At 70.1% G+C, this 115343-nt stretch carries 97 protein-coding genes and 2 pseudogenes (1 of these 99 running past the window's edge); 52 read left to right on the top strand and 47 right to left on the bottom strand.

All coding sequences use genetic code 11. The annotated features are described in order from the left end of the window. On the top strand, positions 1-15380 hold the 3' portion of the coding sequence (locus tag ON41_RS19615) for a non-ribosomal peptide synthase/polyketide synthase (protein ID WP_040749123.1). It extends 11344 nt beyond the left edge of the window; 15380 of the gene's 26724 nt are visible here — the last part of the coding sequence; its start codon lies off the left edge, out of view; the stop codon is at positions 15378-15380. A gap of 52 nt (positions 15381-15432) precedes the next feature. Beyond that, positions 15433-16065, top strand: a complete 633-nt coding sequence (locus ON41_RS19610; protein ID WP_157185546.1) for a TetR/AcrR family transcriptional regulator — start codon at positions 15433-15435, stop codon at positions 16063-16065. Between the two features lie 19 nt (positions 16066-16084). On the opposite strand, the gene ON41_RS19605 is transcribed toward ON41_RS19610, so the two are convergent. Further along, positions 16085-16870: an ATP-binding protein gene (locus ON41_RS19605; RefSeq protein WP_051161934.1), complete on the bottom strand. Its 786-nt coding sequence runs from the start codon at positions 16868-16870 to the stop codon at positions 16085-16087. A 345-nt stretch (positions 16871-17215) separates the two neighbouring features. Here ON41_RS19605 and ON41_RS19600 point away from each other — a divergent pair, with 345 nt between their 5' ends. Next, on the top strand, positions 17216-18319 hold the full coding sequence (locus ON41_RS19600; protein WP_040749177.1) for a hypothetical protein: 1104 nt from the start codon (positions 17216-17218) through the stop codon (positions 18317-18319). Between the two features lie 216 nt (positions 18320-18535). Here the strand turns inward: ON41_RS19600 and ON41_RS19595 are convergent, their stop codons facing one another. From ON41_RS19595 to ON41_RS19575, 5 genes are all read right to left on the bottom strand, one after another. Next, positions 18536-19507 (bottom strand): DUF389 domain-containing protein, encoded by a 972-nt coding sequence (locus tag ON41_RS19595; protein ID WP_040749122.1) that lies wholly within the window; start codon positions 19505-19507, stop codon positions 18536-18538. 143 nt (positions 19508-19650) lie between these two features. Beyond that, positions 19651-20163: a GNAT family N-acetyltransferase gene (locus ON41_RS19590; RefSeq protein WP_040749121.1), complete on the bottom strand. Its 513-nt coding sequence runs from the start codon at positions 20161-20163 to the stop codon at positions 19651-19653. A gap of 70 nt (positions 20164-20233) precedes the next feature. Next, on the bottom strand, positions 20234-20905 hold the full coding sequence (locus tag ON41_RS19585; protein ID WP_040749120.1) for a TetR/AcrR family transcriptional regulator: 672 nt from the start codon (positions 20903-20905) through the stop codon (positions 20234-20236). A 5-nt stretch (positions 20906-20910) separates the two neighbouring features. Then, the gene (locus ON41_RS19580) at positions 20911-21306 is read right to left on the bottom strand and encodes a hypothetical protein (protein ID WP_040749119.1); all 396 of its coding nucleotides are present in this window, start codon (positions 21304-21306) and stop codon (positions 20911-20913) included. A gap of 83 nt (positions 21307-21389) precedes the next feature. Next, on the bottom strand, positions 21390-22061 hold the full coding sequence (locus ON41_RS19575; RefSeq protein WP_040749118.1) for a TetR/AcrR family transcriptional regulator: 672 nt from the start codon (positions 22059-22061) through the stop codon (positions 21390-21392). A gap of 124 nt (positions 22062-22185) precedes the next feature. On the opposite strand from ON41_RS19575, the gene ON41_RS19570 reads away from it, so the two are divergent. From ON41_RS19570 to ON41_RS19530, 9 genes and pseudogenes are all read left to right on the top strand, one after another. Further along, positions 22186-23424 (top strand): cytochrome P450, encoded by a 1239-nt coding sequence (locus ON41_RS19570; protein ID WP_040749117.1) that lies wholly within the window; start codon positions 22186-22188, stop codon positions 23422-23424. A gap of 160 nt (positions 23425-23584) precedes the next feature. Continuing rightward, entirely contained in the window at positions 23585-25540 is a 1956-nt protein-coding gene (locus ON41_RS19565; RefSeq protein ID WP_040749116.1) for a GMC family oxidoreductase, read from the top strand. Positions 25541-25558: 18 nt separating this feature from the next. After that, positions 25559-27940: a sensor histidine kinase gene (locus tag ON41_RS19560; RefSeq protein WP_246829560.1), complete on the top strand. Its 2382-nt coding sequence runs from the start codon at positions 25559-25561 to the stop codon at positions 27938-27940. Beyond that, a complete protein-coding gene (locus tag ON41_RS19555; RefSeq protein WP_040749115.1) occupies positions 27918-28346 on the top strand; it encodes a roadblock/LC7 domain-containing protein in 429 nt (142 codons plus the stop codon). The genes ON41_RS19560 and ON41_RS19555 overlap by 23 nt, the downstream gene beginning before the upstream one ends. After that, positions 28330-28701 (top strand): DUF742 domain-containing protein, encoded by a 372-nt coding sequence (locus ON41_RS19550; protein ID WP_040749114.1) that lies wholly within the window; start codon positions 28330-28332, stop codon positions 28699-28701. Before ON41_RS19555 ends, ON41_RS19550 begins: the two co-directional genes overlap by 17 nt. Continuing rightward, positions 28682-29263: a GTP-binding protein gene (locus ON41_RS19545; protein WP_040749113.1), complete on the top strand. Its 582-nt coding sequence runs from the start codon at positions 28682-28684 to the stop codon at positions 29261-29263. The genes ON41_RS19550 and ON41_RS19545 overlap by 20 nt, the downstream gene beginning before the upstream one ends. Positions 29264-29343: 80 nt before the next feature. Further along, positions 29344-31277: pseudogene (locus ON41_RS19540) on the top strand (glycosyltransferase family 39 protein). 374 nt (positions 31278-31651) lie between these two features. After that, positions 31652-32890 (top strand): cytochrome P450 family protein, encoded by a 1239-nt coding sequence (locus ON41_RS19535; protein WP_040749112.1) that lies wholly within the window; start codon positions 31652-31654, stop codon positions 32888-32890. 85 nt (positions 32891-32975) lie between these two features. Beyond that, the gene (locus ON41_RS19530) at positions 32976-33968 is read left to right on the top strand and encodes an isopenicillin N synthase family dioxygenase (protein ID WP_040749111.1); all 993 of its coding nucleotides are present in this window, start codon (positions 32976-32978) and stop codon (positions 33966-33968) included. On the opposite strand, the gene ON41_RS19525 is transcribed toward ON41_RS19530, so the two are convergent. Continuing rightward, the gene (locus ON41_RS19525; protein ID WP_174411336.1) at positions 33962-34408 is read right to left on the bottom strand and encodes a VOC family protein; all 447 of its coding nucleotides are present in this window, start codon (positions 34406-34408) and stop codon (positions 33962-33964) included. The genes ON41_RS19530 and ON41_RS19525 overlap by 7 nt on opposite strands. A 78-nt stretch (positions 34409-34486) precedes the next feature. Beyond that, on the bottom strand, positions 34487-35677 hold the full coding sequence (locus ON41_RS19520; RefSeq protein WP_040749110.1) for an epoxide hydrolase family protein: 1191 nt from the start codon (positions 35675-35677) through the stop codon (positions 34487-34489). Positions 35678-35933: 256 nt separating this feature from the next. On the opposite strand from ON41_RS19520, the gene ON41_RS19515 reads away from it, so the two are divergent. Both ON41_RS19515 and ON41_RS19510 read left to right on the top strand, forming a co-directional pair. Then, the gene (locus tag ON41_RS19515; protein ID WP_444543678.1) at positions 35934-36380 is read left to right on the top strand and encodes a Zn-ribbon domain-containing OB-fold protein; all 447 of its coding nucleotides are present in this window, start codon (positions 35934-35936) and stop codon (positions 36378-36380) included. After that, positions 36373-37572 (top strand): lipid-transfer protein, encoded by a 1200-nt coding sequence (locus ON41_RS19510; protein ID WP_040749108.1) that lies wholly within the window; start codon positions 36373-36375, stop codon positions 37570-37572. Before ON41_RS19515 ends, ON41_RS19510 begins: the two co-directional genes overlap by 8 nt. A gap of 15 nt (positions 37573-37587) precedes the next feature. On the opposite strand, the gene ON41_RS19505 is transcribed toward ON41_RS19510, so the two are convergent. From ON41_RS19505 to efeU, 6 genes are all read right to left on the bottom strand, one after another. After that, positions 37588-37842: a protealysin inhibitor emfourin gene (locus ON41_RS19505; protein ID WP_218003512.1), complete on the bottom strand. Its 255-nt coding sequence runs from the start codon at positions 37840-37842 to the stop codon at positions 37588-37590. Between the two features lie 33 nt (positions 37843-37875). Then, positions 37876-38943 carry a M4 family metallopeptidase gene (locus tag ON41_RS19500; RefSeq protein ID WP_040749174.1) on the bottom strand — a complete coding sequence of 356 codons (1068 nt, stop codon included), beginning with the start codon at positions 38941-38943 and terminating at the stop codon, positions 37876-37878. Between the two features lie 99 nt (positions 38944-39042). Further along, a complete protein-coding gene (locus ON41_RS19495) occupies positions 39043-39663 on the bottom strand; it encodes a DUF305 domain-containing protein (protein WP_040749106.1) in 621 nt (206 codons plus the stop codon). After that, a complete protein-coding gene (locus tag ON41_RS19490) occupies positions 39660-41177 on the bottom strand; it encodes an LVIVD repeat-containing protein (RefSeq protein ID WP_085995723.1) in 1518 nt (505 codons plus the stop codon). The genes ON41_RS19495 and ON41_RS19490 overlap by 4 nt, the downstream gene beginning before the upstream one ends. A 472-nt stretch (positions 41178-41649) precedes the next feature. Next, positions 41650-42882: a Dyp-type peroxidase gene (locus ON41_RS19485; protein ID WP_040749104.1), complete on the bottom strand. Its 1233-nt coding sequence runs from the start codon at positions 42880-42882 to the stop codon at positions 41650-41652. Between the two features lie 28 nt (positions 42883-42910). Beyond that, positions 42911-44971 (bottom strand): iron uptake transporter permease EfeU, encoded by a 2061-nt coding sequence (gene efeU, locus ON41_RS19480; RefSeq protein ID WP_040749103.1) that lies wholly within the window; start codon positions 44969-44971, stop codon positions 42911-42913. 159 nt (positions 44972-45130) lie between these two features. Here efeU and ON41_RS19475 point away from each other — a divergent pair, with 159 nt between their 5' ends. The 3 genes from ON41_RS19475 to ON41_RS19465 all read left to right on the top strand — a co-directional run bounded on the left by ON41_RS19475 (position 45131) and on the right by ON41_RS19465 (position 48453). Beyond that, positions 45131-46129 carry an alpha/beta hydrolase gene (locus ON41_RS19475; RefSeq protein WP_246461724.1) on the top strand — a complete coding sequence of 333 codons (999 nt, stop codon included), beginning with the start codon at positions 45131-45133 and terminating at the stop codon, positions 46127-46129. A 73-nt stretch (positions 46130-46202) separates the two neighbouring features. After that, a complete protein-coding gene (locus ON41_RS19470; RefSeq protein ID WP_040749102.1) occupies positions 46203-47363 on the top strand; it encodes a PucR family transcriptional regulator in 1161 nt (386 codons plus the stop codon). Between the two features lie 109 nt (positions 47364-47472). Continuing rightward, complete coding sequence (locus ON41_RS19465) at positions 47473-48453, top strand: Acg family FMN-binding oxidoreductase (RefSeq protein ID WP_040749101.1); 981 nt, start codon at positions 47473-47475, stop codon at positions 48451-48453. Positions 48454-48463: 10 nt separating this feature from the next. Here the strand turns inward: ON41_RS19465 and ON41_RS19460 are convergent, their stop codons facing one another. The 3 genes from ON41_RS19460 to ON41_RS41675 form a co-directional block, all read right to left on the bottom strand. Next, complete coding sequence (locus ON41_RS19460; RefSeq protein ID WP_040749100.1) at positions 48464-49765, bottom strand: cytochrome P450; 1302 nt, start codon at positions 49763-49765, stop codon at positions 48464-48466. Further along, positions 49755-51041 (bottom strand): hypothetical protein, encoded by a 1287-nt coding sequence (locus ON41_RS19455; RefSeq protein ID WP_040749099.1) that lies wholly within the window; start codon positions 51039-51041, stop codon positions 49755-49757. The genes ON41_RS19460 and ON41_RS19455 overlap by 11 nt, the downstream gene beginning before the upstream one ends. A 132-nt stretch (positions 51042-51173) precedes the next feature. Beyond that, on the bottom strand, positions 51174-51797 hold the full coding sequence (locus tag ON41_RS41675; RefSeq protein WP_157185545.1) for a DUF4328 domain-containing protein: 624 nt from the start codon (positions 51795-51797) through the stop codon (positions 51174-51176). A gap of 706 nt (positions 51798-52503) precedes the next feature. Between ON41_RS41675 and ON41_RS19445 the strand changes: the two genes are divergently transcribed. Together ON41_RS19445 and ON41_RS19440 are read left to right on the top strand one after the other, a co-directional pair. Then, positions 52504-53397, top strand: coding sequence for a prephenate dehydrogenase (locus tag ON41_RS19445; RefSeq protein WP_051161928.1), 894 nt, complete (start codon positions 52504-52506; stop codon positions 53395-53397). Continuing rightward, positions 53394-54296 (top strand): EamA family transporter, encoded by a 903-nt coding sequence (locus ON41_RS19440; RefSeq protein ID WP_051161926.1) that lies wholly within the window; start codon positions 53394-53396, stop codon positions 54294-54296. Before ON41_RS19445 ends, ON41_RS19440 begins: the two co-directional genes overlap by 4 nt. 57 nt (positions 54297-54353) lie before the next feature. On the opposite strand, the gene ON41_RS19435 is transcribed toward ON41_RS19440, so the two are convergent. The 3 genes from ON41_RS19435 to ON41_RS41670 all read right to left on the bottom strand — a co-directional run bounded on the left by ON41_RS19435 (position 54354) and on the right by ON41_RS41670 (position 58162). Continuing rightward, positions 54354-55259 carry an SGNH/GDSL hydrolase family protein gene (locus tag ON41_RS19435; RefSeq protein WP_083905464.1) on the bottom strand — a complete coding sequence of 302 codons (906 nt, stop codon included), beginning with the start codon at positions 55257-55259 and terminating at the stop codon, positions 54354-54356. 49 nt (positions 55260-55308) lie between these two features. After that, the gene (locus ON41_RS19430) at positions 55309-56193 is read right to left on the bottom strand and encodes a patatin-like phospholipase family protein (RefSeq protein WP_157185544.1); all 885 of its coding nucleotides are present in this window, start codon (positions 56191-56193) and stop codon (positions 55309-55311) included. A gap of 73 nt (positions 56194-56266) precedes the next feature. After that, positions 56267-58162 (bottom strand): fatty acid desaturase, encoded by a 1896-nt coding sequence (locus ON41_RS41670; protein WP_157185543.1) that lies wholly within the window; start codon positions 58160-58162, stop codon positions 56267-56269. A gap of 277 nt (positions 58163-58439) precedes the next feature. Between ON41_RS41670 and ON41_RS40380 the strand changes: the two genes are divergently transcribed. The 8 genes from ON41_RS40380 (at position 58440) to ON41_RS19385 (ending at position 66909) form a co-directional block, all read left to right on the top strand. Continuing rightward, on the top strand, positions 58440-60635 hold the full coding sequence (locus tag ON41_RS40380) for a sensor histidine kinase (RefSeq protein ID WP_157185542.1): 2196 nt from the start codon (positions 58440-58442) through the stop codon (positions 60633-60635). Further along, positions 60635-61639, top strand: coding sequence for a response regulator transcription factor (locus ON41_RS39165; protein ID WP_083905462.1), 1005 nt, complete (start codon positions 60635-60637; stop codon positions 61637-61639). Before ON41_RS40380 ends, ON41_RS39165 begins: the two co-directional genes overlap by 1 nt. A 217-nt stretch (positions 61640-61856) precedes the next feature. Beyond that, positions 61857-62234: a hypothetical protein gene (locus ON41_RS41665; protein ID WP_157185541.1), complete on the top strand. Its 378-nt coding sequence runs from the start codon at positions 61857-61859 to the stop codon at positions 62232-62234. 191 nt (positions 62235-62425) lie between these two features. Then, on the top strand, positions 62426-64825 hold the full coding sequence (locus tag ON41_RS19405; protein ID WP_051161918.1) for a molybdopterin oxidoreductase family protein: 2400 nt from the start codon (positions 62426-62428) through the stop codon (positions 64823-64825). 113 nt (positions 64826-64938) lie between these two features. Then, positions 64939-65778, top strand: a complete 840-nt coding sequence (locus ON41_RS19400) for an SDR family oxidoreductase (protein ID WP_040749096.1) — start codon at positions 64939-64941, stop codon at positions 65776-65778. An 80-nt stretch (positions 65779-65858) separates the two neighbouring features. Continuing rightward, positions 65859-66272 carry a phage holin family protein gene (locus ON41_RS19395; RefSeq protein WP_040749095.1) on the top strand — a complete coding sequence of 138 codons (414 nt, stop codon included), beginning with the start codon at positions 65859-65861 and terminating at the stop codon, positions 66270-66272. Beyond that, entirely contained in the window at positions 66269-66643 is a 375-nt protein-coding gene (locus ON41_RS42735) for a DUF3618 domain-containing protein (RefSeq protein WP_051161916.1), read from the top strand. Before ON41_RS19395 ends, ON41_RS42735 begins: the two co-directional genes overlap by 4 nt. Further along, entirely contained in the window at positions 66640-66909 is a 270-nt protein-coding gene (locus tag ON41_RS19385) for a DUF4235 domain-containing protein (protein ID WP_040749094.1), read from the top strand. Before ON41_RS42735 ends, ON41_RS19385 begins: the two co-directional genes overlap by 4 nt. Positions 66910-66960: 51 nt before the next feature. On the opposite strand, the gene ON41_RS19380 is transcribed toward ON41_RS19385, so the two are convergent. Further along, a complete protein-coding gene (locus ON41_RS19380; protein WP_063709912.1) occupies positions 66961-67899 on the bottom strand; it encodes a SigB/SigF/SigG family RNA polymerase sigma factor in 939 nt (312 codons plus the stop codon). 252 nt (positions 67900-68151) lie between these two features. Between ON41_RS19380 and ON41_RS19375 the strand changes: the two genes are divergently transcribed. Both ON41_RS19375 and ON41_RS19370 read left to right on the top strand, forming a co-directional pair. Then, complete coding sequence (locus ON41_RS19375; RefSeq protein WP_040749093.1) at positions 68152-68655, top strand: hypothetical protein; 504 nt, start codon at positions 68152-68154, stop codon at positions 68653-68655. A 26-nt stretch (positions 68656-68681) separates the two neighbouring features. After that, a complete protein-coding gene (locus tag ON41_RS19370) occupies positions 68682-69488 on the top strand; it encodes a MerR family transcriptional regulator (RefSeq protein WP_040749162.1) in 807 nt (268 codons plus the stop codon). 3 nt (positions 69489-69491) lie between these two features. Here the strand turns inward: ON41_RS19370 and ON41_RS19365 are convergent, their stop codons facing one another. The 6 genes from ON41_RS19365 to ON41_RS19340 form a co-directional block, all read right to left on the bottom strand. Beyond that, positions 69492-70865, bottom strand: coding sequence for an FAD-dependent oxidoreductase (locus ON41_RS19365; protein WP_040749092.1), 1374 nt, complete (start codon positions 70863-70865; stop codon positions 69492-69494). Positions 70866-70918: 53 nt separating this feature from the next. Beyond that, positions 70919-72634 (bottom strand): GAF domain-containing sensor histidine kinase, encoded by a 1716-nt coding sequence (locus ON41_RS19360; protein WP_040749091.1) that lies wholly within the window; start codon positions 72632-72634, stop codon positions 70919-70921. Positions 72635-72718: 84 nt separating this feature from the next. After that, entirely contained in the window at positions 72719-73717 is a 999-nt protein-coding gene (locus tag ON41_RS19355; RefSeq protein ID WP_040749090.1) for an Acg family FMN-binding oxidoreductase, read from the bottom strand. A 61-nt stretch (positions 73718-73778) separates the two neighbouring features. Continuing rightward, positions 73779-74942: an alkaline phosphatase family protein gene (locus ON41_RS19350; protein ID WP_051161912.1), complete on the bottom strand. Its 1164-nt coding sequence runs from the start codon at positions 74940-74942 to the stop codon at positions 73779-73781. A gap of 29 nt (positions 74943-74971) precedes the next feature. Next, the gene (locus ON41_RS19345) at positions 74972-75421 is read right to left on the bottom strand and encodes a nitroreductase/quinone reductase family protein (RefSeq protein WP_040749160.1); all 450 of its coding nucleotides are present in this window, start codon (positions 75419-75421) and stop codon (positions 74972-74974) included. Positions 75422-75546: 125 nt separating this feature from the next. Then, the gene (locus ON41_RS19340; protein ID WP_040749089.1) at positions 75547-76125 is read right to left on the bottom strand and encodes a TetR/AcrR family transcriptional regulator; all 579 of its coding nucleotides are present in this window, start codon (positions 76123-76125) and stop codon (positions 75547-75549) included. Positions 76126-76258: 133 nt separating this feature from the next. Here ON41_RS19340 and ON41_RS19335 point away from each other — a divergent pair, with 133 nt between their 5' ends. Continuing rightward, positions 76259-77014 (top strand): alpha/beta fold hydrolase, encoded by a 756-nt coding sequence (locus tag ON41_RS19335; RefSeq protein ID WP_051161910.1) that lies wholly within the window; start codon positions 76259-76261, stop codon positions 77012-77014. Here ON41_RS19335 and ON41_RS19330 read toward each other — a convergent pair. After that, complete coding sequence (locus tag ON41_RS19330) at positions 76953-81491, bottom strand: cation-translocating P-type ATPase (protein ID WP_157185540.1); 4539 nt, start codon at positions 81489-81491, stop codon at positions 76953-76955. The two genes, ON41_RS19335 and ON41_RS19330, sit on opposite strands and share 62 nt — an antisense overlap. A 175-nt stretch (positions 81492-81666) precedes the next feature. Here ON41_RS19330 and ON41_RS42730 point away from each other — a divergent pair, with 175 nt between their 5' ends. The 7 genes from ON41_RS42730 (at position 81667) to ON41_RS19295 (ending at position 86410) form a co-directional block, all read left to right on the top strand. Continuing rightward, positions 81667-81969 (top strand): hypothetical protein, encoded by a 303-nt coding sequence (locus tag ON41_RS42730; RefSeq protein ID WP_040749088.1) that lies wholly within the window; start codon positions 81667-81669, stop codon positions 81967-81969. Beyond that, the gene (locus ON41_RS42290) at positions 81966-82529 is read left to right on the top strand and encodes a nucleotidyltransferase (protein WP_051161906.1); all 564 of its coding nucleotides are present in this window, start codon (positions 81966-81968) and stop codon (positions 82527-82529) included. Before ON41_RS42730 ends, ON41_RS42290 begins: the two co-directional genes overlap by 4 nt. Beyond that, positions 82529-82780: a BON domain-containing protein gene (locus ON41_RS42285; RefSeq protein WP_040749087.1), complete on the top strand. Its 252-nt coding sequence runs from the start codon at positions 82529-82531 to the stop codon at positions 82778-82780. The genes ON41_RS42290 and ON41_RS42285 overlap by 1 nt, the downstream gene beginning before the upstream one ends. 24 nt (positions 82781-82804) lie before the next feature. Further along, complete coding sequence (locus tag ON41_RS19310; RefSeq protein ID WP_040749156.1) at positions 82805-83548, top strand: metallophosphoesterase family protein; 744 nt, start codon at positions 82805-82807, stop codon at positions 83546-83548. Between the two features lie 27 nt (positions 83549-83575). Continuing rightward, positions 83576-83992: a hypothetical protein gene (locus ON41_RS19305; protein WP_040749086.1), complete on the top strand. Its 417-nt coding sequence runs from the start codon at positions 83576-83578 to the stop codon at positions 83990-83992. Between the two features lie 25 nt (positions 83993-84017). After that, positions 84018-84554, top strand: a complete 537-nt coding sequence (locus tag ON41_RS19300; protein ID WP_051161904.1) for a DUF6328 family protein — start codon at positions 84018-84020, stop codon at positions 84552-84554. A 62-nt stretch (positions 84555-84616) separates the two neighbouring features. Next, positions 84617-86410, top strand: a complete 1794-nt coding sequence (locus ON41_RS19295; protein WP_040749085.1) for a thiamine pyrophosphate-requiring protein — start codon at positions 84617-84619, stop codon at positions 86408-86410. Here ON41_RS19295 and ON41_RS19290 read toward each other — a convergent pair. Beyond that, entirely contained in the window at positions 86407-86898 is a 492-nt protein-coding gene (locus tag ON41_RS19290; RefSeq protein WP_040749084.1) for a MarR family winged helix-turn-helix transcriptional regulator, read from the bottom strand. The two genes, ON41_RS19295 and ON41_RS19290, sit on opposite strands and share 4 nt — an antisense overlap. Before the next feature lie 91 nt (positions 86899-86989). On the opposite strand from ON41_RS19290, the gene ON41_RS19285 reads away from it, so the two are divergent. Genes ON41_RS19285 through ON41_RS19270 form a run of 4 tightly spaced genes read left to right on the top strand, consistent with a single transcriptional unit; the run spans position 86990 to position 89538 of the window. Then, positions 86990-87412: a Rid family hydrolase gene (locus ON41_RS19285; protein WP_040749083.1), complete on the top strand. Its 423-nt coding sequence runs from the start codon at positions 86990-86992 to the stop codon at positions 87410-87412. A gap of 50 nt (positions 87413-87462) precedes the next feature. Beyond that, positions 87463-87936, top strand: coding sequence for a MarR family winged helix-turn-helix transcriptional regulator (locus tag ON41_RS19280; RefSeq protein ID WP_040749082.1), 474 nt, complete (start codon positions 87463-87465; stop codon positions 87934-87936). Then, positions 87933-88736 (top strand): ABC transporter ATP-binding protein, encoded by an 804-nt coding sequence (locus tag ON41_RS19275; protein ID WP_040749081.1) that lies wholly within the window; start codon positions 87933-87935, stop codon positions 88734-88736. Before ON41_RS19280 ends, ON41_RS19275 begins: the two co-directional genes overlap by 4 nt. Next, entirely contained in the window at positions 88696-89538 is an 843-nt protein-coding gene (locus tag ON41_RS19270) for an ABC transporter permease (protein ID WP_040749080.1), read from the top strand. Before ON41_RS19275 ends, ON41_RS19270 begins: the two co-directional genes overlap by 41 nt. Here ON41_RS19270 and ON41_RS42725 read toward each other — a convergent pair. Both ON41_RS42725 and ON41_RS19260 read right to left on the bottom strand, forming a co-directional pair. After that, on the bottom strand, positions 89528-89944 hold the full coding sequence (locus tag ON41_RS42725; protein WP_218003510.1) for a hypothetical protein: 417 nt from the start codon (positions 89942-89944) through the stop codon (positions 89528-89530). The two genes, ON41_RS19270 and ON41_RS42725, sit on opposite strands and share 11 nt — an antisense overlap. 129 nt (positions 89945-90073) lie before the next feature. Further along, positions 90074-90763, bottom strand: coding sequence for a class I SAM-dependent methyltransferase (locus tag ON41_RS19260; RefSeq protein ID WP_174411335.1), 690 nt, complete (start codon positions 90761-90763; stop codon positions 90074-90076). Positions 90764-90810: 47 nt separating this feature from the next. Between ON41_RS19260 and ON41_RS19255 the strand changes: the two genes are divergently transcribed. Further along, complete coding sequence (locus tag ON41_RS19255) at positions 90811-91227, top strand: MarR family winged helix-turn-helix transcriptional regulator (RefSeq protein WP_040749078.1); 417 nt, start codon at positions 90811-90813, stop codon at positions 91225-91227. Between the two features lie 139 nt (positions 91228-91366). Here ON41_RS19255 and ON41_RS19250 read toward each other — a convergent pair whose 3' ends face one another. From ON41_RS19250 to ON41_RS19230, 5 genes are all read right to left on the bottom strand, one after another. Further along, on the bottom strand, positions 91367-92086 hold the full coding sequence (locus tag ON41_RS19250) for an aspartate racemase/maleate isomerase family protein (protein ID WP_157185539.1): 720 nt from the start codon (positions 92084-92086) through the stop codon (positions 91367-91369). Positions 92087-92096: 10 nt separating this feature from the next. Beyond that, the gene (locus ON41_RS19245; protein WP_157185538.1) at positions 92097-92732 is read right to left on the bottom strand and encodes a hypothetical protein; all 636 of its coding nucleotides are present in this window, start codon (positions 92730-92732) and stop codon (positions 92097-92099) included. A 201-nt stretch (positions 92733-92933) separates the two neighbouring features. Next, complete coding sequence (locus tag ON41_RS19240; protein WP_157185537.1) at positions 92934-93185, bottom strand: hypothetical protein; 252 nt, start codon at positions 93183-93185, stop codon at positions 92934-92936. A gap of 171 nt (positions 93186-93356) precedes the next feature. Beyond that, complete coding sequence (locus ON41_RS19235) at positions 93357-94166, bottom strand: SAM-dependent methyltransferase (RefSeq protein ID WP_040749075.1); 810 nt, start codon at positions 94164-94166, stop codon at positions 93357-93359. Between the two features lie 97 nt (positions 94167-94263). After that, positions 94264-95790, bottom strand: a complete 1527-nt coding sequence (locus ON41_RS19230; RefSeq protein ID WP_040749074.1) for an MFS transporter — start codon at positions 95788-95790, stop codon at positions 94264-94266. Positions 95791-95894: 104 nt separating this feature from the next. Between ON41_RS19230 and ON41_RS19225 the strand changes: the two genes are divergently transcribed. Both ON41_RS19225 and ON41_RS19220 read left to right on the top strand, forming a co-directional pair. After that, a complete protein-coding gene (locus tag ON41_RS19225) occupies positions 95895-96527 on the top strand; it encodes a TetR/AcrR family transcriptional regulator (protein WP_040749073.1) in 633 nt (210 codons plus the stop codon). 90 nt (positions 96528-96617) lie between these two features. Further along, complete coding sequence (locus ON41_RS19220) at positions 96618-98018, top strand: class I adenylate-forming enzyme family protein (RefSeq protein WP_040749072.1); 1401 nt, start codon at positions 96618-96620, stop codon at positions 98016-98018. A 33-nt stretch (positions 98019-98051) separates the two neighbouring features. On the opposite strand, the gene ON41_RS19215 is transcribed toward ON41_RS19220, so the two are convergent. The 11 genes and pseudogenes from ON41_RS19215 to ON41_RS19165 all read right to left on the bottom strand — a co-directional run bounded on the left by ON41_RS19215 (position 98052) and on the right by ON41_RS19165 (position 107313). Continuing rightward, positions 98052-98705: a TetR/AcrR family transcriptional regulator gene (locus ON41_RS19215; protein ID WP_040749071.1), complete on the bottom strand. Its 654-nt coding sequence runs from the start codon at positions 98703-98705 to the stop codon at positions 98052-98054. Between the two features lie 160 nt (positions 98706-98865). After that, complete coding sequence (locus ON41_RS19210; protein ID WP_040749070.1) at positions 98866-100008, bottom strand: thiolase family protein; 1143 nt, start codon at positions 100006-100008, stop codon at positions 98866-98868. A gap of 28 nt (positions 100009-100036) precedes the next feature. After that, positions 100037-100453 (bottom strand): Zn-ribbon domain-containing OB-fold protein, encoded by a 417-nt coding sequence (locus ON41_RS19205; protein ID WP_040749069.1) that lies wholly within the window; start codon positions 100451-100453, stop codon positions 100037-100039. 132 nt (positions 100454-100585) lie between these two features. Beyond that, complete coding sequence (locus ON41_RS19200; RefSeq protein WP_040749068.1) at positions 100586-101002, bottom strand: nuclear transport factor 2 family protein; 417 nt, start codon at positions 101000-101002, stop codon at positions 100586-100588. After that, a complete protein-coding gene (locus ON41_RS19195; protein WP_040749152.1) occupies positions 100986-102209 on the bottom strand; it encodes a metal-dependent hydrolase family protein in 1224 nt (407 codons plus the stop codon). The genes ON41_RS19200 and ON41_RS19195 overlap by 17 nt, the downstream gene beginning before the upstream one ends. A 5-nt stretch (positions 102210-102214) precedes the next feature. Further along, entirely contained in the window at positions 102215-102499 is a 285-nt protein-coding gene (locus tag ON41_RS19190; protein WP_040749067.1) for a DUF1330 domain-containing protein, read from the bottom strand. 130 nt (positions 102500-102629) lie between these two features. Then, a pseudogene (locus tag ON41_RS19185) lies at positions 102630-103151 on the bottom strand (carboxymuconolactone decarboxylase family protein); the annotation flags it as partial. Between the two features lie 35 nt (positions 103152-103186). Then, positions 103187-104206, bottom strand: a complete 1020-nt coding sequence (locus ON41_RS19180) for an NADPH:quinone oxidoreductase family protein (RefSeq protein ID WP_051161900.1) — start codon at positions 104204-104206, stop codon at positions 103187-103189. A 1-nt stretch (position 104207) separates the two neighbouring features. Beyond that, positions 104208-104981, bottom strand: a complete 774-nt coding sequence (locus ON41_RS19175) for an enoyl-CoA hydratase/isomerase family protein (protein WP_040749066.1) — start codon at positions 104979-104981, stop codon at positions 104208-104210. Between the two features lie 2 nt (positions 104982-104983). After that, positions 104984-106015, bottom strand: coding sequence for a phosphotransferase family protein (locus ON41_RS19170; RefSeq protein WP_040749065.1), 1032 nt, complete (start codon positions 106013-106015; stop codon positions 104984-104986). Further along, entirely contained in the window at positions 106012-107313 is a 1302-nt protein-coding gene (locus tag ON41_RS19165) for an acyl-CoA dehydrogenase family protein (RefSeq protein WP_040749064.1), read from the bottom strand. The genes ON41_RS19170 and ON41_RS19165 overlap by 4 nt, the downstream gene beginning before the upstream one ends. Positions 107314-107439: 126 nt before the next feature. On the opposite strand from ON41_RS19165, the gene ON41_RS19160 reads away from it, so the two are divergent. The 8 genes from ON41_RS19160 to ON41_RS19125 form a co-directional block, all read left to right on the top strand. Then, positions 107440-108081 carry a TetR/AcrR family transcriptional regulator gene (locus ON41_RS19160; RefSeq protein ID WP_040749063.1) on the top strand — a complete coding sequence of 214 codons (642 nt, stop codon included), beginning with the start codon at positions 107440-107442 and terminating at the stop codon, positions 108079-108081. A 396-nt stretch (positions 108082-108477) separates the two neighbouring features. Beyond that, a complete protein-coding gene (locus ON41_RS19155) occupies positions 108478-109347 on the top strand; it encodes an MlaE family ABC transporter permease (protein ID WP_051161897.1) in 870 nt (289 codons plus the stop codon). Further along, positions 109347-110201: an ABC transporter permease gene (locus ON41_RS19150; protein WP_040749062.1), complete on the top strand. Its 855-nt coding sequence runs from the start codon at positions 109347-109349 to the stop codon at positions 110199-110201. Before ON41_RS19155 ends, ON41_RS19150 begins: the two co-directional genes overlap by 1 nt. Positions 110202-110207: 6 nt before the next feature. Then, positions 110208-111599, top strand: coding sequence for an MlaD family protein (locus ON41_RS19145; RefSeq protein ID WP_051161896.1), 1392 nt, complete (start codon positions 110208-110210; stop codon positions 111597-111599). Then, positions 111596-112633 carry an MCE family protein gene (locus tag ON41_RS19140; protein ID WP_040749061.1) on the top strand — a complete coding sequence of 346 codons (1038 nt, stop codon included), beginning with the start codon at positions 111596-111598 and terminating at the stop codon, positions 112631-112633. The genes ON41_RS19145 and ON41_RS19140 overlap by 4 nt, the downstream gene beginning before the upstream one ends. 10 nt (positions 112634-112643) lie before the next feature. Further along, positions 112644-113696, top strand: a complete 1053-nt coding sequence (locus ON41_RS19135; RefSeq protein ID WP_246829558.1) for an MCE family protein — start codon at positions 112644-112646, stop codon at positions 113694-113696. Next, on the top strand, positions 113693-114808 hold the full coding sequence (locus ON41_RS19130; protein ID WP_051161894.1) for an MCE family protein: 1116 nt from the start codon (positions 113693-113695) through the stop codon (positions 114806-114808). Before ON41_RS19135 ends, ON41_RS19130 begins: the two co-directional genes overlap by 4 nt. A 16-nt stretch (positions 114809-114824) precedes the next feature. Next, positions 114825-115343 (top strand): MlaD family protein (locus ON41_RS19125; RefSeq protein ID WP_157185536.1); only part of this gene is annotated, 519 nt, incomplete at its 3' end.

The raw sequence follows: 115343 nt of genomic DNA, 5'->3' as shown, positions 1-115343 counted from the left end.
CCCTGGCCCGCACCCGCGCACAACTGCCGGCCGCCCGGGTGCACAACCTCTACGGGCCCACCGAGTTCACCGTGCACGCCACGGCCGCGGACGTCACCGACGAGACCGGCGCCGTGGTGCCGATCGGGTCGCCGGTATTCGGTAGCCGGGCCCATGTGCTCGACGGCCATCTGCATCCGGTGCCCGACGGTTCGGTGGGCGAGCTGTACCTGGCGGGCGCGCAGGTGGCGCGCGGCTATCACGGCCGCCCGGAGCTGACCGCCGAGCGGTTCGTCGCGGACCCCTTCTCCGGCGGTGAACGGCTCTATCGCACCGGCGATCTGGTGCGCCGCACCGCCGCGGGCGCGCTGGAGTATGTGGGCCGCACCGACTTCCAGGTCAAGGTGCGGGGTATCCGCATCGAGCTGGCCGAGATCGACGCCGCGCTCACCGCGCTCGACGGCGTGGAATTCGCGGTCACCATGGGGCATACGAGCGCCGCCGGCGGCGAGTCGCTGGTGTCCTACGTCCTGCCCGCGCCCGGGCGCGTCCTCGATCCGGTGGCGCTGCGCGAGGCCGTGACTCGCGCGGTGCCCGCCTTCATGGTGCCCGCCGCGGTGACCGTGCTCGACGAACTGCCGCTGACCCCGGTCGGGAAGCTGGACCGGGCGGCGCTGCCCGAGCCGGTCTTCGCCACCCGGGAGTTCCGGGCCGCCGGCACCGCGCGGGAGCGGGTGGTCGCCGAGGTGTTCGCGGCGGTGCTCGGCGTCGAGCGGGTCGGCGCCGACGACAACTTCTTCGCGCTCGGCGGCGACAGCATCATGTCGATCCAGCTCGCCGCCCGCGCCGCTGAGCGCGGCCTGTCCCTCACGCCGCGAGACGTCTTCGAATACAAGACCGTCGCTGCGCTGGCGGAGGTGGCGGCCGACGCCGCGGCCGAGCCGGCATTGCCTGCGGAACTGCCGGGCGGCGGTATCGGCGAGCTGCCGCTCCTGCCGATCCATCGCTGGCTGATCGAGCGCGGTGGCGGGTACGACCGCTTCGCCCAGTGGCTGGTACTCGGCCTGCCGCGCGGTATCGATCGCGCGGGTCTGGTGGAAACCGTTGCCGCGGTGGTCGATCGGCACGATGCTCTCCGCACCCGTCTGATACCCACCGCACGAGCGACGCAGGGCGGCGTACCCACTTCGCCCGGCGGTTTCGAATCCTCTGCGGGAGAGTCGCGGTCGGCGACCGGGCCCCGGGTAGGGAACGAGGCGATGCTGGTCGTGGCCGAACCCGGCGCGGTCGACATCGATGCGCTCCTTCATCACGTCGCGCTGCCCGGCGATAGCGATGCCGAAACGGTGTCGGAAACACTGTCCCGCGAACTGGATTCGGCACTCGGCGCGCTGGATCCGCGAGGCGGGTCCATGCTGCGCCTGGTGTGGCTGGACTTCGGCGCCGACCGTCCCGGGCAGCTGCTGTTCGTGGCCCACCACTTCGCGGTGGACGGTGTGTCCTGGCGCATCCTGGTACCGGATCTGATGGCGGCGTGGGCGGACGTCACGGCCGGGCGTGCACCGTCCCCGGCGCCGGCGGGCACATCGCTGCGCCGATGGGCGCACGCGCTCGCCGACGAGGCCGTGCGGCCCGAACGAGTGCGCGAACTGCCGTACTGGCAGGCCGTTCTCGACGGGCCGGACCCGGAACTCGGTGCGCGGCCGCTCGATTCGGCCGTCGATGTCGCCGCGACCCTGGACCGGGTCGAGGTCGTCGTGCCGCCGGAGGTCACCGAGGCCGTGCTCACCACCGCGCCGCGGGTATTCCACGGCGGTGCGAACGACGCGCTGCTGGCGGCACTGGCCGTCGCCGTCCGGGTGTGGCGATCCCGGCGCGGTATCGACGACGACGCGGTGCTGCTGCGCATGGAGGGCCACGGGCGCGCGGAGACGATCGTGCCCGGCGCGTCCCTGTCCCGCACCGTGGGATGGCTGACCAGCGCCTATCCGGTCCGGCTCGAGCTGTCCGGCATCGATCCCGACGCCGCGCTGACCGGTGCGGCCGCGATCGGCGAGGCCGTCAAGGCGGTCAAGGAACAGCTGCGCGCGGTACCCGACAACGGCATGGGCTACGGCCTGCTGCGCTACCTCAACGCGGCGACCGGGCCGGAGCTGGCGGTCCACGACGGCGCCGGGCGCATCGGTTTCAACTATCTCGGCCGCACGAATACCGGTGAGCTGCCGGAGGATTCGGCCTGGCTGCCGACCGGCGTACCGGGCGGGCCGGCCGCCGAACCGGATGCCGACATGGTCGTGGACCGCGTCGTCGACATCAACGTCATGGCCGTCGACGCGGACGGCGCGACCCGGCTGCGCGGCACCCTCGCCTACCCCACGGGCGTGCTGTCCGGTGCGGACGTCGGCGCACTGGCCGAGCTGTGGGTCGAGGCGCTGTCGGCCCTCGCCGCGCACGTCGCCGACCCGACGGCCGGTGGGCACACGCCGTCCGACTTCGCCGTCGCGGTGACCCAGGCCGATATCGACACCTGGCAGGCCCGCCATCCGCGCGGCTTCGACGTGTGGGCGCTGACACCGTTGCAGACCGGGCTGCTGTTCCACGCCCTGATGGCCGGATCGGCGATGGACGCGTACACCGCGCAGGCGGTCGTCGACCTGTCCGGCGAGGTGGACCCGGCCCGGCTGCGCGCCGCGACCGCCGCGCTGCTGGACCGGCACCCCAACCTGCGCGCCGCGTTCGTCACCGGAACGAACGGCACACCGGCACAGGTGATCCCGGCCGCCGCCGAACTGCCGTGGACCGAGATCGACGCCACCGGACCCGGCGGCGCCGACCGCGCGGCCGAGGCGCGGGCGCGCGACCGGCGGCAACCGTTCGACATGGCCGCGCCGCCACTGCTGCGGGCCACGCTGCTGCGGTTCGACGAGGACCGCTGGCAGCTGCTGCTGACCAACCACCACATCCTGCTGGACGGGTGGTCGATGCCCCTGCTCGTGCGAGATCTCCTGGTGCTCTACGCCACTCGGGGCGACACCGCCGCGTTGCCGCCGGTGCGCCCGTACCGCGCGTTCGCCGACTGGATGGGACGCCGTGACCGCGACGCCGCCACCGCGGCCTGGCGTGCGGCGCTGGCCGGTGTCGAGGAGCCGACGCTGCTGGCGCCGGCGGGCACAGGCGCATCCACGGCGGCGGTGCCGCGAAAGTACCGGCGGACACTGGATTACGAGCGCACCGCGCGGCTGGTCGATCTCGCCGCGCGGCACGGCGTCACGGTGAATACCGTGCTGCAGGCGGCGTGGGCGATCGTGCTGTCACGCCTGACGGATCGATCCGACGTGCTGTTCGGCGCCACGGTGTCGGGACGTCCGCCGGAACTGCCGGGCGTCGAGTCCATGGTGGGCCTGTTCATCAACACAGTTCCGGTGCGGGTCCGGATGGACGACGACGGGACCGTCGAGGCGATGCTGGGCCGGATCCAGAGCGAGCAGGCGGCCCTGCTCGAGCATCAGCACCTCGGCCTCGCCGATATCCACGCCGCCGCCGATCTCGGCGAGCTGTTCGACACGCTGCTGGTGTTCGAGTCCTACCCGGTCGACACCGCCGCCCTGTCCGGCCTGACCGCCGACCTGGACGGCGTGGAGGTCACGGGGACCGACGCCGACGATTCGACCCACTACCCGCTGGCCCTGGTGGCACAGCTGGATTCGCGCCTGCACCTCACCGCGGGCTACCAGCCGGACCTGCTGGACGAGAACGCGGTAGCGGCCGTCGTCGCCCGGCTGGAACGCGTGCTGGACGCGATCCTCGCCGATAGCGGTATCCGCGTGCGCGAGATCGACGTGCTCGACGCCGCGGAACGACGGGCCGTCCTGGACGACTGGAACGAGCCCGCCCACCCGGTGGATGCCGGCGCGACGCTGGCGTCGCTGTTCGAGGCGCAGGTGACGGTGCGCCCGGAGGCCGTGGCGGTGCGCGGCGACGGCGCCGCGCTGACCTACGGCGAACTCGCGGCCCGGGCCAACGGGCTGGCGCGAGTGCTCGTGGAGGCGGGTGTCGGGCCGGAGTCGCTGGTCGCGGTGCTGCTGCCCCGGTCGCAGGACCTCGTGGTCGCGATCCTGGCCGTCCTCGCCGCCGGTGGCGCGTACGTGCCCGTCGATCCGGCCTACCCGGCCGAGCGCATCGCCTACACCCTGTCCGACGCCGCACCCGTGTGCGTTCTCACCACCTCCGATATCGACGTCGAGGCGGCGTCGCGCGTTCGCCGCCTCGACCTGGACACGATGGGGACACACCGGGACGCGACGCCGCTCACCGATGCCGACCGGCTCGCCCCGCTGCGGCCGTCGCATCCGGCGTACGTCATCTACACCTCCGGATCGACGGGACGGCCCAAGGGCGTCGTCGTCACCCACCGCAACGTCGTCGAACTGCTCGGCAACGCGCAGCCGAAATTCGGATTCGACCACACCGACGTGTGGACGCTGTTCCACAGCACCGCCTTCGACTTCTCGGTGTGGGAACTGTGGGGACCGCTGGCCTACGGCGGAACCCTCGTGGTGGTGGACTACCTCACCTCCCGCAGCCCGGAGGAGTTCCGCGAACTCGTGCGCCGCGAGCGGGTGACCGTGCTCAACCAGACGCCGTCGGCGTTCTACCAGTTCATCGACGCGGATCGTGCCGCCGCCGCGGCGGGCGCCGGTGACCTCGCGCTGCGCTACGTCGTATTCGGCGGCGAGGCACTGCATGTCGCGCAGCTTCAGCGCTGGTACGACCACCACGGCGATACCGCGCCACGGCTGGTGAACATGTACGGGATCACCGAGACCACGGTGCACGTGTCGTTCCTGGCGCTGGACGCGGCGGCGCCGCGCGCGGGTGCGGCCGGCGCGATCGGCCGCGGCCTGCCGGGTCTGGCCGTGCGGGTACTGGACCGGCGGCTGCGCCCGGCGCCCGCCGGCGCCGCGGGCGACCTGTACGTGGCCGGGGCCCAGCTCGCGCGCGGCTACCTCGGCCGCCCGGACCTGACGGCACAGCGGTTCGTGGCCGACCCGTACGGCGCGCCCGGCGCCCGCCTGTACCGCACCGGCGACGTCGCCCGGTGGACGCCCGACGGGACCCTGGAGTACTTGGGGCGCAGCGATTTCCAGGTCAAGGTGCGCGGGTTCCGCATCGAACTGGGCGAGGTCGAGGCCGCGCTGCTCGCGGCCCCCGGTGTCGCGCGGGCGGCGGTCGCCGTGCGCGACGACGGCGGCACCGGTGAACGGCTGGTGGGCTATGCCGTGGCCGCGGAGGGCGGGAGCGCCGACGGCGACGCGATCCGCGCCGCGGTGGCCGAGCGGCTGCCCGCTCACATGGTGCCCGCGGTGATCGTGGTACTCGACGCGCTGCCGATGACCTCCTCCGGCAAGCTGGACCGCAAGGCGCTGCCCGCGCCGGTGTACGCCGCCGGTGCGCCCGACCGCGCGCCGCGCACCGACTCCGAGCGGGTGCTGGCCGAGGTCTTCGCCGAGGTGCTCGGGCGCGAACGGGTCGGTCTCGACGACAGCTTCTTCGCCCTGGGCGGCGACAGCATCATGTCGATCCAGCTGGTCGCGCGGGCCAAGGCCCGCGGACTCGTGCTCTCCCCGCGAGAAGTGTTCGAGCACAGGACCGTCGGCGCTCTGGCGGCCGTCGCACTCGACGGGGAGGCGGCCCTCGTACAGCTCGAGGAACTGCCGGGCGGAGGAATCGGCGAGCTGCCGCTGCTGCCGATCCAGCACTGGATGGTGCGGCGCGGCGGCGGATTCCGGCGCTTCCACCAGCCGCTGGCGCTCGACCTGCCCGTGGGCATCGACCGCGCCGGACTGGTCGCCACCCTGGCCGCGGTCGTGGAACGGCACGATATGCTGCGCGCCCGGCTGGTGCGCGCGGCGGACGGCTGGCACATCGACGTGGCGTCCCCGGGCGCCGACGTCGACGCGCTGGTGCATCGCGTCGACGTCGAACGCCTCGACGACGAGCGAGTGGAGCGCGCACTGGACGCGGCCGTGGGCCGGCTGGATCCGGTGTCGGGCCCGATCCTGCAGTTCGTCTGGCTCGACCGCGGCGGGGACCGCCGTGGACGGCTGATCGTGGTGGCGCACCACCTCGCCGTGGACGGTGTGTCGTGGCGAATCCTGGTGCCGGACATGATGTCCGCGTGGGCGCAGGTGTCGGCGGGACGGCCTCCGGTACTCCCGCCGGTAGGCACGTCGATGCGGCGCTGGGCGCACGCACTGCGCGCCGAGGCGCACCGGCCCGGCCGGGTCGCCGAACTGGACTGGTGGCGTCGGACGCTCGACGGCCCCGACCCGCTGCTGGGCGCGCGGGCGTTCGACCCCGCCCTCGACGTCGCGGCGACCGTCGACCACGTGCGGGTCGCCCTGTCCGCGGCGGTGACCGCGGCACTGCTGACCGACGTGCCGGGCGCGTTCCACGGTCGCGTCGACGACGGCCTGCTCACGGCGCTCGCCCTCGCGGTGACGGTGTGGCGGGCCCGCCACGGCGTCGAAGATTCGGATGCGCTGGTGCAGTTGGAGGGTCACGGCCGCGAGGAGACGATCGCCGCCGGCGCCGACCTGTCGCGCACCGTCGGCTGGTTCACCACGGCCTATCCGGTCCGGTTGCGGCTGCGCGGCATCGATGCCGAGGCCGCCCTCGTCGCGGGCGCGGATATGACCGCGGCCGTCAAGGCGGTGAAGGAGCAATTGCTCGCGGTGCCGGACAAGGGCATCGGGTTCGGTCTGCTGCGCTACCTCAACGCTGACACCGCACCGATGCTGGCCGAGATCGACAGTGCCCAGATCAGTTTCAACTACCTCGGCCGCGCCGGCGGCGAGACGGCGCCGGACGGCGTCACCGACTGGCTGCCGTCGCTCGACACCGGTACCCCCGCGATCGCCGTCGACGCCGATATGCCCGCCAACCGGGTGGTCGACATCAACGCGATCGTCACCGACGGCCCGGACGGGCCGGTACTGGAGGGCTCCTTCGCCTACCCGTCCACCCTGCTGTCGCGCGAGGACGTCACCGAACTGGCCGGACTGTGGACGGCGGCACTGTCGGCGCTGGCCGCCCACGTGCACGGGGGAGCGGGCGGGCACACACCGTCGGACTTCGCCCTGGTGCGGGCCGGGCAGCCGGACGTCGACGCGTGGGAGCGCCGCTACCCGGCGATCGCCGACGCGTGGCCGCTCGCGCCGCTCCAGCAGGGACTGCTGTATCACGCACTGCTGGCACGGGATTCGGTGGACGTCTACTCGGTGCAGCTGGTGTTGACGATGTCCGGGCGGGTCGACGCCGACCGCCTGCGCCGCTGCGCGCAAACGCTGCTCGACCGGTACCCGAACCTGCGGGTGGCCTTCACCGCCACCGCGGGCGGCGAACCCGTCCAGATCGTGGTCGACGGCGTCACCGTGCCGTGGCGGGAAGTCGATCTGCGCGGGCCGGACAGCGGCGCGCGCCTGGCCGACTGGCTGGAACGGGATCAGGCCGAGACGTTCGACATCGGCGCGCCGCCGCTGATCCGGTTCGCCCTCGTCACCGTCGCCGACGGCGAATTCGCGCTGGTGGTGTCCTACCACCACGTGCTGCTCGACGGCTGGTCGATGCCGCTGATACTGCGTGAGCTGCTGGCCGCGTACGCCGCCGGTGGCGCGGCGCCGGCCGGACCGGCCGCCTCCTACCGCGGTTATCTGGCCTGGTTGTCCGCCCAGGACGCGGATGCGTCCCGGCACGCCTGGGCCGCCGCCCTGGACGGTGCGCGGCCGACGCTGCTCGCGCCGCGCGGGGCCGCGCTCGACCCGGCCACCCGGGTCGCCGAGGTGACCGTCGACCTGGCCGCCGAGGAGAGCGCGGGCCTGTCCGCTCTCGCCGCGCGGCTGGGCGTCACGGTGAACACCGTGATCCAGGCGGCGTGGGCGCTGCTGCTGTCGCGGCTGACCGGACAGCACGATGTGGTCTTCGGGGCCACGGTGTCGGGCCGCCCGCCACAGGTGCGGGACATCGAATCGATGGTCGGGCTTTTCATCAACACCGTCCCGGTCCGGATCCGGCTGGAACCGGGCGAATCCGCGGCCGACCTGCTCGCCCGGGTGCAGGCCGAGCAAGCGGCCCTGCTGGACCACCACCATCTGGGGCTCACCGATATCACGCGGTCCGCGGGGACGGGAACGCTGTTCGACACGCTCACCGTCTTCGAGTCCTATCCGATCGATCACGACGGTCTCGCCGCGCACGCGGCCGCGATCGACGGCCTGCGCCTCGACGGCGTGCGGTCCAACGACGCACCGCACTATCCGCTGTCGCTGGTGGTGCACACCGGAGCCCGGCTGCGCGCCCGATTCCAGTACCTGCCTTCGGTGTTCGAGGAGGACCGGGTCCGCGAGATCGCCGGGCGGCTGGTGCGCGTGCTCGCGGACGTGATCGCCGATCCCGGTGTCCGGACCGGCGACGTCACCGCCGTCGACGCCGACGAGCGCGCCCTCGTGCTGGAGCGGTTCAACGACACCGTTGTGCCGGTGGATCCCGACGCCACCGTGGTGTCGCTGTTCGAGGCCCAGGTGTCGCGGACGCCCGCGGCGGTCGCGGTCATCGACGGCGCGGGCACGCTGACCTACGAGCAGCTGGCCGGACGCGTGAACCGGTTGGCGCGCAGGCTGATCCGCGCGGGCGTCGGCCCCGAGTCGCTGGTGGCCGTGGCGGTGCCGCGATCGCTCGACATGGTGGTGTCGGTCCTGGCGGTACTCACCGCGGGCGGTGCGTACGTCCCGATCGACCCCGGCCACCCCGCCGAGCGGATCGCCCGGATCCTCGACGCGGCCGGCCCGGCCTGCGTGCTCGGCCGGTCCGGGCTCGCGGTCTCCGGCCGTGCCCTGCTCGATCCGGCGGACGACGACGCCACCGTCACCGGCGCCGCGATCACCGACGCCGACCGGCGTGCCCCGCTGCGGCCGGCGAACGCTGCCGACGTCGTCTACACCTCGGGCTCGACCGGAGAACCCAAGGGCGTCACCGTCACCCACGCGGCGATGGTCAACCAGGTGCTCTGGCTGGCCGACCGCTTCGGCATCTCGGCCGACGACACGGTCCTGCTGAAGACGCCGCTCACGTTCGATGTATCGGTGTGGGAACTGGTGTGCCCGCTGATCCGCGGCGCGCGCCTGGTCGTGGCCGCACCGGACGGCCACCGCGACCCGGACTACCTGATCCGGACGATCGATGAATACGCGGTGACGATGGTGTCGTTCGTGCCGTCGATGCTGGCGGTGTTCACCGATCACTTCCCGGCCGGGCGCTGCGCGTCGCTGCGGGCGATCCTCGCCGCCGGCGAGCAGCTTCCGCCGCGCACGCTTGCCCGGGTGCGGGCCGTGCTGCCGGACGCGCGGGCGTACAACCTGTACGGGCCGACCGAGTTCACCGTGCACGCCACCGCGTCCGCGGCGGACGGCGATACCGGGCACGTGGTGCCGATCGGATCGCCGGTCCGGAACACCGCCGCCTACGTGCTGGACGCGTACCTGCGCCCGGTGCCGATCGGGGTCGCCGGCGACCTGTACCTGTCCGGCGTGCAGATCGCCCGCGGCTACCACCGCCGCTCGTCGCTCACCGCGCAGCGTTTCGTCGCCGACCCGTTCGCCGCCGGACGCCGCATGTACCGCACCGGCGATATCGTCCGCTGGCGGGCCGACGGCCGGCTGGAATACCTGGAGCGCGGCGATTTCCAGGTGAAGGTGCGCGGCTTCCGGATCGAGACCGGCGAGATCGACGCGGCCCTCACCGAGCACGACGAGGTCGGATTCGCCGTCACCACACGGCATATCGGACCCGGCGAGACCGAATCCGTGGTGTCGTACGTGCTCGCCGCACCGGGGCACACGATCGATGCCGCGGCACTGCGGCGGTCGCTGGCCGAACGCCTGCCCGCCTACCTGGTGCCCGCGGCCGTCACCGTCCTCGACGAGGTGCCGGTGACCCCGATCGGCAAACTGGACCGGAACGCGCTGCCGGAACCGGTCTTCGAGACCGTCGGGTACCGGGCGCCCCGCGATCCGGGCGAGGCGGCGCTGGCCGCGTTGTTCGGCGAACTGCTCGGCGCGGAGCGAATCGGCATCGACGACAGCTTCTTCGACCTGGGCGGCCATTCGCTGCTGGCGACCAAGCTGCTCAGCCGGATCCGGACGGAGCTGGGCGTCGAGGTCGAGATCCGGCAGATCTTCGCCCACCCGACCGTCGCCGGGCTCGCGCCGATCGTGGCGCGCGCCGATGCGGTCCGGGTGCCGCTGGCGCCCCAGCCGCGACCGGAGCGAATCCCGCTGTCCTACGCGCAGTCCCGGCTCTGGTTCATCCACCGTTTCGAGGGACCGTCGGCGACCTACAACATGCCGATCGCGGTGCGGATCACCGGCGACCTCGATCCGGCGGCGATCGCCGCCGCCTTCGCCGACGTGATCGGCAGGCACGAAAGCCTGCGCACGGTGTTCGGCACCGTCGACGGCGTCGCGTGCCAGCGGATCCTGCCGGTCGACGAGCTGAAGCCGGAGGTGCCCGTCGTCGACGTCGACCCGGCGGGTGTCGCCGCCGCGGTGGCGGAGGCCGCCGGGTACCGGTTCGATCTGTCGCGCGAGATTCCCGTGCGCGCCGGGCTGTTCCGGTGCACACCGCGCGATCATGTGCTCGTCATGGTGGTGCATCACATCGCCGGCGACGGCTGGTCCTCGGCGCCGCTGGTGCGCGATATCACCACCGCCTACACCGCGCGGCGCGACGGTGCGGCGCCGCGGTGGACGCCGCTGCCGGTGCAGTACGCCGACTACACCCTGTGGCAGCACCGGGTGCTCGGCACCGAGACCGATCCGGACAGCCTGCTGTCCACCCAGTTCGACTACTGGCGGGAGCGGCTGTCGGGCCTGCCGGAATGCGTTGCGCTGCCGACGGATCGGCCGCGCCCGGCGGTGGCGAGCCACCGCGGCGACCGGGTGCCGCTGGCGATCGGGCCGGACACCTACGCCGCGCTCGGCGCGGTGGCGCGCCGCCACAACGCGACGGTGTCGATGGTTCTGCAGGCCGCGCTCGCGGTGCTGCTGCGCCGCCTGGGCGCCGGTGACGATCTGGCCATCGGCAACCCCATCGCCGGACGCACCGACGAGGCGCTCACCGATCTGGTCGGCTTCTTCGTCAACACCTGGGTGCTGCGCGTGAATACCTCGGGCACACCGGATTTCGGTGACGTGCTGGCTCAGACCCGCGAACACGCGCTGGGCGCCTACGAGAATCAGGAGGCGCCGTTCGAGCGGCTGGTGGAACTGCTCAACCCGAACCGCTCCACCGCCTACCACCCGATCTTCCAGGTGTGCTTCGCGTGGCAGAACAACACCGTGCCGGAGATCGAATTCCCCGGCCTGCGGCTCACCCCGCTGCCGGCGCCGACCGGGACCGCCAAATTCGACCTGTTCTTCGAACTCGGCGAACGGCCGCGCGACGGCCGTCCCGCGATCGCCGGTGAGATCGAGTACGCGACGGATCTGTACGACCGCGCGACCGTCGAGACCGTCGCCCGCAGGTTCGCGCGGCTGCTCGACCTGATCGCCGCCGATCCGGGCCTGCCGATCGACCGGTACGACCTGATGGAGCCCGCCGAGCGGGACCGGGTGCTGCACGCCTGGAACGACACGGCCACCGTGCTGCCGGAAACCGCTGTGCCGCAGCTGTTCTCCCGGCAGGCGGCAACCACGCCCGACGCCGTGGCCGTGTCCTCGGCCACCGAGCGGCTGACGTACGGGGAACTCGAGTTCCAGGCGAACCGGCTGGCCCGGGTACTGCTGGACGCGGGCGTCGGACCGGAGTCGCGGGTCGCGGTGGCCCTGCCCCGCTCGGTGCGGCTGGTCGTCGCCGAACTGGCCGTGCTCAAGGCGGGCGGCGCGTACGTGCCGATCGATCCCGGCTACCCGAGCGATCGCACCGCCTATCTGCTCGCCGATTCCCGGCCGCAGGCGGTCGTCACCGACACGGCGTCCGGGCATGCGCTGTCCGGCGCCGAGATCGCGCGCATCGATCTCGACACCGTCGACCTCGCGGGCGTTCCCGGCACCGACCCCGGCGTCGCGACAACTCCCGACCGGCTCGCGTACCTGATGTACACGTCCGGATCGACGGGCCGCCCGAAGGGCATCATGACCACCCACCGCGATATCACCGCGCTGGCGTGGGACCGCCGGTGGCGAGGCGGCGCGCACCGGCGGGTCCTGATGCACTCGGCGACCGCCTTCGACGCCGTCACCTACGAGACGTGGGTGCCGCTGCTGTCCGGCGGCGAGATCGTCGTCGCCCCGCCCGGCCGGCTCGATATCGCGACCCTCGGCGAGACGATCGCCGCGAGCGGCGTGACCGCCCTGTTCGTGACCACCGCCCTGTTCAACCTGCTGGCCGACACCGCGCCGGAGGTTCTGGCCGGGATCCGCGAGGTGTGGACGGGCGGCGAGGAGATGCGCGTGAGCGCCTTCGCCGCGATCCGGGCGGCGTGCCCGGACACAACGGTCGTGCACGTCTACGGGCCGACCGAGACCACCACGTTCGCCACCAGCTACCCGGACCACTCCGGCGGCACGGTTCCGATCGGTGCGCCGTTGGACAATGTACGGGCGCTCGTCCTGGACCGACGGCTGCGGCCGGTACCGGTCGGCGTCGTCGGCGAGCTGTACATCGCCGGAGAACACCTGGCGCGCGGCTACTTCGACCGCCCGGCACTGACCGCCGAACGATTCGTCGCGGATCCGTTCGGCGAGCCGGGGCGTCGCATGTACCGCTCCGGCGACCTGGTGCGCTGGACGGCGGAGGGCGTCCTCGCCTACGCCGGCCGCGCCGACCAGCAGGTCAAGGTGCGCGGGTTCCGGATCGAGCCCGGCGAGGTGGAGGCGGCGCTCACCGCCCATCCCGGCGTCGCCCACGCGGCGGTCGTCGCCCGTGAGGATTCCGCGGGCGGCGCGAAGCAACTCGTCGGCTACGTGGTCGTCGATGCCGAGGCCTCGATGCGGCGCGACCGGGAGCGCGAGGACGAACTCGTCGGCCAGTGGCGGCGGATCTACGACGACCTCACCTCCGGCGAGGAGCTCTACACCCGCGAATCGGTCTCCGACGATCTCGGCGCCGACTTCTCGGGCTGGAACTCCAGCTACACCGGGGAACCGATCGATCTCGGCGAGATGCGCGAGTGGCAGGACGCCACCGTGGCGCGAATCCGCGCGCTGCGCCCGGCCCGCGTGCTCGAGATCGGCGCGGGATCGGGCCTGCTGCTGGCGCGGCTCGCGCCCGACTGCGAAGAGTATTGGGCCACAGACTTTTCCGCGACGTCGATCGATGTGCTGGCGACGCGGCTACGGTCGTCCGGGCAGGACTGGGTGCGGCGGGTGCAGCTGCGCGTGCAGCCGGCCGACGTGGTGGACGGCCTGCCGGAGAACAGGTTCGACACCATCGTGCTGAACTCGGTGGTGCAGTACTTCCCGAACGCCGGGTATCTGCTCGACGTGATCGAGAAGGCCGTGCGGCTGCTGGCGCCGGGCGGGAAACTGTTCATCGGCGACGTGCGCAACCACACGCTGCTGGGCGCCTTCGCGACCGGTGTGGAACTCGCGAAGGTCTCGGGCACACCGGCCGTGGCGGTCGTGCGCGACCGGATCCGCCGCGAGATCGCCGCCGAGCAGGAACTGCTGCTCGCGCCGGAGTTCTTCGCCGGTGTCGCGGATCGCCTCGCCGACCTCACCGGCGTCGACATCCAGCTCAAGCGCGGCCGGTTCGACAACGAGCTCAGCCGGTACCGCTACGAGGTGGTCCTGCACAAGACCCCGGTCGCGCCGCACTCGCTGGCCGACGTCCCGGCCGTGCCGTGGAGCGATCTCGCGGCCATGCGCGACAGCCTGACCGGACGCGACGCCCGCGGGTTGCGCGTCACCGGGGTGCCGCACGCCGGAATTCGCCCGGATATGGCTGTGGCGCAGGCACTTCGGGACGCCGACGAGCGGACGCCCCTGGACACGGTCCTGGGGTCGGCGCCGCGTGCGGAGGGAATCTGGCCGGAGGATCTGCATCTGCTCGGGGAGCGGCTCGGCTACCGGGTCGCGGTCACCCTGTCGCCGGTGCCCGGACTGATGGATGCCGTATTCGTCGCCGGCGAACCGGACGCGACGACCGGTGTCTACCGGCCGGCCGGGCCGCTCGGCGCGCTGTCCGGCTACGCCAACGACCCAGGCGCCGGCGGCCGGGCGGCGGAGCTGCGTTCGTTTGTGGCGCAACGGCTTCCGGAGTTCATGGTGCCGGCGGCCATCGTCGTCCTCGACGAGCTGCCGCTGACCGCCAACGGCAAACTGGACCGCCGGGCCCTCCCGGCGCCGGAATTCGTCGGCGGCACCTACCGGGCGCCGCGCACCGATGCCGAGCGGGACCTCGCGGCGCTGTACGCCGAGGTGCTGGGCACCGGATCGGTCGGCATCGACGACGATTTCTTCGAACTGGGCGGGCATTCGCTGCTGGCGACCCGGCTGGTGAGCAGGATCCGCGCCGAACTCGGCGCGGAGGTGCCCATCCGCACGATCTTCGAATCGCCGACCGTCGCCGAACTCGCGCCGCGGCTGTCGGAGGCCGGCCCGGCGGGGGTCACGGATCCGTTCGCGCCGGTTCTGCCGCTGCGCAACGGATCCGGCGTCCCGCTGTGGTGCGTCCATCCCGGCGGCGGGCTCGGCTGGCCCTATCAGGGACTGGCCGCACACGTCGGCGACCGTCCGGTCTACGGCCTGCAGGCGCGGGGCCTCGACGGCGTGACGCCGGTCGCGGAATCCCTGCGCGAACTGGTGGACGACTATGCCGACCGGATCGTGGAAACCCAGCCGGACGGTCCCTATCACCTGGTGGGCTGGTCGTTCGGCGGCACCGCGGCGCACGCGATCGCGGCCGAACTCCAGGCCCGCGGCCACGACGTCGCGCTGCTCGGCATCATCGACAGCCTGCCCGACGCTTCCGGCACGGCCGCCGACGAACCCTCGGAGGCCGAGATGAGCGGTGCGATGCGCGCCTGGGCGAGCGCCCGCTACGGCGAGATGGTCGACTCCGCCGAGTACCGCCGGATCGCCGCCGCGGTCCTCACCGTCATGCGCAACAACCGCCGCATGCTGCTGGACCACCGCTCCCCGGTCTTCCACGGCGATGCCGTCGTATTCCGCGCGGGCCTGGCCCCGGACGGAACACCCACCACCGAATCCCTCGCCCCGCGCTGGTCCCACGCCATCCGCGGCGCCATCACCGAACACGTCATCCACAGCACCCACGACGACCTCGACCGCCCCGCCCCCAGCGCGGAAATCGGAACCATCGTGGGAGGCCACCTGACCTCATGACACCCGTCGCACGCGCCCCCGGTAACGTCGGCTGCCGAGGAGGTGGCCGGGCGTGGACGCAGCGATAGCGCAGGCCAGGCGGGAACGTCGGCAGGTGATCATGATCGCGGCGGCGGGGTTGTTCGCTGCCTGCGGGTATCGGGCGGCGGGGATGGAGGAGATCGCCTGTCGCGCCGGGATCAGCAAACCGGTGCTGTACAAGTCGTTTTCGAGCAAGCTGGAACTGTATCTGGCGGTCCTGCACGACGCGGTGCGCGTGCTGGACGAGACGCTCGGCGCCGCGCTCGGCCGGGCCGAGGGCATGGCAGCCATCGTGACGGCGACCGTGGCCGCGGTGTTCGACTTCGCCGACACACATCCCCGTGATGCCGCCCTCCTGGCAGGCGCCGCCGCTGCCGAGGAGCCCTCGGCGCAGCATGTGGCGCACCAGGCCGCCACCCTCTGCGCTCGGACCCTGTCGCAGGCGCTGGCGCCGTATCCGTTGCCCCGGGCGGACCACGGCTGGCTCGTCACCGCCGAGCTAATCGGGATCGCCCAATCGTGCGCGCGAGACTGGGCGATCACCGGCAAAGCGCTGCCCAAACACGAAGCCGTCGCCACCACCGTCGGCCTGTGCTGGAACGGCCTTGCGGGAGTACAACTGTCGCGGACGGAGAAACCCGATCTGCCCGGACCGGCCGGGTAGCGCCTGGTGGGCGGGACGGCTAGGTGTTCCCGCGCGGTGGGGCAGAGGGTGCGCCGGTGGCGTGGTGGGGGCAGGTGATGGTCGCCCAGACCACTTTTCCTCGCGGCCGGCGGGGTGTGCAGCCCCAGGCTCGGGCGATGTGGGCGAGGACGTGCAGGCCGCCGGGACGGCCGTGACCGGGTTCGCGCAGGACGGCCGGGCGCGGGTCGCTGTCGCTGACGGCGACGGTGAGCATTCCGCGGCGTAGTTCGAGCCGCAGTTCGATGTCGGCGTCGGTGTCGGCGTGGATCAGGGCGTTTTCGACGAGTTCGGTGGCTATCAGGCGGGCATCCGCGCCCACGGTGGCCGGTGTCGTCCACTGCCGGCAGATGTCTTCGACGAATCGGCGTGCCCGCCGTCCGCTGGCGGCGGTCAAGGCCAGGTCGAGGGTGGCGCGCCGGCGTTGGGGTTGCTCGGTGAGGCTGTCCGCGGCGGATCGGACGGTGTGGAGTACCGGAACGAACCGGTCGACGGCGCCGGCGCGCAGCCGGGCGCGTTGATCGGCTGACGCCGCAACCACCAGGATCGGGACCGCGGGCCAGGTGCTGACGCGCAGCCAGGCGCCGCTGAAGGCGGTCAGTGCCGGGTCGTCGCCGATGGTCAGGGCATCGATGGGCACGATGACCGCGCGCGGCGCGTCGACGGCGAACTTCACGAGATCGTCGCGGAATCGCCGATAGGTGAGGCTGTTCAGTGTCCCGGCGGGGCGCACGACCGCGCAGCCGTCGAATTCCGTCCGTGTCCAGCCGATCGCGGTGTTGTCCATGAGCCCGCACACCTCCGCATCACCGTTGGAACCGCCGGGACCGGGCCGTGCTGGGCTCCGAGTGTCTCACCGACGTCGAGCCGCAAGTGTTCGACTCGCTAGCGGCGAGCTACCCAGCCGGGCAGACGGTGACACCCCTCTCGCTCCTATCCGGTTTGTGAAACGGTTTCGATGCGTGATGCGACGCTGCCGAGACGGCGGCCGGTCGCTGACCCTGGCAACACGGTGCCGGAATCGTGATTCGCTCGGACGGCGGCGATTAACTCGGCGTCTGCGGGTATGTCCGTGCCGTCACGTGTTTCGATATGCGACCGCAGGACCGTGCCGAGAGATCAGGAGGGCGATGTGCCGGAGGTGACCGTCGGTCTGCTCGCCGACCCGGACCTTCCGGCCCGGCTCGCGCGGCACCTCGTCGAGGACCTGCCCGCGGCGTTGCGGAGCCGGGGCGACGAGTGCGCGTGGCGCGTCGAGTTTCTCGGTGACGCTCTCGGTGACCCGTTCGAGGCGATGCACCCCAGCGACGACTATCTGATCGACAAGGCGCGTAACCATGTCCGCGACACCTCGTGGGATCTGGCACTGTGCCTGACCGACCTGCCGCTGCGCGACGAGCAGGGCGTGGCCGTGGCGACCGTGGACGGCCGTCGCCGCGTAGCGCTGCTGTCGGTTCCCGCGCTGGGCGGCGTCCGGCTGCGGCGGCGGTTGACCGCGCTCGCGGTGGCGGTCGTCGGCGCGCTGCGACCGGGAGACGCTGCGGCGGAGGATATCTCGGGGCGTCTGGAGGGCCGGCTGTCCGGGCGCGCGATGCGCGTCGAGCCCGGCGCCGCGGGGGAGGCGTCGGTGTACCTGGCCCGGCTGTGGGGTGTCGTGACCCTGCTGGCGGGCATGGTGCGCGCGAATCGCCCGTGGCAGTTGATCGTCGGGCTGTCCACGGCGCTGGCGGGGTCGCTGGCCGGCACCGCGTTCGGCGTGCTGTACTCCAGCATCTGGCAGCTCGCCACGGCGCTCGGGGCGCTGCGGCTGGCCGCGGTCACGGTGGCGGCGCTGCTGACGCTGACCGTGTGGATCGTTGTCAGACACAGTCTTTGGGAACGGCGGGCGCCCGGCTCGGTCCACTCGCGCGATCCGGATCTCTCGCTCCGCAATCTCGGGACCCTCGCGACGGTCGCCGTCGGTGCGGTCACCTTCTTCGGCGTGCTGTACGCGCTGGCGCTGGGCGCGGTCGCGCTCACCATCCCGCCCGGCTACCTGGCCACGGTCCTGGCGCGCCCGGCCGATGTACGCGACTACCTGACGATCGCGCTCATGGCGACGGTGCTCGGCACCATCGCGGGCGCGGTGGGCTCGGGCCTCGAGAACGACACGACCGTGCGCAAGGCCGCCTACGGGAACCGTGACCTGGAACGCCGCCGCCGCGCAGAACACATGCGGCGCGCCTCGGACCCCTGAGGGACGGGCCGTTTCGCGGGCCCGTGCCCGGGTAGGGCGTGGAGTACCCGATTCCCCGTTCGAGGTGTCGTTGTCCCACAACACCGTTCCGTCCTCCGCGGTGACCGCGTTCGGTTCCCGGCGAGCGACGAGACCGCGGTTGAGCGGCCCCCGCCTCACCCCGGCAGGGTGAACGCCGCGGTCGGTGCACGGTCCGGCCGGGCCGAGATCCACCGGCTATCGATCGGGCAGGACCCGGCCGCCGACGGTGTGCACGACGACCACGCGAGGATCCCACGGCACGAGATCGTCGACCACGCGTTGCAGATCCGCGAGTGGCGGCAGATCGTCCGCGGCGAGCACCGACACGGTGGCGGTGTCGCTGTGCAGGGACACGTCCGTCACCTCCGCTCCCGGGTAGTCGCGCAGCCAGTCGCGGGCGGCGTCGGCGATCTGCGCCGCCCACAGCGTGGTCAGGGAATTGACCGTCATCGGCACCGCCACCAGCACGAGGGCCGCGGCCAGCGCGAGGTAGGCGCGCCCGCGCCGCGCCCCGGCGGTGTGTGCCTCCCGGCCGTATCCCGCCGCCACCAGCATCGCGGTCGTCGTGATGATCATCGCCACGACATTGGACGCGAACAGCACGAACGCGCCCAGTGCCAGCGCCGGTGCGCCGGACCCGAGGCATACGCCGACCACGCCCAGCGGCGGCACCAGCGAGATCGCGATGGCCACGCCGGGCAGGACGTCGCCCACGTCGCGGCGAGTGATCGCGACGGCGGCGACCACACCGGTCGCCAGTGCGGCGGTGAGGTCCATGAGTTTCGGCGACGTCCGCCCCGTCACCTGCGAATTCGACAGCACGTCAACAGGATTCGGCAGCACCTGCGCGAACAGGAACCCCAGACCCACCACCAGCAGGATGCCGGCCAGCACCAGCGACGCACTGCGCCCGATCAGCCGGCCGTCCGTGGTCGCGATGCCCAATCCGACCCCGAGGATCGGCACCGACAGGGGCGCCACGATCATCGCGCCGATCACCGTCGCGGTCGAATCACCCACCACTCCGGAAATCGCGATCACCGCCGACAGCACCAGCATGATCCAGAACGCCGACCTCTTCGCCGACGTGTCACCCGCCGCCAGATCGAGCCGATCGGTCAGCTCGGCGAGCGACCGTCGCTGACCCGAAGGAAGCAGATGCTGCATGGCACAGCTCCCTTCCAGCTGCTCCGGTCGCGGACGAAGGCCCACCGGCATTGTGCGCGCCACCGTCGTCACCGGAGATCACCCGCGGAAGGTGATCTCCAGGGGGTACCGGTACGCCCGGGCCAGGTCGTAGGTCGGGAACGCTAGGGGATTGGCAAGTCGATGCGCATGCACGCTCGGGGCCAGCGGTCCAGGCCGTGTTCGGCTTCCGCCTGGCGTATCTCGCGCAGTCGCGGGGTTTCCTCGTCGGGACGTAGGTAGCGGAAGCCGAGCTTTTCGTAGTAGGGGCCGTTCCAGGGGACATCGGTGAAGGTCGTCAGCGTCAGGGCGGGCAGCCCGGTCGCGCAGGCCCAGGACATCGCGTGTTCGATGAGGGCCTGGCCGATGCGGTTGCCGGCGTGATCCGGGCGAACCGATACCTGGTCCACGTGGCCGTTGCCGTCGACTTCGCTGACCAGGATGAATGCCACGGGGACATCCGTTTCGCCGACGTATACCCAGGCCCGCCCGGCTGTCTGGAACTCGGCGAAAAGCTCCGAGGACGGTGGTTCGTCCTCGGCGACGGCCGTCATGCCGATCTCGGCGAAACCGGCACCCGCGGCACGTTCGATATCACGTAGGACAGGCAAGTCGAGTTCGTTCGCGATCCGGATCACGGAAACCTCCTTCGGCCATCGTGGTCGTGATCGGCCGAGTCGTCCAACGTTTTTCGACGAGGGTGGCCGGTCAGTTGCCGAGGTCCTCGATGAGGTCCAGGGCGGGGTAGAGGACGGGGCGCAGGGGGCGGAGCCTCGACAGTGCCACGACGCGTTCTACGAGCGGGGCGACCCGGCGGATCAGCAGCCGGGTGCGTTCCTGGCCGGGGCTGCGGTCGTGGACCCAGAACAGGACGATGCCCATGTGGGCCAGCCACAGCAGATTCGGCAGCTCGGCCAACAGCCGCTTGTCGCCTTTGACATCGGCGCCGACCACCAAGTCGCACATGATGGCGGTGGAGGTCTCCCGGGCGGGACGGCTCTCGTCGCTGAACGGGCTGAGCGGGCTGGTGGGCTCGGCGGCGATGGCGAAGAATTTGCCGCCGAACTCGTGGTAGGGGGCGGCGACGTCGACGAAGGCCAGTTCCATCGCCTGCCAGCGGGCGGCGAGGGAGTCGCCGCGGGGAGTATCTTCGACCCGCTGCTGGTGCAGGGCCTGGATCTGCTGGTAGAAGCCCTGGACCAGATGTTCCTTGGAGGCGAAGTAGTAGTAGGCGTTGCCGACGCTGACACCCGCTTCGCCCGCGATCGCGCGCATGGTGGTCTTCGTATAGCCGTTCTGCTCGAACAGGCGCAGGGCGGCGTCGATGATCTGCCGGCGAGTTTCCTCGCCGCGCACGGTCGCGGGCTCGGGGCGGGGCATGCGGCTCAGGCTAGCTGGGTGGCGGCCGGGACCAGCGGGACGGCGGCCTGCTTCTCCTGGTGCCTGCTGCGGCGGATCTTGTTCAGCGCGATCAGGTTCGCGAAGTGCATGCCGCCGAGGACGAGCAGCACCATCCCGAGTTTCATGGCGAGCTCCTCGATCGCGACCCGCGCGTCGCCGACCGGGCCGCTGATGCGCAGGGCCAGCGCCACGAAGCCCGCGTTGACGAGCCAGAACCCGATGACCAGCAGATGATTCACGGCCTCGGCGAGGTCGGTGTCCCCGTTCATGACATCCACCAGAAACCGCGCGCCGGTCCGATGCAGGGTCCGGGCCACCCAGAACGTCACCGCCAAGCTGACGGTCGCGTAGGTCGCGTATGTGACGACGACGAGATTCATTGTCCCAGCTCCTTGCTTATTTGAACGTGTTCAACTCTGAGGCTAGAGCGTTTCTTGAACATGTTCAAGTGGAGGAGTCGGGGTCAGGAGATCGTGCTGCGGACGGGTGCGCGCCACAGCCCGGCGATGCCGTCGGTGAGGTCCTCGCCGACCTCACGCCAGTTCACCCGCCCGCGCCGGCCCCGCGCGGCGAGTTCGCCCTCGATTTCGGCGCAGCTGTGCATGAGCAGGTTGCGGGTCATCACGGTGCGCTGGTGGCGGACGCGTCTACTCAGGTCGGGTACGCAGCCGACGATGCCGTCCATCGTGCGGGCCAGCAGCGGTGAGGTCATGGCGTCGGCGGTTACGACCTCGCGGTATCCGGGATCGGCCATGGCCTGCGCCGCGAATCGGGCGTACCAGCTCGGATTGCCCAGGTCGGCAAGGTGATCGGTGAGCGGGCGCACCAGCAGGCCGACCCAGTCGCGCAGCTCGCCCGAATCCGTGATCTCGGCGAACAGCCGGGCGCGCACCTCCTCGATCGGCGCCCGATGCTTGTGCTCGATCGCGCGGAGCAGGTCGCTGCGGCTGCCGAAGTGGTAGTTCGCCGCGGCGTTGTTGCCCTGCCCGGCCGCCGCGCTGATCTGCCGATTCGACACCCCCGACAAGCCCTGCTCGGCGAACAACCGCTCCGCGGCGGCCAGCAGCGCCTCGCGCGTCACGCTCGATCTGTCGCCCCCCGAGGCCCGTGGCAAAGTCATGCGCCCAGTCAACACGCCTTCCCTCGACGAATCAATCGGTTGATTTAAACCTGGCTCACAGACGCACGTGCAGTGAACTTCATCCGCCGAAATAAATCAACCGATTGATTTAAATGAGCGAAGGGTGTCCACTGGGAAGATGGCTGACGACAAGGCCACCTCGGACGTGGCCACTCACGACATCCCGGACTTCCCGATGCCGCGGGCGGCCGGGTGCCCGTTCTCGCCGCCGCCGCGGGTGCTCGCGCTCAACACGGTGAAACAGCTGAGCAGGGTGCGTATCTGGGACGGCAGCACGCCGTGGCTCATCACCGGGTACGACGCGATCCGGGCGCTGTTCACCGATCCCCGGGTGAGCGTCGACGACCGGCTGCCGGGATATCCGCACTGGAACGAAGGCATGCTGGCGACGGTGCATCAGCGTCCGCGATCGGTGTTCACCTCGGACGGCGAGGAGCACAACAGATTTCGCCGGATGCTGACCAAACCGTTCGCGTTCAAACGGGTCGAGGCGCTGCGCCCGGCGGTGCGGCGGATCACCGACGAGCACATCGACGCGATCCTGGCCGGGCCGCGACCGGCCGACCTGGTGGAGGCGCTGTCGCTGCCGGTCCCCTCGCTGGTGATCAGCGAAATGCTGGGCGTGCCCTACGAAGACGCCGAATTCTTCCAGGAGCAGGCCGCCCGGGGCATGAACCGGTACGCCACCGCCGAGGAATCGGCGCAGGGGGCGGGGACGCTGGCGAAGTACCTGGCCCAGCTCGTGCGCACGAAACTCGAGCACCCCGGAGAGGACCTGGTCTCGGATCTCGCCGAACGCGTCGGAGCCGGCGAGATCAGCGTGCGCGAGGCCGCGCAACTGGCCACGGGCGTGCTGATCGCGGGGCACGAGACGACCGCGAACCAGCTCAGCCTCAGCGTGGTGGCGTTGCTGGAGCATCCCGATCAGCTGGCGCTCCTGCGCGACGCGGACGATCCGAAGGAGATCGCGACCGCGATCGAGGAACTGCTGCGCTACCTGAGCATCATCCAGACCGGACAGCGCCGCATCGCCGTCGAGGATATCGAGGTCGCCGGGGAGACCATCCGCGCGAGCGAAGGCATCATTCTCGATGTCGCACCGGCGAATTGGGACGCCCGCCGCTTCCCCGAGCCCGACGAGCTGGACCTGCGGCGCCAGGACGGACCGCACGTCGGGTTCGGTTACGGACGTCACCAGTGCGTCGGGCAGCAGCTCGCCCGCATGGAGTTGCAGATCGCGCTGCCCGCCCTGCTGCGCCGCATCCCGACCCTGCGCCTCGCGGTTCCCGCGGACGAGCTTCCGTACAAACACGATGCCCTGGCCTACGGGCTCTACGAATTGCCGGTCACCTGGTGATCCGCTGACGGACCTCGGTGCCGGCTACCCCGGCAAGTCGTCCCATGTTCTCAGTGCTTTCCCCTTGCGTATGCCGCATATCAGCGATGGTGCTCGATTAAGTTAGCGAACGTTCTTGCTGTGTGGTAGAACTCACCAGGCTGAGACGAAGGGGATTCGCATGGAGCCAACGGCTAGGCAGCGCGCGGCGCTCGGGATCATCTGTGACACGTTCGCCCCGGGGGACGGGCTGGCGCTGCCGTCGGCGACCGAACTCGGCGCCGTCGACACCGTGCTCCGGATGATCGCCCGCAATCCGCGCGTGGCCGAGACCAAGCAGCTGGGAATGCTGTTGAGCCTGTGGGACTCCCGGATGTTCGGGTTGCTCACCGGCAGCGGTCCGCGGCGGTTCTCGGCGCTGTCGCAGGCCGAGCGCGAACAGGCGCTGCTGCGCCTCGGCGATTCCGGGCTCGCGGCGAAACGCACGCTCTTCCAGGCGCTGAAGTCGGCGGCCCTGCTCGCCTACAACGTGACCCCGGGACCGTCCGGGGCGAATCCGCTGTGGAAACAGATGGGCTATCCGACTCCGCCGGGCCCGCTCGCGTCCGCCCCGGCGCCGGCCCTGACCCCGCTGCGGCCGACGGAGCCGACGACCCTGACGTGCGATGTGGTCGTCGTCGGGTCGGGCGCCGGTGGCGGCACCGCCGCGGCGGTGCTGGCCGGGGCCGGGCTGGATGTCGTCGTACTCGAGCGCGGAAACTATTACGACGACCGCGATTTCGGCACCGGCGAACTGGACGGGCTGCTACACCTGTACGCCCCCGGGCCCCAGGCCACGGCGGAGGGACAGCTGACGCTCGCCGCGGGCACCTGCCTGGGCGGCGGGACCGTCGTCAACTGGAGTACGTCGCTGCCCACCCCCGACTCCGTCCGCGCGGAATGGGCCGACCTGGGCGTTCCCCAGTTCACCGGAGGCGAATTCGACGAGGCCCTGGCCACCGTGCGGCAGCGGCTCGGCGTGACCCTCGACCACTCGCCCCTGTCGGCCCGCGACGCGATCCTCGAACGCGGCGCCACCGCCCTCGGCTGGGATGTGGATTCGCTGCCGCGCAACGTCTCCGACGCCTGCGATGCCGGCGCCGACTGCGGCAGCTGCGGCTACGGGTGCCGTCTCGGCGCCAAGCGGTCGGTGACCAAGACCTGGCTGCACGACGCCGCGGGCCTCGGCGCCCGGCTGGTGGTCGACGCGAACGTCCGCGCCGTCGATGTGCGAAACGGCCGCGCCCAAGGGGTTTCGGCCCGCACCTCGACCGGCGTCCCGATCGAGGTCCGCGCCCGCGCCGTCGTCGTCGCGGCGGGCGCGATCCAGACACCGGCCCTGCTGCGGCGATCGGGCCTGCGCAACAAGAACATCGGCCGCTACCTGCGCCTGCATCCCGCCGCGGCGGTGTACGGGGTGTTCGAGGAGGAGATCCGGCCGTGGGAGGGCGGGTTGCAGGCCCGCATCTGCCGTCAGCACGCGAATCTCGACGGCAACGGCTACGGCGTCATCTACGAGACCGGCCCGGTCCAGCCCGGCCTGGCCGTCGGATTCATGAACTGGCGCGGCGCCGCCGCCCATCGCGCCACCATGCTCGATCTCGCGCACACCGGCGTGGTCGGCATCATCACCCGCGACCGCGACCACGGGTCCGTCTCGGTCGACCGCAGCGGCGAACCGGTCGTCGACTACCGGCTGTCCGACCACGACCGCGCCCATCTACGAGCCGGAATCGGCGGTGCGGCACAGATTCTCGAAGCCGCGGGTGCCCGGCGAATCTTCTCCGGACACCAGTCGGGCGCGTCCTACGAGCCCGGCGCCCGCGGCTCGCACGCCGATTTCGTCGCGGCCTGCGACGCCGCCGGATACGGTCCCGGCCAGTGCTCCATGGCGGCCCTGCACATCATGGGCTCGGCGCGGATGGGCGGTTCGCGGGACATGTCGGCGACCGATCCGGACGGGGCGGCCTGGGAGGTGCCCAATCTCGTCGTCGCCGACGGCTCGTGCTTCCCCACCTCCTCCGGCGTCAACCCGATGGTGACCATCGAGGCCATCGCGTATATGAACGCGAAACGTCTCGCCGCGAGCCTGATCTGAGCGACGGGCGTTCGAACTGTGAACAGGAATCTCCGCGAGCTGTTCGGCTCGGGTCGCGACAATGTGCGCGGCCGGTTGGGTGTCCGGGCCCGCCTGCTGGTCATCGTCCTCGTCTCCAGCATCGCGCTGCTGACCATCGGCGTCGGCGCCGCGGCCTATCTGGTCAACACCGGCCGGGAAGCGCGCCGCTGGGCCGAATTGGCCAGCAGTACAACGGAACCCGCCATTCTCATGGTGACCGCCTTCGAGCAGGAACGCCGGATGTCGCTGCTGCACCTGGCGGGCGACGCGGCGGCCACCGGCGCCCTGGCCGATGCACGCCGGCGCTCGGACGAGGCGCTCGCGGCCGTGATGGCCAAGGGCGACGCGGCGCGGGAGATGAATCCGAACGGATCCGCCGCCGATATCGAGGGCTACAACAAGCTGTTCCGCGCGGTCCCGGCGCTGCGCGGCGGCATCGACGCGCACCAGGCGCCGCCGGAGGAGGTGTTCGGCTTCTTCGGGAAGGTCATCGACACCATCATCGCGGCCTCGATGCTCGCCGCCCGGGTCGCGCCGGATGCCGGGATCGCCATCGAACTGGGGTACGGCGTCGAACCGCTGCGCGCCGCGGAGGCGCTGTCGAAGGCTGACACCATGGGATCGGTGGCGCTGACCGTCGGCGAGCTGTCATCTCAGCAACTGACCGAATTCACCCGCCACGCAGGCGAATTCCGTGCGCAGGTGGCGTATTCGGCCACCGTCCTGAAGGGGCGTCGGCTGGCGCAGCTGACCGCCCTGACGGACAGCCCGGCCTGGCGTCAGGTACTGGCGATGCAGGACGCGCTGGAACTGCGTGGCCCCGTTCCGGCCGACGGGGACGCCACCGCGAAGACGACCGCGGCGCGCCGGTCGTCGCCGGACGCGCTGCCGATGACGGCTGCCGACTATCAGAGCGCGTCGGCGGAGGTGGGCTCGGCGCTGCTGAGACTCTGGCAGGACCAGAGCAACGACGCGCACGTCACCGCCCGGGCCGAGGGCGACGACCGGGCGACCCGGTCGCTGCTGGGCGGCGCGGCGGTGCTGCTGATCACGGTCGGCGCGTTCGTCGCGGCCCTTCTGCTCGCCAACCGCTTCGTGCGGCGCATGCGCCGGTTGCGCGCCGATACGCTCGACGCCGCCGATCGCCGTCTGCCCGCCATCATGCGCAAACTCGGCGACGGGGAGCGGGTCGACATCGACGACGAGGTGTCGCGCCTCGACTTCGGCACCGACGAACTCGGGCAGGTCGCCGACGCGTTCAACCGCGCGCACGTCGCCGCCGTCTCCGCCGCGGCCGCCGAGGCCACGACCCGGGCCGGGGTGAACGCCGTCTTCCTCAATATCGCCCACCGCAGCCAGGTCGTCGTGCATCGCCAGCTCGCGCTGCTCGACCGGGCCGAGCGCACGATCGAGGACGCCGACCAGCTCGAATTGCTGTTCCAGCTCGACCATCTCGCGACTCGTGCCCGGCGCAACGCCGAGAACCTGATCATCCTCGGCGGGGAGCGGCCGGGACGGCGGTGGCGCAATCCGGTGCCGCTGCTCGACCTGATCCGCGGCGCGGTCGCGGAAAGCCTGGACTACAAGCGCATTCAGACCGGCCACGCGCCCGACGTGCGGATCGCGAGCAATGCCGTGGCCGATACGATCCACCTGCTCGCCGAGCTGATGGACAACGCGACCTCGTTCTCCCCGCCGCAGTCGCGCGTCGAGGTGTCCGGGACCGTGGTCGGCAAGGGCGTGGTCGTGGAGATTGTCGATCAGGGACTCGGCATGAGCGAGGCGGATATCGCCGAACGCAATGCGATGCTGGCCGATCCGCCCGACTTCAGCGTCGCCGCGCTCTCCGGCGATACCCGGCTCGGACTGTTCGTGGTCGCGACACTGTCCACGCGCCACGGGATCGCGGTGCGGTTGTCGGAGTCCGTCTACGGCGGGATCCGCGCGGTCGTGCTGATCCCGTCCGTGCTGATCGAGGCGGAGGCGGTGCGCGACGAGGTTCCCTCCGCCCCAAGGGAACCCGAGCCGATACCGGAAGCGAACGATGTGCCCGCCGGGGCGGACCTCGCGCCCGCGCCGCCGGTGTCGCATCGATCGGCGTGGTTCACCTCGTCGTCCGACGTGGACGAGCCGCCGGCGGCGCGGAACACCGACGAGCGACCGGTGCTGCCGCGCCGCAGCCGGATCGCTCCGGCGGAACCGGCCGAGCGCGCGGCCCCGCCGCCGCGCCGCGGCCGTACCTCCGCGCAGGCGCGCGATCTCATGAGCGCGATCGAGAGCGGCACCCGGCAGGGACGGCAGGTGCGCGCGGAGTTCCCCGCCGCCACAACAGAATCCACCCGACGAGAAGGCGATGATGACCACTTCCGACCGCACTAGTCTCGGATGGCTGCTCGACGACCTGATCCGGGCGCTGCCCGGCGTCGAGTACGCGGTGGTGCTGTCCACCGACGGCCTGCTGCTCGGTCGCTCCGCCGAGATCGAGCGGGACGACGCCGAGCGGTTCTGCGCCATGGCCTCGGCGTTCCACAGCCTGGCCCGCAGCGCCGGACATCATTTCGCCGCCGGCGGCGTCTGCCAGACGGTGGTGGAACTCGACCGCGCCGTCCTGTTCATCACCGCGGCCGGTGACAATGCCTGCCTGGCGTTGCTGACGTCGGAGACGGCGAATATGGGCATGGTGGCCTACGAGATGAACCAGACGGTCCAGCGCGTGGGCGTCCACCTGTCCGTCGATCCGCGCCCGCATCCGGCCGACTCGAGAACCCATGAGTCACCAGCGTGAGTCCTGGTTCGACGACGAGGCCGGCCCGCTGGTCCGCCTCTACGCCGTCACGCGCGGCCGCGGCGGCGGTGCGCGGCCCGAGCTGAATCTGCTCACGCTGGTGGTGGACGCGGGTCGCGGCCCCTCGGGCCACACCGAACCCGAATACGCCACGATCCTGCGGCTGTGCCGCACACCGCAGTCGGTGGCCGAGATCTCGGCACAGCTCCGCCTGCCGGTCGCGGTGACCAAGATCCTCGTCGGCGACCTGGTCGACGAGGGCCGCCTCCTGTTCCGTTCCCCACCCTCCACCGGTACCGGCAGCCCCGATATCGGCCTACTGCAAGCGGTTCTGAATGGCATACGCGCACTCTGAGACCCTGGCCGCCTCGGTGAAGATTCTCGTCGCCGGTGGCTTCGGCGTCGGCAAGACGACCCTGGTGTCGTCGATCAGCGAGATCACGCCACTGCACACCGAGGAGTCGATCACCGCCCTGAGCGCCGGTGTCGACGATATGACCGGCGTCGAGGCCAAGACCACGACGACGGTCGCGCTGGACTTCGGCCGGATCACCATCGACCGGGACCTGATCCTGTATCTGTTCGGCACGCCCGGACAGGACCGCTTCTGGTTCCTGTGGGACGAACTGGTCTCCGGCGCGCTGGGCGCCGTGGTCCTCGCCGACACCCGCCGCCTCGACGGCTCGTTCTCCGCGATCGACTTCTTCGAACGCCGGGGCCTGGCGTTCGCCGTCGGTGTGAACTGTTTCGACGGCGCGCCGCGGTACACCCCCGACGAGGTCCGCGACGCCTTGGACCTGGATCCGCACGTCCCCGTCCGGCTGTGCGACGCGCGAAACCGCGAGTCCTGCAAGCAGATCCTGACCACCCTGGTCGAGTACCTCATCGCCCGGGCCGGGGCCGTGGCCCGGTCGTGACGGGCGCGGGGTAGTTTCTCCCAGCGAATTCACAGCCGGGGCGGAGGAAGCGCGCACAGTCGATCTCCAAGATCGGAGACGTGACTTCGACTCTGCTGGAACCCGCCGCCGCGCCCGCCGAGCGGGCGCCCGCGCCCGACCGGCGGGTGTGGGGGCGGCGGCTGTCGGTGGCGGCGCTGCTGGCCGCGACCGCCGTGCTGTACCTGTGGAATCTGGGCGCCAACGGCTGGGCGAACGAGTTCTACGCGGCCGCCGCGCAGGCCGGGTCGCAGAGCTGGAAGGCGATGCTGTTCGGGTCCAGCGACACCGCGAACGCCATCACCGTGGACAAGACGCCGGGCGCGCTGTGGGTGATGGACATCTCGGCGCGGGTGTTCGGGCTCAACGCCTGGAGCCTGCTCGTGCCGCAGGCGCTCGAGGGCGTCGCGGCGGTCGGTGTCCTGTCCGCGGCGGTCCGCCGGGTGAGCGGGCACTGGCCCGGCATCGTGGCGGGCTGGTCCTGGCGCTGACTCCGGTGGCGGCGTTGATGTTTCGGTTCAACAATCCCGACGCGCTGCTCGTGCTGATGCTGACGGTGGCCGCGTTCTGCGTGCTGCGGGCGATCGAGAAGGACGCGAGCGCGTGGTGGCTGCCCCTGGCGGGCGTCGCGGTCGGATTCGGGTTCCTGGCGAAGATGATGCAGGCGTTCCTGGTGCTGCCCGCGTTCGGCGTGGTGTATCTGCTGGCGGCGCACGGCTCGTGGCGCGCCCGCCTCGGGCGGTCGGTCGCGGCGGTGGTCGCCGTCGTCGTCTCCGCGGGCTGGTATCTCGCGCTGGTTGCGGTGTGGCCCGCCGATTCGCGGCCGTATATCGGGGGCTCGCAGCACAACAGCGTGCTGGAACTGGCCCTGGGCTACAACGGCCTGGGGCGGCTCACGGGGGACGAGACCGGCGGGCTCGGCAATACGAACTTCGACGCCGGATGGGACCGGCTGTTCGCCCAGCAGATGGGCGGTCAGATCGCGTGGCTGCTCCCGGCGGCCGTACTCCTGGGCCTGGCCGGGCTGTGGGTGACGCGGAAGGCGCCGCGCACCGACCGGGTGCGCGCCGCGCTGCTGCTGTGGCTGGGCTGGCTGGTGGTGACCGGCGTGGTGTTCAGTTTCTCCGCGGGCATCCTGCACTCCTATTACACGGTGGCGCTGGCCCCGGCGATCGCGGGCGCGATCGGTGTCGGCGGCGGCGCGCTGTGGCGGCGGCGCTCGGATCGGCGGGTGGCCGGAGTGCTGGCGGCGACCATCCTGGTGACCGCGGCGGCCGCGTGGGTGCTGCTGCGCCGGACGCCCGACTGGTTGCCGTGGCTGGCCCCGGTCGTCGCGGTGGCCGGTGTCGTCGCGGCGGCGCTGATCCTGCTGTCGGGCAGGCTGACCCGGTCGGCGGCGGCGCTGGCCGCCACCTTCGCGGTGGTCGTCGGCGTGGCCGGGCCCACCGCGTACTCGCTGGCGACCGTATCGACCGCACAGAGCGGATTCCTGCCGTCCGCGGGCCCGTCCGGGGCGGGATTCCCGCACGGCCCCGGGTCGTCGCAAGGACGTCCCGGCGGGAACTTCGGAGGTCCCGACGGGAACCGCGGAGGCGGAACGGCTGCGGGTGGGCCGCCGATGAGGGGGTTCGCCGCGGCGAAGCCGGGCGCGAATCTCGTTGCCGCACTGGGGGAGAATTCCGGTGACTACACGTGGGCCGCCGCTGTGATCACCTCCGATTCCGCGGCCACCTATCAGCTCGCGACGGGTGCGCCGGTGATGGCGCTCGGGGGCTACAACGGCACCGACCCCGCGCCGACGCTGGAGCAGTTCCAAACCTATGTCTCCCAAGGGAAGATCCACTACTTCATCGACGGCGGCACGGTGCAGCGGCACGGCGGCGGCGCCGACACCGGAGGCAGCCGCGCCGCCACCGATATCGCCGAGTGGATCCGCGCCACCTTCACGCCCCGCACGATCGACGGCGTCACCGTGTACGACCTGACCGATCGCTGATTCCGCTCAGAGCGACCCGGCAGGCGGTTGAGGATGCGGGCGGCCTGCTCGAAATCGGCGCGGCCGACAAGGCAGACACTACGACATTGATCGACAGAGGGAAGCGGGGGATTCGCCCGTCGTTGCTGGCCGAATGCGGTGAGTGCCCGGCGGTCTGTTCCTCGGCGACGGCCCTGCCGGTGCGGGCCACGACGGTTTGCCCACGGGCACAACGGAACTCGACTGCGGCGTGGCGGAAAAACCGCTGGTGGGATCGATACCACTGCCGGTGCCGGCGGTCGGAGCTATGCTGAGGCAATTGCCGGCCGGCGGCGCGACGATGCCCGGCGGTCTGCTTCGCTGTGACGTTACCGCCCATTCCTGGAGTCTCCTTCTTGCCCACGCCCCCGGATCCCGCGCTGCGGGAGACCACGCCCGTGCACTTCGACGAAGAACGCGTCAGCCTGTACTCCGACGAGTTCGCCGCGGACCCCCACCGCGCCTACCGCGAAATGCGTCGCCGCTACGGCTCTCTGGTGCCCGTGGACCTAGCGCCGGGGATTCCCGCGACACTGGTCGTGGGCTATCGCACCGCATTGCAGATACTCAACGATCCGGAGCGCTTCCCGGCCGATCCGCGGATCTGGCAGCAGGGCGTGCCCAAGGAATGCCCGGTCCTGCCGGTTCTGCAATGGCGTCCGGCGGCGCCGCGCAGCGCCGGGGCGGAGCACGCGCGGTATCGCACCGCCACCCTCGACGCCCTGGACGGCGTGAACCTGCACACGCTGCACGGCACCGTGGAGCGGACCGCCGTCTCGCTGATCAACACGTTCTGTGCCACCGGCGCGGCCGATCTGGTCGACCAGTACGCCGCGCCCCTCACCTTCGAGGTCGTCAACGCGCTCCTGGGCTGCCCGCCCGCGATCAGCGAAAAGGCCGCGGCCGCAACGGCGGCGATCTTCGACGGCGTGGACGCGCAGGAGGGCAACCGGCTGTTCGGCGAGGCGGCGCTCGAGCTGGTGCGGCTGAAACAGGCCGACCCCGGTGACGACCTCACCAGCCGATTACTCCGGCACCCCGCGCGATTCGACGATTCGGAGATGGTCCACCAGGTGCTCGCGCTCTACGGCGTGGGTATGGGCCCGCTGCAGGGGCTGATCATCAACACCCTGCGGCTGCTGCTGACCGACGCCCGCTTCGGCGAAGGCGTCGTCGGCGGCGCCCTGTCGACACGCGATGCGCTCGACCAGGTCCTGTTCGAGGATCCGCCCCTGCCCAACGCCGGCATCACCTATCCGCGCCACCCGGTCCTCATCGACGACGTGTGGCTGCCCGCCCACCGGCCCGTGGTGATCAGCCTCGCCGGCTGCAACGCCGACCCGGAGATCGGCACGGGGGACCACACCGGGAATCGCGCGCACCTGGCCTGGGGCGCCGGCGCGCACGCCTGCCCCGCCAAACCCGCCGCCTATCTCATCGCCCAGGACGCGGTCGACCAGCTACTCGACGCCCTGCCCGAGGCCCGGCTCGCGGTGCCGCCCCAGTCGCTGACCTGGCGGCCGGGTCCGCTACACCGCACTCTCGTGAATCTCCCTGTGAGGTTTCCGGAGTCGCCGCCGCTGCCCCCGCCGTGACGGCCCCGCGCCGACCTTCGGAATCGTTGGAATCAAGGCGTTCGAAACCCTGGGGGCGGAGCGCGGTCGGCCACAGAGTGGAGGCATGCTTCCCGTTCTCGACTTGACTCAGGCGGACGGCGATATCGCCGGGTTCCGCGCGGCACTGCTGGCGGCGACCCACGAGTACGGCTTCTTCTATCTGACCGGACACGGTGTGCCGCAACGGAAGATCGACGATGTGCTCGCGGTGGCCCGCCGCTTCTTCGCGCTGCCGGACGAGGCGAAGCAGGAGATCAGCCAGCTGCGCAGCCCGCAGTTCCGCGGTTACTCGCGGCTGGGTGGGGAGTTGACCAACGGTGCGGTGGACTGGCGGGAGCAGGTGGACATCGGCCCGGAACTCGCCGTGATTCCCGGGGCCGAGGGGTACCTGCGGTTACAGGGCCCCAACCTGTGGCCGTCGGCGCTACCCGAATTCCGTACGGCCCTGCGGGAGTGGGACGCGACGCTGTCCGCGGTGGGTCGCCGCCTGCTGCGGCACTGGGCCGCGGCGCTCGGCGCGCGGGAGGACCTGTTCGACGCGGCGTTCGAGGACCGGCCGGCCACGCTGATCAAGGTCGTGCGCTATCCGGGCAACGCCGACAACCCGCAGGGCGTGGGCGCGCACAAGGATTCGGGCGTGCTGACACTGCTCCTCATCGAGCCCGGATCGCGGGGACTACAGGTGGAACTCGAGCCGGAACGCTGGCTGGACGTGCCGCCGCGGCCGGGCGCGTTCATCGTCAATATCGGCGAACTGCTCGAGGTCGCCACGAACGGGTATCTCCGCGCGACGCGGCACCGCGTGCTCGCGCCCGAGCCGGGCACCGACCGCGTCTCGATCCCGTACTTCCTCAATCCCGCTCTGGACGCGCGGATTCCGATCCTCGACCTGCCACCGGAACTCGCGGCCCGGACCCGCGGCGTGGCGGCGGATCCGGACAACCCCCTCTTCGACACCTACGGTGCGAACGCGTGGAAGTCGCGGACCCGGGCGCACCCGGACGTGGCCGAACTGCACCACGGAATTCGCCCCCGCGGACCTGCCGCGGCTTACTGACCGCCGAGTTCTTCGGCCAGGCCGACGATGATGCCCTCCGGGCCGCGGACGTAGCAGAGGCGGTAGATCTGCTCGTACTGCTCCACCGTGCCGACCAGTTCGGCGCCGCGGGTGCGCAGGCGGGCGAGGGTGTCGTCGAGGTCGTCGACGGCGAACATGATGCGGCGGATGCCCAGCGTGTTGGACGGCGCGATCTTCGGCTCGGGGCTGACCGGCTCCGGCCGGTGGAACATCGCCAGCTCCACGCGGCCGTGGCCGTCCGGCATCCGCAGCATGGCGACGTCCTGGCGGATGTCGTCGACCCCGACGACGCGTTCCACCCACCGCCCCTCGACCGGTCCCTTGCCCTCCAGTTCCATACCGAGTTCGACGAAGAACTCGATCACGGTGTCGAGGTCCTCGACGACGATCAGCACGTTGTCCATCCGCCGCAGCGCCACAGCCCTATCTCCTTGTCGTCGCGGCCCACCGGGGGCGCCGGTGAGCACGACAGTAGTGACGGAACGCTCGACGGGAACTCATCGCAGCGAGCGGAAACTCGCGCGGAGTTCCGCGACGAACAGGTCCGGTTGCTCCCAGGCCGCGAAGTGACCGCCGCGGTCCAGCGTGTTGTAGTGGATCAGCTTGGGATACGCCCGCTCGGCCCAGCTGCGCGGGCACGTGTACAGCTCGTCGGGGAAGACGCTGACGGCCGCCGGGATGTCGACGCCCTTGGTGGCGAAGATCGAGTGCGTATTCTCCGCGTAGAGGCGGGCCGAGGAGATCGCGGTATCGGTCAGCCAGTAGAGTGTGACGTTGTCGAGGACGTCGTCGCGGGTCAGCCCGCCGGGCTGCCCGGCGAAGGCGCGGGCGATCAGGTCGAGACTCTTGGCGTCGTGGTCGAGCAGGAATGCCGCCAGGCCGACCGGCGAATCGACCAGCCCGGTCAGCGTCTGCGGGCGCGTGGCCATCATCTGGGCGTAGGCGATGTGCCGGTATACGAAGTCGAGTTGCTCGACGGCCCGCTTCTCCGCGCCGGACAGGTCGGCGGGCGGCGGCGTCCCGGACTGGATGGCCCGGTCGATCTCGGGCGGTACCGCGCCGGGCATATTCGTGTGGATGCCGATCAGTTCCGGCGGCGCCTGGACGCCCATCAGATCGGTGATGATCGCACCCCAATCACCGCCCTGCGCAACGAAACTCGTGTACCCCAGGCGCCGGGCGAGTTCGGTCCACGCCATGGCGACCCGATCGGGAGTCCAGCCCGGGCGCGCCGGTTTGCCGGAGAAGCCGTAGCCGGGTAGCGACGGGATCACGACGTGGAAGGCGTCGGCGGCGTCCCCGCCGTGCGCGGTGGGATCCACCAGCGGTTCGACGATCTTCAGCTGTTCGATCACCGAACCCGGCCAGCCGTGGGTGACGATGATCGGCAGCGCGTCCTCGTGCTCCGAGCGGACATGGACGAAATGGATGTCCAGGCCGTCGATTTCGGTGACGAACTGGGGCAGCGCCGCCAGCCGCGACTCGACCGGGCGCCAGTCGTAGTGCTGCTCCCAATACTGTGCCACCTGCTGGATGGTCTCCAGCGGCACGCCCTGCGACTGGTCGCCGACGGTCTCCTTCTCCGGCCAGCGGGTGGCCGCGACGCGCTGTCGCAGCATGGTGAGAGTCGTATCGGATGCCCGGAAAGCGAAGGGCTGCAGCGCTGTCCGGTCGATATTCGGGGACATGGTGATCCTCTCGTCGTCCGGCGTCCGGAAAGCAGCCTCGTCCGCCGGGTTCGGTGGATTCGTTGCCGACGCGGCACTGGGTCGCAGACCGTGACGCGGGCTGCCGGAGAGGAAGGGGGAATGCCCGGCTCGGCGTCCGGCAGGGCGCGATCGCTCTCACCGTACTGCGCGGCGTTTTCGGCGTCCATGCCGTCGGCGACCGCCGGATAGGGGATACCCTCGCCAAAGTAGAACGTGTTCCTATACCGTCGAGTGCGTGCAGAAAGAACAACGCCCGGCCGTGGCAGACTGGTTCACCGCGGAGGACGGCGCGGTCCGTCTCGTGGGTAGCCGCTGCGATGTGTGCGGCACACCGTATTTCCCGCGGAACACGCTGGCCTGCCGCAATCCGCAGTGCGCGGCGCCGAAGGACGGCTCCGAGCTGGCCGAATACCTGTTCTCCACGCGCGGCCGGATCTGGTCGTACGCGGACGCCCGGTACAAGCCGCCCCCGCCCTACGTTTCGCCCGAGCCGTTCGAGCCGTACGTCGTCGCGGCGGTGGAGCTCGAGGTCGAGCAGATGGTGATCCTCGGACAGGTCGTGCGCGGCCTCACCGTGGACGATCTGGCGGTCGGCATGCCGGTCGAGCTGACTCTCGGCGTGCTGTACGAGGACGAGGACGCCGAGCACACGGTGTGGATGTGGAGGCCGGTCGATGCCTGAGAACGATCGCGATATCGCCGTCCTCGGTGCGGGTATGCACCAGTGGGGCAAATGGGGTCGCAACTTCGTCGAATACGGCCTGGTGGCGGCGCGGGCCGCGCTGGCCGACGCGGGAGTGGACCACCGCGACGTCGGCTATATCGCCGGCGCGGACACCATCCGCAACGGGTACCCCGGATTCGTCTCGGGCGCGACCTTCGCCCAGGCACTGGGCTGGTCGGGCGCCCGGATCTCGAGCAGCTACGCCGCCTGCGCCTCCGGCGCCCAGGCGATCGCCAACGCCCGCGCCCAGATCCTGGCCGGGCTGACCGACGTGGCGCTGGTCGTCGGTGCGGACGCCGCCCCGAAGGGTTTCTTCCAGCCGGTCGGCGGTGAACGCCGCGACGATCCGGACTGGCTGCGATTCCACCTGCTCGGCGCCACCAACCCCATCTACTTCGCGCTGTACGCCCGTCGCCGGATGGCGTTGCACGGGGCCACGCTGGACGATTTCGCCGCGGTCAAGGTGAAGAACGCCAGGCACGGGCTGAACAACCCGTATGCCCGCTACCGCAAGGAGGTGTCGGCCGAGGAGGTCGCGGCCTCGGCGGTGGTCTCGGATCCGTTGCGGCTGCTGGACATCTGCGCGACCAGTGACGGCGGCGCCGCGCTCGTGCTGACGTCGGTGGACTACGCGCGCCGGCACGGCATCGCCGATCCGGTCCGCATCCGGGCGCTGTCGACGGTCACGCCGACCTTCCCGAAGACGGTGCTCGATCTGCCGGACTTCGCGACGGACTCCGCCGTGGCCTTCGAGGCCCCGCCGCGCGCGTTCCGCGCCACCCTCGCGGACGCCGCCTACGAGGAGGCCGGGCTCGGACCCGCCGACCTGTCCCTGGCGGAGGTCTACGACCTCTCCACCGCGCTGGAACTGGACTGGTATGAGGATATCGGCCTCTGCGAGACCGGCGGCGCGGAGGAGTTGTTGCGCAGCGGCGCAACGACATTGGGCGGCCGCGTACCGGTGAACCCCAGCGGCGGGCTGGCCTGTTTCGGCGAGGCGATCCCCGCGCAGGCCATCGCCCAGATCTGCGAACTCACCTGGCAGCTGCGCGGCCAGGCCGACGGCCGTCAGGTCGACGGCGCTCGCGCGGGTATCGCGGTGAACCAGGGCCTGTTCGGCCACGGCTCGGCGACCATCGTCACCCGGTAGCGACAGCCGGGCGCGTCAGGCGTCGTTCCGCAGCACCCTGGTGATGAGCGTCCGCTGCTGTTCGGTGAGTTCGGGATCCGTCGCGTAGTACGTGGCGCCGTCCACGGTGATCTCGTAGGTGAATCCGTCCGGTACGCCGGGGGGCGGCTCGCTCCGCCCCCCGGCCACGGCCTGTGCGGCCAGCGCGTCCCATTCACCCGCGTCGGGCAGCGCCGAGGTGTCCACCTCGGCGTGCCGCTCGATGCCCGCGAATCCACCCGTGCGACTCACTCGAATGCGCATAGGTCCGTGTCTAATACGGATTCACGATGCGTGCACACCCACCTGCTCCCACGCCTTCTGTACGGCCTTCAGCTCCTCGCCTTCGTCGAAACGTTTCTTCGCCGCGGCGACCGTGAGCTTCGCGAAGTCCGCGAACTGGGCGTCCTTCTTCAGTGTGCCGCCGGTCAGGACGTCGTACCAGATCTGCCCGGCCTTCTCCCAGGCGTTGCCGCCGAGGGTCGTGGCGGCCAGGTAGAAGGCGTGGTTGGGGATGCCGGAATTGATGTGGACGCCACCGTTGTCGCCGTCGGTGGTGACGAAGCCGTCCATGGTCGCCGGCTGGGGATCCTTGCCCAGGGCGGGGTCGTCGTACGCTGTGCCCGGGGCCTTCATCGAGCGCAGCGCCGTGCCCTTGACGCGCGGCGTGAACAGGCCCGCGCCGATCAGCCAGTCGGCCTCGGTGGCGGTCTGGCCGAGCGCGTACTGCTTGATCAGCGAGCCGAAGACGTCGGACAGCGACTCGTTGAGGGCGCCGGACTGGCCGGAATAGGCGAGGGCCGCGGTGTGCTGCGTGACGCCGTGGGTGAGTTCGTGGCCGATGACGTCGAGCGCGAGAGTGAAGTCGTTGAAGATCTCGCCGTCACCGTCGCCGAACACCATCTGCTCGCCGTTCCAGAACGCGTTGTCGTAGTTCTGGGAGTAGTGGACGGTCGCGTTCAGCGGCAAGCCGTTGCCGTCGACGGACCGGCGCGCGTACGCCTTCAGATAGAACGTGAAGGTATCGCCGAGTCCCGTGTAGGCGCGGTTGACGGTCTCGTCCTTGCTCGCGTCGGAGCCCTCGGCGCGCACCTTCGTCCCGGGCAGCGTCGTCTTGTGGCCGGCGTCGAAGATCGTGCGCTGCGGCTGGTCGGCCGCCGCTCCGACGTCCGCGCTCACGGGCGCGGGGCCGACGACCGTATTCGCCCGGCGGGTGCGCTCGAGGGCGTCCTGTTCGAGGGTTCTGCGCGCGGCCGCGGCGAGGGGGTCCTGCTGTTGGGACAGCCGGTCGAGAATGTGGGGAGGGACGACGGTGCAGAAGACGGGTCCGGAGCCGCCATTGATCTTCGTCATGTCACCGACCATCGCACCGATTCGCGGTCGATGTCGGTGGCTACGGCCACGATTGGGGAGTGACGAGGGGCAACGGGGTGTCCGGACCGGATGGTCCGCTCAGCGCGGCTGCGCGCCGTCGCGCTCGAGCAGCAGCGTCATCACGGCCGTCTCCCGGGTCTGGTCGGTGAACATGCCGCGTGCCATGCGCCGGACCGGACCGTCCGGCAGCTGTGCGGCGGCGGCCTGGGCCATGAGCACTCCGCCGGAGTGGTGGCGGCGCATGAGCGTGAGGAACTGCCGGTCGGCCTGATCGCCGGCGGCGGCGGCCAGGGCGTCGAGTTCGTCGGTCGAGGCCATGCCCGGCATGGTCGCGGCCGGTGTCTCGTGGTGTTCGTGGGTGGACCGCATCCATGCCATCGGATGCGGATTCGTCGGCAGGGCGCCGGCCAGGGTCAGCCACCCCTGCATCGTGCCGATCTCGGTGCGCTGCGTGTCATCGATCTGCGTGGCCAGCGTGCGCACGGACGCGTCGGCGCTCGGCGGCAGGCGCGTCGTCATGAGCAGCGCCTGCTGGTGGTGCGCGCTCATATCCTGGAGGAACCCGATCTCGTCCGCGGAAAACTGTGGGGGAGAGGGCGAGTCGGAGATCAGCAGCGGGCGGGCGGCGACGCCGAGTGCGAAGGTCAGCACCGCCAAGCATACCGCCGCGGCCCACCCCATCCGTGCGCGGGCGGTCATGAGCCCTGCGTGGAGAACTGGTCGGCGGGCGGGGTGTAGACGGACGGATCGAGTTCCAGCGCCAGGAAGGCGTTGTCGGCGCAACTGGTCCACAGCTGCCGGCCCCGCCAGGCCGGGCCGGAGAAACACCAGTCGCTGGACAGGTCGCCGGGGGCGACCATGCCCGTCCGCGGGCTCAGCGCCTGGCTCGGATCGAACATGCCCGCGGTCAGCGCCTGGATCACGGCGGGCGATTCGAGGATCGGCACGCCGGCGATCGACGCCCAGGCGTGCGGGGAGTTCCACAGGTCGAGAGCGCGGCCGGTCTGGGCGGGCGGGTTGTAGTAGGCGATCTCCCGCACGTCGAACGGATCGCGCACGTCGAAGACGCGGATGCCGGAGGACACCCACCCGCAGGCCAGCGCGGTGGGATTCGACGGGCGGTCGGCGGTGCAGTAGTGCGAGTCGTATCCGAAGACCCCGCCGCCGGAACTCGATGCCAGTGCGGTGTCCTGGTTCTCGGGCAGGTTGATCTCGAGTTTGATCGTGTCGGCGATGCGCGGATGGGCGTCGTCGGCGACGTCGATGAGTTTCACTCCGCCGGAACCGGCTTCGTCCACGGTGAACAGGTAGCGATGCCCGTCGTAGGTGACCGGGATGCTGTGCTGGGTGGCCCAGCCGTCGTTCCAGGTCATCCGCGCCAGCACCGGGACCTGGGGATTCGGGTCGTGGCGCTGGACCGCGCCGCTGTCGAGCACCACCATGCCGCCCATGTTGTCGGACAGGTACACGCGGTCGCCGTCCTCGCTGATGCCCATCCCGTGCATGGACAGGCCGGGCAGGCCCTGCCAGACCACCCGGGGCGCCGCGGGGTCGCGCAGGTCCACGGCGCTGACGAGGCCCGGCGCGGTGCCGGAGGCCCAGTAGACGCTGCCGTCGGGGGAGAAGCCGCCCTCGTGCGCGGTGATCGGCAGCGGTTGCAGCGGATCGGTGCCGGGTCCCGGATTGAGCAGCCGCGGATGCGCGCAGTCGGACAGGTCGTAGACCGACAGGAGGCCCGCCCTGGTGAGGAGCGGGACCCCGGTGCCGACCAGGAGTTTGCGAGTCGTGTTGACCTTCAACGACTCCCACGTTCCGGCCAGCATCGCCGGTTCGGTCAGCGTGGCCATCAGGGCCGGACGCGCCGGGTCCGATACGTCGAGTACCTGCACGCCCGGGGCCGGGCCGGCGATATTCCCGGGGAAGAGGCTGCCGACGTATACGCAATGGTCGAAGGCGGCCGAGGTGATCCCCCCGCCCCGGCCCGCGTAGCCGCCGACGCGCGACAGATTGCAGCTGTATCCGGCGGTGCTGCGCCGCGAATCACGGTCGGCCGCGGGCACATCGCCCTGTAGTCCCGTTTCCGGTGTGGATCCGGCGCCGCACTCCGCGCGCCCCGCCGCCTTGTCGGCGATTCGCGAGATGTGCACGACGCCACCGGGATCCGGCGGCCCCGCCGCCGACGGTATCGACACGGCCGCCAGGACCGAGGCCATCAGACCGACTCTCACCGCACGCCATACCGCTGTCGACATCATCGATGCCCGCCCTCGCCGATGAGGGCCCTTCCTCTCCGAGAAATCGGCACTGCCCGGCGACCTCCGGCCCGTGGGCGTGAGTTCTCGTCGCCGACCGGAGGGCTACTCCGGTCGGTGCAGTGTGCCCCACCGCACACCGGCGGTCAACAAGCAGTGGGGGAGTGACAGGAGAATCCGGCTCTCGATGCCGATTTCCTGTGAAATCTACGAAATGCTCTCTGATCGACTGATATTGACGACCTCGCTGCCATCGGTCGTGATCGAAACTGTCGGCTGTGGAACCTGTCGAGCGCGGTGAACGCCAGATTGTGAGAGCGCTATTCTCGCAGCTGAACATACCTATACGAACATATGCGCATTCAAACATCTATGCCGTTCATGTCGTCACAGGGGAACCGTGCGTCTCGAAAGACAGCAGGGAAGGGAAGGGTCAGCCCAGCAGTGCCCTGGCGTACCAGTCGTCGCGGTCGACCACGCCGGGGAGGGCGAGGAAGTAGCCGCCGCCGAAGGGCTGGACGTAGTCGGTCAGGGGCTCGTCGATCAGGCGGGTCTGGATGGTTTCGAACTGGCGCTGGATGTCCTGCTGGAAGCAGGTGAAGATGTGGCCGGTGGCCATATTGCCGTTGGGATCCAGGCCGAGGTCGTAGTTGTAGGAGCGACGGATCAGCTGCTGGCGGTCGGTCTCCGGGGTGCGTGGATTGGCAAGGCGGATATGGGAATCCAGGGGGATGACCGAACCCTCGGGGTCGGCGGCGTAGTCGGGGGTGTCGAATTCCTCGTTGCCGTCCAGGGGCGCGCCGGAGTCACGGCGGCGGCCGAACATGTTCTCCTGCTCGTTGATCGAGACGCGGTCCCAGAACTCCACGAGCATCCGGATCAGGCGGACCACCTGATAGGTTCCGCCGCGCGCCCACTCCGGGACGTCGCGGTCGAGCCAGATCAGCGATTCCGCGTCGGCGCCCGTGGGATTGGCGGTGCCGTCCTTGAAGCCCATCAGGTTCCGGCCGGTGCCCGACGGGCGCGGCGGCGAGTTGTAGCCCTCGATTTTCCAGCGCAGCTGCATCGCGCCACGGGTCTGGCGGGTGATGTCGCGGATCGCGTGATGGACGGTGTCGGGGTGGTGGGCGCACAGCTGGAGCAGCAGGTCGCCGTGCATCCACTTGGGGTCCGGGGAGTCGTTGGGGAAGGTGCGCATCGGCGTGAGACCGGCGGGCTTGTGGGCGGCCAGGCCGTAGCGGTCGTCGAACAGGCTCGCGCCCAGACCGGTTGTCACGGTGAGCCCGTCGGCGAGGACCTCGGGGCCGAGGACCGCGCTGTCGGCGGGCGGTGCGCCGATGCCGAGGTCGGGCGGTGTGCCGCCGGCGGTGAGGAAGCGGGCGCGGCCGGTGAGCGATCTCATCAGCTCGGCGAGTTCGTCGCGGCGGGCGACGGTGACGTCGAATGCGGCGTAGCAGGTGGCGTTCTGCTTCTCCGCCGGGCCCGGGGTCAGGATGCCCGCCTGGTGCGTTCCGTGGAACGGGTAGGTCGGCGCCGCGACGGGCCGGTCCGCCGCGGCGGCGTCGGCATCCTTGCGCGCGCCCTCGACGAGCATGCCCGCGGTGAGGGCGGTTCCGGCGGCGCCGGTGGCTGCGCCGGAGAGAAAGCGGCGGCGGCTGACATTCATCGTTCGGTGTACCTGTCGTTCGTGGCGGTCAGTGGGCGACGGGGACTTCCAGCAGTCTGGGGACCCGGGCGAGGTTCTCCAGCGCGGCGCCGAGCGCGGCGAGCACCGCCTGCCGGGCCGCTTGCGGCGTCTGCTGGGGCGAACGCCAGTGCCCGGCGTCTCGGGTGGCGAGCAGCGCCCGCTGTAGCGTGTCGAGCCGCTGCGCGAGTGTGGCCCGCAGCTGTGGCGCGCGGGCGTCGACCAGCGGGCCCAGCGTGTCGAGCACGGCGCGGGTGACCTCGACATCCGCGAGCGTCACCGGGTAGGCGCTGCCCGCGCCCTGATCGTCCATGCCCGAAACGTGGTCGCGCAGTGCGTCTTCCAGGATCTCGTGCGCGCGCAGCGGGAGGTTCACCGCGTCGCCCGCCAGGTCGGGCGTGCCGAGATCCTTACGGACGGCGCCGATATCGGCCGCCAGCCGGTCGGTCACGGGCAGTAGCTGTTCCGGTCGCTGGCCGTGCCACAGGCCGTATTCCAGTCGCCGCAGACCGGTGAAATCCGGATCGGCGACGCCGCCGGGCAGCCCGTCGGGGAGTCCCGCGACGGCCGTGCCCGCGGCGCCGAAGCTGTTGTACGAGGCGCCGACGTGCTCCCAGTGCAGCTGCGCGGTCAGCCAATCGGCCTGTGCCGCGGGGATATCGCCGCGGCGCAGATCGTTGCCGACCGCGGTCACGGTGTCCGACAGCCGGGTCAGCGCCTGGGCGGCGTAGGCCTGGTAGGCGTCGTTGGGGCCGGTGAGGTCGTCCTCGGTGACGCGCTGCACGGGCGGGGGCGCGCCGGGCGCGTCGCCGGTCACCCGGACCGTCGCCGAGGAGGTCGTCGGCGCGCCGGACATGAGGCACTGGATCTTGTAGCTGCCGGTGGCCAGTGTCGCGGTCAGGTCGGCGGTGGTGGCGGGGCCGATGGTCTCGATCTCGCCGATCACCGCGCCGCCCGCGTCGACGAGGTTGATCTCGCCCGCCTTCTCGGTCTTGTTGTGCACCGCGAAGGTCTGGGTGCCGGCGTGTGCCGAATCCCATTCGGGCGCACACTTTTCCGCCGTCACCGAGACGGTCTGCGCCGCGCCGGCCGTACTCGACGGCAGCAGGGCGATCGCGGTCGCCGCGGCCAGCACAGGAATCAGCACGAGGACGGCGCCGACCAGGACGGGACGGGGGCCCGCGACCCGCTCCCACCAGTCCGGCGGGCGCGGGGTCTCCTCGGCCGCCGCCGGTGCCGGGGCGGGCGCGGTGCGGCCCGCGCGCAGGAACAGCGGGATCACCACGGCCAGGTAGACCAGCCAGGCGACCACCTGGAGCACGGTCATCTTCGGCGTCAGTTCGGTGATACCGGTGATGATCGAGACCCACCACGAATTCGGGTCGATGTGGGTCGTGAAGTCGAAGGCGACCCAATGCCTGCCCGGCAGGATTCCGGCGTCCTGCAGATCGCCGAGCCCGTAGGACAGCACGCCCGCCGCGATCACGATCAGGACCAGCGCCGTGCGGTTGAAGAACGTTCCGAGATTGAGCCGGACGGCCTGGCGATACAGCAGCCAGCACAGGACGACCGCGGCGATCGCGCCGAGCGCGGCGCCGATGAGCGGGGCGACCGTCGTGCCGGAGGCCTTGACGGCCGTCCACACGAACAGCGTCGTCTCCAGTCCCTCGCGCCCGACGGCGAGGAACGCGGTGATCGCCAGCGCGCCGGCGCCGATGGTCGCCGCCCGGGCCACCTCGCCGCGCAGCTGACCCGACAATGACGCCGCGGTGCGGCGCATCCAGAACACCATCGCGGTGACCAGCCCGACGGCCAGCACGCTGAGTACGCCGCCCACCGCCTCCTGCGCGGAACTCGACAGCACGCTGGTGGAGTACGTCAGGACCGCCGCGAAGCTGCCCGCCAGCGCGAGCGCGGCGACCAGGCCCAGCCACACCGGCGAACTCGACACGGGGCGCTCCGCCGTCGAGGTCTTGCGGACGGCTGCCAGCAGGATGGTGACGACGAGCCCCGCCTCGAGTCCCTCACGCAGACAGATCAGAAGGTTGGGTACTGCTTCGGCCCAGCTCACCGACCAAAGGTAAGGCACACCTATATAGCAGGTCCAGCTCGGGTGCCTACCGATGTCGGAAATCGGACCAAACCGGCGTCGGGGTCTGCACGAACTCCTGGCGATGCCGTTCGGCCGGTGGCCGAGGGACCCAGACGAAAGGGCTCGACTGTGAGAACACTGCGATCGACATCCACGGCGACGCTGCGCTGGGCGGTGGCCGGCGCGCTGGTCGCCGCCGGCCTGGCCGGGACGACGGGTACCGCGGCGGCGGCGCCGGGCGTGGTCTCGGTGCGGGAGGTGAGCGACCGCCAAGAGACCGTGACGGTGTTCTCGGCGGCGATGAACCGGGACATTCCGGTGCAGGTGATCCGCGCCGCGGGTCCGTCGCGGCCGACGCTGTACCTGCTCAACGGGTCGGGCGGCGGACCGAACGAGAGCGGGTGGGACGTGCAGACCGATGCGGTGAACTACCTGCGCGACAAGGACGTCAACGTGGTGACGCCGTACGGGGGCGCCAATTCGTACTACACCGACTGGCTGCGCGACGATGCCGTCCTGGGCCACAACAAATGGCAGACGTTCCTCACCGAGGAGTTGCCGCCGGTCATCGAGGACCACGTGGGCGCGAACGACACCCGGGCGCTGGCGGGGGTGTCGATGAGCGGCACGTCGGTGCTGAATCTGGCGATCGCCAAGCCCGGGTTCTGGAAGAGCGTCGCCTCCTACAGCGGCTGCGCCCAGACGTCGGATCCGATCGGGCACGAGTTCGTCCGGCTCACGGTCGAGAACTGGGGCGGCGGGCAGAGTGTCGAGAACATGTGGGGTCCGGCGGACGGGCCGCTGTGGCGCGCCAACGATCCGCTGGTCAACGCCGACCGGTTGCGGGGGACCGCGGTGTATCTCAGTGCGGGCAGCGGAGTTCCGGCCGCTCCGCACGACACCCCGGGCGATCGCCGCGTGCGGGAGGGCCGGATTCCGCTGCCGGTGCAGGTGGTGTTCGGCGGGCCGATCGAGGCCGCCATCCACTACTGCACGGTGAACCTCACCAACCGGCTGCACGAACTGAATATCCCGGTGACCTTCGACGATCGGCCCGTCGGGACGCATTCGTGGGGGTACTGGGAGGACGATCTGCGCATGTCCTGGCCGTTCCTGGCGCAGTCGCTCGGCAGCTGACGAACACTCCCGGCCGTCGCGGCACAGGCAAATGCCGGGTTGGGCTGTCGCCTGCCAGTAGTGTCGTACTTCTGTGAGCGGCGATGACGGAGCGGCCCGGGAGCGTCTGCGCACCTTCCGCATCGATGATTCGGGGGCGCTGGCCCGGCGGCTCTGGGAACGGTTCCTGCGCGAGATCCCGCAGTACGCCGATGTCGACGCCGCCGACACCGTGCCGTCCATGACCGCCGCGGTGGACACCCTGGTTCGGGCGATCCGGGAGTCGCGGGGCCTCGACGCCGCCGAGACCGAGCAGTTCCGCGACTACGGCGCGTTGCGGGCGCGGCTGGGTGTCCCGCTCGAGGCGATGCTGCGCGGATGGCAGCTCATGATCAGCGAACTGGTCGAGCGCATCGGCGGCTCCGGCGACCTCGCGGACGAGCCCGGGACCGTGCTGATGTCGGCGGTGAGCGCGCTGCTGGAGGTCTCCGACGCGGCGACCATCGCGTTCAGCGCGGGGCATCGCGACGCGGAGGCACAGATCAGCCGCCGCCTGGACAGCCGGCGCGACGATCTCGTGCGCGCGCTGATGACCGGCACCCTCGGTACCGATCGGCTGCGCCGCGGAGCGCAGTACATGGGTCTGCGACTGACCGGGCGGTACTCCGCGTTCCGGGCGATCACCGCCGAACCGGAGCAGACCGAATGGGATCTGCGGCAGCTGCCCGCGTGCCGGCCGCCGCACGGTCTGGCGGCCATTCTCGACGGCGATGTGGTGGGAATCTGCACTCCCGACCTCGGGTCGGTGGCGCGCCCCGGGGTGTATCTCGGCCTGGGGCCGACCGTGGAACTCGACGAACTGCCCCGCTCGTTCCTGCTCGCGGGGCGTGTCGCCGAGACGGCCCGCCTGTTCGCCCAGCCGGGAGAGCACACGTTGGTCGGGATGGGGCTGCTGCCCGCCGTCGCCGGTGACAGCGAGGTCGGCGCGGCGCTGTTCGATCGGTACATCGCGCCGGTGCGGGACTCGGAGGCCCTGCCGGTGCTCGGCACCGTGGACTGCTACCTGTCGACCGGTATGAACGCCAGCGAGACCGCGCAGCGAATGCACCTGCACCACAACATGGTTCGCTACCGCCTGGCCCGGTTCGAGGAACTCACCGGCGTCGGCCTGAAGGAGCCGCACGCGGCGCTGCAGGTGTGGTGGGCGCTGCGGTACCGGGACCTGCTCGAGGCTCCCGGGCGGCCCGACGCCTAGGCCGCTGCCAGGTATTGCCAAACTCGCACCGCAAACCTTGTGAACTATTCCGAAAACATGCCGCGACCTCGTCGGTTGGCTAGTGGTATGGACGAGAAAGGCGCGCGGTATGAATTCCGGTGATTTCCCGGCCGAGGTTGTCGGCGATGTGGTGGCCATGGCCGTGCGCGCGCCGTCGGTGCACAACAGCCAGCCGTGGCGGTGGCGGTTCACCGGCGACGCGCTCGAGTTGCACGCCGATCCGGTCCGGCATCTGGCGGTCACCGATCCGACCCAGCGCGCGCTGCTGATGAGTTGCGGTGCGGCGTTGCAGCACGCTCGGGTCGCGCTGGCCGCGCGCGATCTGCGGGCGGAGGTCGACTACTTCCCGGTCCTGGGCGACCGGACGCATCTGGCGACACTGCGGGTGACTCCGGGACGGGCGACCCAGGCGGATATCGAACTCGCCGAGGCCGTTCCGCGCCGGCAGTCGGATCGCCGCCGCTACGGTTCGCGGCCGGTGTCGTCCGCGCGCATCCGGCGGGTGTCCCGGCCGGCCGGGGAGTTCGGCGCCGCGGCCCGGCTGGTGCCGCCCACCCTGCACGAACCCCTGGCGGACGCCACCCGGATCGCGGCCGACCGGCACTCCGGCGACTCGGCCTACCTGCGCGAGCTGGCGCGATGGAGCGGGCGGCACGGTGCGGCGGACGGTGTGCCCGCCGCCAACACGCCGCCGCCGCGCGCCGGTGAGGCCATCCGGCAGCGCGTCTTCACCGCCCCCGAACTCCCCGACCTCGGCACGGGCTCGGACGGCTCGGAGTGGCTGGTGCTGTGCACCCTCGGCGACGATCGCCTGGCCCACCTGCGGGCCGGGGAGGCCGCGGGGGCCGTGCTGCTGTCCGCGACCGCGATCGGGCTGTCCAGCTGCCTGCAGACCGAACCTCTCGGCATGCCGGATCTGCGCGCGGCCATCCGCACCGAGGTGCTCTACGACTGTGCCTTCCCCCAGGCCATGATTCGGCTGGGCTGGGTATCGCCCACGGCGGCCCCGCTGCCACCGACCCCGCGCCGCCGGATCGCGGAGGTGATCGATCAGCCCGTCCGGCGGTAGTGTGCGCGACTCACCAGGGTGTGACGCGCATGGGCAGGCGGTCGGGGGCCAGCGTGGCCGAGAGTTTCGGGGCGGCCGGGGAGGTGGGGATCAGCCGGACGCAGGCGGCGACGGTCGTGGTGACCGTGGCGAGTTCGAGCATCGCCAGGCCCTCGCCGATACAGTTCTGCGCTCCCGCCCCGAATGCCAGGAACGCGGTTCTGGAGACGTCGCCGCGGCGGCCGGGGAGCCAGCGGTCCGGATCGAAGGTGTCCGGGGCCGGGAAGTGGTCCGGATGTCGGTGCAGCGCATAGGGACTGAACAGGACGTGCGCGTCTGCGGGAAGGCGGTGGCCGCCGAGCGCGACCTCCGTCCGAGCCTGGCGGGACACGAGCCAGGGTGGTGGGTACATCCGCAGGGTCTCGCGGGCCACCCGTCGCGCGTAATCGTCTGCGCCGGAGAGTGATTCGTCGTGCAGCCGTTGCTCCACGCCCGGATCGGCGGCGACGGCGTGCCAGAGCCAGGCCAGCGCGTTGCCGGTCGTCTCGGTCCCGGCGAACAGCAGGTTCACCATCTCGTCGCGAATCTCGTTGTCCGTCAGGCCCGCTCCGGTGTCCGGGTGCCGCGCGGCCAGCAGTAGCGACAGCAGGTCGCCGTGATCGGTGTCCGCGGACCGGTAGTGGGCCACCAGATCCGCGACCACGCGCCGCAGCCGCCGGTTGGCGGCCACGAACCGGCGGTTGGACGGGATGGGCAACCGTTCGAGCCAGGGCGCGGAGACCAGGACGCGCCACGCCACGCCGCGCATGACGGTGGGGAGGTCGCGGCGGATCACGGCGATCGCCTCGGCGCTGGGCGCGGCCGAGCACAGCGTCCGGGTCGCGACGGTGAGCGACAGGTCGCGCATGGCGTCGTCGACCGGTATCACGGTGCCGGGTCGCCAGCCGTCGATCAGTTCGAGCGCCGATTCGCGGATGAGGTCGCCGTAGCGGGTGAGGTGGCTGTGGTGGAAGGCGGGCTGGAGTAGGCGGCGGCGCTCGCGGTGCCGGTGACCGTCGGTGGTGGACAGCGAATCGCCCAGGAGCGCGGCCAGTGCGCGGTAGTGCAGGCCCTTGGTGAAGTGCGCGGCGTCGGCGGTCAGCAGGTCCCGGACCAGCGCGGGATCGGTGACCAGGTAGGCCGTGGTCGGCCCGAGCCGCAGTCGCACGATCGGCCCTGTGCCGGTGAGGGTTCGGAGAAACGGCAGTGGCCGGCGCAGCAGTGCGGGAGCGTGGCCGAGTAGCGGAAAGGATTGTGGCGCAAGGGGAACGGCGGACGGTGCGTCAGATCGCATAGTCGCCGTCCAAGGTGTCGTAGCGGTGGGAGTACAGGCGTTCGTGGAAATCGACGAAGCGCCGGGTCAATTCGATGCCGCGCCGATCCCGTAGCCGCCGGTCGAGGGCGGTGAGCTGCCGGTCGAGTTCGCGGCGCAGCCGGGCGTAGCGCTCGGCGAAATAGTCGAGGTCGTCGATCAGGACCCGCAGTCCCTCGCCCGGGTCGTCGGCGGTGCGCATCATGCCGAGGCAGATGTTGAATTCGCCGTGCTCCAGATCCTTGCGAAAGCGGTTGAGCGCCGGTTCGTTCGCGGCGGCCCGGAGGGTGCTCAGGGGGTTCGATGCCCGCCCGTCCCGCAACGACTCGAACAGATCGGACCGGTCGGCGCGGGTCATGCGCAACAGGGGCGTTCCGATGTCGTTCTGTAATCGGACCAGAGCGGCCGCGGTCTCGAAGGCCGCCACCAGCGACCCGTCGTCCAGCGCCGCCGGATATCCCGGGTCGGCGCCCGACAGCTCGCCGAAGACGGTCGCGAAGTAGGCGAGGGTCGCGGTCACGAGAATGGCCTTGCTGCCGGTGTCGAGGAGTTCCTCGCGGGAGCGGTCGAGACCGAGAACCGTACGGTCGACGGCGGTATAGCGCTCGATCGTGGCCGCCCGCACCGCGGCCTCGCCCGCCGTGCCCGCGAGGGCCGCCAGCACGTCGCGGCCCGATTCGAGATTGGCGACCAGCCCGCTCCACACGCTGTACTCGAGAGCGTCCGGTGCGACCGCGGGCGCGCGATCGGCGAGATAGCGATCGCGGATCTTGCGCTGGTACTCCGCGGTCAGGCTCTGCGCGAAGCCGGAGACGCGGTCACAGCGCGAGCGCAGCGGGGCGAGCAGTCCGGCGACCGGGCGGGTGGACGGATGCCGCAGATCGCCGGCCGCGACGGCATCGAAATCCCGCAGCAGCGCCCGCGCCTCGGGCCGCGCGCCGGGTTCGGCCAGCCCGATGCCCAGATTGTCGGAGACGACCTCGAAGATCTGGTACAGATTCACCGGCACGGCATGCCGCAGCAACGCCGGCCACTCGTCCGCGCCGGACAGCCCCGCCAGCAACTCGCCGGTGAGGTTCCCCAGCTGCGTCAGCGCGATGATCCGGGTGAACAGTGCGCGATCGGGGTTGTCCGCCGACAGTGCCCAGGCGAAGAATTCGCGGTAGTCCGGCTCGGGCAGGTAGCGGTCCAGCCGGACGAGCAATTCCTGCCGGGTCACGTCCACCGCCTCGCGGCGCTGTTCGGGATCGCTGTACATCGTGGAGCCCCGCCATCGCATGAACAATCGGGATCGGCAGTGGCGAGGTTCGCCGTGCGGTCGGACTGTAACCGGCACAACGCGTGCCGGAATCGGTACCGATAGGTACGTCCTAGGCAATCGGGTGCGGGATTACGCGCGGTCCCCCTGCCATCCGCCGACTCGCGTGAGGATTGTGATCAGCAGGCCGGCCGCGATGGCGAACAGCAGGGTCATGACCGTGTAGGTCGCCGCCCACCCGGTCCAGGTGTTCGCGGCCTCGTCGATGTCGGTGAAGTAGTCGTTGGTCGCCATGAAGGCGGCTCGTTCGACGACGACCGACACCCAGGCCAGCAGCCAGGCGATCCACCAGGCCCAGACCAGGCCGCTGTGCGGGACGCCTTTCAGATCGGCGCGACCGGCCGGTGTCGCCGGATCGGCGGCCCGGACGATGTCCTCCACGACGACGGCCGGAAACACCAGTGAGACAACGGGAGTGAACCACGCCCCGACGGTCCAGCCGCGACCGAGGCGATGCGCCGCCGTACTCGAGATCTGCGTGTTGGTCCGGGCCCGCCAGAGCCATACGATCAAGACGATTCCGGCGATGAGTACCGCCGCGAACCAGCCGAGCGTGGAGAACACGAACGGCATGCGTGCGATACCGCCGTGCGACGCGCTCGTTCCCCAACTGTGGGTTTCGACCACGGTGTGGTTGGCCTGCCAGATTCGCACGCCCCAGAAGAGCTGAACGAGCACGACGGCCACCGCGAGCACCGAAACGATTGTCGCGGGCCCGCGGAGACTGCGGAGCCGGGGTTGTGTCATTGCGTGCATCCTGTCGTTGCGGTGCGACCCGGAGCCGGGCCACGGGATCAGACGTGCGGTGTAGGTGACAGGGAAAGTCCGCGACAAGTCGATCGACGTCGCCCACCCCCCATGCCGAACATCATCGGCCAGATAGTGGTCACACCGCTGCCGCCGCTGTTCCCGTTGGAGGGAGCAGCCGTCCACGGGCTCGGACTCGGTGCGCGACGGGTCGTCCGCCGACAATGCTCGGGCGATGATTTGCGATATTCCGAGTCGGACGGGAATCGGTCCGGACGGGCGGAGGAATTTCTTCGGGAACGCGTCCACTTACCTCACGGAGCTGTTCGGAATTTCTTTGCGGAATGGCGTCCTGCCACCGCGTGAACGGTCGGGAAACCGCTGGGTTCGGGGCGTCGTGCGATCGGGTGCCAACCGCGGACGGCGCACCTCGTTAGGGTTTGTGACGTGCGGGACCATGACGATCGGTGGGGTGGTTCGGGATACCTAGGAGCGCGTGGAATAGGTACAGGTAGGTATCCCATAGGTAATTTGAGAATTGCTTTCCGTAAAACTGGTTCGTGCCGTTGACCGGTGTTCGCGCGAGGGCTACATTTGCCCGCATTCGGGTGCGGTCGGGCATCCGGAAATGCATCGCAAAGATGAGGGCAGCGCGATGGATATTCGAGAAATCAATGGTGCCGCCGGTATCGGCGGGGTACGCACGGCCGCGGTGGTCGGCAGCGGTCTGATCGGGACGTCGGTGGCCTTGGCGCTGCGTCGTCGCGGCGTGGTCACCTACCTGCACGACGCCGATCCTGGCGCGTCGGCCGCGGCCGCGAACCGGGGCGCGGGCATTCTGGGCCTGCCGCCGTCGGCCGTCGACCTCACCGTGGTCGCGGTGCCGCCGTGCAGCACCGCCGCCGTCGTCGCCGAGTGCCAGGCCAAGGGGTTGTCGCGCGTCTACACCGATGTCGCCGGCGTCAAGTCTGGCCCCGTGCGCGAGTTCGAAAGGCTCGGCGGCGATCTCGGCGCCTACGTCGCCGGGCATCCGATGGCCGGTAGCGAGCGCTCGGGGCCGCGGGGGGCGTCCGCCGACCTGTTCGACGGCCGCGTGTGGGTGCTCACGCCCGACGCCCGGACCCGGCCCGCCGCGCTGCGCACGGTCGCGGGGTTCGTCACCGGGCTCGGCGCCCGTCCGGTCGTCATGACTCCCGCCGAGCACGACCGGATCGTGTCGCGCACATCCCATGTGCCACACCTGATTTCGGCTATACTCGCGGCGCGGCTCGACGGCGCCGGCGAGGAAGTCCTGCGGCTGTGCGGCGCGGGCATCCGCGATACCACCCGGGTGGCCGCGGGGAACGCCGAGCTGTGGACCGACATCCTGCGGGCCAACGCCGACGAGGTCGCCACCGAACTGTCCGAGATCGCCGCCGACCTGCTCACCGCGGTCCGGGCGCTGCACGGCGACCCCGAGGACCTGACCGCGCTGCTCGAGCGGGGAAACGCGGGCCGGGCGGCACTGACGGGCGCCCCGGTCCGGCTCGCCGAGGCGGTCGCGCGATGACCGCGAGCGGCGCGGTCGCGCTCGGCGGCCGCGTCGAACTGCCGCGCGAGGCGGTGCTGCTGACCACCGCGCTCGGACCGTGCCTGTTCGGCACCGCGTTCCTGGCCACCGCCCACCTGCCCGGCACGCCGGTGTGGAATGCGGTCTACCGGGTGCTGCCCGCGGGGCTGCTGCTGCTCGCGGTCCGCCCCGCGCTGCCCGGCGGCGTCTGGTGGGCGCGCTCGATTCTGCTGGGAGCCTTGAACTTCGGCGGATTCTTCGCATTGCAGGCGGTGGCCGCTCACCGCCTGCCCGGCGCGGTCGTCGCCACCATCTCGGCGGCGCAATGCCTGGTGGTGCCGGTCCTGGTGATCGCGCTCGGCCAGCGGGTCGGCAACCGGGACCTCTGGGCGCCGCCGATCGGCCTGACCGGGGTCGCACTACTGCTGTTCGAGGGTGAGACGGCCTTCGACATGCCGGGCGTCCTCGCCGCGGCGGGCCTGGCGCTCCTGTCGGCCACCGGCATGGTCCTGACCCGCCGCTGGGGCACGCCGCCCGGAGTGCATCCCCTCAGCGCCACGGCATGGCAGATGACCGCGGGCGGACTCCTCCTCCTGCCGATCGCCGCCCTCGCCGACGGCGCACCCCCGCGCCTGACCCTCGCCCAGCTGAGCCTCACAGTCTGGCTGTCGGCCGCCGCCACCGCCCTGGCCTTCGCCCTGTTCTTCGGCGGCCTCCACCGCGGCGTCCCCGCCACCACCGCCTCCCGCCTGATGCTCCAGGCCCCCGTGGTCGCCACCGCCCTCGGCTGGACCCTCGCCCACGAAACCCTCCGCCCACCCCAACTGGCCGGAATCCTCCTCGTCCTCACCGCCCAACTGGCCGGCCTGCGCACACGAGACCCGGCACGCGCGCCGTGACGGTGGCCGCCGAGATCCGCCAGTACCACGATCGTTCGCTGAAGCTGCGCCACGTCCTCATGCGTCGATAGCTCTCATGAACTCTTCCGCGATGACGTACTGACCCTCCACGTTGGGATGCAGCGGCATGAATTGTGTTGGTAGAAACACGGGTTCAGCGAGGCGGAGGTCACGGGGCCGGCACGCGTCTCGGCCGTCCGAGGCGGCGGACATGTCTACGTAGGTCGATGCGGTCATCTCCGCCGCCCGCTTTATGGCATCGTTCAGCACGGCTTGGAGTTCGCGCAGATATGGGAGATCGCCGGCGGCGACGGGCAGCTGTGGAATGCAGCCGCCCGATGCAGGGACAAGCCAGAGGTAGCCCGCTATGAAGACTCGCGCATGCGGTGCGGCCGAATGGATGTCTGTGAGAGCGCGTACCAGGTTAGGGTACGTTGCCGCCCGAATCGTCTCCACGAAACTGTCGCCGTAGCGGCTCCGGCACGGATCCGTAACCTGGGGGAGTTCGATCAGTGCTCGTGTGCACTCCGTTGCCGCGGTGCTGAAAATGCCGCGGTCGTTCCCGCCTATAGTCAACGTCACGAGATCGGTACGGTCGTTCAGGGCGGCTAGTTGTGGCGGTATGCCCCGCTCCTGCTCCTGATAAAGGGCGGTGGTGTCGGCCCCAGCGCAACTGACGTCAGTCAGGCGGTAGCCTCGCTGCTCCGCGATGATATGGGCGAAGTTCCGTTGCGATCGGGTGCAGCTGAGCGGGGCGCCCGCGACAAGTGGCAGAACTCCGGCGGCCGCGCTGAAACTGTCGCCCAGGCCCACATATTCGACCAGAGGCGCGGCCTGTGCCGGGAGAATGCAGATCGACGCGGACAGCGCCGCTGCGATGCACACAACAAGATGGAGGAAGCTCTTGAATCTTTTCACTGTGGTCCTTCTCTCGTAGGCTTTCCGAGTCGTCGTGTTCGGCATCCGCCTCCGCTGCTGGAAAGGCGCGGAGGAGTGTTTGCAGCGGGATCCGTCAGCCTGGCAGGGGGAATCTCCGCGAGGTCTCCAGGCCCAGTGCGTGCGGATCGGCGATTGCCAATAGTTCGGTAGTGCTGCGCTTTTCGACCCATTCGGTGGCCAGACGGCGGCCGTGATCGAACAGATCCCCCGGCTGCCGCGAAGGCGATCTGAACGAAGATCCGTATGTCACATTGGCGAATATTGTCCGATCCCGTACGGCAGCGTCGCGAAAAGGTCGGGGGCGAACGGGAATAGCCGGAAGGCACGGGTGTACGGCGGGTAGTGCCAAGCCCCCCAGGCTCCTGTACGGCCTGGGGCCGTACAGGTCGAGAAGCAGGGCTGGATAGGGGAGAAATAGTTCGTACGGAACCCGATGGTGCGTGGCCCCGTCGAACAGATCTTCCAAGCCGGGAGCTGCGGGTAAAGCTCCCGGTATCCGCGTTGCGGCAACCAGCGCATCGGCGACAGGCATGTCAACCACCCCGAGTCGCCACAGATCCCGAGGGAGAAACAAGGTGCCGAGTCGCGCGGAGAACACGGTGACGACAAGGGAGGACCTGCACGCTCGTCCGGTCTCCAGGCCAGGCAGAGCGAAATCCGCGAATGTCCTGTCTCCCACCACCGCCCGGGCGATCGAATGGATCCGGGCGTCCGGATACAGAGTTCGTCGCGTGATCAGCGAGCGCATGCTCCGGCGGCCGAGAACCTGCTCCTCCGGGAACTGAACGGCGATTTCGCGCATGCGCGATGCGGGCATTCCGATCGTCGCCGCGGCGGCAGCGATCGCACCACCGCTGACCCCCAGTACGACCGGCTGTAGCGCGTCCAGGGTGTTTCCCTCCGGCTCGTCGGTCGGCGCCCGCCGGGCTGCTATCGCGTCGATGGCACCGCTGAGCATGCCCGCCATCATCGGCAGGTGGCGGCCCGCGGCTCCGGCGAGAACACGGAAAGTCGGTTGACGCGCCACTGGACTACGCGGTCTCGTGCTGTGTGCGCAACTTCTCGACCTCGATTCGGATCAGCGCTGCCAGCGCGCTGCGAAACTCCTCGGTCGAGAACGAGGTCCGACGTGCCGCGGCGATGATGGGTGCGGTATCCACCGGTGCACCGAAGGTGATACGAATATCCCGTCCCCAGAAGGGCATCCGTCGCAAACGTGGCAGCGGGACGACGTGTTCGAAACCTCCCAAGTAGACTGGGACCAGAACAGGCGGCTCCACTGTCTCCGCGACCAGCCGAGCGATTCCCCATTTGAATCGCAGTGTTGGCGTGCCTTGATTGATTCTCCCCTCGGAGAAGATGTTCACCACTCCACCGGTATCGAGAACGCTGATCGCCCGGTCGATCGCGGGCTGGAATATGCCGTCACCGCGGACGGTAGCCAGCACCTGTGCCAGTGAACTCATCATCGAAGTGACCGGGTTGGTGAAACACAATTCGGCCGCGCCGAGGCTCCAGCGCATCAAACGCGGCCGCAGGAGCATCGACCACGGCAGCGTGCCCCACATCAGGGGGTCATCGAGTGTCGACCGATGATTGGGCACCACGAGAACGCCTGCGGTCCGCTGCGGGTCCAGAATCGTCGCGACGAACGCGTCTCGCCCTCGGACGGTTGTCGATTTGGTACCCAGTGCCAGGCCCATCTTGGCGACAGCCCCGATCATGGCGAACATGCCGATACTTGCCATTCGGTTCGGTCGGCGCAGGGCACGCTTCGGCTCCGGGCACTGTGCGTGCGCGGCGAGCATCCGTTCGGACCGCGTCTCGGGTGCGTCGTCGGAGGTACGCCACAACAGCGCATCGGGTACGGCCAGTTTACTGAGGGTACGAAATGACAACCAGAACTGTCCGTACAACGAGCCGGTTGTGTAAGGGATACCGTATTTGGCGCACACTGCCCGGACTTGCGAAGAAATCTCCGGCAGGCGATTGCAGGGTAGATCTGGGAACAAATGATGTTCGATCTGATAACCGAGACCGCCGCTCATGAATGTCACGAACTTCCCGGAGGTGAAATTACTCGTGCCGAGTATCTGGCGGAGATACCATTCACCCCGCGTCTCCGATTTCACGTCGACTCCGACGAACTTTTCGGCACCATCCGGAAAATGACCGCAGAATATCGTCGTGTAGAGCCAGCAGTTGCGCAGCGCACCCGCGATTGCGTTGGACAGGAGAGTTGTCTTCCATGACTTGCCGGAGAGGGCCGGGAACAGGATGTAATCTTTGATCACCTGGCGAGCGATCTTGCGCCCGAACTCCTTGTCGGCGGCAGAGGTCAGTGTCCGGCGCGGTGTCCCTGTGAGGTGTCGGTACACCGCCCAGTGGTGTATGGCGGTGCCCCATTCGAACCCTGCCGCCAGGGCAAGGCTGGTGAGCGGTTGGAACAGGTGAACCGGTCGCCAAGGAGTGTCTCGACTCATTCGGATGATGCCCTGGCTGAGGTCCTCGTCGGTACCGACTATGTTCGTAAATGTGTGGTGTGAATAGTTGTGTGCGTATTTCCACTGGGCCGCCGGTATGACGGAATCCCATTCCCATGTGCCGGAATGGATTTCCGGGTCGTTCATCCAATCCCATTGACCATGGCATATATTGTGCCCGAGCAGAATATTGTCGACAGCCTTTGCGCTTCCGAGGACCGCTGACCCGAGAATCCTGGCCGCGGGCTTTCCGCTGACGAGTAGAACGATTCGGCCGGTAACCTCCAACGCGCGGTGAAAGGCGATTGCACGTCGAATGTAGGCGGCATCCTTGGCGCCCAAAGTGGCAACCACGGTGGCTCGCAGCGCGTCAAGGTCTCTTTCCAGAGATGATATCTCCGTCGAAGACAGCTGTGCGAACGCCCGGATGTTGCTGATTGCCATTACCCCTCCGGAGGTACGTCGTGAAGTTCGCGTCCACGTTACGTTTTCGGCGGGAGTCGTCTCAATCCCCAATATTTGGCGATCTGCCCGCAAACCCTCCCTAACCAGTAATTGGGGATCTCCCGGCCGATGTGCCGGCATATACGATTCTTGTTTCAGTGGGCGGCAGCGGGATTCTGAGGGTTGGTGTCATCCGGAGCCCACGGCACGGAAGCGGGAGAATGGCATGAGGCCGTCGCATCGGGATCTGATCGCAATCCCTGGAAAGCTGGGCCGAATGTTGCTTTCCGAAAGAAACTATGTGGACGACACCACCCGCGTCACCCGGCTGATCGCCCGATTCGTCAGCTTGGGCTACATCATCTATCTACCTTTGCTCTTCAAGGATATTCGGTCCAATGCGGAGTCCCTCTATTCCTGGTGGACGCCGGCGGCTGTGGCGGTCGTATTCATCCCGCCTGTAGCGCTCTTTGTGCTGAGCTATCGTGAGTCCATTGCGGCTATTCATCGAGTGGCATGGGTGATACCGCCGCTGTATCTGCTGGCGGCATGCACCTGGTTTCTGGCGTGGTCCGGAAATCTCCTCGCCAGTCCGCCGTGGATGTCAGCTATTCCTGCGCTGGCCGCGATGGCCGGCGCGATTGTCTGGAAACCTCGGTGGACGATCGTCTATCTTTTCGTCCTCGTGTCGACAGTTCAATATCAGGGTCAGTATCGGGCTCCCGAAATCAGATCGCCGCTTCTTTCCGATTGGACCTTCTCCTGTGGTTTTTCTCTGATGTATGTGGCGGGGACTTTGATGATGATGCATACGGCCCGTGTGTTGGATTCCACCCGGGCGGCATCATATGCCGCAGCTGCGCAGACCGAGATACTTCGAAAACACGAGTCCGATAGCACCGAGATGCGATCCTTCGTGCACGACGGTGTCATTTTCGGATTGACGATGGCGGCCGAGCTCGGCGGGGACAAGGTTCGGAGTTTTGCGGAAGACATTCTCGCCGATCTGGACCAGGACATCGAGATCATCGGGGAGGAGAGTTCGACAGAGTTGTTGTCGCTGCGCGAGACAGTCGAGCGTATCGAAGACACCGTTCATCGGTTCGATCCTGAGGTCGAGATCGTGACGGTCGGCTCCGGCGCGTCCGAGCCCTGGTTCGAGACTCGGGTTGTCCATGCGATCCGAATGGGGGTGGGTGAGGCTGTACGAAACAGCCTGCGGCACGGTGGTTCCGGAGCGCGACGCACGGTGCGCGTCGATCCGAACGGAAACGGATTGACCGTCGTCGTGAAGGATGACGGTGTCGGATTCGATCCGGCTACAGTCGAGGAGGGCATCGGGCTGGGCCAGATGAAGAGGCGAATGGCACGTCTGCGGGGCGGAGACGTGGACATATGGAGTGCGCGCGGCTCCGGCACGACTGTGTCACTGCGATGGCAGGAACCCGATACGACTGCGCTGGAGGAAGTCGCCGACGTCCGAGCACTACTTGGTATGAGCTCCAGGCAAGCCATGGTAGTAGCCGGATTCTTCTACATCGGGGTCGTCGCACTCGCGGTCGAGGCGACGACTGCGGGGATGTGGTGGCAGACCGTCGTATCGCTGATGATGCTGGCGGTGGCGGTGTGCGGAATCCTGTGGCTTCCCGGCGACCCCCTTCCGGCGGCCGGGGCTGCCGGTATGATGATTCTGGGCCCTACGGCGCTCGGCGTCGTACTACTGTCGCCACCGTATATCGCAAGTATCCACCAGTTGTGGGTAGCCAGCGGGTTCACGGCGGTAGCTACATTCATGTGCGTGCGTGGCCGAACTCTAATGGCCTGGATCATGATCACCGCCACGGTGGTGATCGCCGGGATTTGGTCGACGCTTGCGGGTGTCGGCCCGGGATACGGGATCTCGTATTCGGTCATCAATTTCGGGCCCACCGCCATGGCTGTTATGTTCGCGTTGACCATCAGGCCGGCGGCAAAGGAGATCTACCGCTTGCGTAAAGCCGCCATACACGAGCATGCCAAGGCTGAGGTTGCCGCCACTGCCATTGATGCGAACAATGCACAGCTTCGTGAGCTGGCCCGCAAGGCGCGACCGTTGTTGGAACGCGTGTCGTCCCCAGCGCCCCTCACCCGGGAAGAACGTGACCTGTGTGGCAACCTCGCCCAAGAGTTGCGTGATCACTTGCGCGCGATCGGGCTGGTTCATCCGCTTGTCGACCCGGCCTCCGCTGCGGCCCGTGACCGTGGGGTGGAAGTCATCATGCTGGATGACGATGGGATGAACAACATTGACGAAACGATCCGGCACGAGGTGCTTCGTGCCATCGCCGGCGAACTGAACAGCACGAAGAATGGTCGTATCGCGGTTCGAATAGTACCCCCGGGCCGCTCTAAACTCGCGACGGTCGTCGCCTACACGAACTCCACGGTCCGACGGGTAGAACTAGACGTGACCGGGCGGGCGACGGTGATGTGATGGCGGGTACGTCGATAGCCGAGGATCGCCACACCCGACAATCCGACACGCCGGGCTGCTGTAACGCGGCCGTTGCTCCGAGCGACTCGCGGGGCGAGGTAGATAGCGTTGACCCGCTGATGCCTCCTTGCTGCGCGCGGCGCGGCACGACGAAATCCTCGGAGAATCGCACCCGCATGGAAACAGACTCGGATATTCGAGAAAGACCACGACGAATCGGCTTCGTCGAAGATCATGTCGCAATAATTCGCGACTATCTGAATGTGACTGTGGCCGACTGCCCGGATCTCGAGATCGTGGCAGGAGCGGAGACGGTGGCAGAGCTTCTCGCGATAACGACGGAACTCGACCTGGTAGTTCTCGATCTCGGCCATCTTCCCGATAAGTCGAGGCCGGCCGACAATATTAAAGTTCTGCACGACGCGGGAGTGTCGAATGTTGTTGTTCTCACTGTTGGAGACGAGCGGCGTCTGGTGCAGCAAGCCGCGAAGGCGGGCGTGCTGAGTATCATTCTCAAGAACGCGCCGCGAGAACTTCTCATCGCGGCATTGCGTGCCGGTGCCGATGGAAATCCGATGCCGACTATCGATTGGGCGGCATCGATAGACCATGACACTCATGCTCCGGATTGGAAACCGCGGCAGCGGGAAATAATAGAATTGTTTGCCACTGGTCTTTTAGGCGCCGATATCGCGGCCATGCTCGATATGTCCGAAACGGAGCTGGTCGTGGAGCTCAAGAGGATAATCGAGACCTACAAGCAGGCTGACAGTAAGATTCCGTCGCTCTCGCCCAGGGAGTTGGAGGTTCTCCGGCTATATGCGTACGGCGACGGCGCCAAGGAGATTGCTCAGACTCTCGCCATAGCCGAGGATACGGTGCGGACGCACATCAAGAATATAAAATCGAAGTACGGCCGTGCTGGTCGATCCTGTAATACCAAGGCGGAGATTCGGAAAAATGCCATCGCAGATGGCTTCATCGACGAGCCCCGATGGTATTGATATGCAAGATAGCCAATTATTGGGGACCCTGGAATTAGGTGAGGCCGGATTGTGGGGACGCCGAGTGTCGGTGACAGCGAAAATCGGTGACGCCAATATCTGTCGACACCATTATTGGTGATTAAAAAGCACATACCTACCCGCATACAATTTTCGGCAGGAACTGTCGATAACGGGGCCGGAAACCCGGCACATGTGATGTGGGAGGTAGCCGTCGATGTCGGTGCCGAATGGGAGCAGTGTCGATCAGGCCGTCCCACGCCCGGTCTGCGCGATTCACGGACCGGATTGCCTGGCTCTAATTCGCGCCGGCGATCGTCCTGATCATCTCCTGGACTTTCTCGACAGGCAGGTGAAGATGCTTGGTAGTGGCCACTGGAGCATCAAGACCACGCTCAATCTCCTGGCCCTGATCGGTGGTATCGCGGCATGCGTCGTACTGCTGGCGGCTGTGCCGCTTTCGCGTATCGCACAGGTGGCCGGGGAGCGTCCGATGCACGCGTTGGTTGCCGGAGGGCTGGGTGTCTCCGGAGCATCAGCAGCCTACTGTGTGCGAAAGTACCGTGCGCGGAGGAATCAGGCCGTGCGGGAATGATGAACGACAGCAGAGTGCGCAGCATGTGTTCGGCTGGCTCGTCGAGGTCTCGGTCGGTCCAGCCGGGGTGCGTCCGATCGATGTCGAGACCGTGAAGGGGGTATGAGCGGGGTCTGTTCGGGTAGTCGCGGGACATCCGACCCGAGAGGAGTTCCCATGACCAGCATTCGCGGAAGCGAAACGCCGTGAACATGTCCGATCGATCGCGCATCAGGTTTCCGTGGGGTGTGCGGACGCCGTACGGGCGCGGGGACGTGTGGCCCGCGCGGGTCGATACGAACCTGGCGGACGGGCTGGCGCCGGAGGATGTCGAGCGCTGGGTGCCGTCGGCGTCGGTCCTGCATTCCAACGGCGACGCCTTCGACATCGGCGTGCGCGGCGGCCGGATCGTCGGCGTGCGCGGGCGCGCCGGCGATCGCGTCAACCGCGGCAGGCTCGATCCCAAGGATCTGTACGCGTGGCGGGCCACGGCGTCGGCCGACCGGCTGACCACGCCGCTGCTGCGGGTGGACGGGCAGCTCGTGCCGTGCGACTGGGATGCCGCCATGGAGCGAATCACCCGGCGCGCCAAGGAATTACTGGCCGAGACAGGTCCCGAGTCGATCGGGTTCTACACCAGCGGTCAGCTGTTCCTCGAGGAGTACTACACGCTCGCCGTGACCGCCCGCGGCGGTATCGGCACCAACCATCTGGACGGCAATACCCGGCTGTGCACGGCGACCGCGGCGGAGAGCCTGAAGGAGTCGTTCGGGTGCGACGGCCAGCCCGGCACCTACACCGATATCGACCACGCCGACGTCATCGCCCTCTACGGGCACAATGTGGCCGAGACGCAGAGCGTGCTGTGGGAGCGCATCCTGGACCGTCTCGCCGGGCCGCGGCCGCCGGCGCTGCTGTGCGTTGATCCGCGCCCGACGCCCGTCGCCCGGCACGCCACCGTGCACCTGGCGCCGATCCCGGGAACCAATGTGGCGCTGATGAATACGCTGCTGCGCGAGCTGCTCGAACACGGCTGGATCGATCGCGACTACATCGCGGCGCACACCGTCGGATTCGAGGAGCTGGCGGCCACCGTGGCCGAGTGGACCCCGGAGCGGGGCGCCGCCGTCTGCGGTGTGCCCGCCGAGGACATCCGCCGCGCCGCGTGCCTCCTCGGTACCACCCGGCGTCTCGTCTCGACCGTCCTGCAGGGGTTCTATCAGTCGCATCAGGCCACCGCCGCCGCGGTGCAGGTCAACAACACCCATCTCGTGCGCGGCATGCTCGGCAGACCCGGATGCGGTGTGCTGCAGATGAACGGGCAGCCGACCGCGCAGAACACCCGCGAATGCGGCGCGGACGGCGATCTGCCCGGCTTCCGCAACTGGGCCAACGACGATCACGTGGCGGAGCTGGCCCGGCTGTGGAACGTCGAGCCCGGCGTGCTCGCGCACGACGGTCCGCCGACCCACGCGATGCGGATCATGGAACTCGCCGAATCCGGGGAATTGGGTCTGCTGTGGATCTCGGCCACGAATCCCGCTGTCTCCCTGCCGGAATTGTCGCGTATCCGCCGAATCCTCGCCCGGGACAGTCTCTTCCTGGTCGTGCAGGACATATTCCTCACCGAGACAGCGGCATTGGCGGATGTGGTGCTCCCGGCCGCGGCGTGGGGAGAGAAGACCGGGACCTTCACCAACGCCGACCGCACCGTGCATCTGTCCGAGCGCGCGGTCGAGCCGCCCGGGCAGGCCCGGTCCGATCTGGCGATCTTCCTCGACTTCGCGCGGCGCATGGATCTGCGCGACCGCGACGGAGATCCGCTGCCGCCCTGGGACGACGAGCACGGCGCGTTCGCGGCCTGGCAGCGGTGCAGCGCCGGCCGCCCGTGCGACTACACGGGCCTGGATTACGCACAGTTGCGCCGCGGCGGCAGGCAATGGCCCCGCCGCGCCGGGTACGGCGACGAGGAGGCCGAGCGACTGTACGCGGACGGCGCGTTCTTCGCCCGTCCCGACGACTGTGAAAGCTACGGAAAGGATTTGGTGACCGGCGAGCCGTGGGACGAGAAACGGTACCGCGAGGTCAACCCGGACGGTCGCGCCATGATCAAGGCGGCGCCCTACGTCCGCTCGCCCGAACCGCCGTCGCCGGACTACCCGCTGGCGCTCATCACCGGGCGCACGATCTATCACTTCCACACCCGCACCAAGACCGGTCGCACCCCGCAGTTACAGGACGCGGCCCCCGATGTGTGGGTCGAACTCGCCGAAGCCGACGCGCGTGCGGCGGGTATCCGAGACGGCGATCTGGTCGAGGTCGCGACACCGCGCGCCGCGCTGCGCGCCCGAGCCCAGGTGACCGGCATCCGGCCGGGCGTGGTGTTCGTCCCGTTCCACTACGGCTACTGGGACCTGCCCGACGCCGACGTGCCGGGCGCCGCCCGCACCCGGGCCGCCAACGAACTGACCCGCACCGAGGTGGACCCGGCGTCGAAACAGCCGCTGTTCAAGACCGCGGCCGCCCGCATCCGCCGCGTGGACGACGCGCACACGGCCGCGCGCCCGGCCGCGCGTGGCCGGGCCGGCGTACCGCAGGTGACCGGGGCCTGATCCGGGCGACCGCGCGCGCCGGTTTCCTCCGTGTGGACGGGGGTAGCGCGACGGAGAGTACGTCCATTGCCTGGTCGAGCGCCGGCCGGGCCGGAGAGAGGGAGGGCAGGATCATGGGGTTTCCGGAGCAGCAGCAGGCCGTGCCCGGGGTGCAGTCGCGGATGGATCCGGTGCCGGACTGCGGCGAGAACAGCTATCGCGGGAGCGGGAAGATGACCGGGAAGGCCACCGTGGTCACCGGCGCGGACAGCGGTATCGGACGCGCGGTCGCCATCGCGTTCGCGCGCGAGGGCGCCGATGTGCTGATCTCCTATCTCGACGAGCACGACGACGCCCGGGAGGTCGCCGCACTGGTCGAGGCGGCGGGCCGGCGTGCGGTGACGCTGCCGGGCGACCTGTCGGATCCGGATCACTGCCGGACCGTGATCGATACCGCGGTAACGGAATTCGGCCGGATCGATGTGCTGGTGAGCAATGCCGCCTATCAGATGACGCACGAGACGCTGGACGAGATCAGCGTCGAGGAATTCGACTACACGTTCCGCGCCAATGTGACCGCGTACTTCGCGCTGGTGAAGGCCGCGGTGCCGCATATGCCGTCCGGTGGGTCGATCATCGGTAGTTCGTCGGTCAATTCCGATATGCCCTCGCCGACGCTGGCGCCGTACGCGGCGACCAAGGCGGCCATCGCGAACTTCTCCGCCAGCCTGGCACAGTTGCTGGGGCCCAAGGGAATCCGGGTGAACAGTGTGGCGCCGGGGCCGATCTGGACGCCGTTGATCCCGTCGACGATGCCGCCGGAGAAGGTCACCCGCTTCGGCGACGACACCCCCTTGGGCCGTGCCGGACAGCCCGCCGAACTCGCCCCCGTGTACGTGCTGCTGGCCAGTGACGACGGCAGCTATACCTCCGGCGCCCGCATCGCCGTCACCGGCGGGCGGCCGATCCTCTGATCGGCCCGCCCGGCGATTGAGGCGCGACCGGCCGGGTAGCCGACGAACGAGTAGCACGCAGACGAGAGAGGGAGGTAGCCGTGGTCGGCAAGATCGAGCAGCCACCGGCCCGGGAACGCCCGGTGGGTGAACTGGTCAGCGACGCGTCGGAGCAGTTGTCCCGGCTGGTCCGCGACGAGATGCGGCTGGCTGTCACCGAGTTGCAGCAGAAGGGCAAACGCACCGGCGTCGGGGCGGGTCTGTTCGGCGCCGCGGCGGTGCTCGCACTCTACGGCGGCGCGGCCCTGGTGGCCTGTGTGGTGCTGGCGGTGGCGACGGCCCTGGCCGCGTGGCTGGCGGCGCTCATCGTCGGTGCGGCGGTCCTCGTGATCGCGGCCGTGCTGGCCCTGATCGGGCGCAGGCAGGTGCGCGCCGCGAGCCCGCCGGTGCCGCAGGAGGCCGTGGTCAGCGTCAAAACCGATATCGAGACCGTGAAGGAGGGACTGCACCGATGACCGGCTCACACCGTGACACCGGCGCCGAGGCGGCGCGGACCCCGGCCGAACCCGAGGACATCAGGCGCGATATCGAGCAGACACGCGCGGACCTCGGTGAGACGGCCGAGGCGCTGGCGTACAAGGCCGACGTCCCCGCCCGGGCCAAGGAGAAGCTGCACGACACCACCGCCGCGGCGCAGGCGAAGGCGATCGAGGTGACCGCCCACGCCGAGGACATCGCCGGTCGCGTGGTCGCGACGACGGAGACGCGAGCCGAGCAGGCGGGCACTCTCGTCCGCCGCCCGATCCCGGCCGCCGTCGCGGCCGCCGTGGCGGCGCTGGTCACGTGGCGCCTCGCGCGCCGCCTGCGCAAGGACCGGGCGTCGTGACGAAACTGCTCTACAAACCGCTCGGCATGCTCGCCGGTGTGCTGGGCGGTCTGGCCGCGTCCGTCGTCTTCGCCCGCGTATGGAAACTCCTGACGGGCGAGGACGACGCACCGGCGGCGACCGACCGCGACCGCACCTGGGGCGAGATCGTGGCCGCCGCCGCACTGCAAGGCGCGGTCTTCGCGACCGTCCGGGCCGTCGTCGACCGCGGCGGCGCCACCGGCTTCCGGAAGGTCACCGGCACCTGGCCCGGCGCCGAGCGATGAGAGTGAGCGATGAGAGTGTGCGGACCCGAGCGGGTCAGCGGCACTCGGAGATCACCGGTCGGCTGACATCGGCCGCGAGCCGTCGGCGGGGCCGCGCGGTCGTATGCCGGCCGCACCGGAAGTGGCTGGAGCGCAGGGAGTGTGCCGGACGCAGCGCTCCGGCGCGGGGGACGTGTCGTCGAGCGCCTGCTCGCGCAGGGTGTTGAGGGTGCGGGTGAGGATGCGGTGGACCTGCATCTGCGAGACGCCGAGTTCGGCGCCGATGTCGGCCTGGGTGCGGCCGGCGAAGAACCGCTGGATGAGGACGGCTCGGTCCTGTTCGGGGAGTGCCTCGATCAGGGGCCGGACGGTGATCGCGTCCTCGAGCAGGCGGTAGCACGGTTCCGGGCCGCCGCAGGTGTCGCCCACGGTGACGGCGGGATCGTTGCCGGGCTCGGCCGGGCAGTCGAGTGATCGGGTCCGGTAGCAGTTGGACGCGGTCAGTGCCTGCGCGATCTGGTCGGTCTCGACGTCGAGGGCGTCGGCCAGGTCACGGGTATCGGGGGTCCGCGCGAGGCGTTGGGCCAGGTCGGGGGTGATCGCGGCGATGCGCTGCTGGAGATCTTTCGTTCCGCGCGGGACGTGCAGGGTCCATCCCTGGTCGCGGAAGTAGCGGCGGACCGTGCCCATGACGGTCGGGACGGCGAAGGCGACGAAGGTCGGGCCGCGGTGCGGGTCGAAGCGGTCGACGGCGCCGAGCAGGCCTTCGCGCGCGACCTGCAGCAGGTCGTCGTAGTCCAGTCCGCGCCCGGCGAACCGGCGCGCGATGTGCTCGGCCAGCGGCAGGCATCGCATCACGATCTCGTCGCGCAGGCGCGGGTAGCGGGCGTCGCCGGGATCGAGATCGGCGAGGCGCTCGAATTCCGGTTCGATACCGTCATAGGAGTCGTGGCCGCGCCGGGACCGTGACGACACTGCCGGTGCGGCGGGCGGTTCCGCGGTTCTGGTCATGGACGAACCTCTCGGCAATCAAGACATCTGGCAATCTCTTGGCAAACTCGGCTCGTGAGAGTGACGGTACGCCCCACCGCTCACCGATCCCACCCGAATCCGTTACGGAGACATAACAAGCGCGCCCGCCCCAGGCCCGCCGACCGCTGTCGCGCCCTGATCTGGTGGGTTTCCTCACATCGCCGGTGTGACGATGAAGTCGCATGGCGCTCCCCTTGACCCTGACGCGGCGTGAGGGTTGACGATCGGCGTATGGCTGATACGTACCCAGCGTTCGAGATGAGTCCCGTTCCTGCTCCCGGGCCCGATGTGGAGGCGCCGGAGCTGTTTCGCGGGATCTATGGGATGCCGATGTTCGTGACCGTGGCGACGGGGGACTTGCGGGAGTCGGTGGACTTCTGGGTGCGGGGGCTGGGGTTCTTCGATCTGTTCTCGGTGCCGGGGGAGATCACGCATCTGCGGCGGTGGGCGTTCCAGGATGTGCTGCTGGTGCCGGGGGAGAGGGCGGGCGGCACGGGCGGGGCGAGTGTGAGTTTCGCCTGTGTGCTGGGGGAGATCGAGCGGATCGCGCCGGCCTGCGAGGAGGTGGCGCCGGGGTGCACGACCGGGCCGCGGCGGACGCCGTGGAACACGGTGGATCTGGAGGTGGTCACGCCGGAGAACACGCGGGTCGTCATGACCGCGGCGCGGCCGTACGATCCCGCGAGCACGGAGGCCGAGCATCTGCGGTCTCTCGGGATCGACGGGCCGGAATGACGGGCGTGGCTGCCAGACTGGTCGGTGTGACGGAGCGACGTGGGACGGACGAGGGCGGGATCACCGTCGGCGCCGCCGCGGAGCGGGCCGGCGTCACGGTCCGGGCGCTGCATCATTGGGACACGATCGGGCTGGTCCGGCCGTCCGCGCGGACCGGCACCGGCTACCGGCTCTACACGGCCGCCGACCTCGCCCGCGTCCACCGCGTGCTGGTCTACCGCGAGCTGGGAATCCCGCTCGGCGAGATCGGGGAACTGCTGGACGCGCCGGGCGACGCGACGACCTCGCTGATCCGGCAGCGCGACCTCGTCCGCGGCCGGATCGAACGGCTGCGGCGGATGGACGCCGCCCTGGACCGGATGATCGAGGCCAGGGCGTCCGGAATCCTGCTGTCCGATGAGGAGCAGGTGGCGATCTTCGGCAGCCACTGGCGGCCGTCCTGGACCGGCGAGGCGCGCGAGCGCTGGGGCGATACCGTCCAGTGGGCGCAGTACGCCGAGCGCTCCGCGGGCCGGACCGCCGAGCACTGGCAGCGGATCGCCGACGGCATCGACGCCCTCCACGCGGATCTGGCCGCGGCACACCGCGACCGGATGATCCCCGGCAGTCCGGAGGCCGACGCGCTCGCCGAACTGCACCGGGCGTCGATGGGGCAGTTCTTCGACTGCACGCATTCGATGCACGCCTGCCTCGGCCGCACCTACGCCACCGATCCCGGATTCGCCGGCTTCTACGATGGACTCGAACCGGGCCTGGCCGCCTGGCTGCGCGACATCATCGCCGCCAACGCCCGCGCCCACGGCGTGGACCCCGAGACCGCGACCTGGACGTGACGCCTACCGGCGATCACGCACCGCCGCAACGGCTTTGCGGGCCGCTACCTGGACGGGATCCCAGACGGGGGAGAACGGGGGCGCGTATCCGAGGTCCAGCTGAACGACCTGTTCGACGGTCATCTGCGCGGTGAGCGCGACCGCCGCGATGTCGACGCGTTTGGCCGCGCCCTCGCGGCCGACGATCTGCACCCCGAGCAGACGTCCGGTGCGGCGTTCGGCGAGCATCTTCACCGTCATCGGCGCCGTGCCCGGGTAATAGCCGGAGCGGCTGGTGGATTCGATGGTGACCGCGACGTATTGCAGGCCCGCCGCGCGAGCGTCCTTCTCCCGCAAGCCGGTTCGCGCCACCTCCAGATCGCACACCTTGCTCACCGCGGTGCCCACGACGCCGGGGAAGGTGGCGTAATCCCCGCCGACGCCGGATCCGATGACCTGGCCGTGCTTGTTGGCGTGCGTGCCCAGCGGGATGTGGCGGTGGCGCCCGGCGACCAGATCCAGCACCTCCACGCAGTCCCCGCCCGCCCAGACGGTGTCGTGGCCGCGCACCCGCATGGCGCGGTCGGTGAGCAGGCCGCCGGATTCGCCCAGCGGCAGGCCCGCCGCGCGCGCCAGTTCCGTCGCGGGGCGCACGCCGATGCCCAGCACCACGATGTCCGCGGGATATTCGGCGCTGTCGGTGATCACGGCTTCGGCGGCGCCGTCGGCGCCGGTACGGACGGCGACCACCTCGGCCTTGTCGACGACCTCGATTCCCATGCCGGACATGGCATCCCGCACCAGCGCGCCCATATCGGGATCGAGTGTGGACATCGGTTCCGCGCCGCGGTTGAGGACCGTGACGCCGAATCCGCGCTGGAGCAGGGCCTCGGCCATCTCGACGCCGATATAGCCCGCGCCCACCACCACGGCCCGGCGGCCCGTGACGGCGCCCAGTGACTCGATCAGGGCCTGGCCGTCGTCCAGGGTCTGCACACCGTGCACGCCGGGCGCGTCGATGCCCGGCAGCGGCGGCCGGATCGGCACCGCGCCCGTGGCGATGACCAGTTTGTCGTAGCTCAGCCAGGATTCGTCGCCGCTCTCGGCCGACCGCGCCCGCACCCGGGCGGCGTCCACGTCGATCTCGGTCACCTCCGTGCGCATCCGCAGATCGATGTCGCGGGCCCGGTGCTCCTCGGCCGTGCGCGCGATGAGCGCGTCCCGGCTCGTCACATGGCCGCCGACCCAGTACGGGATGCCGCACGCCGAGAACGACGTGAACCCGCCGCGTTCGAAGACGACGATCTCGAGCTCGTCCGCCGTCCGCAACCGCCGCGCCTGCGACGCCGCCGCCATCCCCGCCGCATCGCCACCGATGACCACCACTCGATCACGCACGACCCCAACGCTACGCGGCGGCCGCCGCACCGGCGTCGCGAGCGCCCCGATCGTCAGCGCAGCGGCGCCGACCAGTGCACCCGGGTGCCGTGCCGGCCGTCGGATCCGGTGAGCGACACCTCGAAACCGCCGTCGGCCTGCGCGGCGCGCCGAGCCAGATCGGCCAGGCCGCCGGGAACGACGGTCGCGGGGATGCCGCGGCCGTCGTCGGTGACGGTCACGGTGAGGTCGTCGGTCACCCGGATCTCGATATCGACGGTCCCGGCGCCGGAATGGCGGACGGTATTGCCGACCGCCTCGCGCACGACGGCCTCGACGTGGCCGGCCAGATCGGGCTCGACCACCGACAGCGGGCCCGTGACGCGCAGCGACGTGCGGATCCCGGTGCCGGCCGTACCCTGCCCGATGACCTCCTCGATGCGCCGGCGCAGCCGGGCGCCGCGCCCGTCGCTGCCGTGCAGATCGAAGATCGAGGTGCGGATCTCCTGCACCACGTCCTGGAGATCGGTGACGGTGTCGGTGAGCCACACCCGCACCTCCGGCACCTTCGTCCGCGCCACCTTGCCTTGCAGCGACAGCCCGATCGCGAACAGCCGCTGGATGACGTGATCGTGCAACTCCTGGGCGATGCGGTCGCGATCGGTGAGCACGTCGAGTTCGCGCATGCGCAGCTGGGTGCCGGCGAGATGCATGGCCAGCGCCGCCTGATCGGTGAATGCCGCGGCCAGATCCAGGGTTTCGTCGTCGTAGGGCGCGGCGCCGGCGGGGCGCAACGCGATCAGCACCCCCGGCGCGGCGTCCCGGGTGAGCAGCGGCAGCACCAGCCCGGGCCCGGCGACCGGGAACACCGCGGCGAGATCCGTGGTGCGCGCGTCCTCGATGCGCAGCGGGCGGCGCAGCGTGAACGCCTCGCCGACGGCGCCGTCGCGCAGCGTGAGCCGCCGATCGGCCGGCGGCCCGGCGCCGGAGGAGTGCGTGACCAGCAGTTCGACGTCGTCGGCCGCCGCCTCGGGATCGGTGGCGGTGGCGAGGAAGACGTACTGCGAGCGGGTCAGCCGCCGCGTCCGGTCGACGAGCCGCGCCAGGACGGGTTCCGCGTCCGTACCGGCCAGGAATTCCGTGGTGAGGTCGCGGGTCGCCTCGATCCACGCCTGGCGGGTGCGGGCCGACTCGTAGAGGCGGGCGTTGTCGAGCGCGATACCGGCCGCGGCGGCGAGGGCCTGCACGATCAGCTCGTCGTCCTCGGTGAACGGCCGGCCGCCGGATTTCTCGGTGAGGTAGAGGTTGCCGTAGACCGCGTCGCGGATCCGGATGGGAACGCCGAGGAAACTCCGCATCGGCGGGTGGTGCGGCGGGAAGCCCACGGCGTCGGGATGCGCCGTCAGATCGTCGAGCCGGAGGGGTTCGGGCCGGTCGATCAGCAGGCCGAGGACGCCGTGGCCCTCCGGGAGATCACCGATGCGGGCGCGGGTCGCGTCATCGATGCCCTCGTACACGAACCGGGCCAGCTGCCCGCCGGATTCGCGCACCACGCCGAGCGCGCCGTAGCGGGAGTCGACCAGCTCGACGGCGGTGTGCACGATCGTGCTCAGCGTCCGGTCGACATCGAGTCCCGCCGTGACCGCGAGCATCGCCTCGACCAGCCCATCCATCCGGTCGCGGACATCCATGATGTGCTCGATACGGTCCCTGACCTCGGTCAGCAGCTCGCGCAGCCGCAGCTGGGACAGGGTTTCGCGTACCGAGTACGCACCAGCGGCATCGGTCATCTCGGAATTCCTGCACTCCGGAACACGCGAACTTCCGGTCGGAATTCTACTGCCCGCGAGGCGTCCGCGGGCGGGCCGCGGCCGCTATCCGCGATCTTCGGGCGGGGGAGACCGGTTCTCCAGGATGTCGGCTAGGGGGAGCCGCGGTGTGGGTTCGACGGGGATGCGGGGCGGGGAGACGATGCCGACCCGGATCAAGACCTGGGGCAGCAGATTGCGATCGGTGAGCCGGGCGACGACGGAACGGGCGCGCGGATATTCGGTGAGGTGGGTCAAAGGGCACGTCGCGTACCCGGCCAGGGTGCATTCGAGCAGGATGGTCGAGAGCGCCTCGCCGCAGCGCACCAGGCTCCCGGGGGCGTCGTCGGCGGTGGACAGCAGCAGGATCGTCGACCGATCGATGCCCGGATCGGACGCGCGCGGATCGCTCGTACCGGGGGGCATCTTCCGGGCGATGGACACCCCCTGCTCCTCCGCCGCGGTGAGCGCCGTCCGCGGCACCCCGGTCCGGCCCACGACATGCCCTGCCCACCAGCGCAATTCGGCCTGATATCCGGAATCGTAGCGGCGCAGCGCCGCGGTGAGTTCCGACGCGTGCGCCAGCGTCGGCCGTTCGTCGTCCGGGATGACGTCGAGGGTGGCGTCGGCGGGATCGAAGGCCGAGCGCAGGGCGGGGGCGAACGCGTCCCATCCGCACGGCGGCGCGTACGGCGACCGGTCGGTGTGCCGCGCGGAGATGGCGTCGACGCGGGCGCGATCGGCGTCGGTGACCAGGCGTGCCCGCCGGAACCGGACGGTCGCGAGCGGTTCGCGGCGGTCGGGATCCGGCAGGCGCGCGACGAGCGTGCGCCAGCCCGCGGCGGCCATGGCGACGTGCAGATGGCCCAGCGCGATGCCGCAGGCGAGAATCGTCTGGCGGCCGGTGCCGTCGGTGGCGGGCAGCGTCCGTTCCGGGACCGAGAACAGGCGCAACGCCGCGCCGTCGAACACCCACCGCCAGGGCTGGCTGTTGTGCAGCGACGGCGCGCGACCGGCGAGCTGGACCGCCTTCTCGACGACCTCGCTGGTGGGCACGGAGTCCATGGACCCACCGTAGAAATCCGGCGCGGGCCACGAAGTGGCCTTTGGACCTCTGTTGCGGGCCCTACGACCGTAATCGGGGACGGGCCTCCGACTCCCCGGAACCGGTGATGAGCGGGACGAGTTGCTCATCGGCCGTCCAGGCGCCGTGGTGGCCGAGCATCGACGACTCCAGCGGCTCGCCGGCCGGCCGCACCAGGACGCTGCGGCCCTCGGCGACGGCGATGAGGTCGCCGATGCGGCGCGTGACGACCGGCTCCGGCGGTGTGCGCCCGAACCAGTGCTCGTCCAGGGCCTGCTCGCGGGTGACCACGCGGGCGTGGGTGGACAACTCGCCGGTCCATCGGGCCAGCGCGTCGGTCAGGGCGTCGGCGCGTTCGAGGTAGACGTGACGCACCCGCGCCTCGCCGCCGATCAGCCGCACATCGCGATGCAGGAGGTCGCGGGCGTCGAGGTCGATCACGGTGTCCGCCTGGATCATTCCGTGATCGCCGGTGACGAGCAGGGTGCAGGTGGCGGGCAGGCCGGCCAGCAGATCGGCGACGCACGCGTCGACCTCGCGCAGGATCGCCAGCCACTGCGGCGATTCCGGGCCGTGCAGGTGGCCGGTGTAGTCGAGGTCGGCGAAGTAGGCGTAGGCGAACCGCTGCGAGGTACCGGAATGTGTTGCGAAGGAGAGGATTCCGGAGCGCAGGGCATCGAGGTCGGCGGCCGGGTGCAGGGTGCCCGCGGCGCGGAAGGCGGCGCGGGTGAGGCCGGAATCGCGCTGGTACTCGGGAATCACGTAGTGCATCTCGACGCCGTGGGCGGCGAGGTCCTGCAGGCGGCTGGCGCGCGGCTGCACCGTCTCCGGCGGATACGCGTCGCGGGCGTCGTCGCCGGTCGCCGAATCCAGCCGCCAGCGCAGCGCGTTGAACAGTCGCGGGCCACCGCTGCCGGGCAGGGCGAAGCTGTAGCCGATGATGCCGTGTGTCGCGCACGGCGCCCCCATCGCGAGACTGGTGAGGCTGACCGGGGTGGTCGCGGGGAAGCCCGCCGTCAGCGTGGTGGCGACGTGCGCCGCCAGTGTCGGTGCGGCGCCGCGGTTCCGGGCGAGCAGTTCGGCGCCGAGGCCGTCGATCACCAGCACCACGACATCGCGGTTGGGCGCGAGCCCCAGGGGATTGTCCGTGCCCAGCCCGAACGACGCGGCGACGGACGGCAGGATATCGGCGAGTGTGTACGGCATCGCCTCGCATGATGCCGCATCGGCGGGTATCAGGCGGATTCGACGCGGAACACCGCGATCCGGTCGGCGGCCGCCGCGACGGCCTCGGGGGTCGGTTCGGTGACCAGCCCGCTGGAGACGAACAGGCGGCCCACCCGGGCCGGGCTGTTCTCGATGTGCTCGCGCAGCAGGGGACGGCGTTCCTCGACCGGCACGTCGACCAGGCGGACCGTCGACTTCCGGCGGCCGTGGGCGAGTTCGGCGGTTTCGGCGTTGCGCGCGTTGGCCACCCACGCGGCGCGCGGGTGCGCCTGGACGATGTAGCGCCCGCCCGCTATCGGCACGACGGCGATGGGCGCCGTCCGGGGCTTGCCGCTGCGGCGGCCGGGCACGGTGAGCAGGTAGATCGGGCCGACGGCGATCCCGATCCGTTGCAGCAGAACGACGATCGCGTTGAGCCGGTTGACCCGGCGCCGGTATCGCTGCGTCTTCTCGTCCACGTCGTGTCCTCCCACCTCGCGTGCACCGGGATCGATTCCGGCCGACCGCACATATGGTCCGCGCCGCGGGCCGATATGTACAGCGCACGAACGGCCGGCCGGTGCGCCCCAGGCATTTCCGAGCGTCAGGCCGGCTGCCGCAGTCCGGAGACGAGCAGCCCGACCAGATGCCGGGCGTCGTAGCGAAGATTCCTTCCCGCGCCCGCGCAGAGTCCGCCGATGCCGCGCATGAGTTCGTAGGCGTCCTGCCCGGCCGCGATCTCGCCGGAATCGGCTGCGGCGTCGAGTAATTCGCCGCACACCGGCACGAGCCGCTCGAGAAAGTACGAGTGCAGGGGATCGAAGCACGGGTCGTCGGATTGCAGCACGGTGGCCAGGCCCTGCTTGGTGGCCACGAAATCGACGAAGAGGTCGACCCATCGCCGGAGTGCGGCGTAGGGCGTCGGCCCCTCCGCCAGCAGCGCCGGACCGGCCGCGGCGAGCGCCTCCACCTGATGGCGGTAGACGGCGACGATGAGGTCCGCCCGGGTGGGGAAGTGCCGGTAGATCGTGGCCGTGCCGACCCCCGCCGCGGTCGCGATATCGCGGATCGGCGCCTCCACGCCGGAGGTGACGAAGACCGCGGCGGCCGCGTCGAGCAGGGCCTCCTCGTTGCGCCGCGCATCCGCGCGTTTGCGTTTGGCGCCCGCGTCGCCGTCGTTCACGACAGTCCTCTCCTCGCCCTCGCGTTGATAAACGGGACAGTGTCCCGTATCTTCAAGTGGGACGGCGTCCCGTTTGAACATCATGCCAGATCAGGGGCATCGTGGGCGGAACGCGCGAACGGAGCGGGATTTCATGGCGACATATCTGCTGGTACACGGCGCCTGGCACAGCGGCCGGGCCTGGGATCGAGTGGCGCCGCTGCTGGCGGCCGCCGGGCATCGGGTGTTCGCGCCGTCGCTGACCGGCTACGGCGACAAACTGGCGCTGCTCGGCCCCGAGGTGGGACTGGAGACGCACGTCGACGATATCGCCGGGCTGATCGCCGCCGAGGACCTCACCGAGGTGGTGCTCGTCGGCCACAGCTATGCCGGGCTGGTCGTGTCCGCCGTGGCGAATCGGATCCCGGAGCGGATCACGCAGGTGATCTACCTCGACGCGATGGTCCCGCGGGACGGCGAGAACGCCGTCGACGTGATGCCCGTGAGCCAGGCCCTGATCGACGCGGCCCGCGCCGGCGGCGGGTGGCGGATCCCGCCGCTGCCCGAAATGCCCGCGCCCCAGGGACTTTTCGGCGTCACCGACCCGGCCGACATCGCCTGGCTGCGCACGATCCTCTCGGATCAGCCGGTGCTCTGCCTGCAACAGCGCGTCCGCCTGGACAACCCCGCCGCGGACGCGACCCCCCGTGCGCACATCCACTGCACCGAGGGCCGCCCGGAGGGGTTCGCCCGCCGCCCGGTCCCCGCCGTCCAGCCCAACGGAACCCCTTCTCGCGTCCGCGAATTGCCGACCGGCCACGACTGCATGATCACCATGCCGAGGGAACTCACCGAACTCCTGCTCGAACTCGCTGCTCGCTGCGGCGATCCGGTGACGTCCGTGTCGTAGCGCCGTTCTCTTCCGGAGTGTCCGCATCCACGGAATTGCCTGTCGCGGAGGCGGTTTCGAGCGCGGGTTCGCCGCTACCCCAGCGGCCGAGAACGGTGGCCACACCCGAGGCGGTGGCGGCGATCGTCCAGCCGACCGGGCCCAGCGGGCGGCAGCCGAAGTAGGTGCACAGGCCGGGCGTCATCACGATCGCGACGAGCGCGCCCGCGCTGGCGGTGGTGGTGACCCAGACCAGCGGGCTGCGGTGGCCGGCGGCCAGCGTCTGGCCCAGCTGGGTGCCGATGAGGGTGACGAGCCCGACGGTGGCCGCGCGCCGCGGGGTTCCGGTGTAGCGCGCGACCGTCCAGGCGGCGGTCGTGGCTGCGGTCGTCGTCACGCCGCGGCGGGCGATGACGCGCAACAGATCCGCGCCCAGATCCGCCGGCGGCCGCGCGGCGAGTTCGGCGGCCAGCGCCTCGGCCCGCCGGTCGTCGTCACCGGAGGCGGCGGTATCGAGGGCCGGATCGGGCGCGAGCGCGACCGCCATCGCCGGGAACATATCGGTGAGCATGTTGACCAGCAGGAACTGTCGCGTTCCCAGCGGCGCGCGGCCCGTGACCGCGGTGCCCAGCACCGTGAACGCCAGCTCACCGGCATTGCCGCCGACGAGCACGCCCACCGCGTCGGTGACCCGCCGCCACATGCTGCGCCCCTCGGTCAGCGCGGCGAGCAGCGCCAGCGGATCGGGATCGGTGAGCACCAGATCGGCGGCGTTGCGGGCGGCGGTCGACCCGCGGGCGGCCAGCCCGATGCCGATATCGGCGGTGCGGATCGCGGCCGCGTCGTTGCCGCCGTCGCCCGCCATCGCCACGACGTGTCCCGACCGTTGCAGCGCGGCCACGATATCGACCTTCTGCCGCGGGCTCACCCGGGCGAAAACCGTACTGCGCTCGATGAGTTCGGTCCGGGCGTCGCTGTCGAGCGCCTCCAGGTCGGCGCCGGTGGTGGCGGCGTCGGCGTCGATGCCGAGCTGCCGCGCGATCGCCGCGGCGGTGATCGGGTGGTCGCCGGTGATGATGCGGACGCCGATATCGTTGTGCCGCAACGCCGAGACCAGCGGGCGGGCCTGCGAGCGCGGCGTATCGGCCAGGCCGAGGAATCCCAGCAGCGTCAGCCGCTCCACGGCGCCCTCGATATCGTCCGGCGCCGCGCGCAGATCCCGGCGCGCGACGACCAGCACCCGCAATCCCTGCTGGGCCAGCTCGTCGATCATCTCGGTGGCGACGCGGTGGTCGACCTCGGACATCTCGAGCTCGCCCGATTCGGGGCCGTCCGCCGGGGCGCGCACCCGGGTGCAGCGCGGCAGCAGCACCTCCGGCGCGCCCTTGACCATGAGGCGCAGATGCCGGGCGGTGTTCCCGACCGCGGCGGCGTATCCGCGATTGGATTCGAACGGCACCTCGTCCAGCGCGTCCCAGGTGCGCTCGGCGAGCAGATGCTCGTCGGCGGCGTCGAGGACCGCGCGGTCGGTGGCGTGCACGACGGGCCCGTCCGGATCGGGGCAGGCGCGGGCGGCGGCGCGCAGCAGCGGCTGGGCGTCGGGATCCGTGGGATCCCACTGCCCGTGCAGCGTCGCCAGCGCGGCGAGGCTCAGCCGGCCGTGCGTGAGGGTGCCGGTCTTGTCGAAGCAGACGGTGTCGACGCGGCCGAGCGCCTCGACCGTGCGGCTGGTGCGCACCAGCACTCCGCGCCGGGTCAGGCGCCGCGCGGCGGCGAGCTGCGCGACCGTGGCGACCAGCGGCAGCCCCTCGGGCACCACCGCGGTCGCGACGGCGACGCCGTCGGCGATGGCCGCGCGCAGCGGGCGGGCGCGCAACCAGCCCAGCGCGGTCACCACGGAGCCGCCCGCGATGGTCAGCGGCAGGGCCCGCTCGGTCAGGTGCCGCAGTTGTGCCTGTACCCCACCGTGTTCCGGCGGCGCGGCGCCGGCCGCCGCGCGCCGCGCCTCGGTGTCCGCGCCGACGGCGACCACGACGGCGGCCGCCCAGCCGTTGACCACGGTGCTGCCCTCGTAGACCATGCCGTAGCGGGCGCTCAGGTCGGCGCCGGGCGTCGCGGCGGTGGATTTCTCGACGGTGACCGATTCGCCGGTGAGCGCGGATTCGTCCATCTCGAGATCCTCCGCGCGCAGCAGCCGGCCGTCGGCGGGGACGACATCGCCGGTCCGCAGCGTCACGGTGTCGCCCGGACGCAGCTGATCGGCATCGATGAGGGTCTCCTCGACGGCGTCGGCCGCGGCGGACACCTGCGCGCGGGGTATCCGGCGCGCGGTGAGCGTCTCCTCGCGCAACAGGTGGCGCAGCGCTCCCTCGGCGCGCTGCCGCTGCGCCGCCGACGCGACGGCATTGACCGCGAGCACCGAGCCGACCAGGACGGCGTCGGTGGGAGAGCCGAGAATCGCCGACGCCGTGGCGCCGACGCCGAGCACCGGAGTGAGCGGATCGGCCAGCTCCCGGCGCACGTGCGAGGTGAACCGCACCGCGGGCGCCAGCGGCCGGGAAGCGAAGGCGTACAGCGAGTTCCGCTGAGGTGCGAGCGGTTCGGGCGTGCCGGGTTCGGGGAGCCGGGCCAGGACGTCGCGGGGTTCCAGGGCATGCCAGGGGAGTAGCGAGGCGGCCGCGTCGACAGGCGCCGAGGTCGCGGCCCGCCAGGCCGCGACGGCGCCCGAGCCGAGTCCGACCAGCTGGGCCGCGGTGACCGGAACCTGGTCGCGGGCGCGCCGCGACCCGGTGGCCAGCAGCAGCCCGCCCAGCGAACACGCCGACAGCGCCAGCACCCGCCCGCGCGCGCTGGCCTGCCGCGCGGGCGCGATCGTCGCGAGGACGCGGCTCACCTGACCCAGGTCGGTGCAGAGGGCGTCCGCGGACCACGGCACGTGCTCGACGCCGTCCGGGCCCGCGGCGGTGATCCCGATCCCGGCGTCGGCGCTCGCCAGGGCCGCGGCGGCCCGCGCGGACAGCACGGCGACACCGTGGCCCCCGTGCTGCAGCCGCCGCACGAGGTCGCGGGCGTCCTCGGTGGCGGGGACGAATTCGTCCGCCAGGGCCCGTAATTCGGCGCTGTCGCGGTCGCCGGTGAGGACGACGCGCAGTCCCGCGTCGCGCGCCGCGGACAGCAGCGCCGGGGCCCGCCCGTCGACCTCGCGGCCGACGAGGACCCGGCCGACGGCCCGCCCGGACCGGCGCACCTCGTGCCAGCGCGGCACGCCCGCCGAGTCGCCGGGTTCGGGATGCAACGCGTAGCCGTTCGACGCCGACGGTGCGGAATCGTCGTCCGAGGACTCCGGTAGCAGCAGATGCTGTGCGGCGCTCCACAATTCGGCGCGGGAGCACTCGCCGTCGGGTTCGGCGTCCAGGACCACCGCCTGCGGCCCGAGCAGGACGGCCCCGTCTACGACGAGGGCGCTGATCCGATCCATCCGCCGCCACACCCCAGGGTCGACGGTCAGCACCCCGGCCGCCGCGAGTGTCGTCGCGGCCAGTGCCGCATAGCTTTCCCGGGTCGTGCGGGCGGCCTTGGGCGCGCCGAGCGCCAGCGCCGAGGCGGCCTCGGCGACGCCCGCACCGGCCACGGCGGTGATCGTGCCCGCGAGCGATCCGGTGGCGGCCTCGGCGGCGCTACGCTCGACCGGGCCGCCGGGCAGATCGGCCGGGCGGTCGTCGCCGGGGAGCGGTTCGGTGATCTCGGCGGTCGTCGCCGGCCGGGATTCCCAGGCCCGCCACCGCGCGTACCGGGTGGTGGCCTCGACCAGCAACACCGTCCGCAGGCCGGCGTCGGCGAGCAGATTCGCGGGGCTCTCGCCGGCCGCCTGGCCGACCGCGTTGGCCGTCGCCAGCAACAGATCCGCGCGGGCGCGCCCGACCCGCCGCTCCACGAGATCGCGCAGGCGGGGCTGCGACTCGGCCAGCGCCGTCACCGCCTGGAACAGCCCGACCGGCGCGCGGCGCGGCAGCAGCGTGCCCGCGGCGGCCAGCGGCGCGGCGGCGAGGTCGGTCACGAGGGCCACACCGGCCGCGAGCGCCGGCTCCAGATCCGCGGGATGCGTTGCCGTCGGATCCCATTCGGCCTCCGCGACGCCGGCGGCGCGCTCACCCGCGGCGACCGCCTCGACCACACGCCCTCGATCGGCCTGCGCGTCGACCGTGATCTCCGTATGGCCCGTCGCGGCATTGAACCGCCACCCGCGCACACCGGCCGTCTCCCGCAGGCGCTCGCGGACGGCCGCGGCGATCCGCGCGCTGTCCGCGGAGGCCAGCCCGCGCACCTCCACGTGCAGGCGGGTCCCCACCGCGGAGATGCGCCGGCTCCGGCGCAGCCCGGGATCGAGCAGCGTGCGCAGATCGCGCCCCACCTGGGGCGCGAGTTCGGCGACGGCGTCCAGCCCCGCGGCCGCGCCGTGCAGCGCCCGGGAGGTCACTCCGAACGCGAATCCGATCATCCACTCCACCTCCGGATCGTCGGTCGGTCGTCTGGGCCGGACTACCCGTGCGGTCGGGCGGTAATCGCCGGGCGGCGCGGGAGCCACCCACCGGATTGGACGGCGCGAAGCCGGGTAGTACGAGCGCAGTACCGAGGATCGAACCGTGCACGCACGACATCGGGAGGTGCACACCATGACCGAATCCGGTACCCACGGCTCGCCCGCGACGGGGCGAGTCACGAACGACCGATGGCCCTTGTCCACCGGTCCCGGTGGCGCCGGTCGCCGGTCCGCCGGCAGCGGCTACGACAGCACCCGGATCGGCCTCTGCCTACTCGCCGTGGTCGGGCTGGTGCTGCTGCTGACCAACGCGGGCTGGCTGGTCGCCGCCGGTGCCGTCGTCGCGGCCGTCGCCCTGGCCGGGCTGGCGTGGACCGCCGTCGACCGGCGGCGCACCCGCACGGCCCGCGACCGGGAGCCCGGGCGGGCGCCGTGACGGCCACGATCGAGGACCTGCTGCGGGCGCTCACCCGCGCGGCCAACAGCCTCGCCGCCGAGGGCGTCCGGTTCGCGGTGGCGGGCGGCTGCGCGGTGTACGCGCGCGGCGGTCCCGCGTCCGACCACGACGTGGATCTGTTCATCAAACCCGCCGATATCGATCGTGCCCGGCACGCGCTGTCGCACAATGGTTTACGTCTCGCCGAACCGGCCGAGAACTGGCTGACCAAGGCCTACGACGGCGCCACGCTGATCGATCTGATCCATCGGCCCAACAACCGGGAGGTGACCGACGAGATCCTGGACCGCGCCGAGGAGATGCGCGTCGGTCCCACCGTGGCGCCGGTGGTCAGCGCCACCGACCTGCTGACCGACAAGATGCTGGTGTTCGACGCCCACCGCCTCGATTTCGCACCGCTCCTGCACATCGCGCGCGACCTGCGCGAACAGGTCGATTGGCCCCAGGTCCGCGCGAATACCGCCCATTCGCCGTACGCGCGGGCGTTCACCGGACTACTCGCCGATCTCGGCATCGTCGAGAGGGAAGGAGCGTCGTGATGGACCAGCCGCAATACGTCGTCGCCCACCTGCGCCGGGCGCTCGCCGAGGACCCCCGCACGGCCGAACTCGGCGTGCACGTCACCATCCGCGGCGCGGTCGTCGTCCTGGACGGCGAGGTGACCAGCGCCGACTGCAAGCAACAGATGGAAACGGTTGTGCGCGAACAGCTTCCGCAGGCCGAGATACACAACGACGTGCGCGTGAGGACCCCGATCGCGCCCACCGGCAGCGAACACCTGCCGACCTGACACATCCACTGGGAGGTGATCCGCATGCGTATCGCCGCGGTCGGAGACGTCCATCTGGGCGCCGGCTCGGCCGGCGACTACCGGCCCGCGCTGCGCGACCTGCACCGCGACGCCGACGTCCTGCTGCTGGCCGGTGATCTGACCCGCTGGGGCACGGCGGCCGAGGGGCAGGTCGTCGCCGACGAATTCGCCGATCTGGGCATTCCGGTGGTGGCGGTGCTCGGCAATCACGACTATCACAGTGACGAGGCCCGCGAGATCGGGGACGTGCTGACCCGGCGGGGGATCGTCGTCCTGGAGGGCTCCGCCGCCACCCTCACCCTCGGCGGCCGGACGCTCGGCATCGCCGGCACCAAGGGTTTCGGCGGCGGGTTCGCGGGTAAGTGCGCCAGTGCCTTCGGCGAACCGATCATGCGCGAATTCGCCCAGCACACAATCGCTCTCGCCGACGGGCTGCGCAGCGCCCTCGCGAGCCTGGACACGGATGTGACGGTGGCGCTCACGCACTATTCGCCGATCAGCGACACCCTGCACGGCGAACCGCCCGAGATCCATCCGTTCCTGGGCTCGTATCTGCTGGGCGAGGCGATCGACGAGCACGAGGTGGACCTCGCGCTGCACGGCCACGCGCACGCCGGCACCGAACGCGGGACGACACCCGGCGGCGTCCGCGTGCGCAACGTCGCCCAGCCCGTCATCCGCACCGCCTACGCCGTGTACGAGATCGAACCCGCACAGGACGCGCGGCAGGTGTCGGCCGCGGTGTAACCGACGATCCGAAGGGAGTGAGCGGAGATGACCGATCCGGACGGAACCTGGGATCCGCCGCAGGACACCGACGGACCGGATGCCGTCGAGAGCGATGCGGCGGCGTTGACCAGCGCCGAGGACCTCGACGAGGACAGCCTCCACACCGACCCGCTGGACGCGGGCATGGATCCGCCCGAACGATGGTCGGGCGCCACCGAATACGGCACGACCCCGTGGGAGCAGGCGCATCCGCGCGACCTGGGCGACCGCCTGGACGAGGAGGAGCCGGACATCGGTGCACCGTCCCCTGCGGAACAGGCGGAGGAGGACATCGCGGAGGAGGGGCTGCCCGTCACCGAGACCGACCTGCCCGGTGACTACGAGCGCACCCTGGGCATCTCCGCCGATATCGCGGGTGGCTCCGTGACCGAGAGCATCCGCGACCCCGAGGAGCCGGAATGAGCCACCCGCCCGGAGGCGCACGGCGATGACCGACGGTGAGCGCGCCGCCTCGGACGTTCCCACGGATCGCGGCACACCGATCCGGCACCGGCGCGAACACGGAGAGACCCCCAGCGAGCAGCTGGACCGCAACCTGTCGGCGCTGCTCCAGGAACTACGCGTGGTGCAGACGGGTGTGCAGCTGCTCACCGGTTTCCTGCTGACGCTGCCGTTCCAGCCCCGCTTCGCCGCGCTGCCGCCCGCGATGCACGCCGTGTATCTGGTGGTGGTGTCCGCGTCCATCGCCGCGACGGTCTTCCTGACCGCGCCGGTCGCCTCCCACCGGCTGCTGTTCCGCCGGCACCGACTGGAGAACGTGGTGCGCACCGCCCATCACTTCGCCCTGACCGGCCTGGCGCTGCTCGGGGTCGCGCTCACCGGGGTGGCGGTCCTGATCTTCGACACCATGGAGGGTCCCGTCGCCGGTGGCGTGGCGGGCGGCGTCGCCGCCGGACTGTTCCTCATCGTCTGGATGGCGCACCCCTGGTGGCAGCGCAGGCGCGCCGACCGCCGCCCCGGGTGATTCGACCACGGCATGCCGGGTACGCGCCGGTCGGAAGGACCAGCGACCGGACGGAGAGCCAGATGGCACAGCAAGTCGGGGACTACATCCTGCAGCGGCTACGCGAGTGGGGTGTCACTCGCGTCTTCGGATATCCCGGTGACGGGATCAACGGCCTGGTCGCGGCGTTCGGACGTGCCGACGACGAGCCCGCGTTCATCCAGGCCCGGCACGAGGAGATGGCCGCGTTCGAAGCGGTCGGGTACGCCAAATTCAGTGGCCGGGTCGGCGTGTGCACGGCGACCTCGGGCCCGGGCGCGATCCACCTGCTGAACGGGCTGTACGACGCGAAGCTCGATCATGTCCCGGTGGTGGCGATCGTCGGCCAGACCGCGCGCAGCGCGATGGGCGGCAGCTATCAGCAGGAGGTCGATCTGCAGAGCCTGTTCAAGGATGTGGCCAGCGAGTATCTGGTCGAGGTGAACGTGCCCGAGCAACTGCCCAACGCCCTCGACCGGGCGTTCCGGGTGGCCTACGCGCGGCGTGCGCCGACGGCGATCATCGTCCCGGCCGATCTGCAGGAAGAACGGTACGAGCCGCCGTCGCACGAGTTCAAGCAGGTGCCGTCCAGCCCGCCGCAGTTCCCGCGGGTCACGGTCGTGCCGGAACGCGACGGTATCGCGCGCGCCGCGGAGGTCCTGAACGCGGGGGAGCGGGTCGCGATCCTGGCCGGTCAGGGTGCGCGCGGGGCGGCCGAGGAGGTCACCCGGCTCGCCGAGATCACCGGTGCGGGCGTGGCGAAGGCGTTGCTGGGCAAGGACGTTCTGCCTGACGACCTGCCGTATGTGACCGGGTGTATCGGCCTGCTGGGCACCCGCCCGAGCTACGAGCTGATGCGCGACTGCGACACCCTGCTGATCGTGGGCTCGAATTTCCCCTATTCCCAGTTCCTTCCGGAGTTCGGCCAGGCCCGCGCCGTCCAGATCGATATCGACGGCGCGCTGATCGGCATGCGGTATCCCACCGAGGTCAATCTGGTGGGCGACGCGAAATCCACTCTGGCGGAACTTGTTCCGTTGCTGGAACGCAAGAGCGACCGGAGCTGGCGGGATACGATCGAGTCGAACGTCGCGCGCTGGTGGGAGGCGGTGGAGCGGCAGTCGATGCTGGCCGCGAAGCCGGTGAATCCGATGCGGGTGGTGTGGGAGCTGTCGGAGAAGATCCCCGAGAACGCCATCGTGACAGCGGATTCCGGCTCCTCCACCAACTGGTACGCGCGCTGCCTGCGGATACGCGGCGATATGCGCGGCTCGCTGTCGGGCACGCTGGCCACCATGGGGCCGGGTGTGCCGTACGCGATCGGCGCGAAGTTCGCCCACCCGGACCGCCCCGCGATCGCGCTGGTCGGTGACGGCGCGATGCAGATGAACGGCCTCGCGGAACTGCTGACGATCACCCGCTACCGCGACCGGTGGACCGATCCGCGGCTGGTGGTGTGCGTCTTCCACAACAACGATCTCAACCAGGTCACCTGGGAGCTGCGGTCGATGGGCGGAGCGCCGAAATTCGAAGAGTCCCAATCACTTCCGGAGACCTCCTACGCCGCGACCGCCCGCGCGTTCGGCGTCGACGCGATCGAGGTCGACGACCCCGACGACCTCCCCGGCGCATGGGAACGGGCCTTGTCGGCTGACCGCCCCGTCCTGCTCGACGTGCGCTGCGATCCGGAGGTCCCCCCGATCCCGCCGCACGCCACCTGGGAGCAGATGAAATCCACCGCCGAAGCGGTCCTGCGTGGCGACCCCGACGCCTGGCATCTCATCACCCAGGGCCTGAAAACCAAAGTCCAGGAATTCGTTCCGAGCCGCCGCGACTAGGCCAGATCCTCCGGGCGCACCCGGAGCTTGGCGGCGATGCGGGCCAGGGCCCGGCGGTCGGCGGCCGTCAACGGGTCGAGGACGAACTGCCGCACCGCGCGCACGTGCGTGGGCGCGGCGGCGGCGACCACGTCGAATCCGGAGTCGGTGAGCGCGGCGACGGTGTAGCGGCCGTCGCTCGGATCGGGCGAGCGCTCCACCCAGCCGCGCTGCTCGAATCGCTTGACCACGTTGGACAATCGCGACAGCGACCCGTTGGCCAGGTAGGCCAGCTCGCTCATGCGCAGGCGGCGGTCCGGGGCCTCCGAGATCTGGCTGAGGGCCAGGTATTCGAACAGCGTCAGGCCGGTCTCCCGCTGCAACGGTGATTCCAGCCGCCCGGGCAGCAACAGGATCAGGGAGGCCATGCCGGTCCAGGCCTCCTTCTCGTCCGGAGTCAGCCACAGCCCCTCGTAAGGGGTGTCCTCGCCGGGATCCGTGGTCGCCATGGCGGCATGATACCGAGCGCCCGTGACTTCACGCATGAAGTAAAGGGTGCTACGTTGACTTCACGTGTGAAGTCAACCGAGAGGATCACCCATGAGTACGCCGGAATTCTTCGTCACGCCCGGTTACGGCGAGACGATGCTGGCCGATCTGCACTACCACCAGGCCCTCAGGATCGGCGACCGCGTCGAGATCTCGGGCCAGGGTGGCTGGACCGACGATCTGGAATTTCCCGAGGACCTGGAGACGGAGATCGTGCGGGCGTTCGACAACGTCGAGCGCACCCTTGCCACGGCCGGCGCCACGTGGCGCGATGTCGTCGCCGTGCACTCCTATCACGTGCCCGACTCCGCCGATTTCATCGGCGAGGTTCCCACCCGCGTCATGGTGGAGCAGTTCCGCAAGCGCATGGGCGAGCGCGCGCCGATCTGGACCCAGCTCGGCGTGGCGGCCCTCGGGGCGCCGAAGATGCGCGTCGAAATCCGCGTCACCGCCGTTCTCGGGCAGGCCGCCTGATTTCCGGCGGTCTCTTCATTTAGCTCTGGTGCAGAGGTATTCTCGGTGGCATGACGACGGCACCCGAGAACGCGGAGCTGGTCGGCGGGCTGCTGAGCTCGTTCGGCCGGTTCCGGCGGCAGGTGGCGCGGATCGCGGGGCGGTCGTTCGACCGGACCGGGGTGAGCGCCGGGCAGGCGGAGTTCCTGCGCCTGGTCGGCCGTAATCCGGGCATCTCGGTGAAGGCGGCCGCCGCCGAACTGGGGTTGGCGCCCAACAGCGTGTCGACGCTGGTCACGGCCCTGGCGAAGGCGGAACTGCTGATCCGCGAATCGGATCCGGGCGACCGGCGGGTGATGCGGCTGAGCCTGCCGGCCGCCGTTCAGCGCACGGTCGACGAAACCCGCAGGCGGCGGCACGGTCTCGTCGGCGCGGCGCTGGCGGAGCTGACCGCGGCCGAGCGCGACGAGCTGGTCCGCGGGCTGGCGGTCGTCGACAAGCTGACCGGAATCCTGCACGAGTACGAGACGGGGGAGCGCCCATGACGGCGATCGAGTGTGTCGGCCTGACCCACCGCTACGGCGAGCACGTCGTGGTCGACCACCTGGACCTGAGGGTCGAGCGCGGCGAGATCTTCGGCCTGCTCGGCCCGAACGGCGCCGGGAAGACCACCACCATCCGGCTGCTGACCACGCTCGTGCCGGTGCGCGAGGGCACGGTTCGGGTGTTCGGATTCGAGGCCGGCCGCCGCGATACCGATATCCGCTACAACCTCGGCTATGTGCCGCAACAACTCTCGATCGAGGGCACGCTGACCGGACGGCAGAACGTGGCCTGGTTCGCGCGACTGTTCGACGTGCCGCGCAAGGAGCGCGCGCGACGGGTCGAGGAGGCGCTGGCCGCGATGGATCTGCTCGACGTCGCCGACCGGCTCGCCGCGAGCTACTCCGGCGGTATGGTGCGCCGGCTGGAACTGGCGCAGGCGCTGGTCAACCGGCCCGCGCTGCTGATACTCGACGAACCGACCGTCGGCCTGGACCCCATCGCCCGCGACAGCGTCTGGGACCGGGTGCGCGACCTGCGTGACCGGTTCGGCACCACGGTGCTGCTCACCACCCACTACATGGCCGAGGCCGACGCCCTGTGCGACCGGATCGCCCTGCTGCACAAGGGAAAACTGCGCGCGGCCGGAACCCCGGCGGACCTGAAGGCCACGCTCGGCGCCGGCGCCACGCTCGAGGACGTGTTCCGCCACCACGCCGGCGCCGACCTCGGTGCGGAGACGACGGAGGGAGGGTTGCGCGGTGTCCGAAGCACACGCAGGACCGCTCAGCGCGCCGGCTGACCACCCGGCGCTGCGGCTCGCGCCGCACGGGGTGGGGCGCTGGGTCGCACTCGGTTCGCGCATCGGCACCTTCGCGCTGGTCGAGTTGCAGAAATTGCGGCACGACCGCACCGAACTCGTCACTCGCGCGGTGCAACCCGCGTTGTGGCTGCTGATCTTCGGCACCACCTTCGCGCGGCTGCACACCATCCCCAGCGGCGGCATGCCCTACCTGGATTTCCTGGCGCCCGGCATCATCGCCCAGTCGGCGCTGTTCATCGCGATCTTCTACGGGATCCAGCTGATCTGGGACCGCGAGGCCGGAATCCTCACCAAGCTGATGGTCACTCCCACGCCGCGGTCGGCCCTCATCACGGGCAAATGCTTTGCGGCGGGCGTCCGTTCGGTGGCGCAGGTGCTGATCATCGTGGCGCTGGCGCTCGCGATGGGCGTGCACATGACGATCAATCCGCTGAAGCTGTTCGGCGCGGTGGTCGCCGTCGTCCTGGGCGCGTCGTTCTTCGCCTGCCTGTCGATGACGATCGCCGGGCTGGTGATCTCGCGCGACCGCCTGATGGGGATCGGGCAGGCGATCACCATGCCGCTGTTCTTCGCCTCCAACGCGCTGTACCCCATCGATGCCATGCCCGGCTGGCTGCGGGCGATCGGTCACGTCAACCCGCTCAGCTACGAGGTCGACCTGCTGCGCGGGCTGCTCGTCGGCGGCAGCTACCGGCTCTGGCCGGATCTGGGGGTGCTGGTGGCGGCGGCGGTCATCGGAATCGTCTGTGCCTCTTCGCTGCTCGGGCGTCTCACGCGGTAGCGACCCGGCGCGCGGCGCGAGCTCGCCGGTGGGGCAGCACGAACATGTACACGCCGGTACCCAGCAGCGACGCGAGGGGGAGCAGCGGCAGGTAGGACACCCACACGATCGGATCCTCGGGCGCGAGCGCGACGACGGTGGCCAGTACGGTCACGACGAACACGACGGCCGACCAGCGATGAAGCCGCCGCGCACCACCCCCGACGATCCGCGAGTCCGCGCCGCCGCCGCGCCGCACGAGCATGACCAGACCGGACAGCGCCAGCACTGCCAGCGGGAACAGCGGCAGATAGGCCAGCCACTGCGGACCGCTCAGCGCGAGACCGGCGACGGTGACGACGAGCGTCGCGACGAAGGTGACGGCCAGCGCTCGGTGCAGCCGCCGCACCCGGGTGTTCCAGTTCATCGAATCCTCCTCGGAATGGGGTGGATCCGACGCTAGCGACGGGCCGGTACCTGCGGCTTCTCGATTCCTGACCGGTTGTCGGGCCGGGCGGCGCGCCCCGCGCCGTCGTGGAGCGGGGCGCGCTCCGCGTCAGGCCAGGTGCGCCGACAGCAGCCAGGCCGGGGCGGACTTGCGGCCCTTGGCCTCGTCGCGGATATCGATCCGGCCGGCGAAGTCCTCGAAGTTCCCGAGGTTGTCCGGGAAGTTGGCGTGGATCCGCGCGGGCCGGATCTCGTCGATGGCCCAGTATTTGCCCACCACCTCGCGCAGTTCCTCCTCGTCCACCGGGTTGACCGGACCCGGGGGCATGCTGCCGCGGGCGAAGACGAGCACGAAGTAGGACGCGCCCGGCGCCGCGGCCCGCGCGATCGATTCCTGATAGCCCGCCCGCAGTTCGACCGGCATCGAGTGGAACAGGGTGCTGTCGACGATGGTGCCGAAACGGCCGTCGTAGCCGGTGAACGAGCTGATGTCGGCGACCTCGAAGCTCACGCCGGTGATGCCGCGCGCGGCGGCCGCGGCGCGGGCGAGGTCGATCGCGGTGGGGGACAGGTCCAGGCCGACGGTCGTGAAACCCCGTTCGGCGAGATAGAGGGAGGTCTCGGCCTCGCCGCAACCGGCGTCGAGGACCTCTCCGTGGAACTTGCCCGCATCGATGAGTGCGGCGATCTCGGGCTGGGGTTCTCCGATACTCCACGGTGGCCGGACGCCCTGCCCGAGTTCGGGGGCTTCGCCCCGGTAGGCGGATTCGAACATCTCATCACTCGAAGGACTCGTCATGTTCCCATTGTATGTAAACCAGGTTGATATATGTCAATATAATCACCATGGAAGGATTCGAGGACAAGCCCCTCGGCTACCTTCTGCACCGGGTTGCGGCGGCGTTGCGCGCCGAGGTGGCCGCCACCGTGCTCGAACCGCGGGAGCTGGCGTTCCCCGAGTACCTCTGCATGCGCATGCTGTCCCAGTCCCCGGGGACGTCCAACGCCCAGCTGGCGCGCGCCGCGGGCGTCTCGCCGCAGGCGATGAACAAGGTGATTCGAGGGTTGCAGGAGCGGGGCCTGGTGACGCGTCCCGCCAGCGTGCCGTCGGGGCGGTCGCTGCCGGCCACGCTGACCCGCGAGGGCCTGGGCATGCTCGACCGCATCGATCCGGAGGTGCTGGCGGCCGAGCGGCGGGTGCTCGCCGCGCTCGGCGAGAAGGATCGGCGGGAGTTGCGGCGGCTGCTCGCCGCGGTCTGCTAGGGGCGCGCCGGGCCCCGGCGGCGTACCGAGTCGAGCACACCGTTGTGATCGGCGGTCGGCGCGCCGACCGGGGTACTCCCGGATTCGTTGCCGACCCCGCGGCGGACAGTACCCGGTGGGCAAACCGTGACCTCCGATCTCAGTGGGGCCCTGTCAGATCCGCCGCGGCACGCAGGGTCACCTGGGTCGCGGTGAGTACCGGGCACCCCGCGGCGCGATCGAGTTCCTCGGTGAGGCGGCTGGTGTGCAAGGCCGTCTCGGGCAGCAGCATCGCCTCCGCGTCCGGATGCGCGGCCCGCCGCACGAGATCCAGGATCCGCTCCGGCGGCCAGGCCGCCAATTCCCGATCCGAGCCCGCGTTCGCGTCGACGCGGGCGACCACCTCGGCCCCCGCCTCCCGCACCCGCGCGACGAAATGATCCGACACCTCGGGGTGATACACCGAGGCGAGCGACACCCGGCGCAGATTCCGGTCGCTGATCGCCTGCTGGAAGGCCGCCGTCGTGCTGGTGGCGGGGCGTCCGGTGACGCGGCGGAGGGTGCGCAGCTGTTCGTCGACGCCGCCCGGCCCGTCCAGGAAACTCGAGCTGGTGACGGCGAAGGCCACCGCGTCGACGTGCCGCCCGGCCAGCGCATCGGGCACCACCCGCTCGAGGTGCGCCGCCGACCCCAGCCGCCGCAACGCGTCCATCACCTGCTCGACGGTCAGCGTCGCGAGATCGTCCACGTCGCCGGGCCACGGGATGTAGACGACGGCGAGATCCAGCGCGGGTTCGAAACGCCTTGCGAGGTCGACGAAGTCGTCCTCCCCCGAGTCCCGGGTCGGATACAGCAGCCCTACGCGCGGTGGTCCTCCCATGGACCGCATGCTAAGCGATGGGCGTCGCCGAGCGGCAGTAGTCGGCCGGCCGGCGGGAACGACCGCCGCCGTCACACAATTCGCGCCGGTACAGCGCGCGCAGCTCGGTCTCGATCGAGACCGCGGTGAGCCCGCCGCGATGCAGCCGGTCGACCGCCACGTAGGTGGTGAAGGAGTGCTCGTGCTCGATCACCCCGAAACCGAAGCAGTCCCAGTGCAGGGCGTCCGGAACGCTCGTCCGCACCATCTCGCCGATCCCCGCGCCGGTGACATCCCAGCGAACCGTGGCGACCAGCTCGACGTCGTCGGGATCGAGCATGTGGCGCACCACGCGGTCGTCGGGTTCGACGCTCAGCCAGCTGCGGAACATGTCGTGCCGGCGGACCAGCGCGGTGACGGCCCTGGTCATGGCCGCGATCCGCGGATACCCGTCGATGTCGAACTCCACCACGTGCAGGCGGCCGTGCGGGCAGTTGGTGCCGGCCAGCCGGTGGGTGGCGCGCATGTAGCGCTGCTGCCAGCTCGGCACGGGCCCGGCGCAGACCGGCGCCCGCAGCATCGCCGCCCGGGCGGACGGCAGGACGGTCCAGGTGGTGAGCCTGCCGGCGCGCGGGCGCCACACATCGTTCCATCCGAGATCGACCACGGTGTCCCTCGCTTCGCCCGAATCGGCCACTGTCCCAGGTGTGCCCACCGGTAAACTACGTCGGCAACCGCCGCGCAATCCATGGTCGGCGGCGAATCCTGTGATCTTCACCAAGAATCGCGGATCAGGGCTGGTCGGAATGCTAAACGACCACAAACCGCACGGTCGTTCCAGCCGTGGGAAGGCGCCGCCCGTCCGGCGCTAGGACGACCACCGGGATTCGGCGGGCCGGGTGGTCGCGGACCCGTCGTCGCGCGCACGCGCCGACCTCGCGGCGAGCGCGTGCGGCACCGCCCCGAGCCCGGCGCCGAGCAGCGCGCAGGACACGATCCCCGCGACGAACGCCGGCATTCCGATCGTGGCCGCCGCGGAGGTCGCCACCCCGAGGACGAGCCCGAACACCACCACCGCACCGGCGGCCCCGATCAGCACCGCGGCAAACCTCTTGCTCATGGTCAATCCCCTTGCCGGACAGAGAGAACCGGCGCGACCCGATAACGGCCCATGGTGAGCGCCTCCCCCCGATCAGGAGACCGCCGCGCAAAAACATAGTGACGGTTCGGTCCGCTTCTACGCCAGCACCGAGCGGGCGATTCGGCAATTCGAGGACCAAAGTCCCTAAGCTCAACTCAAGCGGAGCCCCACGGCGCCGACGTAGTTGGCCCGCCGTGCCTCCTCGTCGGTGATGGGGTCCGCCGGCCGCCACGCGCCGACCGGGACGATGCCCGGCTCCAGCAGCACATAGCCGGTCAGCAGTTTGGCGACGTCGTCGACGGTGCCGAAACCCGCGCCGGGCGTATTCGTCCGGCGCATGACCGCCAGCACCTGCTCCTGCTCCTCCAGGCTCAGCGTCAGCCCGACGGCGTGCGAGATGCCCATCGCGCTGCCCGCGCAGCACGCGTCGCGATAGGCGGCGGTCAGCTCCTTCGGATCGACGTCCTCGAGCAGGTCGAGGACCGCCATGGCCAGAATGCCCACGGGCCGGTCGAAATCGATCAGATCGGCCACGCCGTCCGCCGCCAGGACGCTGTCGACATCGCGGAAGTCGGCCCAGGTCATGGTGACTCGGGGTTCGTCCTCGAGGACACGGGCGGCGTACTCGACGGCGATCGGCTCCCGCTCGACGTAGGCGATGCGGGCATCCGGGTTGTGCCGTAACGCGATCTCGTGCGGACTGCCGACCGTCGGCGCCCCGGACCCCAGATCCAGGAACTGATCGATACCGCGCTCGCACATGGCGGCGACGGCCCGGCCGACGAATGCCCGGTTCGCCTGGGCCCAGGCGCGGCTGCCGGGCATCCCGTCGGGTATCGCGTCCGCGGCCTCCCGGTCGATCTCGAAATTGGCGCCCCCGCCCAGGACGTAGTCGTACATCCGGGCGATGCTGGGCGTCTCCATATCGATCGTGTCGTCCAACCGATAGCGCGGATCCATGCCGCCTCCCTCGAATTCACCTGTCGGCAAACCACTTCGAACAGCGCCGCGCGCGGTGAGCCGGTCGTGCCGCAGCACCGGCGGGCGAGCCCCCAGGTTACCCGGAGGTAGGCGATGACGCGGCCGCTCGGCGGCCCGGGGCCCAGAATCCGAGGACGATCGCGACCCCGATCGTGAACAGTCCCAGCACGAGACAGGACTGGCGCAGGCCGTGGACGAAGGCGGTTTCGGCGAATTCGGCCAGGGGCGCGGCCTGCGGTCCCATGTGCTCGGTGACCTGCAGCGCGCTCGCGAGCGAACTGGATACCGGATCGCGGACCGCCTCCGGCAGCATGGGCAGCGCCGCGGCGATGTGGTGACTGTATCCGGCGGCGAGAATGCTTCCGGCGAGCGCGATTCCGACCGCGGCGCCGACCTCGCGGGCCGCATCGTTCACCGCGGCGGCGACCCCGTGCTTGTCGGCGGGGACGCCCTCCACGATGGCGGCGGTGGCGGGCGCCGCCGACAGGCCCAGCCCGACGCTCATGATCAGCAGCGGCCACAGCACGTCCACGAAGGTGCTGCCCGCCGTGAGATGGGCCAGCGACAGCACGCCCGCGCCGACGATCGCGAGACCCGACGTCGTGATCAGGCGCAGCCCGAACCGCTGCGCCAGCCAGGGCGCCACGAGCGACAGCGCGATCATCGGAACGATCATGGGCGCCATGGCCAGCGCCGACATCAGCGGCCGGTAGCCGAGGATGAGCTGGAAGAACTGCACGATCAGCATGAACAGGCCGAACGAGACGAGGAACTGGACCGCGACCGAGATCGTCCCGACGCTGAATCCCCGCTCGGCGAACAGCCGCACATCGAGCAGCGGGTGTGTGGCGCGCCGCTCCAGGACCACGAAGACCGCGCCTGCCGCCACGCCGGCGAGGGCCATCACGAGGACGGCCGGATCGGTCCACCCCCGTTGCGGCGCCTCCAGCACCGCGACGGTGACCAGCCCGATAGCGGTGGCGCCCGACACGGCGCCCCACGGGTCGAACGGCGGTCGCGACGAATCCGACGATTCGGGAATCGTGTACGCGGCGACCGCCAGGACGACTCCGGCGATCGTCATCGCGAGCATGATCGAGATCCACGACCAGCGCGCCATCAGCAGGCCCGAGCCCAGAATGCCGAGAACCGCTCCGCCGCCGACGGTTCCGGCCCAGATGCCGATGGCGACGCTGCGCCGGTCTTCGGGCAGTCCGGAGGTCAGGATCGACAGCGTGGAGGGCATGACCGCCGCGGCCCCCGCACCGGCCACGGACCGCGCCACGATCAGCCACACCGGCCCGTCCACGACGAGCGGCGCCGCCGAGGCGAGGGCGAAGACGGTCAGGCCGCCGATCAGCATCAGCCGCCGTCCGTAGCGGTCGCCGAGGGCGCCGGCGGGCAGGACCAGGCAGGCCAGCGCGAGGGTGTACCCGTCGATGACCCAGGTCAGCTGGGACTGGGTGGCCCCGGTGTCGGCGGCGATCTCGGGCAGCGCGGTGTAGAGCGCGGCCATGGACGCCACGACGAGGGCCACCGCCAGGCTGGACACCGCCACCACCCACCGCAGCCGGCGCGGCACTGCTGTCACGGTCGTGGTCATAGGGCCCTCTCCCGAAGAAACGAAACTAGCAGTATCGCTACGCTACAAGAAGTAGCATAAGTTGGGTTCGTGCAATAGAGCTCCCGAAGGGGAATCCTGCGTTCATGACCACGACCAGCGCCGCCCGTGGACCGCATCGCGTCGAGGAGACCGACCCGCGCCGGGTCCGCTCCCGCGCCCGGCTGCTCGACGCCGCCGCGGAACTGCTGAGATCCGGTGGGCTGGAATCGATCACCGTCGACGCGGTGACCCGCGCGTCCGGCGTCGCCCGGACCACGCTGTACCGGCACTTCGACAATGTGGTGCAGTTGCGCGCCGCGACCCTTGAGCATCTGCTGCCGCCGGTGGTCGAGGCGCCGCGTACGGGCACGCTGCGCGAGCGCCTCATCGAACTGCTCGGCAGGCAGGCGGACGTGATCAACGGCGCCCCACTGCATCTGGCGACGCTGGCCTGGCTGGCGACGGGGGAGCGCGACGAGGCCGGCGCCGAGGCGGGATCGCTGCGGCAGCGGTTCATCGACAACTACCGGCGGCCGTTCGACGAGCTGTTCGGCGGCGCCGACGCGCGCGCGATACTCGGTGACCGCGATCTGGCGGCCGTGCTGGCCCAGCTCGTCGGCCCGTTGGTCTTCGTGCGGCTCACCGGGATCGGGCATGCGACACGGGCCGACTGCGCCCGGATCGTCGACGATTTCCTGGCGGCGCGCGCGGCCCGCGACGGCGCGCCGGGCCGCTGACCGGCCCCGCGATCGCCTGCGACACTCTGTGCGGTATGTGTATTCTGCCATAGTGAGAACCATATTCTCCTCAACGGATGGGAGTGGGCGATGACCGTGCGGACCGAACCCGTCGTCCTCGCCTTCGAGGAGGACGTCTACACGCTCGGCGAGCTCGAGCGGCTCGCCGCCGGGCTGGCCGGGGAACTCGACGGCCGCGGCGTGCGGGCGGGGGACCGGGTGGCGCTGATGTCGTCGAACCGGCCGGAGTTCGTCGTCGCGGTGCTGGCGATCTGGCGGCTGGGCGCGGCGGCCGTGCTCATCAGCCCGGCGTGGAAACGGGCCGAGGCCGAGCACGCGCTGCGGATCACCGCGCCGGTGGCCGGGGTCGGCGATCATCCGGTGCTGGCCGACCTGCTGCCGACGCGGCACCTCGACGAGCCGATCACGCCCTCGGGCCGGGAGTTTCCGCGGCCCGATCCGGAGTCGGACGCCGTCCTCGTATTCAGTTCGGGCACAACCGGATTGCCCAAGGCCGTCCGGCACACCCACGCATCGATCGGCGTCTCGGTGCGGCAGTGGCGGGAGGTGCTGGACCTGACCTCCTACGACCGGTTGCAGATCGTCACGCCGCCCTCGCACATCCTCGGCCTGCTCAATATCGTCACCATTCTGGAGGCGGGCGCCTGGATGCGGTTGCACCGCCGGTTCGACCTCGAGCGCATGCTGCGGTGTATCGAACGGGACGGGATCACGGTGGAGATGGCAGTGGCGCCGATCGCGCTGGCCCTCGCCCGGTATCCGGATCTCGAGCGCTACGACCTGTCGTCACTGCGCTACATCATGTGGGGCGCGACGCCGGTGACCGCGAGCATCGCCGAAACCGTCACTCGCCGTACCGGAGTCGCGTGGCTGCCCGCCTACGGCGCCACCGAACTTCCCGTCATCGCGTGCAGCCCGATCGATGGGCCGCGCCTGGACAGCGTCGGCCGCGCGGCGCCGGGTGTCACCCTGCGGGTGGTCTCGCCCGAGATCGGGGAACCGGCCGGACCCGGCGAGACCGGGGAGATCCAGGCGCGCTCGGCATCGCTGATGGCCGGCTATCTCCCGGACGAGGCGACCGCGACGGCATTCGACGACGGCTGGTACCGGACCGGTGACGTGGGCTCCATCGACGCCGACGGCTGGATCCGGCTCACCGACCGGCTCAAGGAGATGATCAAGGTGCGCGGTTTCCAGGTCGCGCCCGCCGAGATCGAGGCTGTGTTGTACGCGCATCCGGCCGTCGCGGACTGCGCGGTGTTCGGGGTCGCGGATCCTGCCGACGGGGAAGCGATCGTCGCGGCGGTGTCGACCGCCGGTCAGGTATCGGCCGACGAGCTGATCGCGCTGGTCGGTGAGCGGCTGGCTACCTACAAGCGGCCGAGCCGGGTGGTATTCGTCCCGGAGATCCCACGCCTGCCGTCGGGAAAAGTGTTGCGCCGCATACTGGCCGAGCGTTACGGGGCCTGAGGTGGCGGAGCCTTTACTCCGAGAACACTATTCTCATTTCCCGGCGAATCCGCGCGCGCAGAAGTTCCAGACCTCGGTGGCGGTAAGCGGATTCTGGGTCAATTCGTTCGTGCTGCCGGAGGACTGGGCGGTGAACATCACCGTCTGCATCACCATCGCCGCCGTGCGGTGCGGATCGACGTCCGCGCGCACCTGACCGGCCTGCGCCGCCTGCTCCATCAGCTCGCTGAACAGGGCCAGCAGCGGCGCGTGCGCGACCTTCACCTGCGCCGGATGCGAGACCAGCAGCTGCGGGGCGAAGTCGGTGAACAGCGGGCGCTGCGCGGCCGGATCGGGGCGGCACAGCTCGAACAGCAGCTCGACGGTCACCTGCAGCTTGTCGATCGGCTTCTTCTTGCCGTCGGCCGCCGCGCGCAACTGTTCGGCGGTGCGGTTGAGGGCATCCTCGAACAGGGCGAGCAGCAACTCGTGCTTACCGTCGAATTGCAGGTAGAAGCTGCGCAGCGACTGGCGCGACCGGTCGACGACCTCCTGCACGGTGAAGTCGGTAGTGCCCTTCTCGGTGATGATGGCCTGCGCGGCGTCGAGGAATTTCTGCACGCGTTGTTCGGCCCGCCGTTTCGCGGTCCGCAACGAGCGCTCGACGGCACGCTGCTTCCAGGCGGGCTCTTCGCTCGGACTGGTCACAGGCGCCACGGTCCTCGGTCACGTGAAGAGAACATGAATGCACTGTACCGGAGAATGACGTGATAACCCGCGTCCAGGTCGCGTGTCCACCAACATTCACGAGATTAACTTTTTTGATTTGTGAGAATTCAATTCTCTGCGATGGGAATTCGGCGGCCCCTCAGATGCTCAGCACGGACGCCGCGGCGGTTCCGGGCGCGCCGTACACCTGGGCGTACCCCACCGTGGGTTTGCCGGGAACCTGCCGGTCACCGGCCTGCCCGCGCAGCTGCAGGACCAGCTCGTAGACCTGCCGGATGCCCGAGGCGCCGATGGGTTCGCCGTTGGCGATGAGGCCGCCGTCGGTATTGACCGGGATCCGGCCGCCGATCTCGGTCGCGCCCTCGGCGAGCAGCTTCTCCTGGTCGCCGTCGGCGCAGAACCCGTTCTCCGCCATGTGGATCACCTCCGAGCCCGCGTCGGTGTCCTGGAGCTGGGCCACGCTCACGTCCTCGGGCCCGATCCCGGCGGCCTCGTAGGCGGCGCGGGAGGCGTACACGGTGGGCGAGGAGTCCTCGTCGATCGCGGCCCAGGTGCTGTGCACCTCGTAGGCGCCGTAGCGCCGCGTGCGAATCGCGGTGGAGCGCAGGTAGACCGGCTTGGTGGTGTAGCGGGCGGCGAGATCCCCGCGGCACATGATCACGGCCGCGGCGCCCTCGTCGGGCGCGCAGAACATGTACTGCGTCAGCGGGTAGTTCAGCATCGTCGAGGACAGGATGTCGTCCTCGGCGATCGGCTTGCGCCGGAAGGCGTTCGGGTTGAGCGCGCCGTTGCGGAAGTTCTTGGCGGCCACCTTGGCGAGCGTGCGCTGCGAGATGTTGTGTTGGTGGATATAGCGATTCGCCTTGATACCGAAGAATTTCGTGGTGACGAACTGGCCGTTCTCCGCGTACCAGGCGGGCAGGCCGAGTTTGGCCGGATCGTCGGTGAACGCCCCGCGCGGATGCTTGTCCATGCCGACGGCGATGCCGATGTCGTAGCGGCCCGACCGGATCGCCTCGGCGGTCTGCTCGATCGAACTGGCCGCCGTCGCACAGGCATTGAACACATTGGTGAACGGGATCCCGGTGAGCCCCACCAGCCGGGTGACGGCGTCGGGATTACTGACCTCGTAGCTGCCGCCGAAGCCGAACTGGATGTCCTTCCACTGCACACCCCCGTCGGCCAGCGCGAGCTGGATCGCCTCGGCGCCCATCTCGATGGCGGTCTTGGGGAACCGGCCGAACGGGTGCAGTCCCACCCCGATGATGGCAACGTCGTTCATGTCGAAAGCTCCTTCGTGCTGATCTGTCTCAGGCCGGCGCGAACGCGCACGTGAGGACCTCGTCCCCGGCGTCGTCCACGTACAGCGGGACGAATGTCAGCGCGACGTCCATGCCGACGCGCAGGACCTGCGGATCGGCGGTCGTCAGCCGGGTCTCGACGCGCACGTCGTCGCCGAGCTGGACGAGGCCGATGCCGAACGGCTCGAAGTTGTCGGCGTTCTCCTTGCCCGCGTAGGGCAGCTTGGGAACGAAACCCTGTGTCGTCCAGGCCACCAGCGTGCCGCGGCGCGGCAACAGCAGATCGCTCATCTCGGCGGCGCTGCACCGCGGGCAGCGCGGCTGGCGGGGCCAGGTGGTCGCGGCGCACGCGCCGCAGCGGCTGCCGATCAACTGCGGATTCTCCGCGGGCCAGGTCGAGACCTCCGGCGCGAGTGCATTCGCCATCGGGCGTCCTCCGTGTTTCCTAATTTCGAATTCTGTTGTGCCGCAGCGGATGCTGTCGTTCTGTTTCCGCGGCGGTGTCCCGTTCTGTTTCCCGCGGCGGTGTCGTCGTTCTGTTTCCCGCAGCAACGCCTTTCAGCTGCGGGTCCGCTCGAAGGCATGGGGAATGCCCGAATCGTGGTCTCCGTTGCGGCGGATGAACGTCATGCGCCGGGTCGCGATGCGCCAGCCGTCCGGTGTCCGGGCGTAGGTGTCGGTGTAGTAGCCGATGCGCATGTCGTGGGTGCTGTGGTCGATGAAGCACAGCGGCTGGGTGCCGGTGGCGGCGTCGCCGTCGATGTCGAGAACCGGTGTGCCGGTGAGGAATAGGCCCTTCGGCGCGGCCGCGACGAGCTCCGGGAACAGGTCCAGGGTGTAGGTGTCGCCGAAGGCGCTGTAGGTGCCGTCGGGGGTGAACACCGCGAGCAGGCCGTCGATATCGCCCTTGGTGATGGTTACCGCGTACCGGGCCAGCAACTGCTGGAGTTCGAGCAGGTCATCGCTTGTCGACATACGTCTTGCCGCCTTTCATCACGAAGCGCACGTCCCGCGTGACGCTCATGTCCTGCAACGGATCTCCGGGCACCGCGATGACGTCGGCGAGCAACCCCTCGGCCAGGCGGCCGCGATCGGGCGCGTCGATGAGATCGGCCGCGTTGACCGTCGCCGCCCGCAGCACGTCGGCCGGGCTGAGGCCGCGCTCGACCAGGGCCACCAGCTCGTCGGCGTTGCGCCCGTGCGGAATCGCGGGCGCGTCGGTGCCGACGGCGATCCGCACGCCCGCCTCGTAGGCCGCGCGCACCGAGGCGCGCGCCTTGGGGAACATCTCGGCCGCCTTGGCCTGCAACGCCGGATCGGCCTTGGACACGTCCATGGCGTCGGCCAGCCGGGTGGTCGGGACCAGCCAGGTATTCGCCTCGACCATCAGCTTTATGGTCTCGTCGTCGATGAGGAAACCGTGTTCGATGCAGTCGATCCCGGCGGCCACCGCGTGTTTCACCGCGTCCGCGCCGTGTGTGTGCGCGGCGACCTTGAGCCCGCGCCGGTGCGCCTCGTCGACGATCGCGAGCAGTTCCTCATCCGAATAGTGCTGCGCCCCAGGCGCTCCGGTGAGTGACATGACACCGCCGGAGACGCAGATCTTGATCAGCTGGGCGCCGTGCTTGATCTGATAGCGCACCGCCTTGCGCACCTCGTCGACGCCGTTGGCGATGCCCTCCTCGAGGGTCAGCTTCAGGACGTCGGGGGCGAAGGCGGAGAACATGGTCGGGTCCAGGTGGCCGCCGGTCGGCGTGATGGCGTGACCGGCGGGGACGATGCGCGGCCCCTCGATCCAGCCCTGATCGATCGCCTTGCCCAGCGCCACGTCCAGCAGGTAGCCGCCGGTCTTGACGAACAGGCCGAGGTTGCGGACGGTCGTGAATCCGGCGCGCAGGGTGCGGCGAGAATTGCCGACCGCGCGCAGCATGCGCAGCGCCGGATCGTCCTTCACGCTGGAGGACAGGCCGGTCTCGCCGCGGCCGCCCATCAGGAGGTTGACCTCCATATCCATCAGGCCGGGCAGCAGCACCGTGTCACCGAGGTCGACGACCTCGTCGGTGTCGGCGCGCGCCGCCCCGCCGACACCCGCGATCCGGTCGCCGTCGATCCGCAGGATGCCGGGCCGGACGATCTCACCGGCCTCGACGTCCAGCATCCCCGCCGCTCTGAGGGTCAGCATGCGGCTCACAACCCGGAGATGATCGCGACATTGGTGTCGGCCGCGGCCTGCCGCAGCGGTTTGGCCTTCCCGTATTCGGGGGAGTTGTACCAGGCCCGGGCGGCCTCGACCGAGTCGAATTCGAGGATCACGGTCTGGTCGCCGTGCCAGTCGCCCTCCAGGGTCTCCGGATTCGAGTCCACCGCGAGCACCCGCACGCCGCTGGTCGCCGGACCGGCGGCCTTCGCGTAGGCCTTCATGCCCTCGGGATCCTTGACGGCTTCGGTGAAGATGACGTAGCCCTTGGGCATTTCAGACCACCTGCTCTCGGTCGATGTGTGGGGTGGCGTCGTGGCGGCCGTCCTTCGGCCGCGCCTCGTGGAGACCCTCTTTCGGCTGCCCCTCGTGCAGACCTTCTTTCGGCTGCCCCTCGTGGAGACCTTCTTTCGGCTGTACACCGAAGGTGTTGAAGGCCATGGCCATCAGGTTGTAGCCGCCGACGGTGAAGATCAGATCCATGCGCTGCTGCTCGTCGAGCCGCTCGCCGAGCGCGGCCCAGACCGCATCCGACAGTTCGGAGTGCTCGCGCAGTTCGCTCACCGCGTCGAGCACCGCCTGCTCGAAGGCGTCGGCCAGCCGTCCGCGCTGGACGCCGGCGATGTCCTCGGCGGTGACGCCCGCCTGGGGCGCGATGTCCACGTGGCTTTTCCACTCGTAGGCGCACCCGCTGAGGTGCGCCACGCGCAGCACCGCCAGCTCCCGCACGCGCGGCGGGAGACTGGACCGGAACAGCAGGTAGACACCGAAGTTCAGGAAGGCCTCGGCCAGGTCCGGATGCCGGACGAGCGCCGACATCGCGGGCCCGGCGCCGTCCGGATTCCGGCGTTCACGGGGGAGTAGCGGCCGCAACGCCGCACGGGTCCGGTCGTCCCATTGATCGGCCGGAAGCGGGGGGACGCGCATCAGCCCTCCTCTCGAGAGAATTACATTCTCAATTTCTAACCACTAGATTTCCATGAGTGGGTGCCGTAGTCAATGTCGATGACGACCTTGCCGACGGCGCCCCCGTCGGCGACCCGGCGCAGCGCGCCCGCGGTATCCGCCAGCGGATAGGTCGCGCCGATGTGCGGGCGGACGCGGCCGGTGGCCAGCAGGGCGGCGAGTTCGTCCTCGTTGCGGCGCATTTCCGCCCCGTCCATATCGCGGAACTGGAAGCCCAGGATCCGCACACCCTTGACCAGGACGAGATTGAGCGGGATGGCGGGGATGTCGCCGGAGGCGTACCCGACGGTGACGAACCGTCCGCCGCGGCTCAGCGAGCGCAGCGCGGGTTCGGCGAGATCCCCGCCCACCGGGTCGACCACCGCGTGCGCGCCGTCGGGCAGTACGCCGCGAAGTTCCTTCCGCAGCAGGCTCTTCCGGTCGGGGCCCGGCGCGATCGTCCCGTGGTCGACGAGGTGTCGCGCGCCGCAGGCCGCCGCCGCCTCGAGTTTGGCCGCCGTCGAGGCGACCGCGGTGACCTCCGCGCCCAGCAGCGTCGCCAGCTGCACCGTGGCCAGCCCGACCCCGCCGCCCGCGCCGAGCACGATCACCCGGTTGCCGCGCCGTACCCGGCAGACGGACCGTAGCACGTGATAGGCCGTCCGATGCGCCACCCCGAAAGCGGCCGCGGTGAAATCGTCGACACCGTCCGGAATCCGGCGCACGGCACCGGAATCGGCGACCACCTCCTCGGCGAAGGCGCCGCTGAGCACGGTCCCGGCGACCCGGTCACCGACGGCCACGCCCACGACATCGACTCCGGCCGCGGTGACGACTCCGGCGAATTCGCTGCCCGGCACGAACGGCGGCGGCACGCTGAGCTGGTACCGATCGGCGATCAACAGGACGTCCGGAAAGTTGACGGCCGCGGCGGCGACCCGCACCTGTACTTGGCCCGGCCCCGGCTGTGGCGACGGAAGGTCTTGCAGCCGAACGACGTCCGGAGATCCGTACGCCGGGCAGACGGCGGCGCGCATCTCACAGCCCCCGCCAGACCGGTGCGCGCTTCTCCACGAACGCGCGAGCGCCCTCCTTGGCGTCGTCGCTGCTGAATACGGCGACCTGCCACCGCGGCAGCAGTTCCTCGGCCCGCGCGGCGTCGGTGACGCCGAGCCGGACGAGTTCCTTGCAGGCGGCCAGGCCGAGCGGTGCGTTGGCCGCGACCCGGTCCGCGAACTCCCGCGCGGCCGCCGCCACCTGTTCCGGCTCGACGACGGCATTGACCAGTCCGAGTTCGTAGCCCCGCGCCGCGGTGATCGGATCACCGGTCAGGGTCATCTCCAGCGCCACACCCAGCGGGATGCGGGTGCCGAGCGCGGTGCCGCCGCCACCCGGGAACAGTCCGCGCTTCACCTCGGGGAGCGCGAATTTAGCGGCCGACGACGCGACGATGATGTCCGCGCCGAGCAGCAACTCCAGCCCGCCACCCACCGCCGATCCGTTGGCGCCGCCGATCACCGGGACCGCCAGCTCACCGTGCGCGAGTCTGCCGTAGGCCACGATATCCGGATCGCTCGCGTCGAAGGCGTCGCCTTCGGCGAAGGCGCGCAGATCCATTCCGGCGCAAAAGGCCCGGTCACCGGATCCGGTCAGCACCAGCGCGCGAATCCCCGGATCACCCTCGGCCGCCGTGGCGGCCGCCCCGACGGCGCGCATCATCGGAATCGTCAGGGCGTTGCGTGCCGCGGGCCGGTTCAGCCGTACGGTCAGCACCGGCCCGTCCTGGTCGATGTAAACATCCTGGTCGCTCATGTTCAGTACTCACTCGTCTCGGCGAGTTCCGCGGCGGAGCGCATGAGTTCGGGCACGATCGCGCCGAAGGCCTGCAGTTTCACGTTGTCGCCCGCGCGCTGGAAGCCCTGTTCGAGCACGATCGCGAGCTTCCATTTCGCCAGCACCAGGTAGTAGTCGAGATCGTCGACCTGGCGGCCGGACACCTCGGCGTAATGGGCGGCCACCTGATCCCGGGTGGGCATGGCGTACATGTCCACGTAGCCGTTGTCGCGCGCCTCGGGCGCGTGCGGATCCGCGGGCCAGTCCTGCAGCATCCAGGCCAGGTCGAGTTTCGGGTCGCCGACCGTGCCCATCTCCCAGTCGACGATGGCCGCCAGCCGCGCGGGCGCACCCGCCCGGTACATGACGTTGGCGAACTGGTAGTCGCCGTGCATCACGCCCGGGACGTAGTCCAGCGGCCGGCGGGCGCGCAGCCAGCGGGTGGCCGCGTCCATGCCGTCCAGGTCGCGGCCGCGGATCCGGTCGAAAAACGTTGTCCAGCGGTCGACCTGGCGTTCGTGGAAGCCGTCGGGGCGGCCGAGGTCGTGCAGCCCCGCGGCCCGCCAGTCGACCCTGGACAGCAGCGCGATCCCCTCTGCCAGCTGATAGGCCAGCTCCCCGCGCGCCCGCAGGTCGGTGTCGAAGGGCTCCGGCCAGGCCTCCTGATGGTCCATCGGGGACCAGCCGTCCACGAAGCCCATCAGATAGAACGTGCGGCCCAGCACGCCGGTGTCGGTGCACACCGCGACCGCGGGCGTGTGCGGTACGTCGGTCCCGTCCAGCGCGTCGATGATGCGCCACTCCCGCAGGATTCCCTTGTCGCGGTCCGCCGGTGCGGCCGGCGGCGGAATCCGCAGCACGCTGTGGTGCTCGCCGCGGCGCAGCTCGTAGATCTCGTTCTGGGTGCCACCGGACAGGAAACGGGTCCGCAGCGGTTCTCCCGCACCGGACAGTCCCTCGCGGTCCATCCAGTCGGCCAGCCGCGCGGTGTCCAGGGCGGATTCGGTGCTCATCGGTTCCCCACCTCGTGCTCCAGATAACTCGCGTACTTGGCAAGGGCCGCTTCGCGTTTGCGCGGGATCCACTCACTCGGCCACATGCCGTCGGCGGGGGCGTAGTCGCGCAGCACCTGCTTGGCGACGGTTCCCTTGTGCACCTCGGTGGGCCCGTCGGCCAGTCCCATGACGCCCGCGCCGTGGATCATCCGGAAGAACGGCATCTCGTTGGTGACGCCGAGCGCGCCGTGCACCTGCATGGCGCGCCAGGCGATGTCGTGCAGCACGGTGGGCATGACGACCTTCACCGCGGCGATGTCCTTGCGCACCTTCTTGTAGTCGTTGTACTTGTCGATCTCCCAGGCGGTGTAGAGCACGAACAGCCGGAACTGCTGCAACTGCGCGTAGGAGTCGGCGATGTAGCCCTGCACGAACTGCTTGTCGGCCAGCCGGCTGCCCGCGGTCTCGCGGCTCAGGGCGCGCTCGCACATCATGTCCAGCGCGGCGCGGGCCAGGCCGATGGTGCGCATGGCGTGGTGGATGCGCCCGCCGCCGAGCCGGGTCTGGGCGATCGCGAACGCCTTGCCCTCCCCGCCGAGCAGCGCCTCCGCGGGCACCCGCACGCCGTCGTAGTGGATCAGCGCGTGCTGGCCACCGTTGTCGGGTTCGCCGTACAGCCCGACGTCGCGGACGATCTCGATGCCCGGAGTGTCCGCGGGCACCAGGAACATCGACATCCCCTGGTACACCGCGACATCCGGATTCGTGACCGCCATGACGATCAGGAACGACGCCGTCCGGGCGTTGGAGGAGAAGAACTTCCAGCCGTCGATGACCCAGTCGTCGCCGTCGCGCACCGCGCGGGTGGTGAAGTGCGCCGGATCGGCCCCCGCCTGCGGTTCGGTCATCGAGTAGCAGGAGAACAGTTCACCGTCGAGCAACGGCCGCAGATAGCGTTCCTTCTGCTCGGCCGTGCCGTAATGGGCGATGATCTCCGCGTTGCCGGTGTCGGGGGCCTGGCAGCCGAAGACGATCGGCGCCCACGACGAGCGGCCGAGGATCTCGTTGAGCAGTGCCAGTTTCAGCTGCCCGTAGCCCTGGCCGCCCAGCTCGGGCGTCAGGTGGGTGGCCCACAGCTTGTGCTCGCGCACCTCCTGTTTGAGCGGTTCGATCGCCGCGCGCCGGCCGCCGTCCAGCGGCACGAACTGCTCGTGTGGCCACACCAGATCCAGCGGTTCGACCTGCTCGCGGACGAACTCGTCGGCCCAGTCCAGCTGCGCCCGGTAGCCGGGGTCGGTGTCGAAGTCCCACGCCATGTTGCGCCCTCCTCTCGATATGAGAGAATAGACTTCTCTAAGTGAAGAACGCAATTCTTAGATGGGATTCGATCGGTAAGGGATGGGCGATATGACAACGGGGACTGGGCATTCGGCGGTGCGGCCGTGACCGTGCCGCGGGATGTGGCCGGGGGCATCGCGCGCAGGTCGCTGGCGGAGCGGGAGGCGGACTACACGGGGGAGGTCCGCCGGTTGCTCGACGCCGCGCTGGAGTTGATGCGGGCGGCCGGTACCGCGTCGGCGCCGCGGGTGGCCGATATCGTCGCGGCGGCCGGGCTGTCCAACGACGCGTTCTACCGCCATTTCCGGTCCAAGGACGCGCTGGTCGCGGCGCTGCTGGAGGACGGAACCGAACGCCTGTACGGCTATGTCGCGCACCGGATGGGCAAGGCGTCCACGCCGGCGGACCGGGTCCGGGCGTGGGTGACGGCGATCCTGCTGCAGGCCGGTACGGAGATCGCCGCGACGACCCGCGCGGTGCTGTGGAACTCGAGCGGATCGGGCCAGGGCGTGGTGTCGGGGGCGGGGACCGCCGGAGCGCGCCTGGCCGAACTACTGCACGAGCCGTTCGCCGAACTCGGCAGTGCCACACCGGAATTCGACGCGTCCCTGGCGGGTCACGCGATGGTCGGCAAACTCGCGGAGTTCCTGTGGCGGCGGATCGAACCGGCCCCGTCCGACGTCGACCGGATCACCGCGTTCTGCCTGCGCGCGGTCCGGGCGACCGGCGCTGATGGAAGAATCTGAATTGCAAGTGTGAGAACGATACTCTCAAGTATGGTCGGCGGGCCCGGCCGGAAGTGTCTCTGTGGCACTCTGCCCACGCGACGCCGGACCGCTCGCGCGGCCGGATGTCGAGGGTGTTGCCGAGGTCGGAATGTTGCTACAGTCCTCGTGTGACGAATGTATCATTCTCCGAAAGTGAGAATGAAACTTTCCGACTCGACGAGGAGGCGGGATGTCGGTGACGATCTTGACCGCCCTGGGAGCAGATGCTACACAGGTGCGCGGCCCTGGTGCTGAGCGAGTGTTCAGCACCGTGCACCACGGGCCGCCGTCCCGGTCGCGGCACACGCGTCCATCGGGCATCAGGGAGGGAACGATGATCGACGCCACGAACCCCGTCACGAAGGAAGCCGGAACGTGACGGCCGCGCCGTCGGTCACCCCGGACCGGATCGCCGGGCGATCCGCGGTCCGTGAGATCAAGGAGTGGGTCGGCGGGTACCTCCGCCGCCACCCCGGTGCCTCCCTCGAAACCGTTGGGGGACAGTTCGTTCTGGGGGTACGGGCCATCCAGTACCTGTTCGTCGATATCGCCCGGGGCCGGTTCCCGTTCCGCGAATTCGTCCAGCAGGCCGTCTTCATGGCCAAGACCGCCTACATCCCGACCATCGCGGTGGCGCTGCCGATCAGCGCGACCATGTCCATCCAGTTCGGACTGCTGGCCGGCCAGGTCGGGGCGACCTCGCTGGCCGGCGCCGCGGGCGGCCTGGCGGTGATCCGGCAGGCCGCGCCGCTGGTCACGGCCATTCTGCTGGCGGCTGCGGTGGGCTCGGCCATCTGCTCGGACCTCGGCGCGCGCAAGATCCGCGAGGAGATCGACGCCATGGAGGTCATGGGGGTCTCGGCGCTGCGCGCGCTGGTGGTGCCCCGGCTCGCGGCCGGCGTCGTCGTCGCCCTCGGGCTGACGGGCCTGAGCGCCTTCGTCGGCTTCCTGGCGGGCTACCTGTTCAACGTCTACATCCAGGACGGCACGCCCGGCAGCTACCTGGCCACCTTCTCGTCCTTCGCCAGGGTCGGCGATCTGTGGCTGGCGATGGTCAAGGCCGTGGTGTTCGGCGTCATCGTCACCATCGTCTCGTGTGAGAAGGGCCTGAACACCAAGGGCGGGCCGGGCGGCGTGGCCAACTCGGTCAATGCCGCGGTCGTCGCCTCGATCATCCTGCTGATGCTGGTGAACGCCGGTTTCACCGAGCTGTACACCCTGCTGTTCCCGAGGACGACGCTCTGATGGCCTCCCGTTACTACCCGCCCGGAGTGCGGCCCGTCCTCGTCGCCGGAGCCGCGGTCTCGGCTCCCGTCATGCGGCTCGGGTACATGGCGACGTTCTTCCTGCGGGTGCTGGGCGGAATTCCGGTGGTGCTGCGGCACTATCGCGCCGAGTTCCTGAAGATGCTGTCGAACGTCACGTGGGGCAACGGCTCCATCGTCGTCGGCGGCGGCACCGGGCAGGTCATCCTCGTCCTCGGCGCGGCGGCCGGGGCGATCGTCGGGATCGAGGGTTTCAGCGCGCTGAAGCTGCTGGGCATGGCCCCTGCCACCGGCATGATCGCCTCGACGGCCGCGACCCGCGAACTCGCGCCGATCATGGCCTCCATCGCCTTCGCCGCGCAGGCGGGCTGTCGCTTCACCGCGCAGCTGGGATCCATGCGCATCGCGGAGGAGATCGACGCGCTCGACGCGATCGCGATCCGCCCGATCCCGTATCTGGTCACCACCCGGATGCTGGCCTCGATCGTGGCGATGGTTCCCCTGTACCTGGCCTGCCTGGCCTTCAGCTATCTGGCCGTGGAGATCGTCGTCGGCCTCTCGGGCGGGCAGTCGCCGGGGACCTACGAGCACTACTTCCGGCTCGTGCTCAGCGGCACGGACATCCTCTATTCCCTGTCGAAGGCCGTCGTCTTCGTCATCCTCACCACGACCATCCAGTGCTACTTCGGCTTCTACGCCTCCGGCGGCCCGCAGGGCGTCGGCGTGGCGGCCGGTCGCGCGATGCGCGCCAGCATCACCGTGATGATCTTCGTGAACCTGCTGATGACGATGACGCTGTGGGGCTTCGACGCCGGCGCGAGAATCAGTGGGTAGCAACAGATGTCGATTGCGTTCGAATCAGACGGCAAGGTGCTGGCCAACTGGAACCTGCTGCTGCGCGGCCTCGCCTTCCTGGCGGTCGTCGCCGTCGTCGGCGGGTTGATGCTCGCCAGGTCCCAGGGCGTCTTCGAGAAGACCGTGCGCGTCACGGCCGAACTGGTCAATGTGGGCGACGGACTGCCGGCGAAATCGGATGTGAAGTATCAGGGCGTCGTGGTCGGCCAGGTCGACAGTGTCAGCCCGTCGACCGACGGCGGCCCCAACCATGTGCACATCGACCTGAAACCCGGTTCCCTGGCCGGTATTCCGGCCACGGTGACCGCCCGCGTCGTGCCCAGCAACGTCTTCGCGGTGCCGTCGATCCAGCTGGTCTACAACGGCCGCGGCTCGCCGCTGGCCGCGGGCGCGCGCATCCCCGAGGATCGCAGCCAGGCGACCGTCCGGTTGCAGACCTCCCTCACGGCGCTGAGCCGGATCGCCGCCGCGGCAGGGCGTTCCAGCTCCGATCCGGCGCTGGGCATCCTGGCCGTCGTCGAACGCGCCACGGCCGGGCACGGCGAGGAGGCGGTCCGCGCGGGCGCCGAACTGACCCGGATCGCCCAGGCGTTCAACGCCGCCATGGCGCCGGACGGGACGGGCTCCACGGTGGACGCGCTGTCGAACGCGCTTGCGGGCCTGCGGACTTCGGCGCCCGATCTGCTCGGCGCGGTGCACAACGCGGTCGGCCCGATGCGCGCGGTGGCGGAGAGCCGGGAGCAGCTGGCGAACCTGCTGTCCGCCGGACTGGCCACCTCGTCGACGGTGGCGGGCGGCCTGGAGAACAGGGTCGACACGATCACCGGCGTCACCGGGAAGATCGGTCCGGTGCTGGGCACGCTCGGCGACGGCAGCGCCAACTTCGCCCAGATGGCGACGTCACAGACGCAGATGGCGTATTACTTCAAGACGCTGTGGGACGAGGGCGATCAGAATATGACCGCCAAGATCATCCTCGAGCTCACGCCGCACCGGCAGTACACCCGCGCCGACTGCCCGCGCTACGGCACCCTGGCGGGGCCCAGCTGCACGTCCGGCCCGCCCGGCAATACCACGATCATCGGTCCGAACGCGGCGCCCGGGGCGGTTCCGACCCTGATCGGCGGCAATGTGGGTGAGATCGGCAGCCGGCAGGAGCAGGAGCGGATCGCGGCGCTGCTCGGCATCCCGCCGAATGCCGCGAACGACCTGCTGTTCGGGCCGCTACTGCGGGGCAACGACGCGACGGCCACTCCGGCTCCAGCCGCCCCGGCCGCTCCCGCCCCGCTGCCGGGCCTGCCTGCGCTACCGGGCTTTCCGCTACCGCTACCCGTCCCCGCCGCCCCTGCCCCCGCTCCGACAGGAGAGCCGCGATGAGCTACCGCAAGCCGCTGGCGGGCCTGATCCTGTTCCTGGTGGTGTCGATCGGCCTGACCTGGTCCATGTATGTGACGCTGTCGCGCAGCGTGAGCGGGCAGACCGAGACGTACTCGGCGATCTTCACCGACGTGTCCGGACTGCACGCCGGCGACGACGTGCGCATGGCCGGGGTGCGGGTGGGCCGGGTGCAGGCCGTCGACCTGGACGGCGTCCGCGCGAAGGTCACCTTCGAGGTGCAGCGCGATCAGCCGGTCTACGGCAATACGGCGGCCTCGGTCACGTATCAGAATCTGATCGGGCAGCGGTATGTCGGGCTGTCGCTGCGCGACTTCGGTGATCCGAGGAAGCTGCCGGCGGGCGGGCAGATCCCGGTCGAGCACACCGAGCCCTCGTTCGATATCTCCAAGCTGCTCAACGGGTTCGAGCCGCTGTTCAGCGTGCTGGACCCGCAGCAGGTCGACAACATCAGCGCGGCGGTGGTCCGGTCGCTGCAGGGCGACGACGGCGCGATCACCACGCTGATCGCCGAAACCGCCTCGCTCGCACAGGCATTCGCCGGTCCGGACCAGATCCTGGGACAGGTCATCGACAATCTCAGCGGGGTGCTCGGCGACCTGTCGCGGCAGAGCGGCAACCTGCAAACGGTGCTGCAGCAGACCCACCGGATCTTCGACGGCCTGGCCCAGCACCGCGACGAATTGTTCGGGCAGGTCGAGGCGATCTCCGGCACGCTGGGGCGGGCCGCGGACGTGGTGCGCGGTGCGAGTCCCGCGCTGAACCAGTTCGTCGATCGCCGGCCGGGCTTCGCCCAGCATTTCGTCGACGGCAAGGACAGATTCGCCTACGTGGGCTTCAACCTGCCGTACCTGCTGAAGGGCCTGGCCCGGATCACCGGCAACGGCTCGTATCTCGATGCCTACGTCTGCGAGGTGAAGGTGAGCATGATCCCCGGAATCGATCCGCTCATGTCGGCGATTCTGGGCCAGGCGACGCCCAGCGGCCACGTCGAGAACTCCGAGATCTGCAGGTGAGGCGGCCATGGTGAGTGGGAAGCGAATCCTGCCGCGCCGGAGCGGGCGCGGGCGTCCGCTGGAGGATCTGAGCAAGCTGCGTATCGGCCTGACCGCGGTCGTCGTGCTCGCGGTCGTGGTCGGGGTGACGGTGTTCGTCAATTCGCTGCACCTGGGCAAGGAGACCTATCGAGCGGACTTCGCGCAGGCCGCCGGGGTGAGCGCCGGCGACGGGGTGACGCTGGCCGGCATCGAGGTCGGCAATGTCACCGGGACGAAGCTGGCAGGCGACCACGTCGTGGTAACCATGAAGCTGAACCGCGGCCTGCCGCTGGGGGCCGATACCGGCGCGGCGATCAAACTGACGACGCTGCTGGGTTCGCGGTACGTCGAGCTGCGTCCCGCCGGATCGGGGCATCTGCGCGACAACGCGATCGCGTTGTCGCGCACCGAGGTTCCCTATGACCTGGAGACTGCGCTGCAGAACGCCACCACGACCTTCTCGAGTATCGACGCGGACCGGGTCGCGCAGACGATGGGCGCATTGACCGATCAACTGCGCGGGGCTCCGGCGCTGATGCCGCAGACGTTGCAGAACATGAAGACCCTCGCCGCGGTGATCGGCGACCGGCGCGCGCAGATCGGGCAGTTGCTGACCAGCACCGACCAGGTCACCACCGTGCTGCGGGAACAGCAGGGCGAACTGGCGGGCATGGTCGCCCAGGGCCGGAACGTGCTGCAGGAGTTGATTTCCCGGCAGCAGGCCATCGAGAGTCTGCTGCGCGCCGCGACCGGCCTGGTGCAGCAGCTGCAGCCGATCGCGGTGGGTGACGAACCGGAGATCCAGCAGCTGCTCGACAACCTGACGGAGATGACCGGGATGATCGCCGGTCACGACGATCTGCTGCGCAACATCCTGCAGATCCTGCCGGTGCCGTGGCGGCTGTTCGCGAATGCCACCGGGACCGGTCAGGAGCTGGTGGGCAACGGGCCCGACGGCGCGTTCATCGATTCGTTCATGTGCGCGCTGAGCGGCTACGCGCAGAAGGTCAACCAGCCCACGTACTTCCAGGACTGCAAATGAGTAATGTGCTGCGAGGAGTGAAGCTGGCGGCTGTCGCGCTGCTGGGGGCGGTGGTGGCCGGCTGTTCGAGCGGGCCGCTCGGCGGGATCACCGATTCGTCGATCACGGTGACCGCGCAGTTCGCCAACGCCAACGGCCTGTACGTGGGCAATCCCGTGTCGGTGCTGGGCATGAGGGTCGGCAAGGTCACCGGCATCCAGCCGCGCGGGGCGCATGTCGACATCACGATGGACGTCGACAAGTGGGTCAAGATTCCCGCCGACGCCAAGGCGGTCACCGTCTCGGATTCGGTGCTGACCGACCGGCACATCGAATTCACGCCCGTCTACAAGGGCGGCCCGGCCCTGGCCGACCACGCCGTCCTGACCGCCGACCGCACCCGGGTGCCGGTCGAATTCGACAGCCTGCTGTCGATGGCCGACAAACTCTCGACCTCCCTCGGCACGGACCCGAACGGTCAGGGGCCGGTCGCCGGGCTGCTGGACGTGGGCTCGCAGATCGCGGCCGGCAACGGCGACAGCCTGCGCGACGCGATGAGCGAACTGGCGCGCGCCCTGCAACTGGGCCCCGACAACGGCGCGGCCACCCGCGCGGCCGTCACCAAGGTCGTGCAGAATCTCGACGCCCTCACCGCCGCCGCGTCCCGCAACGATCAGGCCCTGCGCGACTTCGGTTCCGGCATACACACACTCAGCGACATCCTCGCCGACCAGAACCTGGGCACCGGCGACACCGGGGCGAAGCTGAACGAGATCATGACCCGGATGACCGATCTGCTGGAACGCAATCGGGGCAACATCCACACGCTGTCGGGAAACGCGAACACGATGACGAAGTCGCTCGCGGACTACAACGACAACCTCGCGGAATTCCTCGACGTCTTCCCGCTGGTGACCGACAACGCCTACAACGCGATCGATCCGAACACCCGCGCCTTGCGCGGCACTGTCGATCTGAACAAGTTCCTCCTGGACGGGCAGATGCTGAAGACCGTGTGCAATCTGCTGAACCTGAAGGAACTCGGCTGCGCGACCGGGACCCCGCGGGATATGGGTCCCGATTTCGGTATCGGCCAGATGCTCTCCGTCATCGCGGGAGCACCGCCGAAGTAGCAGGGATGGCAAGACTATGACGACGAAATTCGGCTCGGGGCAGCGTGGCCCACGTCAGCGGCTTCTCGGTGTCGCCGCGGCGGTGACCGTCTCGGCGACGGCATTGTCGGTGACCGGATGCGCGGTGAGTCTGGACAAGATGCCGCTGCCGGCGCCGGGCGTCGAGGGCTATCACGTGACGGCCACCTTCGCCAACGCGCTCAACCTGCCGACCAAGGCAAAGGTCCGCCTCAACGGCGCCGATGTCGGCCAGGTCGAATCGATGCGGGCGAAGGACTACACCGCGATCGTCTCGATGCGCATCCGGTCCGGGGTGCCACTGCCCGCGGGCACCACCGCCGAACTACGCTCCGCCACCCCGATGGGCGACGTCTTCATCGGACTCACCCCACCCGCCACACCGGACCCCCACACCCCCAACCTCGCCGACGGCGCGAACATCCCCCTGGCAGCCACCTCCGCCGCGGCGACCATCGAGGAAGTGCTCACCCGGGCCGCGCTGCTGGTCAACGGCGGCGCCATCGAGAACGTCACC

The sequence above is a fragment of the Nocardia transvalensis NBRC 15921 genome (genome assembly GCF_000308875.1).
Taxonomy (GTDB): domain Bacteria; phylum Actinomycetota; class Actinomycetes; order Mycobacteriales; family Mycobacteriaceae; genus Nocardia; species Nocardia transvalensis.
The sequence above is the reverse complement of the archived record's forward strand: the minus strand, read 5'-3'. Positions and strand labels throughout refer to the sequence as shown.

Coding starts and splice junctions, on each gene's coding strand:
- ON41_RS19605 (WP_051161934.1), bottom strand. CDS start 16,870: ATGGACAACACCGCGATCGGCTGGACACGGACGGAATTCGACGGCTGC.
- ON41_RS19595 (WP_040749122.1), bottom strand. CDS start 19,507: ATGCAGCATCTGCTTCCTTCGGGTCAGCGACGGTCGCTCGCCGAGCTG.
- ON41_RS19585 (WP_040749120.1), bottom strand. CDS start 20,905: ATGCCCCGCCCCGAGCCCGCGACCGTGCGCGGCGAGGAAACTCGCCGG.
- ON41_RS19580 (WP_040749119.1), bottom strand. CDS start 21,306: ATGAATCTCGTCGTCGTCACATACGCGACCTACGCGACCGTCAGCTTG.
- ON41_RS19570 (WP_040749117.1), top strand. CDS start 22,186: ATGGCTGACGACAAGGCCACCTCGGACGTGGCCACTCACGACATCCCG.
- ON41_RS19565 (WP_040749116.1), top strand. CDS start 23,585: ATGGAGCCAACGGCTAGGCAGCGCGCGGCGCTCGGGATCATCTGTGAC.
- ON41_RS19555 (WP_040749115.1), top strand. CDS start 27,918: ATGACCACTTCCGACCGCACTAGTCTCGGATGGCTGCTCGACGACCTG.
- ON41_RS19550 (WP_040749114.1), top strand. CDS start 28,330: ATGAGTCACCAGCGTGAGTCCTGGTTCGACGACGAGGCCGGCCCGCTG.
- ON41_RS19545 (WP_040749113.1), top strand. CDS start 28,682: ATGGCATACGCGCACTCTGAGACCCTGGCCGCCTCGGTGAAGATTCTC.
- ON41_RS19530 (WP_040749111.1), top strand. CDS start 32,976: ATGCTTCCCGTTCTCGACTTGACTCAGGCGGACGGCGATATCGCCGGG.
- ON41_RS19520 (WP_040749110.1), bottom strand. CDS start 35,677: ATGTCCCCGAATATCGACCGGACAGCGCTGCAGCCCTTCGCTTTCCGG.
- ON41_RS19510 (WP_040749108.1), top strand. CDS start 36,373: ATGCCTGAGAACGATCGCGATATCGCCGTCCTCGGTGCGGGTATGCAC.
- ON41_RS19500 (WP_040749174.1), bottom strand. CDS start 38,943: ATGACGAAGATCAATGGCGGCTCCGGACCCGTCTTCTGCACCGTCGTC.
- ON41_RS19495 (WP_040749106.1), bottom strand. CDS start 39,663: ATGACCGCCCGCGCACGGATGGGGTGGGCCGCGGCGGTATGCTTGGCG.
- ON41_RS19490 (WP_085995723.1), bottom strand. CDS start 41,177: ATGGCCTCGGTCCTGGCGGCCGTGTCGATACCGTCGGCGGCGGGGCCG.
- ON41_RS19485 (WP_040749104.1), bottom strand. CDS start 42,882: ATGAATGTCAGCCGCCGCCGCTTTCTCTCCGGCGCAGCCACCGGCGCC.
- ON41_RS19465 (WP_040749101.1), top strand. CDS start 47,473: ATGAATTCCGGTGATTTCCCGGCCGAGGTTGTCGGCGATGTGGTGGCC.
- ON41_RS19460 (WP_040749100.1), bottom strand. CDS start 49,765: ATGCGATCTGACGCACCGTCCGCCGTTCCCCTTGCGCCACAATCCTTT.
- ON41_RS19455 (WP_040749099.1), bottom strand. CDS start 51,041: ATGTACAGCGATCCCGAACAGCGCCGCGAGGCGGTGGACGTGACCCGG.
- ON41_RS19445 (WP_051161928.1), top strand. CDS start 52,504: ATGGATATTCGAGAAATCAATGGTGCCGCCGGTATCGGCGGGGTACGC.
- ON41_RS19440 (WP_051161926.1), top strand. CDS start 53,394: ATGACCGCGAGCGGCGCGGTCGCGCTCGGCGGCCGCGTCGAACTGCCG.
- ON41_RS19435 (WP_083905464.1), bottom strand. CDS start 55,259: ATGCCGAACACGACGACTCGGAAAGCCTACGAGAGAAGGACCACAGTG.
- ON41_RS19430 (WP_157185544.1), bottom strand. CDS start 56,193: ATGCTCAGCGGTGCCATCGACGCGATAGCAGCCCGGCGGGCGCCGACC.
- ON41_RS41670 (WP_157185543.1), bottom strand. CDS start 58,162: ATGGCAATCAGCAACATCCGGGCGTTCGCACAGCTGTCTTCGACGGAG.
- ON41_RS40380 (WP_157185542.1), top strand. CDS start 58,440: ATGTTGCTTTCCGAAAGAAACTATGTGGACGACACCACCCGCGTCACC.
- ON41_RS39165 (WP_083905462.1), top strand. CDS start 60,635: ATGGCGGGTACGTCGATAGCCGAGGATCGCCACACCCGACAATCCGAC.
- ON41_RS41665 (WP_157185541.1), top strand. CDS start 61,857: ATGTCGGTGCCGAATGGGAGCAGTGTCGATCAGGCCGTCCCACGCCCG.
- ON41_RS19405 (WP_051161918.1), top strand. CDS start 62,426: ATGTCCGATCGATCGCGCATCAGGTTTCCGTGGGGTGTGCGGACGCCG.
- ON41_RS19400 (WP_040749096.1), top strand. CDS start 64,939: ATGGGGTTTCCGGAGCAGCAGCAGGCCGTGCCCGGGGTGCAGTCGCGG.
- ON41_RS42735 (WP_051161916.1), top strand. CDS start 66,269: ATGACCGGCTCACACCGTGACACCGGCGCCGAGGCGGCGCGGACCCCG.
- ON41_RS19380 (WP_063709912.1), bottom strand. CDS start 67,899: ATGACCAGAACCGCGGAACCGCCCGCCGCACCGGCAGTGTCGTCACGG.
- ON41_RS19375 (WP_040749093.1), top strand. CDS start 68,152: ATGGCTGATACGTACCCAGCGTTCGAGATGAGTCCCGTTCCTGCTCCC.
- ON41_RS19360 (WP_040749091.1), bottom strand. CDS start 72,634: ATGACCGATGCCGCTGGTGCGTACTCGGTACGCGAAACCCTGTCCCAG.
- ON41_RS19355 (WP_040749090.1), bottom strand. CDS start 73,717: ATGGACTCCGTGCCCACCAGCGAGGTCGTCGAGAAGGCGGTCCAGCTC.
- ON41_RS19350 (WP_051161912.1), bottom strand. CDS start 74,942: ATGCCGTACACACTCGCCGATATCCTGCCGTCCGTCGCCGCGTCGTTC.
- ON41_RS19335 (WP_051161910.1), top strand. CDS start 76,259: ATGGCGACATATCTGCTGGTACACGGCGCCTGGCACAGCGGCCGGGCC.
- ON41_RS19330 (WP_157185540.1), bottom strand. CDS start 81,491: ATGATCGGATTCGCGTTCGGAGTGACCTCCCGGGCGCTGCACGGCGCG.
- ON41_RS42730 (WP_040749088.1), top strand. CDS start 81,667: ATGACCGAATCCGGTACCCACGGCTCGCCCGCGACGGGGCGAGTCACG.
- ON41_RS42285 (WP_040749087.1), top strand. CDS start 82,529: ATGGACCAGCCGCAATACGTCGTCGCCCACCTGCGCCGGGCGCTCGCC.
- ON41_RS19310 (WP_040749156.1), top strand. CDS start 82,805: ATGCGTATCGCCGCGGTCGGAGACGTCCATCTGGGCGCCGGCTCGGCC.
- ON41_RS19305 (WP_040749086.1), top strand. CDS start 83,576: ATGACCGATCCGGACGGAACCTGGGATCCGCCGCAGGACACCGACGGA.
- ON41_RS19300 (WP_051161904.1), top strand. CDS start 84,018: ATGACCGACGGTGAGCGCGCCGCCTCGGACGTTCCCACGGATCGCGGC.
- ON41_RS19295 (WP_040749085.1), top strand. CDS start 84,617: ATGGCACAGCAAGTCGGGGACTACATCCTGCAGCGGCTACGCGAGTGG.
- ON41_RS19290 (WP_040749084.1), bottom strand. CDS start 86,898: ATGGCGACCACGGATCCCGGCGAGGACACCCCTTACGAGGGGCTGTGG.
- ON41_RS19285 (WP_040749083.1), top strand. CDS start 86,990: ATGAGTACGCCGGAATTCTTCGTCACGCCCGGTTACGGCGAGACGATG.
- ON41_RS19280 (WP_040749082.1), top strand. CDS start 87,463: ATGACGACGGCACCCGAGAACGCGGAGCTGGTCGGCGGGCTGCTGAGC.
- ON41_RS19275 (WP_040749081.1), top strand. CDS start 87,933: ATGACGGCGATCGAGTGTGTCGGCCTGACCCACCGCTACGGCGAGCAC.
- ON41_RS42725 (WP_218003510.1), bottom strand. CDS start 89,944: ATGAACTGGAACACCCGGGTGCGGCGGCTGCACCGAGCGCTGGCCGTC.
- ON41_RS19260 (WP_174411335.1), bottom strand. CDS start 90,763: ATGACGAGTCCTTCGAGTGATGAGATGTTCGAATCCGCCTACCGGGGC.
- ON41_RS19255 (WP_040749078.1), top strand. CDS start 90,811: ATGGAAGGATTCGAGGACAAGCCCCTCGGCTACCTTCTGCACCGGGTT.
- ON41_RS19250 (WP_157185539.1), bottom strand. CDS start 92,086: ATGGGAGGACCACCGCGCGTAGGGCTGCTGTATCCGACCCGGGACTCG.
- ON41_RS19240 (WP_157185537.1), bottom strand. CDS start 93,185: ATGAGCAAGAGGTTTGCCGCGGTGCTGATCGGGGCCGCCGGTGCGGTG.
- ON41_RS19235 (WP_040749075.1), bottom strand. CDS start 94,166: ATGGATCCGCGCTATCGGTTGGACGACACGATCGATATGGAGACGCCC.
- ON41_RS19230 (WP_040749074.1), bottom strand. CDS start 95,790: ATGACCACGACCGTGACAGCAGTGCCGCGCCGGCTGCGGTGGGTGGTG.
- ON41_RS19225 (WP_040749073.1), top strand. CDS start 95,895: ATGACCACGACCAGCGCCGCCCGTGGACCGCATCGCGTCGAGGAGACC.
- ON41_RS19220 (WP_040749072.1), top strand. CDS start 96,618: ATGACCGTGCGGACCGAACCCGTCGTCCTCGCCTTCGAGGAGGACGTC.
- ON41_RS19210 (WP_040749070.1), bottom strand. CDS start 100,008: ATGAACGACGTTGCCATCATCGGGGTGGGACTGCACCCGTTCGGCCGG.
- ON41_RS19205 (WP_040749069.1), bottom strand. CDS start 100,453: ATGGCGAATGCACTCGCGCCGGAGGTCTCGACCTGGCCCGCGGAGAAT.
- ON41_RS19200 (WP_040749068.1), bottom strand. CDS start 101,002: ATGTCGACAAGCGATGACCTGCTCGAACTCCAGCAGTTGCTGGCCCGG.
- ON41_RS19195 (WP_040749152.1), bottom strand. CDS start 102,209: ATGCTGACCCTCAGAGCGGCGGGGATGCTGGACGTCGAGGCCGGTGAG.
- ON41_RS19190 (WP_040749067.1), bottom strand. CDS start 102,499: ATGCCCAAGGGCTACGTCATCTTCACCGAAGCCGTCAAGGATCCCGAG.
- ON41_RS19180 (WP_051161900.1), bottom strand. CDS start 104,206: ATGCGCGCCGCCGTCTGCCCGGCGTACGGATCTCCGGACGTCGTTCGG.
- ON41_RS19175 (WP_040749066.1), bottom strand. CDS start 104,981: ATGAGCGACCAGGATGTTTACATCGACCAGGACGGGCCGGTGCTGACC.
- ON41_RS19170 (WP_040749065.1), bottom strand. CDS start 106,015: ATGAGCACCGAATCCGCCCTGGACACCGCGCGGCTGGCCGACTGGATG.
- ON41_RS19165 (WP_040749064.1), bottom strand. CDS start 107,313: ATGGCGTGGGACTTCGACACCGACCCCGGCTACCGGGCGCAGCTGGAC.
- ON41_RS19150 (WP_040749062.1), top strand. CDS start 109,347: ATGGCCTCCCGTTACTACCCGCCCGGAGTGCGGCCCGTCCTCGTCGCC.
- ON41_RS19145 (WP_051161896.1), top strand. CDS start 110,208: ATGTCGATTGCGTTCGAATCAGACGGCAAGGTGCTGGCCAACTGGAAC.
- ON41_RS19140 (WP_040749061.1), top strand. CDS start 111,596: ATGAGCTACCGCAAGCCGCTGGCGGGCCTGATCCTGTTCCTGGTGGTG.
- ON41_RS19130 (WP_051161894.1), top strand. CDS start 113,693: ATGAGTAATGTGCTGCGAGGAGTGAAGCTGGCGGCTGTCGCGCTGCTG.